This is a genomic window from Kitasatospora sp. NPDC041917 (genome assembly GCF_055589745.1).
Window position 1 is genome coordinate 57,672 of the sequence record NZ_JBVJBI010000021.1, and the last position, 89,442, is coordinate 147,113.

The following is an 89,442-nucleotide window of genomic DNA, read 5'->3' on the forward strand; positions in this document are numbered from 1 at the left end:
CTACGCGTACCGGAACACCCCGACCGGGCAGCGCGTCGCGCAGGTGCTGGTCGAGGGCTTCGGCAAGGCCGGGATCACCGTCGTGCCCAAGCCGGTCGACCCCAAGGCCTTCCTGGACGAGGTGCACCGCACCGACTCCCCGTACGACCTGTTCGAGGAGACCAGCTCGGTCGACTGGCCGACCCCGTCCACCCTCGTCCCGTTCTCCTTCGACGGCCGGGCCGGCAGCGACATCAACTCCGCGCGCTACCGCAACCCGGAGGTCGACAAGGAGATCGACCGGATCAACCAGATCGGCGAACCCCGCGCCAAGGCCAAGGAGCTGTACGCGCTGGAGCAGACCGTGATGAAGGACCTGCCGGTGCTGCCGTTCGCCTACCCGACGGTCAACCAGCTGCGCGGCAGCAACGTCGGCGGGGCGTTCGTCCACCCGATCTACGGGACCGTCTCGCTGGCCTGGCTGTACCTGAAGTCCTGAGTGCCGGGGCCCGCTCCCGTTCCCCGGGTTCCCCGGGTTCCACGGCGGAACGGGGGCGGGCCCCTTCCCCCTCCCCTCTCGCGCCCTCCCCTCTCGCCCGCTCCCTCTCGCCCGCGTCCCGCTCAGCTGCTCGCCCTTCGCGCGCCTCCCCCGTCACGTCGACCCCGGATCGGCCATGCTCTCCTTCGTCCTGCGGCGGACCGCCCAGGCCCTCGCGGTCCTGGTCGCGGTCTCCGCCGCCGCCTTCGCCCTCTTCTACGCCGCGCCCGCCGACCCGGCCCGCGCCGCCTGCGGCCCGCGCTGCGACAGCGGGCAGGTCGCGGCGGTGCGCCAGAGCATGGGCCTGGACCAGCCGCTGCTCACCCAGTACACCGACTACCTGGTCGGAGTGGTCGCCGGGCGGGACATCGGCGACGTGGACGGCTCGACCATCCACTGCGACGCCCCCTGCCTCGGCTACTCCTACCGGCTGCACCAGCCCGTCACCGAGGCACTGGCCGACCACCTGCCCGTCACCCTCTCGCTGACCGCCGGGGCGCTCGCCGTTCTGCTGGTGTTCGGTCTCGGCACCGGGTTCGTCTCCGCGCTGCGGCACGGGCGGCGGACCGACCGACTGCTCTCCGGCTTCACCCTGGTCGGCGCGAGCGTGCAGATCTACTTCCTCGGGTACGTCGCGCAGTGGCTGCTGGTGTACTCCACCGGGCTGCTGCCGCTGCCCTCCTACACTCCGCCGGCCGACGACCCGGCCGCCTGGGCGGGCGGGATGCTGCTCCCCTGGTTCGTCCTCGGCTTCGTCAACTCGGCCGTGTTCGCCCGGCTTTCGCGCTCGCAGCTGCTGGAGACGATGAACGAGGAGTACGTCCGCACGGCCCGCGGCAAGGGTCTGGGACGGCTGCGCGCCCACCTGAAGTACACCTCGCGCGGCGCCGCCGGGCCGCTGGTGCAGCTGATCGGGCTGGAGGCCGGGGTGCTGCTCGGCGGAGCAGTGATCACCGAGACGGTGTTCGGGCTGAACGGGGTCGGACGGTTCGCCGCGGAGGCCGTCGCCGGGCAGGACCTGCCCGCCGTGGTCGGCGCGGTGCTGCTGGCCGCCTGCTTCATGGTGCTGTTCGTCGCGCTGGCCGACCTCGCGGTCGCCTGGCTCGATCCGCGTGTGCGGCTGAGCTGATGGGGAGTCCTTCGATGAAATCCACTGTTCCTGGGGACGGCGTGCGGCACGAAGGGGCGAAGGGCACCGCGGCGGGGAGCGACGAGCCGGTGCTGAGCGTCCGCGACCTGACCGTCGCCTTCGCCGACCCGCGCGGCGGCGCACCCGTGACCGCCGTCCGGAACCTCTCCTTCGACCTCGCGCCGGGTGAAGTCCTGGGCCTGGTCGGCGAGTCGGGCTCCGGCAAGTCGACCGTCGGGCTCGCCGTCCTCGGTCTGCACGACCCGCGCACCACCACCGTCACCGGCTCGATCCGGCTGGGCGGACAGGAAGTCGTCGGTGCCGAGGAGTCCGCGCTGCGCGGGGTGCGGGGCGGACGGGCCGCGCTGGTCTTCCAGGACGCGCTCACCTCGCTCAGCCCCTTCCACGGCGTGGGTGCCCAGCTCGCCGAGATGTACCGGCTGCACCACCCGGGCACGGGCCGCGCCGAGGCGGGCCGGCGGGCAGCCGAGATGCTCGACCGGGTCGGCATCCCGGCGGCCCGGAGCCGCGACTACCCGCACCAGTTCTCCGGCGGCATGCGCCAGCGGGTGATGATCGCGATGGCGCTGATGAACGACCCCCGGCTGATCATCGCGGACGAGCCGACCACCGCCCTGGACGCCCGCGTCCAACGGCAGGTCCTCGACCTGCTCGGCGAGTTGCAGCGCGAGCACGGGACGGCGGTGCTGCTGGTCAGCCACGACCTGGGCGTGGTCGCCGGGACGACGGACCGCACGCTGGTCATGCGCGGCGGGGCCGGGATCGAGTCCGCGCCGACCGCCGAACTGCTGGCCGCGCCGCGCGAGCCGTACACCCGGGCCCTGGTGGGCGCGGCGCTCCGGCTGGACTCGGTGCCGGGCACCGCCCTGCCGACGGTCGACGAGCCGACACCCTCGCGGACGTTCCGGCCGCGGACCGTCGAGCGTCCCGAGCGCTGGCTGGTCGAGGTGGACGACCTGTCCGTGCACTTCCCGGGGCGCCGGCGCTTCCCCGGCCTGCGGGCCGAACCGGTCCGGGCGGTCGAGGGCGTCGGCCTGCGGATCGCCCCCGGCGAGACACTCGGGCTGGTCGGCGAGTCCGGCTCCGGGAAGTCCACCACCTCGCGGGTCCTGGCCGGACTGCAACGACCCACCGGCGGAAGGGTGCTGTACGACGGCCAGGACGTCACCCGGCCCGACCGGGAGCTCCGGAGGCGACTCAGCCGCGAGATCCAGCTGGTCTTCCAGGACCCGTACGCCTCGCTCAACCCGCGCCGGACGATCGGCCGGACCCTGGACACCCCGCTGCGCCTGCACACCTCGCTGGGCCCGGCCGAACGGCGGGCGCGCTCCGTCGAACTGCTGGAGCAGGTCGGGCTGGAGGCCGGGCACCTGGACCGCTACCCGCACGAGTTCTCCGGCGGGCAGCGCCAGCGGATCGGCATCGCCCGGGCGCTGGCCCCGCAGCCGCGGCTGATCATCGCCGACGAGCCGGTCTCCGCGCTCGACGTGTCGGTGCAGGCCCAGGTGCTCAACCTGCTGATGGAGCTGCGCGAACGGCTCGGCGTGGCGTTCCTGTTTGTCTCCCACGACCTCGCGGTGGTGCGGCACTTCTGCGACCGGGTGGCGGTGATGCACCGGGGCCGGCTGGTCGAGTCCACCGACCGGGACCAGCTCTTCGAGGCGCCGCACACCGCGTACACGAGGGAGCTGCTGGCGGCGGTGCACTGAGACGGTCCGGGCCGCCCGGCGAGTGGCCCGGCGGACGGCTCGGCGGACGGCTCGGCGGACGGCTCGGCGAGTGGCGTGGAAGTGAACGGGCAGGTCGTTCGCCGTTCGTTCGGCTGCGCCGGTCCGGCTCAAGACGCTAGCGTGCAGGCGATGTGACGTAGGAGACCCGAGCAAGGAATCACCAACCGAGGAGGCACATTTGTCGGACGACCTGCTCATCGCAAAGATCAACCACGGCTTCGATCACCTCGACGCCGACGGCGACGGCCTGCTCACTGAGCGGGACCACGTCCTGATGGGCCTCTCGGTGGCCCGCTCGCTCGGCCATCAGGAGGGTTCCGAGGCCGAGGCCGTGATAGTCCGCGCCTACCTGACGACCTGGCACGACCTGCACCTCGCCCGGCTGCCCGCCGGCACCGAGGCGATCACCCGTCAGCAGTTCGTCACCTCGACCGGCTCGCTCGCCGACGACCCCGAGGCCGCGCGCGAGATCCTCGGCGCGCTCGCCGAGGCCTTCCTCGCCGTCGCCGACGCCGACCGCAGCGGGACGGTGGACGCCGGTGAGTTCTTCGTCTTCCAGCGCGGCCACTTCGCCGGCCTCTCCCGCGACGACGCCGACGAGGCCTTCCGCCACCTCGACACCGACGGCGACGGCGTGCTCTCCGCCGCCGAGTTCACCACCGCGATCATCGAGTTCTGGACCAGCCGCGACCCGGACGCGCCCGGCAACTGGTGGACGGGCAAGCCGCCGTACGCCTTCTGAGCCGTACGGCGGACGGCCCTCCCCCGTGAGCCGGAAGCGCGGGGGGCGGGCCGCCGTTGACATCGTGGACGCCGTGGCCGTCACGACTGCTGTGAATGCCGTGGCCGCCGTCCGGGGCGGTGGTGGTGGGCCGGGCTCACCTCCGAGCGGACGGCTCCTTCACCGGACGGGCCGGACTCCCGGCGCGCGACGAGCCGCCCGAACGCCGGCTGACGCTCACCACCAGGCAGACGCCCGCCACCACGATCGCGCCGCCCGCGAGGGTCGGGCCGGTCAGCGGTTCGGCGAGGATCAGCCAGCCCAGCAGCACCGCGACCACCGGGTTCACGTAGGCGTAGGTGGCGACCAGGGTCAGCGGGGCCGACCGCAGCAGCCAGGCGTACGCGGTGAAGGCGAGCAGCGAGCCGAACATCACCAGGTAGGCGAGGGCCAGCCAGGACCGCCCGGAGATCGTTCCGAGATCCAGCCCGTGCTGCTCTCCACGGCCCAGTCCGATCACCAGGTCGCCGACTCCGCCGACCAGCATCTGGTAGGCGCTCGCGGCCAGCACGTTGTCGGGCATCGGGATCTTCTTGGTCGCGAAGGAGCCGGTCGCCCAGAGCAGGGTGGCAGCGATGATCATGATCACGCCGGTCGGCTCGATCGACCCGCCGATCGCGGGCGCCGACAGGACGCCGAGACCGACCAGTCCGAGCAGCACCCCGGCCAGCTCGGCGGGCCTCGGGCGCTCGCCGCCGACCGCCGTGAGCACCACCATCCACAGCGGGACCGCGGCCACCAGCAGGGCGGCCAGCCCGGAGGGGACGGAGGTCTCGCCCAGGACCACCAGTCCGTTGCCCCCGGTCAGCAGCAGCAGGCCGACCAGGGCGGAGGAGGCCAGCTGCCGCTTGGTCACCTTCAGGCCTGCCGGGCCCTGGCGCACCAGGAGGTAGCCGGTCAGCAGCAGGCCGGCGACGAGGAAGCGGGCGGCGGCGGAGAGGAAGGAGGGCATCGTCTCCACGGCGATCCGGATCGCGAGGTACGTCGACCCCCAGACGATGTAGACCACGAGGAGGGCCAGCCAGACCGCGCCGCCGAGGCGGGGCGCGCGGGCGGGGGCCGCCTCGGCCCTGACGGCGGCGTCGGTGGGGACGGTGGGGACGGCGGCGTCGGTGGGGACGGCGGCGTCGGTGGGGACGGCGGCGTCGGTGGGGACGGGGGCGTCGGTAGGGACGGGGGCGGGAACGCCGGGGGTGAGGCCGGGATCCGCGGCCGGTTGGGAGGGTGAAGCGGGCGATGTCATGGGTGTCCCCCTTGGACGGTGCTGGCCGAACATCCGACATGACAGCGCATGGACGGCCCGGTGCGCCAGTCCGTATCGGAACCCGGACTGCGGGACGTACGGTGGGCGATCCCCGACGAGGAGGTCGAACCCGTGCCCGCATCCGAGGAGTCCCTGCCGTTCTTCGTGTACGGCACCCTGCGCAGCGGCGGCCGCAATCACGCCGCCCACCTGGCCGGACGCTGCGCCGGGATCCGGCCGGCGGTCCTGGAGGGCGCCGCGCTGCACGAGGGCCCCGGCTTCCCGTACGCGGTGCCGGATCCGGCGCCCGGGCGCCGGATCCTGGGTGAGCTCGTCACCGTACGCCCGGGCGCGTACGCCGGAGCCCTGGACGCCCTGGACCGGCTGGAGGACTGCCGGGCGGACGGGACCGGGCTGTACGTGCGGCGGCGGATGGCGGTGCGGACGGCGGCGGGCGAGCTGCGGGACGCCTGGGTCTACCTCGCCGGACCGAGGGCCGAGGCACGGCTGCGGGAGCGGCCGGCGCTGATCGAATCGGGGGACTGGGGAGCGGCCGGGGGAGGAGTGGGATGACGGGTGGCGGATGACAACCGCCAGGTAGGCTGCCCCGGCCAATGAGATTTCCTGCTCATCGGCCCATCGAACGACGAGGAGCCACCCGGTGCCCGAGCTGCCACCCCCGATCACCGTCGTCGGGATCGGGGCCGACGGCTGGCCCGGCCTCGCCGACGGCTCCCGGGCCGCGCTGCGGGAGGCCGAGACCGTCGTCGGCGGCCCCCGCCAGCTGGACCTGCTCCCCCACGACGACGTCACCGCCGAGCGCGTCCCCTGGCCGTCCCCGCTGCGCCCCGCCGTCCCCGGACTGCTCGCCGCCCACGCCGGCCGCCGCATCGCCGTCCTGGCCAGCGGCGATCCGATGTTCTACGGCATCGGCCGCACCCTCGCCGAGACCGTCGGCGCCGAGCGCCTGCGCGTCCTGCCGCACCCCTCCTCCGTCTCCTACGCCTGCGCCCGGCTCGGCTGGCCGCTGGAGGCCACCGAGGTGGTCAGCCTGGTCGGCCGGCCGCTGGACGCCCTCTCCCTCGCCCTCCACCCCGGCCGCCGCCTGCTGGTGCTCAGCGCCGACGCCGCCACCCCGGCCGCCGTCGCCGAGCTGCTCACCGCCCGCGGCTTCGGCGGCGCCCGCCTGCGGGTGCTCGAACAGCTCGGCGCCCCCGCCGAACGCCACCTCGACGGCCCCGCCGACGGCTGGCCGCACCCGCCCGGCGACCCGCTGAACGTCATCGCCGTCGACCTCGGCGACGGCCCCCGCACCTCCCTCGTCCCCGGCCTGCCCGACGCCGCGTACGAGAGCGACGGCCAGCTCACCAAGCGCCACGTCCGCGCCGCGACCCTCGCCACGCTGGCCCCCTCCCCCGGCGAGCTGCTCTGGGACGTCGGCGGCGGCTCCGGCTCGATCGCCGTCGAGTGGCTGCGCGCCCACCGCGACTGCCGGGCCGTCAGCATCGAGCGCGACCCGGCGCGCGCCGAGCGGATCGTCCGCAACGCCACCGCACTCGGGGTGCCCCGGCTCCGCGTGGCGACCGGCCCCGCCCCCGCCGCTCTCGCCGAACTCCCCACCCCCGACGCCGTGTTCATCGGCGGCGGCCTCACCGCGCCCGGCCTGCTGGACGCCTGCTGGGCCGCGCTGCGCCCGGGCGGCCGGATCGTCGCCAACACCGTGACGCTGGAGTCCGAGGCGCTGCTCACCGAGTGGTACCGGCGCCACGGCGGGGAGCTCGTCAAACTCGCCGTCTCCCACGCCGTCCCGGTGGGCGGCTTCACCGGGTGGCGCCAGGCCATGCCGGTCACCCAGTGGTCCGCAGTCAAGCCCGAAACCCCTCAGGAGAACGCCTCGTGACCGTCCACTTCATCGGAGCCGGCCCGGGCGCCGCCGATCTGATCACCCTGCGCGGCCAGCGCATCCTGGCCCGCGCCGAGGTCTGCCTGTACGCGGGCAGCCTCGTCCCGCGCGAGCTGCTGGACGAGTGCCCGCCCGGCGCCCGCCTGATCGACACCGCCCAGCTCAACCTGGACCAGATCACCGCCGAGCTGGTCGCCGCCCACCGGGCCGGCCAGGACGTGGCCCGGCTGCACTCCGGCGACCCGTCCGTCTTCTCCGCCGTCGCCGAGCAGATGCGCCGCCTGGACGCGGCCGGCGTGCCGTACGAGGTGGTCCCCGGCGTGCCGGCCTTCGCCGCCGCCGCGGCCGCGCTGAAGCGGGAGCTGACCGTCCCGACCGTCGGCCAGACCGTCATCCTCACCCGGATCGCCAAGCGCGCCACCCCGATGCCCGAGGGCGAGGACCTCGCCACCCTCGGCCGCAGCGGCGCCCTGCTGGTGCTGCACCTGGCCGCCGGCTACGTGGACGACGTGGTCGAGCAGCTGCTCCCCCACTACGGCGCGGACTGCCCGGCCGCCGTGGTCGCGATGGCCAGCCGCCCCGACGAACTGGTGCTGCGCGGCACCGTCGGCGACATCGCCGAGCAGGTCAAGGCGGCGGGCGTGGTCCGCACCGCCGTCATCCTCGTCGGCCGCACGCTGGCCGCCGAGCAGTTCCGCGACAGCCACCTCTACTCGGCGGACCGCGAGCGCCCGCACGAGCCCTGCGGGGCGTGATGCGGCACGTCCTGATCCTCGGCGGCACCACCGAAGGGCGGGCGCTGGCCGCCGAGCTGGCCCCGACCGCGCACCGGGTCACCAGTTCGCTGGCCGGCCGGGTCGCCCAGCCGCGGCTGCCCGCCGGGGAGGTACGGATCGGCGGCTTCGGCGGACCGGAGGGTCTGGCCGACTGGCTGCGCACCGAGCAGGTGGACGCGGTGGTGGACGCCACCCACCCGTTCGCCGCCGGCATCTCCCGGAACGCCGCCCTCGCGGCCGCCGCCACCGCGGTCCCGCTGCTGGTGCTGCGCCGCCCCGGCTTCACCCGCGTCGACGGCGACCGCTGGCTCCCCGTCCCCTCCCTCGCCGCGGCGGCCGACCTGCTGCCCCGGCGCGGGGAACGGGTCTTCCTCACCGTCGGACGACAGGGCGTCGGCGCCTTCGCCCACCTGGACGGGGTCCACTTCCTCGCCCGCTCGGTGGACCCGCCCGAGCCCCCGGTACCGCCCTCGTTCGAAGTCCTGCTGGACCGGGGGCCGTTCACGATCCACGGCGAAGAGGCACTGCTGCGCCGACACGACATCGACGTCCTGGTCACCAAGGACAGCGGCGGCGCCGCGACCGCCCCCAAGCTGGCCGCCGCGCGCGGACTCGGCCTGCCCGTCATCATCGTGGAACGCCCGCCGGTCACGGAAGGCGTCCCGGTCGCACCGGACGTCCCCGGCGCACTGCGCTGGCTGGAGCACCTGGGCTAACCGGCCCGGGCGCTGGACGGCCCGGGCGCTGGACGGCCCGGGCGCTGCGGCTGCTCACCGTCGTGCTGTTGCCCGCTCGCCCGGTCGTGCCGCGGAAATTGCGGGGCGGCCCCGGTGGACGTCGGGAAGATGGCCCGATGACCGATGATCAGCGTACGCAGACTCCCCGCACCGCCGACGAACGCGCCACCCTGGCAGGCTTCCTGGACTACCAGCGCGACACCCTCGCGATGAAGTGCGCGGGCCTCACCGCGGAGCAGCTCCGCGCCCGCGTGCTGGAACCGTCCGGGCTCTCCCTGCTCGGGCTGGTCCGCCACCTCGCCGAGGTGGAGCGCAGCTGGTTCCGCAACGTCCTCGACGACGAGGGCCTGCCGGGCTTCTGGAAGCACCCGGACGGGTCCTTCGCCGAGTTCGACGCCGACACCGCCGACCCCGACGAGGCCTTCGCGATCTGGCGCCGGGAGTGCGACCACGCCCGGGAACTCGTGTCCGCCGCCGAGTCGTTGGACGTCCTGGGCCACTACGGCGACGAGGTCTTCTCGCTCCGCTGGATCCTCACCCACATGATCGAGGAGTACGCCCGCCACAACGGCCACGCCGATCTGCTCCGCGAGCACCTCGACGGCACCACCGGCGAGTAGCACCGGACGCGGCCGGACGACGAGGGAGCGAGCAGAGCGTGCGGACCCGCCAGAAGGAACGCGACACCCCCGGGCCGTCCGAGCCCTGGAACGAGATCGTCCCCGGGCTCTGGATGGGCGGGCACTACTTCACCCGGCCCGGCGGCGAGCTGGAACTCGCGATCGTACGGGCTGAGTTCGACCTGGTGGTCAGCCTGTTCACCCGTTCCGGGCACGGTCCGGCACCGGGGGTGGAGCACGTCGTCCGGGAGGTGCCCGACGCCCCGCTCTCCCCCGGTCAGCTGCTCGCCGTCCAGGAGGCGGCCGAGCTCACCGCGGCGGCCGTCCGCCGGGGCCGGCGGACGCTGGTGCGCTGCCACTCGGGGTACAACCGCTCGGGCCTGGTGGCGGCGCAGGCGCTGATCGGCCTCGGCCACGAGAGCGGCGAGGCGGTCCGGCTGGTCCGGGAACGGCGCTCGCCCTCGGCACTGAACAACCCGGTGTTCGTGGACTACCTGGACACCGGACTGGAGGTCGCCGTGCTGCCGACCGGCCTCAACGGGTGAGGCCGGTCAGTGACATGACGTTCCGTCCGGTTTCTCAGATGTCGCGGAAGGTCTCGATCTGGGCGCCGATGGAGTTGAGGCGCTCGGCGAGGTCCTCGTAGCCGCGGTTGATGACGTAGACGTTGCGCAGCACCGAGGTGCCCTTGGCGGCGAGCATGGCGAGCAGGATGACCACGGCGGGGCGCAGGGCCGGCGGGCACATCATCTCGGCGGCGCGCCACCGGGTCGGCCCCTGGACCAGCACCCGGTGCGGGTCGAGGAGCTTGACGTCGGCGCCGAGGCGGGTCAGCTCGGTCAGGTAGATCGCGCGGTTGTCGTACACCCAGTCGTGGATCATCGTGGTGCCGTGCGCGGCCGCGGCGATGGCGGCGAAGAACGGCACGTTGTCGATGTTGATGCCGGGGAACGGCATCGGGTGGATGGTGTCGATCGGCGCGGTCAGCTTGGACGGGCGCACGGTGAGGTCGACCAGCCGGGTGTGACCGTTGTGGGCCCGGTACTCGGGGGTGCGGTCGTAGTCGAGACCCATGCCCTCCAGCACGGCGAGCTCGATCTCCAGGAACTCGATCGGCACCCGGCGGACGGTCAGCTCGGAGGAGGTGACGACGGCGGCGGCCAGCAGGCTCATCGCCTCCACCGGGTCCTCGGCCGGGGTGTAGTCGACGTCGCAGGTGATCTGCGGGACGCCGTGCACGGTGAGGGTGGTGGTGCCGATGCCCTCGATCCTCACGCCCAGCTTCTCCAGGAAGAAGCAGAGGTCCTGGACCATGTAGTTGGGCGAGGCGTTGCGGATGACGCTGACGCCGTCGTGCCGGGCGGCGGCCAGCAGGGCGTTCTCGGTGACCGTGTCCCCGCGCTCGGTCAGCACGATCGGGCGGTCCATCGGGGCGCCCGGCTCGACCGAGGCGTGGTAGGCGCCGCCGGTGGTGGCGACCTCCAGGCCGAAGCGGCGCAGCGCGGTCAGGTGCGGCTGCACGGTGCGGGTGCCGAGGTCGCAGCCGCCCGCGTACGGGATGGCGAAGTGCTGGGCGCGGTGCATCAGCGGGCCGAGGAACATCAGCACGCTGCGGGTGCGGCGGGCCGCCTCGACGTCCATCGCCGCGAGGTCCAGCTCGGCGGGCGGGGTGAGTTCGAGGTCGCGGCCCTCGTTGATCCAGCGGCTCTTGACGCCGATGCTGGTGAGCACCTCAAGGATGCGGTAGACCTCCTCGATCCGCGCGACGCTGCGGATCGTGGTGCGGCCGGTGGTCAGCAGCGAGGCGCAGAGGATCGCCACGCAGGCGTTCTTGCTGCTGCGGACGTCGATCGCACCGGAGAGCCGGGTGCCGCCGGCGACGCGCAGGTGCATCGGGCCGGAGTAGCCGAGGGAGACGATCTCGCTGTCGAGGGCTTCGCCGATGCGGGCGATCATCTCAAGGCTGACGTTCTGCTTGCCCTGTTCGATGCGGTTGACCGCGCTCTGGCTGGTTCCGAGGGCCTCTCCGAGCTGCGCCTGGGACCAGCCGCGGTGCTGGCGCGCGGTACGGATGAGGGTGCCGATACGGGTGAGGTAGTCGCCTGTCACTCGCCAGACGATATCTCATGGTTGAGATGGCGACAGACCGGGGGTCCGGCGTGGTACTCCATTTGTCCGTTTCTCGCCCCGTATGGACGTCAGTTCTTCACATCACCAGGTGAGGTTGTCGCGCCGTCGTGACACTCGTGACAGTGTCACGGCCCGAGCGGCTCCGCCCGGCCGACGACGGTGCCCGCGCGGTCGATGCAGATGACGTCCACCGCGACCGGCGAGCCCAGCAGCACGCCGAGCGCCGTCGCCCGGGCCGCCTCGGCGACCAGATCCCCGAGCGGCACCCCGGCCGCCCGGCACAACTGCACCGCTTCCAGTGCGGTGTTGGCACCCGCGACCGCCCCGGCCAGCGCCTCGTCGGCCCCGCCCCGACGGGCCAGTTCGGCCAAGTACCCCTTGTCCACCTGGGAGCGCGCCGAGTGGAGGTCGAGGTGGCCGGCCGCGAGCTTGGACAGTTTGGCGAAGCCGCCCGCGATGGTCAGCCGGGGCACCGGGTGGCGCTTGAGGTACTTGAGCACGGCGCCGGCGAAATCGCCCATGTCCAGCAGCGCGTCCTCCGGCAGCCCGTGCTCCGCCACCGCGACCTTCTCCGAGGTCGACCCGGTGCAGCCGGCCACGTGGGTGCGCCCTGCCGCCCGGGCCACGTCCACCCCGCGGCGGATCGAGTCGATCCAGGCCGAGCAGGAGTAGGGGACGACCACCCCGGTCGTGCCGAGGATGGACAGACCGCCGAGGATGCCGAGCCTGGGGTTCCAGGTGGAACGGGCGATCTCCTCGCCGTGGTCGACCGAGATCTCCACCACCACGTCCCCGCTGCCACCGCGGGCGGCGGCCACCTCGGCGACCGCGTCCCGGATCATCTGCCGGGGCACCGGGTTGATGGCGGGCTCGCCGACCGGCAGCGGCAGGCCGGCCTTGGTGACCGTCCCCACCCCGGGACCGGCCCGGAACACCACCCCGGTGCCGGGCGCGCCGGGCCGTACGGTCGAGCGGATCAGCGCGCCGTGGGTGACGTCGGGGTCGTCGCCCGCGTCCTTGACCACCCCGGCCATGGCGGCGATGCGCCGGTCGGGGCCGGGCGCACCGGGCTTGCCGGGCGCACCGGCCGGCTCTCCGGCGACGGGGTTCGCGGCGGCGGCCGGCTCCTCGGCGGCGGTCAGTTCCTCGGCCGCGAGGGCGAAGGCGGGCTGCTGACCCTTGGGCAGGGTGATGACCACCGGGTCCGGGAACTCGCCGGTGAGCAGCGCGGTGTACGCCGCCTTGGTGGCCGCGGTGGCGCAGGCCCCCGTCGTCCAGCCGGGCCGCAGGCCGCTGCTCTTCAGCTGGCCGGCCCGGCCTCCCGCTCCGGCTCCCGCCTCGGCTCCCGCTGCGGCCACCTGCGCCCCGTTTCCGACGGCGCCCGCGCCGTCCTGCTCCGCTCCGGCGGCCACACCGGCCGCCGCCGCCGATTTTCCCCCACCGGGCCGGGTGGGACCCGACCGGGGTGGCGGCACCCGCGTCCCTGCGCGGTGCGGAGGAATCCCGAGCACGAGCCGCACGGGGCCGCTGCCCCGCGTTCCCGAAGAGTTCTCTGCGCGGGCCTCGCCCACCGTGCCTACCAGTGAGTAATCTGGCGGTCCGCCAGAAGCGGGTTCATGACAGACGTGGGCCCGGCCGGGGTCGAAGCGCCCCGCCGGGCCATCAGCATGTGGGGGTTTTTGTGGCAGGGATGAGTCGGCGTACGTTCCTCACCGGTACGTCGGTGGCCGCCGCCTGGTCGGCCTTGTCGCTGGGCGGCGCGCAGTTCGCCTCGGCCGCGGCGCGCGACCGGGCGCTGGCGACGACGGCCGAACGGGCGGTCAGGATCACCGGGACCACGCTGGAGCAGGTGGCCACCCCGGTCGGTACCGGTGGCTACAAGCGGCTGACGGCCGGACCGGGCTGGCCGCTGATGGTGCGCGGCGACCTGGCGTCGGCGACCACCGGACGGGACGACCGCCGGACCGGCCTCGCCAGCTTCGTCCAGTTCAGCGACCTGCACCTGGTGGACACCGAGTCCCCGGTGCGCTTCGAGTACCTGGCCAAGCTCAACGGCAGCGCCTACCGGCCGCAGGAGGCCCTGAACGCCCGCGGTGTCTCGGCCCTCGTCGAGCGGGTCAACTCGCTCGCCGGCGGCCCCTACACCGGGATGCCGTTCAGCATGGTGATGGCCACCGGCGACAACACCGACAACCACGAGCTCGCCGAACTCGACTGGTACCTCAAGGTCATGGGCGGCGGCCGGCTGGCCCAGAACACCGGTGACCCGAGCCGCTACGAAGGGGTGCAGAACTCCGGCAACGCGGCCTACTGGAACCCCGAACTCTCCTACAGCGACGGCTACAAGGCGAAGGGCTTCCCGCAGATACCCGGCTTCCTGTCCGCCGCCGGCCGCCCCTTCGACGCGCCCGGCCTGCGCACGCCCTGGTACACCACGGTCGGCAACCACGACGACAGCATCGAGGGCTCGCTGCCGGACCTCGGACTGCTGAACGACCTGTACGCCGGCCAGTACAAGCTGGAGGGCTGCGACGACGCCACGGCCGCCCAGCTGATGGACTCGCTGCGCCGTGACCCGGCGGGCGCCGTACTGCTGCTCGCGAAGCTGATCGCCAGCGGCGACCTGGTGCGCAGGATCACCCCGGACGATCGCCGCCGGCCGTTCACGCTCAAGGAGTTCGCCAAGGCCCACCTGAACCCGGCGATCACCGGCGCGGGCCCGTACGGGCACGGCTTCACCTCGGACATGGCCAACAGCGGCAAGCTCTACTACACCTTCCGCATCTCGGAGAAGGTGGTCGGCATCAGCCTGGACACCACCAACCAGGCCGGGTTCGCCGACGGTTCGCTGGGCACCGCGCAACTGCGCTGGCTGGAGCAGCAGTTGAAGGCGCACAGCGGACACTGGTACGACGCCGACGGGCGCAAGGTGACCGGTGGGAGCACGGACGAGCTGATCCTCGTCTTCAGCCACCACACCAGCGGCACGATGGGCAACCTGCTGCCGGACCCGCGCAACATCTTCGAGGGGCGGCACGACGGCAACGAGCTGGTGGCGCTGCTCCAGCGCTACCCGAACGTGGTCGCGTGGGTGAACGGGCACACCCACATGAACAAGATCACGCCGCACGGCCACGCGGTGCCGGAGCGGGCGTTCTGGGAGATCAACACCGCCTCGCACATCGACTACCCGCAGCACGGGCGGATCATCGAGATCGCGGACAACGGGGACGGCACGCTCTCGCTGTTCACCACGCTGATCGAGTCCTCCGCACCGTACGGGACGGACTTCGGCAGCACCTCGGACGCCAACCTCGCGGCGCTCTACCGCGAGCTGTCGTACAACGACCCGAACGGCCGGCCGACGGCACTGCTGGGCACGGACGGGGACCACAACACGGAGCTGCTGCTCACCAAGCCGACCCGGTAACGGCCGGGGCCCGGCGAACGGCGGCCAACGGGTGACGGCCGACAGTCGACGGATGGCGGATGACAGCTGACGGATGACAGCGAACAGATGATGAAATCTGTTCGCTGTCATCCGTCGCCCGTCACTCCTCCGGGTACCGCCGCGGCGTCCAGACGACCTCCACGCCGCCGCCCCGCTCGACCGTCCGGGTCTGCGAGGAACCGATCAGCAGGACGGTCCGCATGTCGACCAGCGCCGGGTCCAGCTCGCCCAGCCGGACGATCCGCACCCGCTCGGTCGGGCCGCCGACGTCGCGGGCCATCACCACCGGGGTCTCCGGTGCCCGGTACTCCAGCAGCAGGTCCCGGGCGAGCCCGACCTGGGTGGTCCGGGACTTCGAGCCCGGGTTGTACAGCGCGAGCACCAGGTCCGCCCCGGCGGCGGCGCGCAGCCGCTTCGCCACCACGTCCCAGGGCTTGAGCCGGTCCGAGAGCGAGATCGTCGCGTAGTCGTGCCCGAGCGGGGCGCCGGCCCGGGAGGCGGCCGCATGGGCGGCGGTCATCCCCGGGAGCACCCGCACCGGGACGTCCCGGTACGCCTCCTCACAGGCGACCTCCAGCACCGCGGTGGCCATCGCGAACACCCCCGGGTCACCCGAGGACACCACCGCGACGCGGTGCCCGCGCCGGGCGAGGTCCAGGGCGTACTCGGCGCGCTCCGACTCCACCTTGTTGTCCGAGCCGTGCCGCCGCTGCCCCGGCCGTTCCGGCACCCGGTCCAGGTAGGTGGTGTAGCCGACCAGGTCGGTGGCCTCGGACAGCGCGCCGCGCGCCTCGGCGGTCAGCCAGAGCGGTCCGGCCGGCCCGGTGCCGACCACGGTCACACTGCCGACGCCCTCCGACAGCCGGATCTCCGGCTCCAGCGGCGCGACCTTGCTCGGCAGCACCGCGACCGAGAAGTACGGCACCGTCCCGTCCTCGACCTCAGCGAGCGGCGCGACCCGCTCCCCCGCCATGAAGGCCCGCTCCACGTACTGCGCGTCCGCCAGCCGCCCGGCCCGCTCCAGGGCCCGGCGGACGGTCGGGAAGGTGCGCCCCAGCTTCATGATCACGGCCGAGTCGGCGGCCGCGATCCGCGCCGTCAGCTCCTCCTCGGGCAGCGTGCCGGGGATGACGGTGAGCGTCTCCTCGGCCTCGGTCAGCGGCTGTCCGAGCCGGGCGGCGGCCGCGCTGAGCGAGGTCACGCCCGGCACCACCTCGGTCGGGTAGCGGTGCGCTAGCCGCTTGTGCATGTGCTGGTAGGAGCCGTAGAAGAGCGGGTCGCCCTCCGCGAGGACCACCACGTCGCGGCCGGCGTCCAGGTGGGCGGCCAGCCGGGCGGCGGCCTCCTCGTAGAAGTCGTCCAGCGCGCCGCGGTAGCCGCCCGGGTGGTCGGTGGTCTCGACGGTGAGCGGGTAGACCAGCTTCTCCTCGACCTGACCGCCCCTCAGATACCGTTCGGCGATCGAGCGCGCGATGGACCGCCCGTGCCGGGCGCTGTGGTAGGCCACCACGTCGGCCTTGCCGATGAGTTCGGCGGCCCGGACGGTCACCAGCGACGGGTCGCCCGGGCCGAGCCCGACACCGTACAGCCGGCCCGTGGAGTTCTGATGTTCCGTCACTCTTCTTCGCTCGCAATCGCGTTGACGGCGGCGGCGGCCATCGCGCTGCCGCCACGCCGGCCGCGCACCACCAGGTGCTCCAGGCCGGACGGGTGCTCGGCCAGGGCCTGCTTGGACTCGGCGGCGCCGATGAAGCCGACCGGAACGCCGATCACCGCGGCCGGTCGCGGTGCGCCCGCCTCGATCATCTCCAGCAGCCGGAACAGCGAGGTCGGCGCGTTGCCGACGGCGACCACCGCGCCCTCCAGCCGGGGCAGCCACAGCTCCATGGCCGCGGCGCTGCGGGTGTTGCCCATCTTCCGGGCGAGTTCGGGCACCGACGGGTCGGTGAGGGTGCAGATCACCTCGTTGTCGGCGGGCAGCCGCTTGCGGGTGACGCCGCTCGCGACCATGTTGACGTCGCAGAGGATGGGCGCACCGGCGTGCAGCGCGGCGCGCGCGGAGGCGACCACACCGGGCGAGTACACCAGGTCCTCGACCAGGTCGACCATCCCGCAGGCGTGGATCATCCGCACCGCGACCTGGGAGACGTCCGCCGGAAGGGCGGCCAGATCGGCCTCCGCGCGGATGGTGGCAAAGGACTGGCGGTAGATGGACGCGCCGTCCTTCTCGTACTCGATCACTTCGTGGTCCTCCTGGCCTCGGCGACCGCCTCGGCCATCTCCTCGTTCGTCACGTCGACGCCCGTCGCGTCCTTGACGTCCCCCGCATCGGCAGCCGTCGCACCGGCTCCCGCGGCGTTCACCGTCACCCGGTAGCCGCGCCCTGTGGCGAGCACGTCCACCCAGCGCCCGGCCGGGTGGCCGCAGCGCCGTTCACAGCCCGACCAGTGGACGGGCAGCACACCTGTGGGCCCGGCACCGGCCCCCACCACGAGACCCGCCCCCGCAGCGGCACCGGCGTCCAACGCGGCACCGACTGCCGCAGCGGCACCGGAGTCCAACGCCCGGGCCGCGTCCGAGCGGACGTCGGCCAGCGACTTGGCGCAGCCCGGCAGCCCGGTGCAGGCGGTGGCCCGCTCCCAGGCCGAGCCGGGCTCGGTGCGGAAGCCGGCCGCGGCGAGAGCCGGCAGCCGGTCGGCCGGAGCGCCGGGCAGCACCGCTCCGCGCCAGGGGGTCAGTCGCAGTTCGCCGGCCGAGGCGGCGACCAGCGTCCGCCACTGCCCGGCGCCCGCCCGGCCGAAGCGCAGTCCCACCGAGAGCCCGCCGGGCAGCGCGCCGACGGCGGGCGCGGCACCGGCGAAGGCGGGCAGCGGCACCGGGCCGGCCGGCAGCAGGTCGGGGACCTCGCGCAGGTGCCAGGCCTTGCGCCCGTTGGTCCGCAGCGCCGCCAGGAAGGAGCGGGCCGCGTCCAGCACGGCCGTCACCTCCTGCCCGGCCTCGACCGGGTGTCCGTGGTCGGCTCGCCCGAGGCGCAGCAGCCGGGTGCCGTCCGGGCCTGCGATCAATGTCACATCGGCGTCGAGCGCGGCGACGTCGCCCCGCCCGTCGTCCAGCGCGAACAGGAACTTGCCGGAGAGCCCGGCCGCCCAGTCGCTCGCGCACAGTCGCGCGTCCAATTCCCGTACCCAGGCCTGTACATCGGCTCTGCCGGGGCCGCCTGCGGCGTCCAGTCCGGCCGCCGGCGAGGCGACGATGTTGCGGACCCGCTCGTGGGTGTCCGAGGGCAGCAGTCCGACGGCGCGCAGCCGGTCGGCGAGCTCGGCCGCGCAGTGCGGGGCCAGGCCGCGCAGCTGGACGTTGCCGCGCGAGGTGGTCTCCAGCTCACCGTCGCCGAGGACCTCGGCCGCCTCGGCCAGCGCGAGGGCCTGACGATCCGTCAGCAGCCCGCCGGGCAGGCGGATCCGGGCGAGGGCGCCGTCGTCGGCCGTATGCAGACGAAGCGCTCCGGGGCAGGCGTCCGCACGCCCCCGGTCGGGCACCTCCCGGTCGGGTCCTGCGGCGCCCGGCGCGGTGGCGTCGGGTGTCGGTGGCATGGCGGCGAGCATACAGATGATCCGATCGCTTGCCTCCGTCCGCTGCATCACACCCGGGCCGCACCTCGGTCGCACCCCGGCCGCACCCCGACCACCTCATCGGCTTCACCACCGGCCCCGCGCCCCGCTTCGACCCCGCTACACCCCCCGCCTCGGCCCCGCTTCGTCGCGCTTCGGCCCCGCTTCGCCCCCGCTTCACCGCCACTTCACCGCCGCCTCGTTGTCGCCTCGCATGCCCGAACGTCCGAAAGCTCACTCTCCCCCAGGTCAGCCGTACCCCGTACGATGCTGACGGGCGGTCCCAGCGGGCCGCCCACACGCCAGCGACGGCGCAGGGGAGGAAACCGGTGCGAACCCGGTGCGGTCCCGCCACTGTGACCGCGGTTCACCGGTAGACCGGTCGGCCGCGGGAGCCAGGAACTCCTGCCGTCCTCCACCGGCCCGGGGCGCGGACCCCGAGGAAGGCAGACATGTTCCAGCGCTGTCGCATGCCCGCGCCCGCGTCCCCGGCCGCCATCACGGCCGTTCCGGCCGCCGCCACGACCACCCCGGTCGACCGCGCGGCCGCTCCGGCCACCTCTGCGGCCGACCCGGCCCAGATCCCGGCCGCCCTGGCCACCGACGAGGCCGGGAGGGCCTTCATATGATCCTGCTGCTGTCGACGTCCGACACCGACCTGCTCAGCGCCCGCGCTTCCGAGGGCCCGGTGCGCTACCGGCTCGGCAACCCGGCCCGACTCACCCCCGAGGACCTGCCCGCGCTGCTGGAGGGCACCGAGCTCGTCGTGGTCCGCCTGCTCGGCGGGCGCCGCGCCTGGCAGGAGGGCCTGGACACGCTGCTGGCCGGCCCCCGCCCGGTCATCGTGCTGACGGGTGAGCAGGCCCCCGACGCCCAGCTGATGGAGCTGTCCACCGTCCCGGCCGGCATCGCCGCCGAGGCGCACGCCTACCTGGCCCACGGCGGCGCGGCCAACCTGGCCGAGCTGGGCGCCTTCCTGTCCGACACCGTGCTGCTGACCGGTCACGGCTTCGCCCCGCCCGCCTCCGCCCCGGCCTGGGGCCCGCTGGAGCGCGAAGCCCGTACGACCGAGGGACCGACCGTCGCGGTGCTCTACTACCGCGCCCACCACATGAGCGGCAACACCGCCTTCGTGGAGACGCTCTGCCGGGCCGTCGAGGACCAGGGAGCCCGGGCCAAGGCCTACTACTGCGCCTCGCTGCGCGGCGCCGAGCCGGAGCTGCTGGCCGCGCTCGGCGAGGCCGACGCCATCGTCACCACCGTGCTCGCCGCCGGCGGCACCCGCCCGGCCGACGCCCAGGCCGGCGGGGACGAGGAGGCCTGGGACGCGGGCGCGCTGGCCGCCCTCGACCGGCCGATCCTCCAGGCGCTCTGCCTCACCTGGTCGCGCGCCCAGTGGGAGGCCAGCGACGACGGCCTGTCCCCGCTGGACACCGCCACCCAGATCGCCGTGCCGGAGTTCGACGGCCGCCTGATCAGCGTCCCGTTCTCCTTCAAGGAGCTGGACGAGGACGGCCTCACCGTCTACGCCGCCGACCCGGAGCGCGCCGCCCGGGTCGCCGGCACCGCCGTCAAGCACGCCCGGCTGCGGCACGTTCCGGCCGCCGAGCGCCGCCTCGCCCTGGTGCTGTCCGCGTACCCGACCAAGCACGCCCGGGTCGGCAACGCCGTCGGCCTGGACACCCCGGCCAGTGCGGTGCGGCTGCTGGAGCGGCTGCGCGCGGAGGGCATGGACCTCGGGAACGACCTCCCCTCGTTCGACGACGGCGAGGGCGGCCACGAGGGCGACGCGCTGATCCACGCCCTGATCGCGGCCGGCGGCTACGACCAGGACTGGCTCACCGAGGACCAGCTGGCCCGCAACCCGGTGCGCATCCCCGCGGCCGACTACCGCCGCTGGTACGCCACCCTCCCGCAGGGCCTGCGCCAGCAGGTCGAGGAGCACTGGGGCCCGGCCCCCGGCGAGCTGTACGTCGACCGCTCGCAGAACCCGGACGGCGACATCGTGCTGGCCGCGATCCGCTCCGGGAACCTGCTCGTGCTGATCCAGCCGCCGCGCGGCTTCGGCGAGAACCCGGTCGCCATCTACCACGACCCCGACCTGCCGCCGAGCCACCACTACCTGGCCGCCTACCGCTGGATCGAGGCCGCCCAGGAGGACGGCGGCTTCGGCGCCCACGCGGTGATCCACCTCGGCAAGCACGGCAACCTGGAGTGGCTGCCCGGCAAGACCGCCGCGCTGTCCGCCGAGTGCGGCCCGGACGCCGTCCTCGGCGACCTGCCGCTGGTCTACCCCTTCCTGGTCAACGACCCGGGCGAGGGCACCCAGGCCAAGCGCCGCGCCCACGCCACGCTCGTCGACCACCTCGTCCCGCCGATGGCCCGCGCCGACTCCTACGGCGACATCGCGCGCCTGGAGCAGCTGCTGGACGAGCACTCCAACATCGCCGCGATGGACCCGGCCAAGCTGCCGGCGATCCGCGCCCAGATCTGGACCCTGATCCAGGCCGCCAAGCTCGACCACGACCTCGGCCTGGACGAGCGCCCCGAGGACGACGGCTTCGACGACTTCCTGCTGCACGTCGACGGCTGGCTCTGCGAGGTCAAGGACGCCCAGATCCGCGACGGTCTGCACGTCCTCGGCCAGGCTCCGGCCGGCACCGACCGGGTCAACATCGTGCTCGCCATCCTGCGCGCCCGGCAGATCTGGGGCGGCGTCAGCGCCCTGCCCGGCCTGCGCGAGGCGCTCGGCCTGGACGAGGCGGCGCTCACCCTCGGCGCCACCGACGCGGCCGAGGCCAAGGCGCGCGCCCTGGTCGAGGCCATGGAGGCGGAGGACTGGGCGCCCGAGGCGGTCGAGAAGGTCACCGCCGAGCTGCCGGAGACCGTCCAGGAGGCCGTCCGCCAGGTGCTGGACTTCGCCGCCACCCAGGTGGTGCCGCGGCTGTCCGCCACCACCGACGAGCTGGACGCCGTGCTGCACGCGCTCCAGGGTGGCTTCGTCCCGGCCGGCCCGTCCGGCTCGCCGCTGCGCGGCCTGGTCAACGTGCTGCCGACCGGCCGCAACTTCTACTCCGTCGACCCGAAGGCCGTCCCCAGCAAGCTCGCCTGGGAGACCGGCCAGGCCCTCGCCACCTCGCTGGTCGAGCGGTACACCGCCGACAACGACGGCGCCTACCCGCCCTCGGTCGGGCTCTCGCTCTGGGGCACCAGCGCGATGCGCACGGCCGGCGACGACATCGCCGAGGCCTTCGCCCTGCTCGGCGTGCGCCCGGTCTGGGACGACGCCTCGCGCCGGGTCACCGGCCTGGAGCCGATCCCGCTGGAGGAGCTGGGCCGCCCGCGCATCGATGTCACGCTGCGCATCTCCGGCTTCTTCCGGGACGCCTTCCCGCACGTCGTCGCCCTGCTGGACGACGCGGTGCGCCTGGCCGCCGCCCAGGAGGAGTCCCCCGAGTCGAACTACGTGCGCGCCCACGTCCAGGCCGACCTCGCCGTGCACGGCGACGAGCGCAAGGCCACCGTCCGGGTCTTCGGCTCCCGCCCGGGCACGTACGGGGCGGGCCTGCTGCAGCTGATCGACAGCCGGGACTGGCGCACCGACGCCGACCTGGCCGAGGTGTACACGGTCTGGGGCGGCTACGCGTACGGCCGCGGGCTGGACGGGCGCCCGGCGCGCGAGGAGATGGAGACCGCGTACAAGCGGATCACCGTCGCCGCGAAGAACACCGACACCCGTGAGCACGACATCGCCGACTCGGACGACTACTTCCAGTACCACGGCGGCATGGTGGCCACCGTGCGCGCCCTCACCGGCAAGGCGCCGACCGCCTACATCGGCGACTCGACCCGCCCGGAGACGGTCCGCACCCGCACCCTGACCGAGGAGGCCGCCCGCGTCTTCCGCGCCCGGGTGGTCAACCCGCGCTGGATCGAGGCGATGCGCCGCCACGGCTACAAGGGCGCCTTCGAGATGGCCGCGACGGTGGACTACCTGTTCGGCTACGACGCCACCACGGGCGTGGTCGCGGACTGGATGTACGAGAAGCTGACCCAGGAGTACGTCCTCGACCCGGTCAACCGGGAGTTCCTCGCGGGCGCCAACCCGTGGGCGCTGCACGGGATCAGCGAGCGGCTGCTGGAGGCGGCGAGCCGCGGGCTGTGGGAGCAGCCGGACCCGCGGCTGATCGAGCAGCTGCAGGCCGCGTTCCTGGAGACCGAGGGTGACCTGGAGGGCGGCGAGGACTGACGCCCCGCTGAGCGGAGGCCGCCGGAGTCAGGACCGGCGGCCTTCGCGTTCCCACCACTGCGTTTCGAGGCGGGCCCGCCAGCGGTCGGCCTCCCCGGTCCGGCCGGCGGCGATCAGGACGTCCAGGTAGGTGGCCTGGAAGGCGAGACCGACGTGGTCGTCGTCGACGCGTCGTTCCACCAGCTTCAGCGCGTCGTCGTACCTCCCGGCGGTCAGCAGAATCCGGGCCAGGATCTCTGCGATGTACGCCCGGTCCGTCAACGGGCGCAGCTCCTGCTCCGCCTCGTCGAACTTCCCTTGGAGTGCCAGGGCCTGGGCGAGCCACTCCTTGACCTCGATGTCATCGCTGCCCGACGACCGGGCGACCCGCTCGGCCTCGGCGAACCGGCCGGCCTTGACCAACGCCCTGGCACAGCCGGCCACGCAGAGGTTGTCGGTCGGGAAGAGCTCAGCGCCCCGCCGGTAGTACGGCAGAGCTTCCTCGGGACGGTTCAGGTAGTCGAGATAGCCCGCCACGGACCAGGCGTACAGCCCGTTGCCGGGGTCGAGCCGAAGGGCGTTCAGCATGTGTCCGAGCGACGCCTCGACGTCCCCGAGGTGGTCCTCCAGGTAATCGGCGACCGCTTCGGCCGCGTCCGCCGACTCCATGTCCACGCCCCGGAGCACCTTCAGAACAGCTGTGATCCCGCTGTCATTCGACTTGGCCAGAGCGCGCAGGTACAACACCGTCAACGGGCTCCGAGGGCTCCCTTCGAATTCCTTCTTCAGGAATTTCGCAGCTTCTTGAGGATTTCCGGAGTCGAGCATCCTCTCGGCGATGCGGTACGCAATGCGCTGCCTCCCCAGACCTGTTTCCGTCCCTTCCGACAGCCGATAGCGGCGACTGTCCGTGGGCGTCGCCCGGTCGGCTGGTTCCTCCGGGCGGTCCTCCTGAAGCCGAGCGGACTTCCAGGCGGCGCGGAACTCCTCCGGATCTCCCCCGAGCGCCTCCACGATCAGCTCCAGCGCGCCCCACCGGGGCAGGCGCTTGCCGGTCAGCGCCTGGTGGACGGTGCTGTGGCTCACCGCGCCAGCGGTCCCGGCGGCGATCCGGCGGGTGCTGGGCTCGCCGGCGTTGAGGTGCAGCTCACGAAGTCGCATGGTCAGGTCGGCGAGCGCTCCACCATTTTGCACGTATTGCCCCCTTTTTCCGTAATCCCTCGTAAAACGTTACACCACTCCCGTCCCGCCGGGTCCCGCCACGTATCACTCGGTAACGCTTTGCCCGGCCCCGTATTCGACACGTCCCGGTACACCAGATTTGAAGCATGACGACGAACACCGAAACCAGCACGGCCGGGAACGGGAAACTCCACGAGCGCATCAAAGTCGCGATCAGCCTCCTTTCCGCGGCCAATCTCCTCACGCAGGTGATTTCGGGGGTGATCCAGTTGTTCCGATGATTCGCCGACCCGCCGATCCGCGTCGGCCTCGTGTGCGGCCATCTGGCACCGAGGGCGGTCCGAGCGGACAATACGGGGCATGTCGCGCCGCACCGCTCCCACCAGCCCTGCTCCGACCACGACGACCACGACCCCCACCGAGGGGCGGGAGCCGCACGCGCCGCACCGGTACCGGGGGCGGATCGGTGCGCTGGCGGCCGGAGCGGTTCCGGTGCTCGCCTTCCCCGAACCCGGGCAGGCGTGGCTGGCGTGGATCGCGCTGGTGCCCGGGCTGCTGCTGATGCAGCGGGCGCCGTCGGGCCGGGAGGCGGCGGTGCGCGGCTGGTGGTTCGGGGCGGGGTTCATCCTCGCGGCGATGTCCTGGCTGGTCCCGTCCATCGGGCCGGGGCTGCCGGTGCTCGCGGTGCTGCTCGGGGCGCTCCAGAGCGGCGTCGGGTACACCGTGCACCGGCTGCTGCACCCCCGGCTCTCCGCCCGGCGGGCGCTCCTGGCGCTCCTGGTCGTCCCCGCGGTCTGGGTGACCACCGAGTACGCGCGGTCCTGGCCCGCGCTCGGCGGCCCGTGGGCGCTGCTCGGCGCCACCCAGTGGCGGCACCCGGCGATCCTCGCCCTGGCCTCGGCCGGCGGGATCTGGCTGGTCAGTGCGGCGGTGGCGGCGGTGAACACCGGGGTGCTGATCGCGCTGACCGCGGTGCACCGGCGGCCGCGGGCCGTCGCCGCCGGCTCCGTCGTGCTGGTGCTGGCCTCCGGCCCGCTGCTGTTCGCACTGCGCGAGGCGCCCGCCAGAGACGGGGCCGCGACCGTGGCACTGGTCCAGCCCGGCATCGTGGAGGACCCCAAGGCCCGGTTCGAGGCGAGCGCGCGGATCACGGCCGGACTCGTCGGGCAGCCGGTGGACCTGGTCGTGTGGGGCGAGAGCAGCACCACCGCCGACCTGGACCGCGACCCGGCCGCGCTGGACACGCTGCGCGGGCTCGCCGCGACCACCGGCGCCGAGGTCGTCGCCGGGGAGGACGCGCGCAAGGCGGACGGGCGGATCTCCAAGGACGCGGTACTGGTCTCCCCCGCCGGCGTGGTGGACCGCTACCGCAAGATCCGGCTGGTGCCGTTCGGCGAGTACATCCCGCTGCGGCCGGCGCTCGGCTGGATAGCCGGGGTCAGCCGGGCGGCGGGCGAGAACCGGGCGCCCGGCACGTCCTTCCACGTCCTGCCCGCCACCGACCGGGCAGGCGTGCCGCTGCCCGTCGGGGCGCTGATCTGCTTCGAGTCGGCCTTCCCCGACATGGCCCGCACCGCCGCCCGGGACGGCGCCCGGGTGCTGGTCTACCAGTCCTCGACCTCGACCTTCCAGCGCACCTGGGCGCCCGAGCAGCACGTCTCGCTGGCGGCGATCCGGGCCGCCGAGACGGGGCGGCCGGCCGTGCAGGGTTCGCTGACCGGGGTCTCGGCCGCCTTCGACGCCCAGGGCCGGGAACTCGCCCGGCTCGGCACCGGCGGCACCGGCGCGCTGAGCGTCCGGCTGCCGCTCACCGCGCCCGGAACCCTGACCTGGTACGACCGGATCGGCGACGTGGTGCCGCTCGGGGCGCTGCTGGTCACGGCGGGGGCGGCGCTGGTGGCCGTGGCCGGGTGGCGGCGCTCGCGCGTCGCCCGGCGGGCCGGTCAGCCCTCGGCGCCGGCGGCGTAGACCCCGAACGCGGCGCCCTGGGGGTCGCGCAGCACGGCGATCCGCCGTCCCCCCGGCAGTCCGGTGGCGGGCATCAGGACGTCCCCGCCGAGCGCCGTCGCCCGACCGACGGTGTTGTCGACGTCGGCGACCGCGAAGTACGGCAGCCAGTGCGGCGGCACCTGGGGCGGGAAGCGGTCGTCCATCGTCAGCATGCCGCCGAAGTCCCGTCCGTCCAGACCCCATTGGGGGTAGTGCTCGGACGGGGCGACGGACCAGCCGAAGACCTTCGGGTAGAAGGCGAGCGCGCCGGCCGGGTCACGGGTGAGCAGTTCCACCCAGCCGAGCGAGCCGGGCTCGTTGAACACCCCGGCGCCCCGGAAGGCGCGGGCCTGCCAGACGATGAGCACCGCGCCGGAGGGGTCGGCGGCCACCGAGAAGCGGCCGAAGTCGGAGACGTCGGTGGGGTCCTTCAGGACCCGGCCGCCGGACTCCTTGACCCTCGCGGCGGTGGCGTCGGCATCGGCGACCGCGATGCAGACCGTCCAGGCGATCGGCTGCTGGGGGGCGTAGCGCGGGGTGATGGCGGCGGCCGGGGCGCCCCCGACCAGCATCTGGGTGTAGTCGCCGTGCCCGGGGCGGGCCGTGTCGTCCACCTGCCAGCCGAAGAGCTCGGTGTAGAAGGCCAGGGCGGCGGGCGGGTCGGAGGTGCCCAGCTCCGTCCAGCAGGGGGCGTTGGTGGTCACGGAGGTCTGCTTCATGGCGTCTGTCCTCGCAGCTTGCTCGGGAACTCCCGGGTTTTTCGGCGCCTCGGCCCCCGCACCTCCCGCCCCAGCATGCGGGGCGGGGGCGGAGCTTGGCGGGCGGTGGTGGGCCGAACGGGGTGGACGAACAGATGACAGCTGACAGATTTCGAAATCTGTCAGCTGTCATCTGTCATTCGTCATCGGTTATCTGTCGGCTGCCGCCCGCCATCCGTCAGCTGCGTACGGCCCGTGCCACCGGGATCCACAGCTCCGCCTCGGCGTCGCCCGTCCCCGGCACGGGGCGGACCCGGAGGACCTCCGGACCCGGCCGAGCCTCGTACGGGTTGGACGGGAACCACTGGCTCGCCACGTCCCCCCACATCTCCTGCAGGGCCTGCGGGAACGGCCCGGTGTTGGTGAACACCGCCCAGGTGCCGGCCGGGACGTCGAGCACGTCCAGATCCGCCGGGACGGCGACACCGTCGCGCGCCACCACCGCGTGCCAGTAGTCGAGTTCGGACCCCTCCTCGCGGTTCGGCGAGAAGTCGTCGCTCACCGACAGGATCCCGGCCGGGTCGTCCCCGGACAGGGCCGCGATCCGAGCGACCGTGTCCTTGTCGAGCCCCTTGATGAACTCGGCGATCCCCGGGTTGATCCCCACGTAGATCAGGGTGACCCGGGCCTTCTTGCCGACGATCCGGAAGTCCGGCTTCTCCACGATCCGGTATTCCATGCTGCTGCTCCCCTCCACGACGAGTCGGAAGGACATCCGGGGCTGGGAGACGAGCACCGCACCGTCGCGCCGGACCTCGCCGGGCCCGACTCCGTGCATGGCCCGGAACGCCCGGGCGAACGCCTCCCCCGAGGAGTACCCGTACCGGACCGCGATGTCGAGCAACGTCCGCTCACCGTCGAGGACTTCGGCCCCGGCGACGGTGAGCCGCCGACGCCGGACGTACTCCGACAGCGGCATCCCGGCGAGCATCGAGAACAGCCGCCGGAAGTGGTACTCCGACGTCATCGCGATCCGCGCCAGCTCGGCCACGTCGACCTCGCGGTCCAGGTCTCGTTCGATCCGGTCCATCGCCCGGTTCAGGTGCTCCAGCACGCCAACCCCGCCCTTCCCTTGTGACACTCACCGTAGGAAGGCCCCACCCTGCCGCACCCGACAATCGGTGCCCGCTCCGGTCGGGTACCGATCGTCGGGTGACGGCCGTCGGCGGCTCGGATTCGGCGGTGCTGCCTCGGCGGCGCCGAGGCAGCTGCCTTGCGCCAGCGGGCCTCGCGTCAGCGGCTCAGATCAGGCCCTGGGCCAGCATCGCGTCGGCGACCAGCTCGAAGCCGGCGATGTTCGCACCGACCACGTAGTTGCCCGGGTGGCCGTAGCGCTCGGCGGTGGTGAAGCAGGAGTCGTGGACGTGCTTCATGATCCCGGCCAGCCGCTCCTCGGTGTGCTCGAAGGTCCAGGAGTCGCGCGAGGCGTTCTGCTGCATCTCCAGGGCGCTGGTCGCGACGCCGCCGGCGTTCGCCGCCTTGCCCGGGCCGAAGGCCACCCCGGCCTCCTGGAACACCCGCACCGCCTCCGGGGTGGTGGGCATGTTCGCGCCCTCGGCGACGGCCAGCACCCCGTTGCGCACCAGGGCCAGCGCGTCGGCCTCCGCCAGCTCGTTCTGGGTGGCGCAGGGCAGCGCGACGTCGCAGGGGACGCTCCACACGCCCGGGCCCTCGACGAACCGGACGTGGCCACCGCGCAGTCGGGCGTAGTCGGAGACCCGCCCGCGCCGGACCTCCTTGACCTCCTTGAGCAGGTCGAGGTCGATGCCCTTCTCGTCCACCACGTAACCGGAGGAGTCGGAGCAGGTGAGCACGGTCGCGCCGAGCTGCTGGGCCTTCTCGATCGCGTAGACCGCGACGTTGCCGGCCCCTGAGACGACCACCCGGCGCCCGTCCAGGCTCTCGCCGCGGCTGTGCAGCATCTCGGAGGTGAACATGACGCAGCCGTAGCCGGTGGCTTCGGTACGGACCTGCGCGCCGCCCCAGCCGAGGCCCTTTCCGGTGAGCACGCCACTCTCGTACCGGTTGGTGATCCGCTTGTACTGGCCGAAGAGGTAGCCGATCTCCCGGCCGCCGACGCCGATGTCCCCGGCCGGCACGTCGGTGTACTCGCCGAGGTGGCGGTAGAGCTCGGTCATGAAGGACTGGCAGAACCGCATGATCTCGGCATCCGACCGGCCCTTGGGGTCGAAGTCGGAGCCGCCCTTGCCCCCGCCGATGGGCAGACCGGTGAGCGCGTTCTTGAAGATCTGCTCGAAGCCCAGGAACTTGACGATCCCGAGGTTCACCGAGGGGTGGAAGCGCAGCCCACCCTTGTACGGCCCGAGGGCGCTGCTGAACTCCACCCGGAAGCCGCGGTTGACGTGGATGTCACCGGAGTCGTCCGTCCACGGCACCCGGAACATCAGCTGCCGCTCGGGCTCGCAGATCCGCTCGATGATCCGGGCGTCGAGGAGCTCGGGGCGGTGGGCGAGCACCGGCGCGAGGGTCTCCAGCACCTCGTGGACGGCCTGGTGGAACTCGTCCTCGCCCCGGTTGCGGCGGACCACGTCCGCGTACAGCGCCTCTATCGCGCGCCGCTCGGCGTCGAGGGAGGAGTCGAGGGAGGAGTGGGGGGTGGCGGGGGTCAGCGGCATCTGGTCAGGACCCTTCCGTGGTCGTCGATGGACGTGCGCGGTGTCCCGGCGGGCCTGAGGGACGTGCCCAGGAAACGCGGCAAGTCTCGCAGTGTCCACACCGCGGGTCCCGCACCATCCACATGCTGGAAGGCCTGGTGGGAACAGTCGGGACCGGTGGGGTGTTGTGCGCCTCCGCGGTCGATCCCCGCCCCATCGGCCCGGTAGTTGTTCAAATTGGAACTACCTAGTACGGTCGACCTCCGATCCACCGCGATCCGTCCGGACCGGTCGAACCCACCCGGTTCGTCCCGGTCCACCCCGGATTCGTCCCGGTCCACCCCGGATTCGTCCCGGTCCACCCCGGATTCGTCCCGGTCCACCCCCGATCCACGGAGGCCCACCCATGCCGCAGCCCGGCTCCGCCACGGTGCGCTCGCGTGTGCGCATCCCGCTGACCTTCCCCGACGGCTACCGCGCCGAGGCGGAGACCTTCACCTTCCACGGCCTCGCCGACGGTGCCGAGCACCTGGCGCTCGCGCTCGGCACGGTCCCCGAGGGCGGGACGCCGCTGGTGCGGCTTCACTCCGAGTGCCTGACCGGCGACGTCTTCGGCTCCGACCGCTGCGACTGCGGGCCGCAGCTGCGCGAGTCGGTGGAGCGGATCAGCGAGGCCGGCGGGTACCTGCTCTACCTGCGGCAGGAGGGCCGCGGCATCGGGCTCTACAACAAGCTGGACGCGTACGCCCTCCAGGACTCCGGCCTGGACACGTACGACGCCAACACCGCCCTCGGCCTGCCCGAGGACGGCCGGGACTACACCGCGGCCGCCCAGATGCTCGCCGCGCTCGGCGCCACGGGCATCGACCTGCTGAGCAACAACCCGGACAAGGCGGCGCAGCTGGCCGAGCTGGGGATCGTCGTGCGGCACCGGGTGCCGACGGGCGTGCACCTGTCGGCGAGCAACGTCCGCTACCTGCGAGCGAAGGTGGAGCGGACGGGACACTCGATCGAGCTCTCCCGACTGGTCGGCTGAGCGCCGGCAGAGAACGGGCCGCAGCGAACAGGGAACAGGGAACACGGAACAGATGACGGATGACAGCTGACAGATTTCGAAATCTGTCAGCTGTCATCCGTCACTCGTCATCTGTCATCTGTCCGCTGCCAGCTGTCAGTCGTCGCCCCTCAGCTGCGCCCCGCCCGTCCCCGGACCGTCCGCAGCCCCCCGTACGCCGCCAGTGGCAGCATCACCAGCAGGGCGGCCCAGAAGGCCCCGTGCCCCCACAGCCCGGCGATCGACCTGAACAGCCCCTCGAACACCGGTATCCGCAGTGCCTCGACCGGTCCCAGCGGCCCGGGCCAGGCCCCCAGGAACAGGGTGGCCGGGACCCAGAGCGCGAACAGCCCCCGGGCGGTGGCCGGAGTCCCGAGGGCGCTCACCAGCGACACCACTGCCAGCAGCAGGACGAACCCGGCCTGGTAGGCCGCGCCGCTCTGTCCCGTCCCCCAGGAGCCGGGCGTCCGGTGCACCCCGGTGGCCGCGAGCCTGACCTCGACCGCCCCCCACAGCAGCAGCACCAGCACCGCCGTCGTCCCGAGCGCGAACCGCACCCGGTCGCGGGTCCCCGCGCCGCCCGTCCGCCACCGCCCGGACGGCGCGCTCCACACCCGTTCGCCGCCGGCGGCCCCGGGCGATTGCTCCGCGCTCCGCCCGTCCAGCCGCCGCCAGGCCGCCAGGACCTGGGTGCGTGCCTCCTGGGCGGGCTTCAGCAGCCGGTTGGAGGCCCGTTCCACCAGGACGAGCGAGACCACGATCGCCACCACCGCCGCGATGCCGGCCCAGCTCCCCATCCCGCCCTCGAACACGACCACCCGGTCGGCCACCGACTGCGGCGTCGCCGGCGCGGTCATCGGCGGCCCGAGCCGCAGGTAGCCGATGGCGAGGGCCCCGGCCCCGGTCAGCAGCGCCGTGCCGATGCCCACCCGGGCGGGGAAGAAGGCGATCACGGCGGCCGCCACGAGCCCCGCACCGAGCTGTCCGACCACCTGCCGGGCCGCGTGGTCGCCGGCGTTGCGCAGGTGTCCGCCGAAGGCGCCCGCGGGCGAGAGGTCGAGCTTGTCGCCCGCCTCGACCGGGTAACGGAGCACCGCTCCCGCCCACAGCAGCAGTCCGAAGGCGAGGAGCAGCAGCAGGACCGCCCCGGCGCGGCGCGGCAGCGCGGCGCGGGCGTAGGGCCACCAGGCCGCCAGTCGGGCCCGCCGGTCCACCGGGGGCCGCCGGCGCCGGTTGTGCCACAGCCGGGCCACCCGCCCTTCCTGTCGTACCCCGGCCTCCGGCTCGGGCCGCTCGCGCTGCTCGGACCGTCCCCGGCCGCGCCGCCGCAGTGCCTCCGCCGCGATCAGGGCCGCCCGCCCGCCCGGCTGCGCCGGGTCGGCGCCCACCGCCCGGCGCCGCAGCGCGGACCAGCGGCGCCGCACCACGTCCCGGGCGGTGGCCGCCGCCGGGTCCGGCGCCGGCCTGCGGGCCGCCGCCCGTGCGGCGGTGCGGGCGCCCGCGTCCACCGCCAGCGCGCCGTCCACCACCGTGGCGGCCACCACGGCCGCGAGCTCGGACACCCGCTCGGGCAGCGGCAGCCGGTGCAGGGCGGCGGGCAGCGGCGAGAGCCGGCCGAGCAGCCGTGCGCGCTCCTCGGGCCGGATGCTCAGCCAGACCGCCTGCCGGTGCGCCTCTTCGCGTTCCTCGGGGCTGAGCCCGTCGCCGCCGCGCCGGCCGCCGCCGACGGTGCGCGCCAGCCGGTCCACCTCGGCCAGCACTTCCGGCAGTCCGGCCAGCGCGAGCAGCCGGGAGCAGTGCTCGCCCGCGCATTCGGGGTGGAAGCAGTCGTAGCGGGCGACCACGGTCGGCGCCCCGCCCCGGACCAGTTCGTCGATGAACTCGGCGCCGTCCGGTTCGGTGACGACGCGTTCCAGGCCGGTGGTGTCGATCGGGCGGTCGCGGTAGTGCGGGACGGTGCCCGGGGCGAAGGCGGCGCCCAGGGCGAGCACCGCGACCGCCGCCACGGACTCGCGCCGGGAGCCGGGCGCCCGGGCCACGTCGGAGAGGTAGTGCAGGTCGAAGACGGTGTCCTCGACCTCGTCCCGCAGCCAGTCGCGCACCCGTTCCGCTCCCCCGGTGGAGAGCCAGCGGGCCGCCGCGCCGGAGTTCTTGAGCAGCGCCTCGGTGAGCCGGACCGGGTCGGTGAACGGGTTGCCGAGGAAGGTGACCGGCCGGTGCGCCCGGGCCTGCGCCTGCGGCCGGCGGCGGATCACCTCGGGGGTGCCGCCGGCCAGCCAGCCGCGGACCTGCGGCGCGGTCCAGCGGTCCTCCGGCTTCTTGGTGAACAGCCCCTGGAGGAGCAGCAGTTGGCGCGGGTCGCGGACGGCTGAGAGGTCCACCTCCTCACCCATGACCAGTTCCAGTTCCAGCTCCTGGTCGGCCGGGCGCTCGCCGTCCGCGCCGATGAAGCGCGGGCGGCCGACGAACAGCTCGTACAGCACGTTGCCGAGCCCCCACCAGGGCCCGGCCTGGTGGTTCTTGCCGGCCAGCTGCTCGGGGGCCATGTAGGCGACGGTGACCATCATCGCGGAGGTGAACCGGCGGCTGTCGGTGAGCCGGTCGACGCCGCCGAAGTCGGCGATCACGAACTCCCCGGACCCGCTGCCGGGGCGCACCAGGATGTTGGCGGGCTTGAAGTCCAGCGGGTTGCGCTTGATCCGCTGCTGCCAGAAGTCGAGCAGGGCGACGAGCTCGTAGACGATCTGCTCGGCGGTCCGCCGGTCGCCGTGACCGCCCTCCCGCCACAGCCCGGCGACGTGCGCGGCGAGGGTGACCGGCAGGTACTCCATGGCCACCCAGTCCACCTGGGCGCCGTGGTGGCCGACCCGGCCGAAGTCGATCAGGTGCGGGACGTGCCGGCGGAAGCCGTCGTTGCGCAGGTGGGCGAGCAGGTCGTGGTCCATCGGGTGGCCGGCGACGGCCACCTTGACGGCCGCGTCACCGCCTCCGTCGGTGCGCCGGACGTACCAGACGGTGCCCTCGGAACCGGCCCCGGCCCGGCCCAGCGGGATGAAGCGGCCGCGCAGGGCGTCCGGGAAGGCGCCCTCGAACGGGCCGTCGGAGCCCGGGCGTCCGCCGGGGCCTCCGGCCGGAGCGGGACCGCCGGGCCCGATGCCGTCCTGCCAGGACGGCGAGCCGCCTCCGCCTCCCGCCCCGGACCTGGGCCGGACGACCTCGGTGACCGCCTCCGGGTCGGCGCCGCCCGAATGTCCCGGGTACGTCGGATGCCCCGGCCTCCCCGGCCGGACCTCCGTCAGCGCGTCCGGATCGGACCCCCGCCCGGCGTCCGGCCTGCGGCGGGTGGCCGCCTCCGGGTCGAACCGCGGCTCGGCGCGGGACGTCCGACGCGTCGCCGCCTCCGGGTCGAAGCGCGGCGGGACGGCGGGCGCCCGACGGGTCGCGGCGCGCGGGTCCACCCGGGTCGGCGGATCCACCCCGGGCGGCACCGACCCTGAAGGCACCGACCCTGAAGGCGCCGACCCTGAAGGCGCCGACCCGGGCGGCACCGACCCGAGCCGGGAGGGCCGGTCAGAGGCGGCTTCGGAGCCCCGCCAACGCCCCCGCGACCACCGCTCCACCCTGCTCCCCGGCGGATTCCCCGGCTCGGCTCCGGCGGCCGACCGGGGCCTCGGCCCGCGCCGTTCGCCCTCGGCCGGATCCGCGTCCTCCGTCGTGCCCATGCGACGTTTCCCTCCCCCGCAGCCCGGACCGGCGCGGGGTCGTGACCGCGGGCGCACCGGTGCCGGGGTGGATTGTGACGCGTCATCATCCCGCACGGCGGGCGCGGGTGTCGGGCGCTTTTCCGGATCAGGACCGACCCGTCGCAGGACCGGTACGCAAGCGCCTCCCGCGACGCGGAACCGGGCGCCGTCGGCCCTCAGTGCTCCCCGACCGGGCGCCCCGTCGGCTCCTCCACGATCCGCCGGGCGATCTCGTCGGGCCGCACCGGGCGCCCGAAGTGCCACCCCTGCGCCCAGTCGCAGCCCATGGTCCGCAGCCGCTCCGCGTCCCGGTGGGTCTCCACGCCCTCGGCGGTGACGTTCAGCCCGAGCGCGTGCGCCATCGACACCAGTCCGCTGACGATCCGCCACCCGGTGGACTCGTCCTTCCCCGGTTCGTGCAGGTCGCCGACGAAGGAACCGGCGATCTTCAGCCCGGAGACCGGCAGGTCGCGCAGGTAGGCGAGGTTGGACCAGCCGGTGCCGAAGTCGTCCACGGCCAGCGACACCCCGAGGTCGACCAGCCCGTGCAGGGTGCGCAGCGCCTCGTCCTCGGGCCCGACCACGGTCGACTCGGTGATCTCCAGCTGCAGCCGGGCCGGGTCCAGTCCGGTGCCGTCGAGGATCCGGCCGAGGTCGGTGACCAGGGCGGCGCTGCGGGCCTGCCGGACCGCCAGGTTGACGTTCAGCTGCGGAGCGGCGTCGCCGTACCGCTTGATCCAGTTCGCGGCCTGGCCGCAGGCCTGCTCCAGCACCCAGCGGCCGAGCGGCATGATCAGCCCGGTCTCCTCGGCGGTGGTGACGAACTCGTCCGGGCCGAGCACGCCGAGCTGCGGGTGGCGCCAGCGCACCAGCGCCTCCACGGCGGCCAGCCGGCCGTCCGCGAGGCGGTAGAGCGGCTGGTAGTCGATGAAGAACTCGCCGCGGTCGAGGGCTGCGGGCATCCGCACCGACACCGCGTAGCGGCTGACCGCGCGGGCGTTCTCCTTGGGATCGAACAGCGTCCAGCGGCCGCGGCCGGCCTCCTTGGCACGGTACAGCGTGAGGTCGGCGGCGCGGACGGCCGCGCCCGGGGTGGTGGTGGACACCCGCCGCTCCAGCACGCCGACGCTGGCACCGACGGCGAGCTTGTGGTCGCCGATCAGCACCGGCCCGGCGAGCGCCTTGAGCACGGTCTTCGCGGCGGCCACCGCCTCCTGCTCGCCCCGGCAGCGCTCCAGCAGGACGACGAACTCGTCGCCGCCGAGCCGGGCGACCAGGTGGCCCAGCGGACTGAGGGCGGCCTTCAGCCGGGCACCGACGGCGGCCAGCAGCTGGTCGCCCATGTCGTGGCCGAGGCTGTCGTTGACCACCTTGAAACCGTCGAGGTCGACGTAGCAGAGGCCGAAGCGGGCACCCGGCTCGGGCTCCTCGAACAGCTTCTCCAGCCGCTCGAAGAAGGCCGCGCGGTTGGGCAGGCCGGTCAGCGGGTCGTGGGTGGCCTGGTGGCGCAGCCGCTCCTGGAGCCGGTAGCGGTCGGTGACGTCCTCCAGCATCGCGACCTGGTACTGCGGGATGCCGTCGTCGTCGCGGATCAGCGAGACGGTCAGGTGGGTCCAGATCACCTCGCCGTCCTGGCGGTAGTACGGCTTGTCGAACTGGAAGTAGTCCCGCTTTCCGCTGATCAGCTCCTCGTACGCCTCCCACACGCCCGGGGTGTCCTCGGGGTGCACGAGGTCGCCGACCCGGCGCCCGATCATGTCCTCCGGGCCCGCGCCGAACAGGTCCTGGAGGGCCTTGTTGACCGCCATGATGTTGCCGTCGGTGTCGCCGATGCCGATGCCGATCGCGGCGCTCTCGAACAGCGCCCGGAACCGGGCCTCGGACGCGCGCAGCGCCCGCTCGGCCTCCTTGCGGGCGGCGTCGGCGGCGGTGCGGATCGCCTCCTGCTCGATCAGCGTGCGCTCGCGCAGGGCGCCCGCCCAGCCGGCCGCGAAGGCGCCGGTCAGGGCCGGGCCGCGGTCGTCGTGGACGGGCTGCGCCTGGAGCAGCTCGACCGCCCGGGCCAGCAGCACCGGGTCGGTGAAGTGCGCGTCGACCAGTTCGGCGCCGGCCTGCGCGGCCAGCCGCGGCTCGAACGGGTCGCCCTCCTGGGCGCGGTGCAGCAGCGCGGCGGTGCGCGCGACCAGCCGGCCGAGCAGGCCGGGGTGGACGGCGATGCCGTGGTCGGCGGAGAGCAGCCGGGCCCAGTCCTCGTGGAAGCGCTCCGCGTTGCCGCGCACCGGGGTGGTACTCATCTGCTGAACCTGGTTCCTCTGCTGTGCGCGCCGGTTGCGGCGGGCCCGGCGACGGCCGCTCGGCCGCTCCCGTTGCCCCGGGTCGTGCTGCCGCCCGGGCCCGGCACCGCGCTTCCGGCGGCCGCCGCGCGGGGCGCACGGCCGTCGGTGCCTCGTCCGTCGCGTCCGATCAAGGGCGGAACCCCACGCCCGCCACCCCGGTCATCCGCTCGGGGTGCTCACCGACCGTACCGGGCTGGTCCGGGCGCCACTGCGGCAGGTAGACCACGCCCGGCTCGACCAGCTCGAAGCCGGAGAACATCGCGGTGATCTGCTCGTGGGTGCGCATGGTCAGCGGGGTCGGCGTCATCCGGTACAGCTTCTGGTGGTCCTCCGCCTGGTCCGGGCGGCCCTCCAGGGAGGCGTGCGAGAGCACCAGCGCGCTGCCGGGCGGGAGGGCGTCGCGGATCACGCCGATCAGCTTCCACGGGTCCTCCTCGTCGCTGACGAAGTGGGCGACGGCGACCAGCAGCACGGCCACCGGCTCGCCGGCCGCCAGCAGCTCGCCGACCTCGGGGCGGGCCAGCAGGTCGGCCACGTCGCGCAGGTCGGCCTGGACGACGGCGCTGTCCCGGTCGTCCTCCAGCAGCAGACGGCTGTGCGCGACGGCGACCGGGTCGCGGTCCACGTAGACGACCTTCGCCCCGGGGCGGATCTCGCGGGCGATCTCGTGCACCGCGCTGAAGGTCGGGATGCCGGAGCCGATGTCCAGGAAGCGGCTGACGCCCTGCTCGGCGAGGAAGGTCACGGCGCGGCGCAGGAAGGCGCGGTTGGAGCGCATGATCTGCGGCAGCTCCGGCCACAGGGCCATCGCCTTGCGGGCCATCTCCCGGTCGACCTCGAAGTTGTGGGAGCCCCCGAGGTAGTAGTCGTAGACCCGCGCGGCGTTCGGTTTGTCCAGGTCCGTACCCTCCGGTACCCAGCTCGGTCGCCGCATGCCTGTGACTCCTTCACTCCGGTTCTGGGGTGGCAGCACCCTGGGGATGCTGCTGTGACTGTTGAGACTACAAGCACACAAGATCCTCCCCCGCACCCCGAACGGGTGCAAGCGGAATGCGCCCTTCCCGAAGGACGGACACCTCCGGAACGCCCGCCCTCCGGCGCGGGTCCGCACCGGGGACCAACTCGACGACGGTCCACCGGCGTTCGCCCCTCGGGCCGGCCGGGCCGCACTAGGGTGGGGTGGTGGACCCCAACCACTACCGATTCCGGGGCGTCTGGCGGCTCGCGGCTCCGGCGCCCGCCGTGTACGCGGCACTGGAGGACGTGCGGAGCTACCCGCTGTGGTGGCCGGAGATCCGCGAGGTCCGGCCGACCGGCGAGGACCGCGGGGACGTGGTGGTGCGCGCGCTGCTGCCGTACCGGCTGGTGATCGGCCTGGTGGCGAGCCGGCGCGACCCGGCCGCCGGGGTACTGGAGGTGATCATGCGGGGCGACCTGACCGGGTGGACGCGGTTCACGGTGACGCCGGACTCCGCCGGCGGCGCGGGCAGCCAGGGCAGCGCGGGCAGCCGGGTGCTGTTCGAGGAGGACACCCGGCCCGGCAAGCCCTTGCTGCGCCGGCTCGCCCTGCCGCTGCACCCGCTGTTCCGGGCCAACCACGCGGTGATGATGCGCCGGGGGCGGCGGGGGCTCGCTGCCCATCTGGCGGGCGGCGGACGACGGACGACGGACGACGAGCGGCGGGTGACGGCGAACAGATGACGGACGACAGCTTTCAGCGAACAGATGACAGATTTCGAAATCTGTCATCTGTTCGCGGCGCCCCCGGCTCCGCCCCCGCCCCCGACTTCGGGTTCGACGCCCCCTTCGACCGGACCGGCACCGGCAGCAGCAAGTGGGCCCGCGCGGACGCCCCCGGGGTGATCCCGATGAGCCTCGCCGACATGGACCTGCCCGGCCCGCCCGCCGTCGCCGAGGCGCTGGAGCGGCGCGCCCGCCACCGCGCGTACGGCTACACGGTGTGCGACCCGGCCGGCCGCACCCTGGTGGCCGACTGGTACCGCGCCCGGCACGGCGCCGCGGTGGACCCGGACTGGGTCCTGCTGCTGCCCTGCGGCCCGCGCACCGCGCTGCGCGTCCTGCTGGAGACCGTACGGCCGCAGGCCCCCGTCCTCTTCCCCACCCCCGAGTGGGGCGGTTTCGCCCAGCTCTGCCGCGCGGCCGGCCTCCCGCACCACGCGCTGCCGCTGCACCTGGGCCCGGACGGCTACCGGCTCCCGCACGGCCCGCTCCCCCGACCCGCCGGCGCCGTGCTGCTGAGCAACCCGCACAACCCCTCCGGCACCGTGTGGCCCCTCGACGCGGTGCGCGGTCTCGCCGCGTGGGCGGCCGAGAGCGGCGCGCTGCTGGTCTCGGACGAGGTGCACGGCGACCTCACCCATCCCGGCCGCGCCCACCCCGTCGCCGTCGCCACCGCCGACCCGGCGCACCTGCGCCACGTCGTCACCCTCAACTCCGTCGGCAAGACCTTCAACTGCTCCGGCATCCCCAGCGGTTTCGCCCTCGTCCCCGATGCCGGGCTGCGCGCCCGGTTCGCCGAGGCGCTGGCCGGCTACGGCCTCTGGGAGGGCGGCCTGCTGGAGCAGACCGTGCAGCAGGCGGCACTGCGCGAGGGCGGCCCCTGGCTGGACGCGCTGCTCGCCCACCTGGCCGCCGCCCGCACCCGGCTGACCGACCGGCTCGGACCCGCCGTCCGCTCCGCCCCGCACGCCTCCTACCTGCTCTGGCTGGACGCCGCCGCGCTCGGCCTGCCGCCCGCCGACGCCCGCCGGGCCCTGCTGGAGCGCTGCGGCCTGGAGGCCTCCGACGGCGCCGAGTTCGGCTCCGGCGGCCGGGGTTCGCTGCGGCTGAACTACGCCCTGCCGGGGCCGGTCCTGATGACCGTCCTGGAGCGGCTGGAGCGCCTGTGACCCCGGCACATGCCCCGGCCGGATCGGGCCCGGGCCCCGCCCGCCGGTCGGCCGGAAAATCCCGCCCTCACCCGTTCGCCACGCCCCTGACCTGCAAAAAAGAACGTTCACGCGAATTTTGCGGGGCGCCCCCGCATGCTCCGTAGCAGACTGGGCAGGGTAGACCGGGCCGCAATCGTGATCCCGAGGATGGTGAGTCCGGTGATACCGGTATCCCGCACCACTCCGCCCGAACGGCAGAGCACGCCACTCCCCCCGTCGGGGGTGACCCCGTTGACCGAATCGGGGGCGCGCAGCCACGTGTCGGGCGTCTGCTTCAAGATCGGACCGCCCCGCCTCGTGGGGGTGGAGGTCGAGTGGTTCGTCCATGACGATCAATGTCCCACCCGGCCCGTACGGCCGGAACTGCTCCACGCCGCACTGGATTCGCTGCCCCTCGGCGGCCCGGACGGCGACTCCCTCCCCTCCGGTTCGCGCCTCACGCTCGAACCCGGCGGACAGGTCGAGCTCAGCTCCCCGCCCGCCACCGGCCTCCTGGCCTGCGTCGAGGACACCCGACGTGATCTGACCGCCCTGCGGGCCGCCTTCGCGGCGCAGGGCCTTCGACTCACCGGCACCGGAACGGACCCGCTGGCCCGTCCCCGACCGATGGTGCTGGACCACCCCCGCTACCTCGCGATGGAGCGCTTCTTCGACTCCGCGGGGCCCTGGGGCCGAATCATGATGACCGGTACCGCATCGGTGCAGGTGTGCCTGGACGCCGGCGACACGGACGGTCCGCACGCGGTGGAGCGCCGCTGGCGACTGGCCCATCTGCTGGGCCCGGTGCTGGTCGCCGCCTTCGCCAACTCGCCGATCCTGGACGGCAGTCCGACCGGTCACCGGTCCACCCGGCAGACCGTCTGGTCCCGGATGGACCCGACCCGCACGCTGGCCCCCGAGCCGGACCACGGCGATCCGCGCGAGGCGTGGGCGCAGTACGTGCTGGACGCCCGGGTGTTGTGCGTGCGACGGCCCGAGGGCCTGCCCTGGACGGCCCCGGCCGGTCTGACGTTCCGCGACTGGATCCGCGGCGCGGGCGAACGCCCGCCCACCCTCGACGACTTGGACTACCACCGCACCACCCTCTTCCCGCCGGTGCGCCCGCGTGGCCACCTGGAGCTGCGGATGATCGACGCCCAGCCCGGGGACGGCTGGGTGGTGGTCACCGCGCTGGTCACCGCACTGCTGGAGGACGCGCTGGCCGCCGATGCCGCACTGGCCGCGCTGGAGCCGCTGGACGTCATCGACCGGCGGGAGGGGGCGGACGGTCCGCGACCGCCGCGCAGCGGGGTCTGGCGCCGCGCCGCCACCCTGGCGACGGCCGACCCCGAGCTGCGCCGCGCCGCCCTCGCCTGCTTCGCCGCCGCCGACGCCGCACTGGGCCGCCTGCCCGGTGCCGGGCGGCTGCGCACCACCGTCGCCGAGTTCGCCGAGCGCTACCCCGCGCGCGGCCGCTGCCCGGCCGACGACCAGCTGGACGCCCTGCGCTCCGGCACCCGACGCACTCCCCCGGAGGAGGCCGCATCATGACCGACGTCCGACCCCACGGGGATGCCGGGGCAGGCAGCACGGACCGCACCGACGCCACAGCTGGAACCGGCAGCACCGGCACCACCGACGGCCTCGACGACCTCGGCACCGCCGGTACCGCCGGTACCGAGGCACTGCGCGAGAGCATCGCCACCGAGCTGCTGGCCGCCCGCGCCCGCACCGCCGCCCTGACCGACTGCGTCGAGGACAGCGATCTCACCGCCCAGCACTCCCCGCTGATGTCCCCGCTGGTCTGGGACCTCGCGCACATCGGCAACCAGGAGGAGCTCTGGCTGCTGCGCAACGTCGGCGGCCGCGACCCGATGCACCCGGAGATCGATCCGCTCTACGACGCCTTCCAGCACCCCCGCGCCGAGCGCCCCGCCCTGCCGTTGCTGCCGCCGGCCGAGGCCCGCGCCTACGCCCACGAGGTGCGCGGCCGGGTGCTGGACCTGCTGGCCGCCAGCCCGCTGGAGGGCGCGCCGCTGCTGGAGGCCGGGTTCGCGTTCGGGATGATCGCCCAGCACGAGCAGCAGCACGACGAGACCATGCTGATCACCCACCAGCTGCGCACCGGCGAGCCGGCCCTGGCCGCTCCCCCACCGCCGCCCGCGCCCGCCGACGCGGCCACCCTGCCCGCGGAAGTCCTCATCCCCGCAGGGCCGTTCACCATGGGAACGGACACCGAGCCGTGGGCGCTGGACAACGAGCGCCCGGCGCACACCGTCGACCTGCCGGCCTTCCTGCTGGACACCACCCCGGTCACCAACGCGGCCTACCAGCGGTTCATCGCGGACGGCGGCTACGACGACCCGCGTTGGTGGACGCCGGAGGGCTGGGAGCACCGCCGGCGCGCCGACCTGACCGCCCCGCTCTTCTGGCGCCACCTGGACGGCCAGTGGCTGCGCCGGCGCTTCGGCGCGGTCGCGCCGGTCGAGCCGGACGAGCCGGTCCTGCACGTCAGTTGGTACGAGGCGGACGCGTACGCCCGGTGGGCCGGACGACGGCTGCCGACCGAGGCCGAGTGGGAGAAGGCGGCCCGGCACGATCCGGCCACCGGCCGCTCCCGCCGCTACCCCTGGGGCGACGGGCCGCCCGGCCCGGAGCACGCCAACCTCGGCCAGCGCCATCTGCGCCCGGCCGGTGCGGGCAGCTACCCGAAGGGGCAGTCCCCGTACGGGGTACGCCAGTTGATCGGCGACGTGTGGGAGTGGACGGCCAGCGACTTCCGCTCCTACCCGGGGTTCCTGGCCTGGCCGTACCGGGAGTACTCGGAGGTGTTCTTCGGCCCCGAGTACAAGGTGCTGCGCGGCGGCTGCTTCGCGGTGGCGTCGGTGGCCTGCCGGGGCACCTTCCGCAACTGGGACTACCCGATCCGGCGGCAGATCTTCGCCGGGTTCCGCACCGCGCGCGACCTGGAGTCGGCCTGATGTGCCGTCACATCGCCTATCTGGGCAAGCCGTTGACCCCTAGGGAACTTCTGGTGCACCCGCCGTACGGCCTGTACCGGCAGTCCTGGGCCCCCCGGGTCCAGCAGTACGGCACGGTCAACGCGGACGGCTTCGGCCTCGGCTGGTACGCGGACGGCGACGAAGTACCCGCCCGCTACCGCCGGACCGGTCCGATCTGGGCGGACGAGACCTTCGCCGACCTCGCCCGGGTGGTCCGCACCCGGGCGCTGCTGGCCGCCGTCCGCTCCGCCACCGAGGGCTGCGCACCGGGCGAGGGCGCGGCCGCGCCGTTCGCCGCCGAGCGCTGGCTGTTCAGCCACAACGGCGCGGTGGCCGGCTGGCCCGGCAAGCTGGACGCCCTGGCCGCCCTGTTGCCCCCGGCCGAGCTGCTGGACCTGCAGGCGCGCACCGACTCGGCGCTGTTGTGGGCGCTCGCCCTGCACCGGCTGCGGGCCGGCGCGGGGCTCGGTGAGGCGCTGGCGGGCACGGTGGCGGACGTCGCCGCGCACACCACCGGCCGGCTCAACCTGCTGCTCACCGACGGCACCGCGATCGCCGCGACCACCTGGGGCGACACCCTGTACCACCGCACGCTGCCGGGCCTCGGCACGGTGGTGGCTTCCGAGCCGTACGACGACGCGCCCGGCTGGACGCCCGTCCCGGACGGCTCGCTGCTGCTGGTGGACGCGCGCGGCATCGCCGTGAACCGCCTCCCCGGCCGCGACTGACCCCCACTCTCCCTTCATCTTCTGAACAGAGGAACCACCCTGTCATGGACACATTCGATCTCGTCCGACTGCTGCCCTCCGACCACTTCAGCACCGCGCTGCGCCATGACGTGCGGCACGGACTGACCTCGCAGCCCAAGTGGCTGCCGCCGAAGTGGTTCTACGACGCGCGGGGCAGCGAGCTGTTCGAGGAGATCACCCGACTGCCCGAGTACTACCCGACCCGCGCGGAGCGGGCCATCCTGACCGCCCGGGCCGGCGAGATCGCGGCCGCCACCGGGGCCCGCACCCTGGTCGAACTGGGCTCCGGCTCCTCCGAGAAGACCCGGCTGCTGCTGGACGCCCTGCGCGCGCTCGGCACCCTGGAGACGTACGTCCCGGTGGACGTCAGCGAGAGCGCCCTGACCGCGGCCGGCGCCGCGCTCGCCGCCGAGTATCCCGGGCTCGCGGTGCACGGCGTGCTCGCCGACTTCACCACCCGGCTCGGGCTGCCGCCGGAGGGCGGCCCGCGCCTGGTCGCCTTCCTCGGCGGCACCCTCGGCAACCTGCTGCCCCAGGAGCGCGCCGCCTTCCTGCGCGGCCTGCGCGCCACCCTCGACCCGGGCGACTTCCTGCTGCTCGGCACCGACCTGGTCAAGGACCCGGCGGTGCTGGTCGCCGCCTACGACGACGCCGCCGGGGTGACCGCCGAGTTCAACCGGAACGTGCTGAACGTGCTCAACCGCGAGCTGGGCGCCGACTTCGACCCGGAGGCCTTCGAGCACGTCGCGCTCTGGGACGCCGAGCAGGAGTGGATCGAGATGCGGCTGCGCTCGCTGCGCTCGCAGACCGTGAAGATCCCGACCCTGGACCTGCCGGTGCACTTCGCCCGGGGCGAGGAGCTGCGCACCGAGGTCTCGGCCAAGTTCCGCCGGGAACGGGTGACCCGGGAGCTGTCGGCGGCCGGGCTGCGACTGAGCCACTGGTGGACCGACCCCCGGGGCCGGTTCGGGCTCTCCCTCGCCTCGCCGGCCTGACCGGCGCACCCGGGCGGCCCAATTTGCTTGTTCACCTTACGAATTCTCAGAGCGAAACTTGAGGGTCCAGGTGTACAAGACTTAAACGAATAGGGGTTACGATCTCGGCTACCGAGCTCAGCGTTGAGTACCAGGAGTCAGATCGTGAGCGTCACCCAGAAGCCCTCCGGGGCGGTCGAGGCCCCCGCGCCCGGCCGCCTCGGCTTCGTCGTCTTCATCACCGCGGCAGCGGCCCTCGGCGGCTTCCTCTTCGGCTACGACAGCTCCGTGATCAACGGCGCCGTCTCCGGGATCCAGGAGAAGTTCGGCGTCGGCAGCGGCGTGACCGGCCTGATCGTCTCCTCCGCGCTGCTGGGCTCGGCGGTCGGCGCCGCGTTCGCCGGACGGTTCGCCGACCGGTACGGCCGCATCAAGGTCATGAAGGCGGGCGCGCTGCTCTTCGCGATCAGCGCGGTCGGCTCGATGCTGCCGTTCTCCGCCTGGGACCTCGCCCTCTGGCGCGTCCTCGGCGGCGCGGCCATCGGCATCGCCTCGGTGATCGCCCCGACCTACATCGCCGAGGTCGCGCCGACCAAGTACCGGGGCCGGCTGGCCTCCTTCCAGCAGGCCGCCATCGTGCTCGGCATCGCGATATCCCAGCTGGTCAACTGGGTGCTGGCGCAGGCGGCCGGCGGCGACACCCGCGGCCAGCTGCTCGGGCTGGAGGCCTGGCAGTGGATGCTCGGCATCTGCATCGTCCCGGCCGCGGTCTACTTCGTGCTCTCCTCGGTCATCCCCGAGTCCCCGCGCTACCTGATCCAGGCCGAGCGCCTGGACGACGCCCGCAAGGTGCTCGCCGAGGTCGAGGGCGAGGGAACGGACACCGACGCCCGGATCGCCGAGATCCAGTCGCTGATCGCCTCCGACCACCGCCCGCGCTTCCGCGACCTGCTCGGCGGCCGGTTCGGCCTGCTCCCCGTCGTCTGGGTCGGCATCGGCCTGTCGGTCTTCCAGCAGTTGGTCGGCATCAACGTGATCTTCTACTACTCGTCGATCCTGTGGCAGTCGGTCGGCATCGACCAGAGCAACTCGCTGCTGATCAGCTTCGTCGGCTCGGTGATCAACATCCTCGGCACCGTGATCGCGATCGTGCTGGTCGACCGGATCGGCCGCAAGCCGCTCGCCCTGATCGGCTCGGTCGGCATGGCGGTCGCGCTCGGCACCGCCGGCTGGGCCTTCTCCTCGGCCACCGGCAGCGGGGACAACCTCACCCTGCCCGACCTCCAGGGCACCGTCGCGCTGGTCGCCGCCAACGCCTTCGTGCTGTTCTTCGCGATGTCCTGGGGCGTGGTCGTCTGGGTGATGCTCGGCGAGATGTTCCCGAACCGGATCCGCGCCGCCGCCCTCTCCGTCGCCGCCTCCGCGCAGTGGATCGCGAACTGGGTGATCACCGTCTCGTTCCCGTCCATGTCGCGCTGGAACCTGTCGGCGACCTACCTGGTCTACGCCGCCTTCGCGGCGCTGTCCGTCCTCTTCGTGGCGAAGTTCATGAAGGAGACCAAGGGTGTCCGGCTGGAGGACATGGGCTGATCCGCCGCCCCTCGGCCTCCCGGCCCCCGCACCCCCGCGCGATCGGCGCGGAGGCGCGGGGGCCGCGTCGTTTCCGCGGGGCCGGGCCCGCGCGGCGAAGCAGGCCCGCACGGCGAAGGGGGAAGTCCGGCGAGGCATCGCGCGACGAACGGGCGAGGCCGGGCGAGGCGCCGCGCGGCGGGGCGTCTCGACGGGTCAGGGCCGCTCGGCGAGCCTGGCGTAGCGCAGGGCGAGCCCGTCGAGCAGCGCCTCCAGCCCGGTCTCGAAGGCGCCCTCGTCCACCGTCCCGCGGTGCCCGGCCAGCCGGTGCGCCTCACCGAGGTGCGGGTAGTCGGCCGCGTCGTAGACCTCGGCGTCCGCCGGGAAGCCGGCCGCGAAGGAGGCGAGCGCCGAGCCCGTGACGAAGTAGCGCATCAGCGCGCCGATCCTGGTGGCCTGTCCGCGGGGCCACCCGGACTCGACCAGGTGGCCGAAGACCGCGTCGGCCAGCCGCAGCGCGTTCGGCCGGCGCCCGGGGCCCTGGGCCAGGACCGGGACGATGTTGGGGTGGGCGGCCAGCGCGGCGCGGTAGGAGCGCGCCCAGTCGCGCAGCGCCTGCGGCCAGGCGCCCCCGGTGCTCCCGGTGCTCCCAGCAGCTCCCGCGGCCCCGGCGGCGGCCCCGAACATCGACAGGTCGACCTCGCCGATGACGCTGTCCACCACCGCGTCCAGCAGGTCGTCCTTGGTGGCGAAGTGGTTGTAGAGCGAGGGCCCGCTGACGGACAGCTCGGTGGCGAGCCGGCGGGTGGAGAGGGCGTCCAGCCCCTCGTCGTCGATCAGCCGCAGTGCGGCGGCGACGATGCGCTCGCGGCTGAGCAGCGGGGTGCGTGGACGGGCCATCGCGGCGGGTTCCTCCGGTTCCTCCGGTCGGGTGTGTCGGGGACCGATTCTGGCAGGCGCCCCTTCCCAGCGCGGGCCGGGCGGGGCTACAGTCGCCCCCATAAAACTTGCAGCGCTAGTTTAATCGGCCCGGACCCCGCACCGGGCCCAGGACACCGGATTCGGGAGCCGCCGTGAACCTGGAGCTGTCCGAGGAGCAGAGCGCCGTCCGTGACCTCGCCGCCGCCTTCACCGACCGCGAGATCGTCCCGTACGCCGCCGAGTGGGACCGCGCCGAGTCCGTCGACCGGGCGATCGTCGGCAAGCTGGCGAAGGTCGGCTTCCTCGGACTGACCATCCCGGAGGAGTACGGCGGCAGCGGCGGCGACCACCTCGCGTACTGCCTCGTGCTGGAGGAGCTCGGGCGCGGCGACTCGGCCGTGCGCGGGATCGTCTCGGTCTCGCTCGGTCTGGTCGGCAAGTCCGTCAACGCCTTCGGCACCGAGGAGCAGAAGCGGCACTGGCTGCCCCGGCTCACCTCCGGCGAGTCCCTCGCCTGCTTCGCGCTCACCGAGCCGGGCACCGGATCGGACGCCGCCGACCTCACCACCCGGGCCGTCCGGGACGGCGACCACTGGCTGATCAGCGGCGCCAAGACGTTCATCACCAACGGCACCTGGGCCGACGTCGCGCTGGTCTTCGCCCGCACCGGCGGCGACGGACCGCAGGAGCGCGGCCACCGGGGCATCACCGCCTTCCTGGTCCCCACCGACCTGCCCGGCTTCACCCGCACCGAGATCCACGGCAAGCTCGGCCTGCGCGGCCAGGCCACCGCCGGGCTCTCCTTCGAGGATGTCCGGGTGCCGGACACCGCCCGGCTCGGCGAGGTCGGCAAGGGCTTCACGGTGGCGATGGCCGCGCTGGCCAAGGGCCGGATGTCGGTGGCGGCCGGCTGCGTCGGCATCGCCCGGGCCTGCCTGGAGGCCGCCGTCCGCTACGCGGGCGAGCGCGAGCAGTTCGGCAAGCCGATCGCCGCGCACCAGCTCGTCCAGGAACTGCTGGCCGGCATCGCCGTGGACGTCGAGGCGGCCCGGCTGCTCACCTGGAAGGTCGCCGACCACATCGAGCGCGGCCTGCCGTTCGCCACCGAGTCCTCCGTCGCCAAGCTGTACGCCAGCGAGGCAGCCGTGCGGGCCGCCAACAACGCGCTCCAGGTCTTCGGCGGCTACGGCTTCATCGACGAGTACCCGGTCGGCAAGTACCTGCGCGACGCGCGGGTGATGACGCTCTACGAGGGCACCAGCCAGATCCACCAGTTGCTCATCGGACGCGCCCTGACCGGCGTCAACGCCTTCTGAACCCGCCACGGACACCCCCGCCCCGCCACCCGACAAGGAGCCCGACGACGTGCGTCCCGTCTACTTCGCCGCCGCCCGCCGCACACCCATCGGCCGGCTGCGCGGCGCGCTCGCCACGGTCCGCCCGGACGACCTCTCGGCCACCGTGCTGCGCGCCCTGCTCGCCGACGTCCCCGCGCTCGACCCCGCCCGGATCGACGACGTCTACTGGGGCGCCGCCAACCAGGCCGGCGAGGACAACCGCAACGCCGCCCGGATGGCCGTCCTGCTGGCCGGCCTGCCGGAGACCGTCCCCGGAGCCACCGTCAACCGGCTCTGCGCCTCCGGCCTGGAGGCCGTCACCCTCGCCGCCCGGGCCATCGGCTCCGGCGAGGCGGACGTGGTGCTGGCCGGCGGCTGCGAGTCGATGACCCGCGCCCCCTTCGTCCTGCCCCGCCCGGACGAGGCGCTGCCGCACCGGATGGAGACCTTCGACACCCGGCTCGGCTGGCGGCTCACCAACCCGCGGATGGCCGAACTGCACGGCGTGCTCGGCATGGGCGAGACCGCCGAGGAGGTGGCCGCCCGGTACGGCATCGGCCGGGAGCGCCAGGACGCCTTCGCGCTGCGCAGCCACCGACGGGCCGGCGCCGCCCGCAAGGACGGGCACTTCGACGCCGAACTGGTCCCGGTCGAGCGGCCGGACGGGGTGACGGTGAGCCGGGACGAGGGCATCCGCGAGGACACCAGCCTGGCGAAGCTCGCCGGCCTCAAGCCGGTGTTCCGCGTCGGGGGCACGGTCACCGCCGGGAACGCCTCGCCGATGAACGACGGCGCGGCCGGGCTCGTCCTGGTCGGCGAGGAGGCGCTGCGCGACCTCGGGCTCCAGCCGCTCGGCCGGTACGTGGCCGGCGCCTCGGCCGGGGTGCACCCGGACGTCATGGGCATCGGTCCGGTGCCGGCCACGGCGAAGGTGCTCGCGCGGGCCGGCTGGTCGCTCGCCGATCTGGACACCGCCGAACTGAACGAGGCCTTCGCCGCCCAGGCGCTGGCCTCCGCCGACGGCATCGGTTTCGGACCGGAGCAGGCCGAGGAGGTGGTCAACCCCAGCGGCGGGGCGATCGCGCTCGGCCACCCCCTGGGCGGCTCCGGCGCGCGCATCCTCACCACCCTGCTGCACCGGATGCGCCGTACCGGTGCCCGGCGCGGCCTGGCCACCATGTGCGTGGGTGTGGGGCAGGGAACGGCCGTGCTGGTCGAGAACGTCTGACCATCCGTGGTCCACCGCTTGTCGACCGTCGACTTGTCGACTGTCGATCCCCACCACCGAGGAGTTCACATGACGCGGTTCGCGGACAAGGTCGCCGTGGTGACCGGCGCGGCGCAGGGCATCGGGGCGGCCACCGCCCGCCGGCTGGCGGAGGAGGGCGCGGCGGTCGCCGTCGTCGACCTCACCGCCGAGCGGGCGGCCGGGACGGTCGCCGAGATCACCGCCAAGGGCGGCACCGCACGGGCGTACGGCTGCGACGTGGCCGACTACGACGCCGTGGAGGCGGTGTTCGCCCAGGTCGCGGCGGACCTCGGCGGGCTGCACATCCTGGTCAACAACGCCGGGATCACCCGGGACAACCTGTTCTTCCGGATGCCCAAGGCCGACTGGGACGCGGTGCTGACGGTCAACCTGACCAGCGCGTACAACTGCAGCCACGTGGCACAGAAGTACATGGTGGCGCAGAAGTACGGGAAGATCGTCTCGCTCAGCTCGCGCTCCGCCCTCGGCAACCGGGGCCAGGCCAACTACGCGGCCGCCAAGGCCGGTATCCAGGGCCTCACCGCGACCCTGGCGATCGAGCTGGGCCCGTTCAACATCAACGTCAACGCCGTCGCGCCCGGGTACATCGCCACCGCGATGACCGCGGCCACCGCCGAACGGGTCGGCAGCAGCGCCGAGGACCACCAGGGCGAGGTCGCCGCCCGGACGCCGCTGCGCCGGGTCGGGCAGCCGGAGGAGATCGCCTCGGTCGTCGCCTTCCTGGCCAGCGAAGAGGCCTCCTACGTCAGCGGGCAGACGCTGTACGTCAACGGCGGGGCGCGCTAGCCGCCTTCCTGACGCATCGTCACCAGGTCGTCCCAGGTGGGGAGTTACTTTCCCCTGGGACGACCTTTACCTTTTCGCGTGGCCGAGCATGACCATGCCCTTGATCATACGACCCCACCAATTGACTATGGCATGATCATGCGGCTCTCGATGGGATGGCCGGACCGACCCGACCGAACCAGGTCAGGCCCTGCGCCCCAAGGAGCCCCATGGGCAGCCCCGCCACCCTCCGCCGCGCCCTGGCCCTTCTCGCCGTGGGGGCCACCGCCCTCACGGCCGGCACCGTCGCCGTACCGGCCGCCGGTACCGCGATCGCCTCCCCTGCCCACGACCTCACGGGCGTCCACGTCCGCCCCGCCTCCTTCGGGCAGCACAGCGCCCAGGGCCGCCCCGCCCCGCTGAGCACCACCCAGTGCGTCAGCCAGGTCGGCATCCACTGCTACTCGCCGCTCCAGTACCGGGCCGCCTACAACCTGAACCCGCTGTACCAGGAGGGCATCACCGGCAAGGGCCGCACGATCGTCATCGTCGACTCCTTCGGCTCGCCGACCATCCAGCACGACCTGGAGGTCTTCGACAAGCAGTGGGGCATCCCGGACACCAACGTCGAGGTGGTCAAGTGGGGCAACGTCCCCACCTGGGACCCGAAGAACCCCGACCACACCGGCTGGGCCGGCGAGACCACCCTGGACGTCGAGTACGCCCACGCGATCGCCCCCGACGCCCACATCATCCTGGTCGAGACCGGCGTCGCCGAGACCGAGGGCACCACCGGCCTGCCCGAGATGATGGACGCCGAGAAGGCCCTCATCAAGGCCGGCCGCGCCGACGTCATCTCGCAGAGCTTCGGCGCCACCGAGAACACCTTCCCGGGCTACGACAAGGGCGACTTCAAGTCGCTCACCGATCTGCGGTACGCCTTCCAGGCCGCCGCCGACCACAACGTGACCGTGCTCGCCGCCTCCGGCGACAACGGCGCCACCGACGCCCAGGAGAACGGCAGCGACCTGTACCCGTACAAGGTCAACTCCTGGCCGTCCTCGGACCCGCTGGTCACCTCCATCGGCGGCACCCAGCTCACCCTGGACGACTCCGGCAACCGCACCGCGCCCGACAAGGTGTGGCACGACAAGTCCGGCGCCGGCGGCGGTGGCGTCTCGGGCATCTTCGAGCGCCCGTGGTACCAGGCCGGCGTCGCCAACGTCACCGGCAACCACCGCGGCACCCCGGACATCAGCATGAGCGCGGCCGTGGACGGCGCCGCCTGGACCTACGAGTCCTACGACCCGACCTCGGTCGGCTGGCACCTCACCGGCGGCACCAGCGAGGCCACCCCGCTGTTCTCGGGCGTCGTCGCGCTCGCCGACCAGCTCGCCGGCCACCGCCTCGGCCAGCTCAACTGGCGCCTCTACGGCATGAACCTGCTGCCGAGCAAGTGGAGCGGCATCGTGGACGTCAAGCAGGGCGACAACGGCTGGAACGGCGTCACCGGTTACAACGCCGCCGAGGGCTACGACCTCGCCAGCGGCCTGGGCACCATCGACGGCGCGAAGTTCGTGCACGCCATCGCCGGTCGGTGAGCCGCCCGGTCGCCGGGTCGCGAGTGACAGGTGACCGGTAACAGGTGACAGCGAACAGCTGACAGATTTCGAAATCTGTCAGCTGTTCGCTGTTTTCCGTCTGCTGTCGTCCGTCCGCCGTCCGCCGTTCCCCGCCGGTCGGCGGACGGCGGGGAACAGCGGCCGCGGTGGCGGCCGGCGGACGGCGGTCCCGGCGGACGCCGACTGTCAGCCGGTGGCGGCAGCGGCCAACTGGGCGAGGTAGCGCTCGGCGGCACGGAGCTTGCGGCCGTCGGGGCCCGGGAGGTGGGCGCGCAGTTCGATGATCTCCGGGGCGATCCGGATGGCCTCCGCGCGGTCGGTGATCGCGCGCCAGCAGGCCTCGGCGTTGGTGGCCGCCCGCTGGGTCTCCGGATGGTCCGGCCCCTGGGAACGGAGCAGCGTCAGGGCCACCTCGCGGTAGATCTCCGCGGCCTCGGCCGACCGGCCCGCGAGCCGGCAGACGTGCGCCCGGACCTGCCGGACCTGCAGCACCGGCTCGGAGACGGCACCGTGCTCGGCGATCGCCTCCAGTTCGAGGGCGAAGGCCAGGTCGGTGGCGGCGGCGTGGTCCCCGGCGTCGGCGCTGCGGACGATCCGTCCGATGACCTCGCGGTAGTCCGCCCGGGGCGGCCTGGCCGCAGCGGCCTCGTCGGCCGACGCTTCGGCAGCGGTGCCGGCCGGGCTGTCGGCCGGGGCGTCGGCCTGGGCGGGCGGCGCGTCGGCGGGAGCTTCGCCGGCCGGTCCCTCGCCGCCCGGTCCCTCGCCTGCCGGTCCCTCGCCGCCCGGTCCCTCGCCTGCCGGTCCCTCGCCGCCCGGTCCATCACCCTGCGGTACGGCGTCGACCGGTGCCTCGTCAGCGGGCTGCTCGTCGGCCGGGACGGCGTCAGCAGGCTCCTCCTCCGTCCGCGCCTCGTCGGCCGGAACGGCGGCGGCGGGAGCCACTTCGGCGGGCGCCTCCTCCGCCCCCGCGCGCGCCTCCGGGACGGCGTCCCTGGGCTGCTCCGTGACCGCGGGGGCCTCTTCGGCCCCGGGCCCCTCCGCAGCCTCGGACTCCTCCGCGACGGCCTCCCCGGTCGCGTCCCCGCCCGCCGCTCCGGCCGTCTCCGCCGTCGTCTCCGCCGTCGTCTCCGCAGCCGTCCCCTCGACCGCCTCCACCGCGGTCTCGGAGGCCACCACGGCTTCCTCCTGGGGGAGTTCGGGCTCGGCGACCACGACGTCCGCGGGCTCCGGCCGGGGCTTGAGGAGCGTGACGCCCGCCGGGGGCGTGCCGTCGTCCACGGGCACGGCGTCGGCCGGGGCGGGCTTGCGCAGGGTCACGCCCGGCGCCTCGGCCGTTCCGCCCGCCTTCAGCAGGCTCACCGGGCGGGCCGGCCGCGGCGGAGTGGGCGGGACGCCCGGCTTGACCAGGCTGACCGGACCACCCGCGGTCGCCGGGGAGCCGACGGCCGCGGTCGACGGCTCGGGCATCGCGGCCGGTACCGGCGACGGCCACCCCGGGGCGGCGTCCCGCGGTTCCGTCGGACGCGGCAGCGGCGACGCCAGGGGCGGCGGCAGGTCGGAGAGCGCCACGCCGGCGGCCGGCACCGGCGGCACGTCGGCCGGCAGGCCCTCGCCGCGACGGGCGGTGTTGCGGAAGAACGGCCGGTCCGGGGCGTGGGTGGCCAGGACGATCACGTCCGGCCGCAGCACCGAGTACACCTGCTGCCGCAACTGCTCGGGCGCGAGCACCTCGCCCGCGCCGGGCCGTCCGCCGTGCAGCGCCTCGATCAGCGCGCGGGTGAAGGTGCCGATCTGCTCCGGGTCCGGGCTGACCACCGCCCACAGCGGGATGCCCTCGCTGAGCGGGGAGACGGTGCCCTGGAGGTACGGCCAGGCGTTCTGGTCGGCACTCAGGTCGGCGATGACGAGGGTCTGCCACTCCGCCGGACGGTGGCTCAGCTCGGCGGCGACGGACTGCCAGGGGAGGCCGTCCTGCTTGGCGTCGCGCAGGGTCAGCTGGAGCTGCCCGCCGCGCTTGTCGGCGACGATGTGGCCGCCCAGGTGGACCAGCAGCGGTCCCGGGTGGCGGGAGGCGGCGCGCAGGTGGGCGAGGACGGTGTGCGGGTCACCGGCGCCGGGGAGGTGGACGGCGTCCACCGCGTCCGCCGCGAGCAGCACCTGCGGCGAGACGGCGGCGAGCATCGCCGAGAGCACCGGCGCCTGGGCCGGTCCGCCGCGGCCCCAGGTGCGGCGGCCGGAGTTGCCGTACCCGCCCTCGATCACCAGGATCCGCCCGCGCGGCGCGGCACCGAGGCCACCCGCACCGATGCCGCCCGCGCCGAGCCCGCCCGCACCGCCGACGGTGGCCGGCGTCGCGCTCTGGACCGGGAACGGCGGCGGGGTCGCCGAGGAGGCGAACCCGGCGGTGGGCAGGCCGGTGAGGGTCCACCCGGTGGGCGGAACGGGCGGTGCGGCCGGGGGCGCGGGCGGCGGCATGGGCGCCTGTCCGACCGGCTGCACGCCCCCCTGCGTGCCCGCCCCGGAAGCAGGTACGGCCCCCGGAGGAACACCCGGTACGGAAGCGGCGACCGGAGCGGGGGCAGGGGCGGGGGCAGGGGCGGCCGGGGGCGGCGGCGGCTCGTACAGCGCTGCGGGGCCGGGCGGATGCTCCTCGGCCGGGAGGCGCGGGGGCGGCGGTACGGCGTCCCAGGGCCCCGAGCCGCCGGCCGGGTCGGGACCTCCGGAAACCGCTGTCGTCTCCGCCATCTCCTGGTCACCGCCCCGCCCCGCCGCTCCCGCGGCGTCTGATGCCCTCGCCTGTGTGGCGCCTGCCACCACACTCCGTGCGCGCCACCCTACGAGATCCCGGCTCACCCGTTCCAGGCCGGGTGGCCGATCGGTGCACCACACCACCCGCGCCGCCCCGCTAAGGTGCCGTCATGGTCGATGCCGATCGCCCCTTGCTCTTCCTCGACGTGGACGGCCCGCTGATCCCCTTCGGCGACCCTCCCCCCGGCGGCTACCCCACCTACCGCAGCCCGTACGTCCCGCCCGGCACGGCGATGGGCGGGAATCCGCTGATCGCCCGCGTGAACCCGGAGTTGGGGCCGCGGCTGCTGAGTCTGCCGGGCGAGCCGGTGTGGGCCACCACCTGGCTGGAGGACGCCAACGAGTGCCTCGCGCCCTGGCTCGGCCTGCCCCGACTCCCCGTCGTGGACTGGCCGGTGGACGACACGGGTGCCATGGACGCCCCGGACGCCCCTGCGACGACGGACCCGCCGGACATCACGAACTGGCCGGACGGGCCGGACGGCCTGCACTGGAAGACCCGTGCGCTGGTCGCATGGGCGGACGGGCGGCCGTTCGCCTGGGTGGACGACGAGATCACCGAGCCCGACCGCCGCTGGGTCGCCGCCCACTCCCCCGCCCGCACCCTGCTCCACCGGGTGGATCCCCGACGCGGGCTCACCGAGGCGGACTTCACCGCCCTGGACGCCTGGCTGCGGGCGGTCTGACCGGCCACCGGCCCGCCGATCCGCCGATCCGCCGATCCTCCGGACCGCCGCTCCACGGATCGGCCCACCGACCGATCCGCCGACCGCATCCGTACCGAATGTCCACACGACCGCCACATTCGCCGTCGGCCCGTCAACACGACTGCCCGGCCACCCCCGTGGGAGTGGCCGGGCAGTCGGCGATCCACCTCAGGATCCCGCGAGCAGGTCCCGCAGCAGGGCGACGGTGTCGGCGTCCAGGTCCCGGCCGGTCCGGCGGCTGAGCGCGTCCAACCGGTTGACGGCGCGTAGGAGTTGGTCGCGGGCGCCGGCCGAGGCGTAGGCGTAGAAGAGGTCCCGGTGCAGCAGTTCGACGTCCGGGGCGACGGCGAGGCCGCGGAAGACGGCGGCCTCGGCGCTGCGGTGGTCGCCGTACTGCAGACGCCGGGCGGCCAGTTCGTGGGCCGTGTCGACGATCGCCGCGATCATGTCCTGCCGCTCGGCCTCGGCCCAGCCGTACGAGGCCGGCGGGGCCTCCGCGAACGGCGCCCCGCGGACCAGGGCCAGGGCGTGGGCGAGGGCCGCGTCGGCGGTGGCACTGGTGCTGCGCATGCCGCGCCGGTAGAGGCCGCGGAACTCGTCCCAGTCGCAGGTGACCGCCGGGGCGAAGGAGTACCCTTCGGTGCCCTCGGTGGGCAGGAAGGCGCGGCCCTCCGGGGAGGTGCCGAACCAGGCGGCCAGGTCGCCGAGTTTGGCCACCACCGGGCTCTGGGCGTCGGCCGAGGTGGGGTGCGGGTCGAGGTGCGCCGCGCCGGGGTGCAGATCGTGGTCGAGCGCGTGGCGGTCCGACCCCGGACGCAGCGCCAGGTAGACGGCCAGCTCGGTGAGCCGGGGCAGCGCGCCGGGGACGACGGTGCCGAGGACCCCCGCGACGTCCACCGGGCCGAGCAGCCGGATCCGGGGGGCGTTGCGGGCGGCGTGCGCCTCCGGGGAGCGGAGAATGGCGAGCAGGTCGTCGCTGTCGCTGCGCCCGGGGGTGGTCCGGGCGACCGGGGCGACGGCGGCGGGGCCCGGTTCGACGGCGGGCTCGAACTCCCCCGCACCTGCGGGGTCCGCGGTCCCGACCGTCTCGGCGGTCCCGGCCGTTTCCGCGGTCCCGGCCGGACCGGTCCCGGCGGCGACGGCGGGCACCGCGGCGGACGCGGCCGACGGCGCCGACTCCTCGGCCCGCTCCGGCGCGGTCGGCTCCGCCGTCCCCGGCTCCGCCACCACGGGAGGCGACACCACGGACTGCGGAACGACGGACGTCGGGACGACGGGCTTCGGGACGACGGGCTTCGGGACGACCGGCTGGACGGCGAGCACGACCGTCGCCGTGGACTCCGAGGAGGTGTCCCCCGACTCGTCCGCCCCCTCGCCCTCCGGCAGGCCCGGGCGCCGCAGGTCCCGGGTGGTCTCGTCGGTGGCCGCCTGCCTCCCCTGCCCGTTGACGACGAACCGCGCCGGACCGGCCGGAACCGGCGCTGGGGCCGGAGCCGGGACCGCAGCCGAAGCCGCGGGCGGCAGGGCGGCGGGACCCGGAGCGGGCGTCACCGGATCGGTGCCCGCGAACGGGCTGGCCCCGGTGCCGATGACCCGGGCGAGCAGCCGCGGACCGGCGGCCGCGTCCGCGCCCTCCTCCGCCCCGACGGCCGAGGCCCCACCGACCGACAACCCGCCGACCGAAGCCCCGACGGCGGCCAGCACCGGTACGGCGGCCGGCAGTTCGGCGGTGTCGGGGTCGTCCTCCGGCCCGTCCAGGGTCCAGGCCGGGGCCGGGTGCTGGGTGGTGTCGTCGGCGGCCCGGAGCAGCTCGGCGACCTGGTCGTACTGGTGGCCGCTGAGCCGCTGGAGCTCGACCGTGAGGTGCAGGCCCGGGATCGCGGCCTGGCCGGAGGTCGGCAGGGTCCAGCGGGCGACCGGGCCGGTGCCGCGCTCGGGGGCGCGGGTGATGACGGCGACGCAGGTGCGCGGGCGGGCATCGAGCAGGCGTCCGAGCTCGGCCGGGACGTCCCCGCCGGGCTGGTGTGCGCAGAGCACGATCTCGGGCGTCCAGGACTCGTCGGCCTGGCCCCGGCTGCGGGCCTCGCGCGGGCTGGTGGCCTCGGCGGCGACCAGGGTGGCGCGGGCCTTGGCGGTGCGCGGGCCGAGGGCGGCGAGCGCGGCCTCCAGGGTGGGGTGGCGGTGCACCCGTTCGGCGGCCGGTCCGCTGATCGGCATTTCCTCGGCGAGGTCCACCAGGTGCAGGTGGAGCCGGTCGGCCAGCGGGCTGTGGGCCAGTTCGATGGCGAGGGTGCGCAGCACGTCCCGGGCGTCGTCCGGGTGGCCGGACAGGTGGAGCAGCCGGACGGCCTCCAGGTCGGCGAGGACCACCGAGCCGTCCGGCGAGGTGCCGAGGGTGACCAGCGCGGGGTACGGCGCGGCGGTCCGCCGGGCCTGGCCGGGGCTGAGCAGGTCGCCCGAGTCGGCGCTGCACCACCACACGTTGGCGGCGTGCGCGGCGCGGAACGGCGCGATCGGGGTGGCCGGGCCGGACAGGTGCAGCTCGATGGTCTGGCCCTGGGTGATCCGGGCGGCGACGATGGCGGGCAGCCGCTTGCCGCCGCGCACGGTGTTGCGGGCCATGGTGCGCAGGGCGCGGTCCAGCAGTTCCAGTCCGGCCTGGTCCTGCCGGGCCATCAGCTCGTTCTCGAAGGCGGCGGCCTCGGCGTCGGGCATCGCGATGCGGTGCCGGGGGCGGCGGGCGCGCTGCTGGCCGCCGCGCTTGTGGGCGACGGCGCCGACCATGATGGCGGCGAGCAGGACGCCGACGGTGGAGGCCGAGAGCGCGACGGTGTAGTCGTCGCTGGGGGCCGGGTCGGCGTGCGCGGCGGGGGCGGGCGCGTGGGCCGGTGCGGGCGTGGGCGCGGGCGCCGGGGCCGACTGCGGCGTGCCCTGCGCGGGTGCGCCCTGCGGGGGAGCGCCCTGCGCCGGGGCCTGGTCGGCGGGTGCCGGGACCTGGTCGGCAGGAGCCGGTGCGGGCGCCGGCGCCGGTGCGGCACCGCCCGCCCCCGGCACCGTGAGCACCATCCCCGGCACCACCACGTCCGGGTCCGTCAGCTGCTCCCCGTCCGGGGCCTGCGCCCCCTTGTTCGCCTCGAACAGCTTCGGCCACTGCTCCCCGTCCCCCAGCTCCCGCTGGGCGATGGCCGACAGGCTGTCCCCGGCCTGGACGGTGACGGTCCGCTGCCCGCCCGATCCGCCCGCACCACCGGCACCACCGGGCCCCCCGGCCTCCGTCCCGGACTGCGGAACGTTCTGCGGGGCACCCTGCGGCGTCCCCTGCGGGGTGCCCTGCGCCGCGTCCCCGGAGGGAGCCGGTGCGGGAGCCGGAGCCGGTGTCCTCGCCTCGTCCGGCTTGGCGTCCGCCGGCATCAGCAGTTCCCAGCCGGGCTGGATCGGCCGCTCGGCGTCGAAGCGGACGCCCGAATCACCCATCACCCGGCCCTCGTTGAGCTTGGCGATCTCCATCCACCGCTCGCCCGAGCCCAGTTGGCGCTCGGCGATGGACCACAGGCTGTCGGCCGGCCGGGCGTCGCGCACCGTGTAGGTGCTCTGCTGTTCGGCGGCCGGGGTCGGGGCCGGCGCGGCCGGCGCGGCGGGCAGTGCGGCGCGCTGCACGCCCGGCGTCAACTGCGCCTGGACGACCGGGCCGTGGGCGGCGTCGGGGACGGCCGCGAAGGCCGAGCCGGCCACCGGCAGCAGGGCGAGCACCGAGCCGACCAGTCCGGCCGCGATCCGCTGGCTCCAGCCGAAGGCCGGGATGCGGCGGGCGATCCGGCCGCGCAGCTGGGCGGGGATCTCCAGCAGGACGGAGAGCGCGAAGCAGGCCCAGGCGAGCCAGCCGACCACCACCAGCGCCCACAGGAACAGGCTTCCGTCGTCCGGGCTGGTGAGCGCCTCGCCCACCCCGCCCGAGGCGACCTCACCCATCCCGGCGACCGCCTGGGTGCCGTACAGCAGCAGTGCGGGGACGCCCAACAGCAGGGCGAGCAGGGCGACCAGCGCGCCGAGCGCGGTGATCACGGCACGGCCGCGCCCGCGGGGTGGTCGGGGCGCCGGGGCGGCGGGCCTTCGGGCGCCGCCGGCGCGATGGGACGTCCCGGCCCGGCCGTTGCGGGCCTGGGCGGTACGGGCCTGGTCCTTGGCACGTGGCGCGGCCATCAGTCGGTCTCCGCTTTCTCGACTCCGTGGACGAGGGTCGCACTGCCCTTGCCCGTTACCTTCCGTTGCCCGAGGGCGCCCAGCAGGACCGGGCGGTAGTCGGCCTGCACGGTGACGGTGACGACCTTGCCGTCACCGGAGAACTCGATGTCGCCCGCGTGCAGGCCGTACAGGCGCAGATAGGCGTCGGCGGCGTCCCGGACGTCTTTCTCCTGGACCTTGAAGCCCTTGCCCTGCAGGACGGCCGCCCGGTCGAGCTGCTGGCCGCCGACCCGCGCGGCCTCCAGAGCGTAGGCGTCGGTCCGCTCGGCGACCCGCAGCCGGCCGCCGGCGTCGATCACCAGGGCGATGACGAGCACGACGTAGGCCGCGCAGATCGCCACGAAGAGGGCCACCGCGCCCCGGTCGGACCGGCGCGCCGACAGCCGTCGCCGCAGACGGCTCACCACTCCCGTCCCCTCCCCCCACTTCGCACGCTGCTCTCCCCACCGGCCCCCACCGGGCGCCACTCGGTACCGCTGTGTCATCCCCCGGGCGCTCTCCGCTTGCGTCTCCCCCGCACGGGCCGTCTCCAATCCCCCGTCTTCCCGGCGACGGCGCCGCGCACCGTCATGTGCCCCGGTAACGGTCCACCACCGAGGTGAACTCGCCGACGAGGTGCTTCGTCACGGGTACCCCGGACGGTCCGCCGAGCAGGTCGGCCAGTTCCACGTCGCAGATCACCGTGACGGTGACGGTCGTGGCCGGTCCGCCCGGCAGGTTCAACTCCCCCTTGCCGACCCGCACGTCCCCGTTGCGGCAGGACACGCCCTGCTGGCGCAGGGTGGCGAGGGCGGACTCCCTGGCCGGCTGGTCCATCCCGTCCACGCTGCGCTGCAGGGAGGCGGTCCGGGCCCCGGCCCGGGCGGCGGCCTCCACGGTACCGGCCGTGGTCTGCACCCGACCGGCGGCGATGGCCACCAGGACCAGCCCGACGACCCCCGGCACGACGATCGCCGCCTCGATCGCGATCCCGCCGCGGTCCCGCCTACGCCGCCGCGACCAGAACCGCCGCCGCGGCGGCCGCGATGGCCGCCGCCACCCGCCGGGTGCCCGCGGTTCACTCCTCACGGCTTCGCCACCGGCGCCACGAAGCGCTCGCGCGGCGCCTCGGCGAACTGGGTGACGGTGGGCGCCCTGAGCCCGGGTATCAGCAGCGGCGGGGTCAGCTCCACGGTGACCCGGACGGTCTGGGCCGTGCTGCCGTCGGTCCGCACCACGTACCCGCGCACACCCTGCCGGTCGAGGAAGTCCCGGGCCTGCCGCTGGGCCGCCTCGTTCTTCTCGCCGTCCGTCGCGCCGCTCTGCACCCGTCCGGCGTCCACACCCTCGCGGGCCGCGGTGAGCGCGACCTGCCGGTCGTACCAGAGCAGCGCGGCCTGGACGACGAGCAGCAGGAGCAGCAGGACGACCGGGAAGACGATGGCGAGGCTCACGCTCATCGACCCCCGGTCGCCCCTGCGGCGGAGAGCAGGACGCATCACTGGGTGGCGCCGCCCGCGCCCGCGCCGCCCGGCATGTTCGGGTCCTGCTCGACCTTCTTGACGACCTTGTCCTTCAGCAGGTAGAGCGCCGTCGCCACGGCACCGGCGACGAAGACCAACGCGATGATGGCGAGGGCGAGTTCGATGCTGATCGCACCGCGGTCGCCGCGCGCCCGGGCGGCCCGCAGCCGGCCGAGCCGCAGGGTGAACAGCATCAGTGCGAACTGGACCGGTAGCAGGGCGGGTCGCAGCACCCGGTCTGCCAGGTGGGCGATTCGTGCGGTCATCGGGTTCTCCCGGGGATGTGGCGGTGTGGTGTGGTGGTGCCGGCTGCTCTGAACGGGCGGGTCGGGCTTGCGAGGTCTCGTCGGGGACGGTACGCGGCCGTGGAACACGGTCAGTTGAGCATCTGGTGCAGGGCGGGGAAGACGATCAGGACGGTCATCAGCAGGGTCAGCGCGGCCCCGGGCGCGACCATCCGTTCGCTGTCGGCGTTCGCCCGGGCGAGGTCCTCGGCGAGCAGTTCCCCGCGCAGGCCCTTGGCGCGGGCCCGCAGGGTGTCGTAGACGGCGGCGCCGTCGGTGCCGGACAGCCGCATGATGTCGGCCACGTCCTGGAGCGGGCTGAGCCCCAGTTCCTCGGCCAGCGCGTCGAGTCCGGCCCACGGCGGGAGCCGGTCGGTGGCCGCGCGCTCCAGGGCGTCGCGGATCCGCCGGAACACCGTGCCCTGCCCGACCGCGGCGGCCCGGCGCAGCGCCTCGGCGGGGCCGCAGTCGGCGGCCCGCTCCATCGCGACGAGTTCCAGGTAGGCGGCGATGCCGTGCAGGTATTCGGTGCGCGCCTCCTTGGCCTCGCCGCGCACCACGGCGTCCGGGACGAACCAGAGCAGCCCGGCCAGCAGCGGCCCGGCGACCAGCGGCAGCGCGAACGGCAGGCCGGTGTCCATCAGCACGGCCATCGCCCCCAGGTAGGCGGGCAGCAGCAGGCCGAGCGCGGCGAACAGCAGCTTGTGCACCATGAACCGGGCCGGGGTGCGGCCGATCAGGGCGAGTTCACGGCGCGGTACGGAGACCCCGCGCAGGTGGACGGACCGCTCGCCGATCCGGTCGTACCAGCGGGGCCGCTCGTCCGGGTCCTGCTCGCGGTCGGCGGGGGTGGCGTGCAGCCGGTCCAGCGCCTGGCGCAGGTCCGGTGGCGCCGGCCGCAGTTCGGCGACCAGGAGGGCGAGGCCGCCGGCCGCGAAGGCGCCGGCCAGCACGGACCAGGGCGAGATCACCGGACCTCCCCGAGCTGCTCGGCCGGCTCCGGCGCGGCCGCCGGTGCGGCGGACCGGCGCCCGCTCCTGCTGCGCCGGTCCGGCGTCAGCAGCCGGGGCACCGGCGGGTGGGAGGCCAGCGCCCGCATCCAGGCGATGATCGCCACGAACAGGGCGGCGACCACGGCGAGCACCACCTGACCGAGGAAGGTCCCGTACGGCCGGGTGTACTCGGTGTTGAAGGAGCCGACGGTGACGACCAGCACGATGATGCCGACCAGCCAGCGGATGGTGGTCCGGTGCTTGGCCCGGTCCGCCTCGATGGCGCGGCGCTGGCGGACCTCCTCGCGCACCGAGTCGGCCATGTCGGAGAGCGTGCGGGCCAGGCCGGGGCCACTGTCCCCGGCCCGCAGCACGAGCGCGGCGAGCACCTTGTCGGCGGTGGCGTCGGCGAGGCTGTCGGCGAAGGCGCGCAGCGCCTCCTCGGGCCGCCAGCGGGCCTGCAGCCGGGCGGCCAGCTCGCCGATCTCGTCCTCCAGGGCGGCCGGGGCGGTGCGGCGGCTGGTGACGATGGCCTGGTTGAGGCCGACGCCGAGCAGCAGCACGTCGGCGATCCGCTGGGTCCACTCGGAGAGCGCCTCCAGCCGCTCGATCCGGTGGGTGTCCGGGCGGGTGGTGTCGAACAGCCAGGGCAGGCCGAAGACGGCCAGCGGCACCAGCAGCGAGGTCAGCGGGATGCCGGTGAACAGCCAGGCCAGCGGCGCGCCGGCGAGCGCGAGCGGCAGCTGGACGCGGCGCATCCGCACCATCCGGTGCGCGGCCGTCCCGGGGGCGCCGTACCAGAACACGTGGATCCGGCCGGCCAGCGGGTTGGGCTCCCGCTCGGCCCCGTCCTCGGCGCCGGGCTCGCTGCCGCGGGCCCAGGCCACCAGGGCGACCAGGCCACCCGCGACCGCCAGCCCGCAGAGGGCGAAGAGCAGCATCACCGCGCGCCACCGCCGATCCGCAGCTGGAGCGGGGTGGCCCAACTCCCGTACCGGGAGCCGAGCAGCGAGGCGTCGAAGCCGGCCCGGCGCAGGTCGTCCAGGCACTGCGGCGGGGTGTGCGGGACGGCCCGCGGCTCGCCGAGGTCCGGCCGGGGACCGAAGACGGTGTTCAGTGCGGGCCGGCCGCTCTCCCCGAGGCCGGTGACCTCCAGGACGTGGGAGACGAAGCGGTGCCGGCGGCCGCCGACGGCGGTCTCGTCGACCATGGTGACGTGCACGATGAGGTCCAGGGCGTTGGCGGTGAGCCGGTAGGCGAGCGAGTCGGTCATGTGCGAGCCGTACTCCAGGCAGAGTTCGGCGATGCGGTCGACGACCATGTGCGGGCCACGGGCGTGCAGGGTGCACATCGAGCCGCCCTCGCCGTTGGTCATCACCCGCAGCATCGGGACGACCTCGCCGGAGCGGACCTCCCCGACGATGATCCGGGAGAGCGTCATGCGCAGCGCGGCCGGAATGAGGTCGCCGATGGTCAACTCCCCGGCCAGGCGCCCCTCGACGCGCTCGCCGTTGCCCTCGCGGGCCTCCATCGGGACGACCTGGCGCAGGTGGCCGAGGGTGTGCAGCCAGAGTTCGAACTCCGACTCCAGGGTGCCGATCCGCTCGTCCGGCGGGATCTCGGCGGCCATCGCGCGCAGCAGGCTGGTCTTGCCGACGCCCTGGGTACCGGTGATCATCACGTTCTTCCGGGCCCGGATCGCGGAGGCCAGGAAGGCGGCCAGGGTGGCGTCCAGGGTGCCGAGTTCGACCATCTCGGGCAGCGTCGCCGAGGCCACCCGGTGGCGCCGGATCGCGATGTACGGGCGGGGCGTCACCTCGGTGAGCGCCTGGAGGCGCATGCCGCCCTCCAGGCGCAGCGCGAGGGTCGGGCTGGCGGTGGAGAGGCTGCGCTCGCCGCCGCCGTGCTGGCGGGCCAGGTCCTGGAGCAGTTCGATGAGTTCGGCGTCGTTCTCGGCCACCGGCGGTACCTGGCGCAGGGGTTGGTGCACCTTGGAGACCCAGACGTCGTCGCAGCCGTTGATCAGGATGTTCTCGATCTCCGGGTCGTCCAGGTAGGGCTGGAGCCGGCCGGCCCGGAACAGCAGGTCGAAGACGGCCTCGGCGAGGGCGCGGTCCTGCTCGCGGGTGGGCGGGATGCCGTGGGTCTGCGCATAGGCGTCGGACCACCGGGCGACGGCCTCCTCGATCAGCGCCCGGCCGCGCTGACGGCGGGTGGCGCGGTCCGGATCGGAGCCGGAGGCGGCGGTCAACCGGGTGATCTGCTGGTGCAGTTCGGCCGCGACCTGGCGCTTGAGCTCCCGGGCGACCTGCGGGTCGACGGCGGGCCGGGTGGCGGAGCCGCGCAGGTCCAGCGAGGGCAGCTGGGAGGGCACGGCGGCGGGCCCGGCCGCGCCGGGCGGAACGGGCTGGGGCACGACGGGCTGCGCCGGGGCGGGCTGGGGCGCGACCGGTCCCGGCCGGTACCCGTGCGGCGGGACGACCGGTCCGGGCGGCGGCGCGGCCCAGGGCAGCGCGGCCGGATCGGAGGCGGGACGCTGGTGCAGGGGGCTACCGCGCACGGAGCACCTCCCCGGGGTTGTTCGGGTACGGCCCGCCCATGTCGTCCTGACTGTTCGTCACTGTCGGCTGCTGGAGCGGGTACTGGTCTTCCGGTTCGCCGTACGGGGCGGACCGGACGTGTGCCGGGAAGGGTGCCGGCGCGGCCGGCTGCGGCGCCAGCCCGGCCAGCGGCGCCACCGGGCCGGTGGTGATCACCGGCGGGACGGGCTGCGGCGGAGTGTACGAAGGCTGCTCGCCCTCCGCCGTCCCGTAGCCGGACCGGCCGTGCACGGACCGGCCGTGGGCCGCCGTGCCGTACCCTCCCGGCGGGTACGGCGACGGGCCGTGGCCGCCCGGACCGTATCCCGGCTGGGCGTACCCCGGCTGCCCGTGGTCGGACTGGCCGCCCGTCCCGTAGGCCGACTGCCCGTACGGGCCCGGCGCGGACGCGGGCGGAGGAACCGGCCCCACCCCGGACGACGGCCCCGCCCCGGGCGACGTCACGGGCCCGGACGACGGCACGGGCCCGGTCCCGGGAACGGGCACGGACACCGACGGCTGCGGCGCCATCGGCACGGGCGGGGCCGGTATCGGCGGGGCCGGCACCGGAGCCGTCGGGACCGGCGGCATCGGCACCGCCGCCGCGACCGGGGCCGCCGCCGGGCCGCCCGCCGTCAGCCGGGCCGGCGCCGCGTCCTGCGCCGCTCCCGGCGCGAGCCGCTGGCGCCGACGGCGGATCAGCAGCTGCACCTCGTCCGCCGCCGACCGCGCCGTGCGCATCAGCTCCGAGCGGATGAACCGCCGGTCGCCGGTGTCCCCGCCGTCGGAGAGCACCTTCGCCGTCCGGGTGGCGTGCGGCAGCACCCCGAGCACCGGCAGCCCGAGCTCGCGGGTCACCTCCGCCCTCGTGTACGGCCCCTCGGCGACCAGCAGCAGCCCGAGCGCGTCCGACCCGGTACCGGCGGTGGCCAGGTCCTCGGTCAGGGCGGCGAGCCGGGGCCGGACCGAGCTCAGCCCGCGCAGCGTGGTGCGCACCGTCGCCACCACCGCGTCGGCACGGCGGGCGAGCACCGCGCTGTGGCCGGTGGCCCCGGAGCGGCCGAGGTCCACGATGACGTCGTAGCCCTGCCGTTCCACGCCGTGCAGCAGTTCGGCGAGCGGTTCCCAGGTGTAGGCGAGGCCGGGCGCCTGGGTGGGGTCGGTCAGCCCGGGCAGCAGCAGCCGTTCGGCGTTGCCCTCGGGCGAGAGGTCGATCAGCTGCTCCCAGATGGTCTGCGTGAGCAGTCCGCGCCGGTCGGCGACGGCCAGGTTGCGCAGCCCGTACACCGCCTCGACCCGGCCCTCCAGGGCGCCGGCGAGCACCGCGCCGCCGTCCGGGTCGGCCTCGACCAGCAGGATCCGCCGGCCGGGCGACAGCGGCCACGACAGCAGCAGCGCCAGGGCGGTGGTGGTCGCTCCCGGTGCGCCCGGGCCGCCGACCACCGCGATCACGGCCATCAGGCGCCGCCCGTCGCGGCCGGGACCCCGGAGGCGGCGCCGCCGGGGCCCGGCGTCGTGGCCCCGGGCGCCGCGCCCCCGGGTGCGGTGGCGGCGGCCGAGGGGGCACCGCTCGGCGCCGGGACCGGCGCGGTGCCGCCGCCGGGGGCACCCGCCGCACCGCGCGGCGCGAGCAGCACCTGGATCCGCCCGCTCGCCACCCACTGCGCCAGCCGGGGCCCGTCCGCGGTACCGACCGCCACGTCGATCACCTGGCTGCCGTCGGTGTCCACCCGGCCGACGGTGATCACCGTGGCCGGCAGCGAGTCGGCCCGGCCGTTGTCGGGGGTGAAGACGACGACCAGCTGCACACCGGGCTGGAGCCGGCTGGCGGGCAGCTGGGTGCGCTTGGCCGACACCCCGACCACGATCTGCCCGGGCTGCACCGACAGGCCCTGCGCGAGGTCGGAACCGGTGAGCATCGCACCGCGCTTGAGGTCGGTCGCGGCCCGCATGCCGACCGCCTTCGCGCGGTCCTGGGCCGACACCGGGCGCAGCGCCGGGTCCCCCGCGATCCGGGCGACCACCAGGTCGTCCTCGGTGATCACCTGCCCCCACGGCACGTCCCGGGCCAGCGCCAGCACCGCGACCCGCTGGCCGGTGCTGTTGTAGAGCACGGCCCCGCCCAGCCCGCCGGCCGCGATCAGCGCGACCGCCATCGCCAGCACCGCCGGGCGCCGCCGGCGCGCCCCCATGGTCCGCCCGGGCGCGTGCGGCGCCGCCCGGCCCCGGCCCTTGCCCGGACCTGTCTGCTCCGGCTGCTCCGGGAGCGCCACGGACGCCGCCGCGCCCGCGGAGGTGCCGGATCCCGGCGTCGCGAACGTACGGTTCTCCACCGGGTTCCGCCCTTCCCTCGTTCGTCTCTGGCTCGTCCGGCTGGTCGGTGTGCGAATCGCCGTACCGGCACGGTCACTTGTGTGCGGTCACTTGCGGGCGATCACTTGCGGGTGATCACCGGAGCTCGGTCGCCGGACCGCGCTCAGTTGAGCACCTGCATCTCGGCGACCCTGAGCTCGAAGGGCTTGCTGCTCTGGTTGATGCCCGGGATCGTGAACTTCCGCGGGTTCGGCCCTCCGGTGACCACCACCGCGGCCTCCCAGTGCATCGTCACCGTGGCGCTGAAAACGCTGTTCTTCTCACCGGCCGAGCTGGTCCTGAACTCGTAGCCGCAGTCCGGGGACTTCGCGTCGCCGTACTTGGGGTCGTACGGCGTTCCGGTCGTGGTGCAGGAGGTCTGGAGGTGCGCGCCGAAGCTCCAGTCCGCCTTCAACAGCCGGGGCGTGACGGTGACCGAGATGCCCCCGACCGACGCGCTGCCCGGTGCGGGCAGCGCGGCGTCGTCCGCCCAGAGCCAGACCGGGGCGTTGACCACCGCCGTGGTCTGCGGCGCGGCGCGGCCCACCGGCGGCCGGAAGCGGACCTGGTCGTAGGCCCGCTGGATGGCCATGGCCTCCGCGTTGACGTTCTGCCCGCCCGGTGCGGTGGCCTCGAAGACGATCTCGGCGCCGCCCTGGCCGCCGTCGGTCTGCGGACAGACCTTGGTGTAGAGGGAGCCGTCCTTCGGGTCGTGGCCGTCCCACGCCGGGTCGCCCGCGGGCGGCGGGTTGTCCAGGGCGCGGAAGTAGCACCCCTTGTCGCTGTTGAACCAGCCCAGCTGGGGGTCGTGGCAGGCCCACGCGACCTCGTGGTAGCTGCACAGCTGCGGGCCGGTGTCCGAACCGCCGCCACCGCCGGGCTTCGGTCCGCCGGGCGACGTGGTCGATCCGCCGGAATTGACGTCTATGCAGATGACGTTCGGGTAGCACTGCTCGGCGCCGCCGCTCGGCGGTTCGTCCGCGGTCGCGTTGACCGCCGAGGTCAGCAGCAACCCGGCCGACATCGACGCGGCGATCGCGATTCGCCGGGCCGGTTTCCGCGCGTTCAGCATGTCCGGTCCACCTCCCGTTTGAAGTCGTAGATCAACCAATGTGCCTGGAACCAGCGCAGGGAAGCGGTTCCGACGTACCGGTTCAGACGTGCTCCGGGATCCTTGGCGGCCCCGGTGACGGCGTCGACGCGGTGCCAGCCGGACAGGTCGACGCAGTCCTCGATCACGGCGGTCTGCGGATCGGCTTTCAGATCAATGGCCTTGACCACCGCGGAATTGCGCGGCGTCCCGGTCATCACCACTTTGGCGTCGCGCAGTTGCCGGAGGCCGACCAGGCTGTCGGACAGGGCGCGCCCGGAAGAGTACTGCTCAAGTGCGTAACCGTCCGAATCCGAATGTCCGAAGACCTGGGCCTGGGCCTGCCACCAGTCCTGATAGGTCTTCAGGGCCAGCCGTCCCATGGCCCCTTCCGGACCGCTGGTCGGCGCGATCGAGCCGTTTACCGAACCACCCGAAGGAGTTAGCGGGTCCACTCCCGCGACAGTGGGCGCGGCCGACCCGATGCGATCGACGGAACCGCCCGCACCACCGCTCGCACAAGCACCGAGCAGCAACACCAGAACCGCCCCACCGACTCCAACCGCCCCAGGGTGCAACACATTTCCGCGCTGCCGCATGGCCCCACCTCGTTGCGACCGACCTGATCCGTGATCCACGGCCGCCAGGAGAATTCCGCCGTCCCACCGGTGTTTCCGCTGGGGATCGATTCTTCGCCAACCCACCCCATCACGGCAACACCTCAGGCCCCCTGACCTTACGCGGAAGGAGGTTCCGTCGGGGCGCTTTCCCGCCACAGAACGGCCAACAGTTCCTCGGAAAGCGACAATCCGGCCAATGCGCCCCGAACCGCGGCCCGATTGCGCATCAGGAGCCGCCCGGCGTGCGGCGGAACGAGCAGGCGCGCGCCAGGCGCACCCGAACTACCGGACGCTTCCCCACCGTCCGTCAGCGCGGCCACGGCCGGCTGGAGATCGAGCGGGGCGACGGCCGCGGGGGCACCCGGGACGCCCTGGCGCAGGACGGCGGTCAGGGCCCGGCTGAACGAGCCCTCCCCGCCCGGCAGGACGGCGTCCCGGCCGCGTCTGCCCGGGGCGTAGCGGCTGCCCGGGGAGTGGCGGCCGATCCGGCCCCACAGCGGAACCCTTGAGTAGCTCAGCAGTTCGCCCGCGCCGTCCTCGCCGCGCTCCAGCGCCGCCCAGGCGTCGCGGTCGACCACCGCGTCGACCAGCAGCAGCGCCTCCTCCTGGTCCCCGTGCACCATCGCACTGACCACCCAGTCCCAGGCCAGGCCCCGGCGGTAGGCGTTGTCGGCGGTGCTGCCGGCGGTGACCAGGGCCAGCCGGCGCCCGCGCGGATCGACCACCAGCTGGCCGACCAGGCAGACCAGCAGCCAGCGGCCGGGGTGCTGGGCGGCGTCCCGGACGGCGGTGAGCATCGCGTTGGCGTCCGCGTCCGGCGGCACCGTGGTGACCCGGCAGCCGGCCGCGCCGGTGTCGAAGCACATCCCGGGCAGCACGTCGGCGAGCAGCCGGGCGCCGTCCGCCGCGAGCGCCGCACCCCCGAAGGCCCGGTCGGGCCCGCCGTCCGCCCCGATCACCACCAGATCGACCCCGCCCGCCATCCGGCCGTCCCCCTCCTGCACCATTTCTCCACCCGCCGGGCAGGCTACCGCCCCGAACGGTCGCCGACGGGGCTCCCGACCCGTCCGCTCAGGGACCATGGGCCCTATCGGTGCGCGCACCGACCGAGGACGATCGGACGCATGGAGCGTGAGGACCGTGTGGAGACCCTGAGCGAGGCCGAGTGCCTGCGGCTGCTCAGCACCGTGCCCGTCGGGCGCGTGGTGTACACCGAGCACGCGCTGCCGGCCGTCCTGCCGGTCTCCTTCGAGGTCCTGGACGGGCGGCTGGTGCTCGCCGTACGCCGGGGAAGTGCCACCGCGCGCGGGCTTGACGGCACGGTGGTGGCCTTCCAGGCGGATCTGCTGGACCCGGTCACCCGCACCGGGTGGAGCGTCCTGGTGCACGGGCGGGCCGACGTGGTGAGCGATCCCGAGCAGGTCAGACGGGTGCTGCGGTCCGGTCTGCGGCCGTGGGTGGGCGATCCGGAGCCGCTGTTCGTCGCGCTGGTCCCGGAACTGGTCAGCGGCCGCCGGCTGTTCCCGACCGGGCCGGGAGTCCCGGGGCGCCGGACGCGCCGGCAGCCGAGCAACGGGCCGGTGAGCGCCGGGCCGGTGAGCGCCGGGCCCGTGAACACCGGTTTTCCGTTCGGCTCCTGACAGATACCGATGGGTAGGCATACGCTTCCGGCGTCCTGACCCCTCCCCGGGCCCGTCCCCACCAGGAGCGCACCGTGACGACCTTCGCCTCCCTCGCCGAGCTGACCGCCGCCGTCGGCACCGAGCTGGGCACCAGTCAGTGGCACACCATCGAGCAGCGGCGGATCGACCTGTTCGCCGAGGCGACCGGTGACCACCAGTGGATCCACGTGGACCCGGAGCGGGCCAAGGAGAGCCAGTTCGGCTCGACCATCGCGCACGGCTACCTGACCCAGTCGATGATCCCGGTGCTGGCGAAGGAGTGCTATGCCGTCGAGGGCGTGCGGATGGCGCTGAACTACGGCTCCGACAAGGTGCGGTTCCCGGCGCCGGTGCCGGTGGGCACGGCGATCCGGGCCACCGCCGAGCTGCTCTCGGCCACCGAGGTGCCGGGCGGGATCCAGGCGGTGGTGCGGTTCACCGTGACCAGCGAGCGGAGCGCCAAGCCGCACTGCGTCGCGGAGACGATCACCCGCTTCTACGCCTGACCCGGACCGGGGCCCGGGCCGTCACCGGGCCGGGGTCGGGGCCGTCACCGGGCCGGGGTCGGGGCCGAGGAAGTCCCCCCCGGGGGCGAGCGCGGGGCGGCGCCCGGGCACCGGCCCGCGCCGCCCTCCCGGGTACGCCGATTGGACCGCGCCGGGCTCTCCACCAGGTCCGGACGGCCCATGGCGAGTAATCTCCGACGAGATGGTTGTCGTATCGCAGCAGCCCCACCCGCCACTGCGCTGCGCGCCCCGGCCCGCCCGGTAGCCGTGACCGTCCCTGGAGGAGCCGTGCCCCGCCCCGCCCCGTGGTTCTCCCGCCTCGCCGGTCTGTCCGCACTGTTCGCCCCGCCGTCCGCCGACCCCGCCGCCGAGCGCGCCGTCCCCGGGCTGGCCGGACTGCCCCGGGCCGCCTGGCACCGGATCAGGACCGACGCCTTCGGCGCCGAGCCCCGGGGCGAGCGGCTGGCCCGCATCCGCCGGTCCCCGCAGTTCGCCGACGGCGCCTTCCGCAACCCGGTGCCCACCCGCCGCCTGGTGTATGAGCGCAGCCCGCTGGAGATCACCCGCGCCCAGCTGGCCGGGGACAAGACCCGCCGCGCGCCGACCGCCGCCGTGCCGGTGCACCGGCTGCTCCCGGGCGACCTCGCCGCGCCGCCGGAGTCCGGGCTGCGGCTGACCTGGCTGGGGCACGCCACGGTCCTGGCCGAGATCGGCGGACGGCGGGTCCTGCTCGACCCGGTCTGGGGCGAGCGCTGCTCCCCCTTCTCCTGGACCGGCCCCAAGCGGCTGCACCCGGTGCCGCTGCCGCTGTCCGAACTCGGGCCGGTGGACGTGGTGGTGGTCTCCCACGACCACTACGACCACCTCGACATGGGCACCGTCCGGGCGCTGATCGGGACGGGCGCGGTGTTCGCCGTCCCGCTCGGGGTCGGGGCGCACCTGGAGCACTGGGGCGTACCGGCCGCACGGATCGTCGAACTGGACTGGTGGGAGTCGGCCGAGGTCGCCGGGCTGACGCTGACCGCCACGCCGGCCCGGCACTACTGCAGCCGGGGGCCGCGCACCAGCACGCTGTTCCTGTGGGCGTCCTGGGTGGTCGCCGGTGGCGGGCGGCGGATCTTCCACAGCGGGGACACCGGCTACTTCCCCGGCTTCGCCGAGATCGGCCGCCGGCTCGGCCCGTTCGACGCGACGATGATGCAGGTCGGCGCGTACAGCGAGTTCTGGCCCGAGGTGCACATGACCCCCGAGGAGGGCGTGCGGGCGCACCTGGACGTGGGCGGCGAACTGCTGCTGCCGATCCACTGGTGCACCTTCAACCTCGCGCTGCACCCCTGGGACGAGCCGGCCGAGCGGGTGGTCACCGCGGCCCAGGCGCTCGGCGCCCGGCTCGCCGTGCCCCGTCCCGGCAAGCCCTTCGAGCCCGCCGCCCCGCCCGCCCTGCGCCTGTGGTGGCGCGCCGTCGCCGCACCGCGCGGCATCCCGCCCCTGGCCGGCGAACGGCAGCAGGAGGAGGCGGCCACGGGGGCGGCCGAGGCGCGCGAACAGACGACAACTTTCAGCGAACAGATTTCAAAATCTGTTCGCTGAAAGTTGTCAGCCGACATCTGTCCGCCAGCAGCCGACACCCGTCCACCGCCGGCCGGCATCCACCCCCTCAGCCCGCGAGCACGTCCCGCAGCGCCCGGGCCTCCTTGACCACCCGGCCCGATCCCCCGCGCTCGGCCGTCGCCGTCACCTCGGCGACCGGCCCGCGGGCCCCGGTGCGCCGGGCGCAGTCGGTGGCCAGCGCGATCAGGTCACCCAGCCCGCGCGTCGACGGGTCGGCCTCCCCCAGCAGGCCCGGCAGGGCCGCCGCGAGCACCGACCAGACCGTCGCCCGGGCGCCGGTCTCCGCTGCCGTGGTGAGCGCCGCCCCGAGCCGGCCGGCCATCACCGTGCCGCAGGCCACCAGGGCACCCAGCTCACGGCCGAGCAGCGCGCCGTTCAGGTCGCCGCGCGCGGCGAGCACCAGCAGGGCGTCCACCGCCGCCGTCCGGTCCTCGGCGTGCCGGGCGCCCAGGCCGTACGCCAGCGCGAGGTGCAGCGCGAGCCCGGCCGGGCCGCCGGCCTCGGCGAGCAGCGGGAGGTAGCGGGCGGCGCCGCGCTCGTCCCGGTCGGCGCCCTCGGCGAAGGGGTCGAGCCAGCGCGCGGCCAGCTCCTCCCGGTGCCAGGGGAGCATCGCGAACCAGTGCGCGACGGGCCGCCAGGTCCAGCCGTACATCTTGCGGGCCCGGGCGACGCTGGGCTCGGTGCCGTCCAGCAGGGCGAGCGGCTCGGCCGTGAGCCGCTCGCCACCCGGCCCCTTCGGTCCGGCGCCGATGCCCGGCTGGGCGACGGCGATCCGCTCGACGTCCTCCCACCAGCGGTCCCCGTACGCGTTGGTGCGCCGCACCCCCTTGCCGGGCGCGAACAGCACCCGCTCGGACGGCTGCCCGGGCAGGCCGCCGGTGCGCAGCCAGTGCGCCAGCCACCGCCCGGCCGGGGAGGTGAGCGCCTCGGCGGCCTTCAGCACCGCCTCCTCCACCCGCACGTCGACCCGCAGCAGGGCCTGGGACAGGTCGGCCTTTCCCGGCGTGACGCCCGCCGCCTCGTACCCGGCGATCCGCTCGACCAGCACGGCCGCGTCCATCGCGCCGGTGGCGTCGGTCGGCGTCGCGAGCAGGTACGGCAGCCGGGCCCGGTCAACCTGCCAGGCGGCCTCCTCCAAGCGGGCGGCGAGGACGGCCCCGTGCACGGTGGTGTGGGCTCCGCGCAGCACGGAGCGGCCCTTGCGGCCGAGGTAGTCCCAGACCTTCCACGGCGGCGTCTCTCCGGCCACCGCGGCCACCACGTAGAGGATCTCCCGGGGCATGCAGTCACCCCCACTGTTGGTGCCGCGCCACGGGTGCACCCGGCGGACCGGCTCCACCGCCTCGGCCAGCGCCTTCCGGTCCAGGTGGGTGAGCCGGACCAGCCCGTCCAGCACCCGCTCGAAGTCCGCCACGGCGGGCTCGCCCGAGGCGAGCAGGGCGGACAGCTCCTCCGCGAGTTCCACCGCCGAGCCGATCGGGGCGCCGAGCGGGCGCGGTTCGGGGGCCGGCGGGAGGAAGGCGTTCCACCCGGCGTCCGGGTCGTCCTCGTCACCCCCGACCGGCGCGCCGAGCAGGTCGCCCGCGCGCCGGTGGTGGGCCGGGTTCAGGACCTCGGCGGCGGTCCGCAGCTCCGCCACCACCGCCTCCCCCGCCGCCTTCAGGTGCCGGGCCACCACGTTCAGTGCCCGTTCCTGGAGGGCCGCGTCGGGGTGCCCGAAGGCCTCGGCCGCGGCCAGCACCACCGGGCCGGAGCGGTCGGGCGCGCGCCGGGCCGCCTTGTCCAGCCAGGCCAGCTGGGCGCGGACCAGCTTCTTCTCGGTCCGGAACAGCACCACCGCCGAGGCCTCGGGGAGTACGTCGGGCTCGATCAGGCCGGCCTCGTCCAGCCCGGCGAGCACCTCCTGGGCGTGCCCGGCGAGTACCGACTGGCCGTCCAGCAGCGCCACCAGGTCGCGCACCCGGGCCGCGTACTCGGCCGGCGTCGGGTCGAGCGCCCGCAGCACCTCCAGGAAGGCCCGCTGGTCGCCCGGTTTGCCGCCGCGCAGCAGCCGGGCCAGGCAGCGGTCGAGCAGTTCGGTCCGGTCGACCACGCCGGCCGCGGCCAGTTCGCCGATCGCCTCGGTCCAGATGTCGCCGGGGCGCGGGCTGTGCCGGAACGTCAGCGGCCAGCTGATGTCAGCGAGTTCGAGCAGCTCGGGCAGCAGCACCGGGGTGAAGGCGTCCTGGCGCAGCTTCTCGGCCAGCGTCGGGCGCGCGCCGCCGCTGCCGAAGTCGTTCACGCGGTCCATCCAGCCCCGGACGAAGGTCTCGCCGCGCGGCACCTCGCAGCCGGTGCGCCGGACCACGGCCTCCATCACCGGGTACATCGACCAGCCCTGGTTGCGCGCCGGCCGGGCGGCGAGCCGGGTGACCACCTCGACCTGCCACTCCACCGGCTGCGCCTCGACGACCTGGTGCAGCACGGAGTTGCGGGCCCACGGGCGGTCGGCGAAGTCGCTGCCGGCCAGCCAGACGGCGGCGCCGGCCGGGCCGGCGTGGCAGCCGGCCCCGGCCACCAGCAGTCGCCCCCTGGCCTCGGCCGCCTCCCGCGACCAGTCCTGCCGCAACTCCTTGCGCAGCTCCTTGAGGGCGGCCAGGCCGGACCGCCGCTGGGCCGGGTCCAGGGCGGCCAGCAGCTCCGGTATCCGCGCGAGCCGTCCGGACCGGACGGCCGTCAGCAGTTCGTCGACCGGCCCCTGCCGGCCGGCACCCGCCGTCGTGCTCACGCTCCGGCCCCCTTCGCCCCCGCGGCCGACTCCCGCACCATCCCGACCGCCAGCGCGTGCTTGCACGGCCCGCGTCCGCCCCGGTACTTGCCCCACCACAGGCAGGTGCAGCTGAGCCGCCCCGACGCGTCCGTCCGCACCCGCTGGATGTGGTCGTCCACCGTGACGACGGCCGTCGCCCCGCCCTCCTCCAGCCGGACCGCGCCCGCCTCGACCAGGGCCCGGGCGGCCCGCAGCCGGGGGTTGGCCGCCTCGGCCCGCCCGGCGGCGTACGGGAGCTGCCGGTGGAAGTAGGCGGCCTCGGCGGTGTCGTAGCCGATCTGCCCGGCGGTGCCCAGCCGGGTGAGCGCGGCGCGGACCCGCTCGGGGCTCAGCCCGGACTGGGCGGCGAGGTCCCCGACCTCGATCCGGGGCTCCCAGGCGAGCAGCACCGCGATCAGTTCGGCGTCCCGCTCGGCCGTCCCGGTGGCGAGCGAGTCGAGCACCCCGCCCTCGCCGGAGAAGCCCCGGGAGGCGTCGGGTGAGAGCGTCAGGGTCAGCCGCATGCCGGGCAGCACCGCCTCCCAGGCGGAGGCGGTCGGCTCCCCGGCCGCGACCGGCCCGTACACCCGCAGGGCGAGCGCGTGCCGCAGCACCCGCTGGAGCGCCACCAGCCGCTCGGGCCCGGGCAGGCAGACCGCGCCGGGCACCGGCCGGGTGGTCGGCCGCAGCGTCGTCCCGGCCGGGACGACCCAGCCGGCGCCGGCCCGCCCGCCGCGCCCGGCGCGCGGCAGCGAGCGAAGGAACCGGACCGCCTCGGCGGCGGGCAGCTCGGCGCGCGGCTCGAAGCCGGCGGCGACGACCTGGGTCTCGGCGAAGCCGCGCAGCCAGCGCTCCGGCAGCGGGACCTTCTTCTCGACCAGCGGCCCGTCGAAGCTGGTGACCTCCAGCGCGTCCGGCCCGACCGCGAGGTGCAGCGGGTCGGCGGGGCCGATCCTGGTCAGCGCCTCCCGCAGCGGGTTGTTGACGTCCACGTTGGTGGTGCCGTGGCCGATCTCGTCCCCGTCGAGCCCGGCCCGGAGCACGTCGAGCCGGGCGTAGACGCCGCAGCAGCCCGAGAAGGACTCGAAGCGCAGCCGGTCCCCGTTGGCGGTGACCACCGGGTCGAGCGAGGCGCGCAGCTGCGGCTGGTAGTAGCGCGCGGCGGCGACGTCCGCGACCGCGAGCAGCGCGGCGGCGGCCGGCGCCGGATCGGCCAGGAAGCCCGCGAAGAAGCGCGGGTTGGCGGCGGATCCGAGCGGGGTGGCGCCGCCGGAGGTGGCCAGGTCGAGGCTGCGTCCGTCGGCGCCGTCCAGGACGGCCGACGGGCGCAGATAGGCGTACGCGTGTGCGGATTGCGTCATGCCGGGCACGCTAGGTGAGGGCACTGACAGATCTGTGGGCCACTGGCTTAAATGAAACGTGTTCTATTCGATTTCCGAGCACCCGGACGTTACCCGGGTCACATCGCCACACGGTTGGCTTCTGCCACTATTGGCCCGTGACAGACCTGACTGAACAGCGCATCCCGGCCGAACAGGAGCCCAGCCCGGCCACCTCGTTCGCCGGGCTGCTGGAGATCGAGCAGCTGAACGAGAACACGTTCCGGGGTCGCTGCCACGCCGGCGCCCCGATGCGCGCCTTCGGCGGCCACGTCGCCGCGCAGGCGCTCGTCGCCGCCGGCCGCACCTGCGCGGACCGGCGCCCGGTGCACTCGCTGCACGGCTACTTCCTGCGGCCGGGCTCCCCCGCCCGGCCGATCGACTACCTGGTCGAGCGGGTCCGCGAGGGCACGTCCTACACCACCCGCCGGGTGACGGCGCTCCAGCAGGAGCACGAGGTCTTCACCCTCTCGGTCTCCTTCAAGCACCCCGAGCCGGCCGCCGACCGCCAGCGCGAGGTCCCGACGCTGCCCCACCCGGAGTCGCTGCCGAACTCCGTCGCCGGGCTGCCCGAGCAGGTCCGCCGGGCGCTCGCCGCGGACGGCGGCTTCCGCGACCTCGACGTGCGCTTCGTCCCGGCGGACACCCCGGGGCTGCCGGCGGCCGTCCCCGGACTGCTGCAGCAGTTCGTCTGGATGCGCACCGCCTCGCCGCTGCCGGACGGGGACCCGCTGCTGCACGCCGGCGCGCTGACCTACCTGTCCGACCTCACCCTGGCCTCCACCGCCGGGCTGAACATGCAGCCGAACTTCTTCCAGCGCACCGAACCGCCCCGGCTGCTGATGGCCTCGCTGGACCACGCGATGTGGTTCCACCGCCCGTTCCGGGCCGACGAGTGGCTGCTGTTCGCCCAGCGCAGCCCGTCCTCCTCGGACGGCCGGGGTCTGGCGCTCGGCGAGTTCTACGACCTGGACGGCCGACTGGTCGCCTCCGCCGTCCAGGAGGCGCTGATCCGCGACCCCTCGTGACACCCGGCACTCCCGGTACCCCGGTGACCCCAGGACGAACGGAAGGCGGCCGGACGGCGTCATACTCCTGAGCGGCCCCGGCCCGTATCATGGTGCGGGTGACCAAGGTTGACCTGTCACCACGGCCGGTGGAGGCGATGTCTCCGCGTCAGCTCGAACGCCGCGAAAGCCTGATCGCGGCCGCGCTCGCCCTGGTGAACGAGATCGGCGTCGAGCGGATGCAGATGAAGCAGGTCTGCGAGCGGTCCGGAGTCGCCCTGGGGACGGCGTACCGCTACTTCTCCTCCAAGGACCACCTCCTGGCGGCGGCGATCGCCGAGTGGCATCGCCTCCTGCTGGCCGACCTGGTGGCCGAGCTGCGCGGGCCGAGAGCCGGGCCGGGGGCCACCGACCGGGCGGTCCGGTTCGTCCGGGGCGGGATGCGGGCCTACCAGCGGCAGCCCGAACTCGCCCGGCTGAGGGTGGCCGTGGCCGCCTCCACCGATCCGTTCGCCAGCGAGGCCCTGCAAGGCATGGCCCGGGCCGACAGCACCGCCCTGCAAGCCGTGACGACCGAGGTGCCGGCCGCCGCGAGCGACCTGGTGCGGCACATCGTCGCCCACGCCTGGCAGGGCGAGCTGACCGCCTGGGTGACCGGCCGCACCACCCTCGGGGACGCCCGGCGGCGCCTGGAGGACGTGGTGCGGCTGGTGCTGACCCCGTACGAGACGCGGTACCCGGCCCCGTACGAGGTCCAGTCCACCGGCTGAGCGCCCGCCGGGGGTCCGCGCCCGCCGGCCGGTGGGCCGACGGGCGCGGACCACCGGCGCGGCGCGGACCACCGCTTGGGCTCGGACCACTGCCGCGGCTCAGACCACCGTCACCGGGTGGGCCACCACCGCACCGAACAGGTAGCCCTCCCGGTTGAACACCGCCCGCTCGGGCTGGGTGTTGCCCCGGCGGTCCGTCGCGCGGGCGCGCAGCTCGTACGGACCGGGCCGCTCGGGGCGCCAGTCGACGCTCCAGCGCGTCCAGCCGTCGGCCCGCGGCTCGTCGCGCAGTTCGGCGCGCCGCCAGGTCCGGCCGCCGTCGGCACTCACCTCGACCCGGCGCACCGCCGCCGCCCCGGACCACGAGCGCCCGTGCAGCCGGTGCTCGCGCCCCGCCGCCAGCCGCGCACCGGCGGCCAGCTCGAAGGCGCTCTTGACCACCTGCTCGGTGAGCGGGTCGCCGCCGCCCGGCGGGTACTCCGGGCCGAACATCCGGTAGAAGTCGGTGTTCCACGGCGAGTACAGCCGGTGGTCGGCGACCTCCACGCTGCCCACCCACTTGATCGAGGCGATGCCCACCCAGCCGGGCACCACCAGGCGGGCCGGGGCGCCGTGGTCCGGGGTCAGCGGCTCGCCGTTCATCTCGTACGCGAGCAGCACGTCGTCCAGCGCCTTGGCGATCGGCAGCGGGCGGCGCACCGGTCCGTAGTTGGTGCCGCCGGCGACGAAGTCCGGGTCCAGGCCGGTGGGCAGCACGTCCACCGCCGCCCCGGTCAGCCCCGCGGCCCGCAGCACCTCGGCCAGCCGGACGCCACGCCAGCTCGCCGAGCCGACGCCGCCGAGGGTCCACGGCGTACCCGGGACGGGCTGGTTCTGCTGGCCGGGGTAGTAGCTGCGGGCGTTGCCGGCGCACTCGATCAGCGCGCTGATCCGGGTGGACGGCAGCTCCCGCAGGTCGTCCAGGCCGAACTCGACCGGGCGCCCGGCCGTCGGGGCACCGCGCAGACCGCTGCCGAAGAGCCTGAGGCGCCAGGTGCCGGGGTCGATCAGCGGGGTGCTGGTGTGGTTGCGGACGAAGAACCGCTCCACCGGCACGTGCCGGTGGACGACGGCACGGCCGTCGGCGTCGCGGAAGGCGTCCCAGCGCGTCTCGGCGTTGGTGCCGCGCGGCACGAACCACTCGGCGGGCAGCGGTTTGACGATCCCGGGCACGGGCCCGGGCACGGGCACGGGCACGGGCACCGCCCCGGGCAGGGGGCCGGGCGCGGGCACCTCCTCGGCGGCCGCCCGGCCCGCGGCGGGCAGCGGGGCGGCCGGGACGGGCGCGACGAGCACCCCGGCGGCGGAGACCATCCGCAGCACCGTCCGGCGGTCCACCCCGTCGTCGCGGACGGGCTGCGCCGGGCCGGCCTGCTCCGGGGGGTCCTGCGTCGGGGCGTCCTGCGTCGGGGTGGCCGCGGTCCCGGCGGCCTGCGTCGGGGCTGCTTCGTCCGGGGTACGGACCTCGTCGTCCATGAACGGCGTTCCTTCCGTGTCGGCGTGGACGGTTCGCCGGTGCGCGCGACCAGAGCCGGGGACCCGAAGGCTGTCCCGGGCGGGCTCCCGCTCTCCGGCTTGACCTTCTCACTGGTGTGAACACCTACCGTTCCCGCTGTCGGCGAAACCCCGGCCCGCGAAGGAGCACCCGATGTCAGCCACCCCGCTCGCCCGGATCTCCCGGCCGGCCGCCCACGCCGACGTGCGAACTGCGCGACGTGGTACTGGAGTTCCTCAAGGGATGACCGCCCCCCGGGGGGGGGGGGACACCCCGGCGAGCGGCGTCGTTCGCCAGGTCATGCGCATCGGAGAACTCGCCCACCCGAGGCTCGCCGACCTGGACTCGCGGATCGAGGGCCTCTCCCGCAGCAGCCGGGCGCTCTCCCACGACCTCGCCACCGCGCGCGACTCCGGTCACGGGCGCGGCTACGGCGAGGGGCGGGCGGCCTGACGGGACGTAGGTCCCGACCCGGCGCTCCCCCGGCGCGCCGTCCCGCCACCGGCGGAGTGAACTGGACATAGTGCGACATACAGCTTGATCCCGAGCGTTCCGAGCGTTCCGAGCGTTCCGACAGTCCGAGCGTTCCGGACGCGCCGAGTATGTCGAGAGGTCCATCCGATGAGCAGCCAGCCGCCCCAGCCCGACCCGCCCGCGAAGGAGCCCGACGAACCCGCCGCGACCCTTCCGGTCGACCGGGCGGTGTTCGGCATCGGCGCCGTCCTGGTCCTGGCGGTGGTCGCGTGGGGCGTCTTCGCCGAGGACTCGCTCGGCCGCACCTCCGGCACGGCGCTCGACTGGGTGCTGCACAACTTCGGCTGGCTGTTCGTGGTGGCCGCCGACGTCTTCCTCGTCGTCGCCCTGCTGCTCGCGTTCAGCCGCTTCGGCCGGATCCGGCTCGGCCGCGACGACGACGAGCCCGAGTTCTCCACCGTCGCCTGGATCGCCATGATGTTCAGCGCCGGCATGGGCATCGGCCTGATGTTCTACGGCGTCGGCGAGCCGCTCCAGCTCTTCGCCACCCCGCAGCCCGGCTCCGGCGTGGAGCCGCAGAGCTCGGCCGCCGCCCAGCAGGCCCTGGAGTTCTCGCTCTTCCACTGGACCCTGCACCCGTGGGCGATCTACGCGGTCGGCGGCCTGGCCCTCGCCTACACCACCTTCCGCAAGGGCCGGGGCAACCGGATCTCCGCCGCCTTCGTCCCGCTGATCGGACAGCGCGGCGCGGACGGCTGGGCCGGTCGGACGATCGACCTGCTGGCCGTGTTCGCCACCGTCTTCGGCTCCGCGACCAGCCTCGGCCTCGGCGCGCTCCAGGTCGCCGACGGGCTCGGCTACATCTCGTCCGTCCGCAACACCCAGAACGCCCAGCTGATCATCATCGCCTCGCTGAGCGCCGCGTTCGTGGTCTCCGCGTTCTCCGGGGTCCACAAGGGCGTGAAGTGGCTCTCCACGGCGAACGTCGTGCTCGCCTCGCTGATCATGGTCTTCGTCTTCGTGGTCGGTCCGACCGTGTTCGTGCTGGACGCGATTCCGTCCTCGGTCGGCGGCTACCTCTCCGACCTGCTCGCCATGTCCACCCAGACCGGCGCCTTCACCGACGAGGGCTGGCTCGGCTCCTGGACGATCTTCTACTGGGCCTGGTGGCTCTCCTGGGCGCCCTTCGTCGGCACCTTCATCGCCCGGATCTCGCGCGGCCGCACCGTCCGGCAGTTCCTGCTCGGCGTGCTGCTGGTGCCCAGCGGGGCGACGGTCGTCTGGTTCTGCGTGATGGGCGGCACCGCGATCCGGCTGGTCACCACCGGTGCGGCCGACCTGGTCGCGACCATCCCGCAGGGCCCGGAGGCCTCCCTGTTCGAGATGCTGCGCTCGCTGCCGCTCGGCTCGGTGACCAGCGTGGTCGCGGTGCTGCTGGTGATGACCTTCTTCATCACCAGCGCCGACTCGGCCTCGCTGGTGCTCGGCTCGCTCTCCAGCCGGGGCTCGCTGCATCCGCGGACCTGGCTGGTGGTGGTCTGGGGCGTGCTGATGGGCGGGGTCGCGGCGGCCCTGCTGCTGGCCGGCGGGCTGACCGCGCTGCAGAACGCGACGATCCTGGTCGCGCTGCCGTTCGTGGTGGTGATGCTGCTGCTGTGCGTCTCGCTGGTGAAGGAGCTCCGCGAGGACCCGGCCGCCGCGCCCTCCCGCTTCCGCCCGCCGCACGGCCTGCGGGACGCCGTCCGGGAGGCCGTCGGCGAGTCCGGAACGCGCCGCTGACCTGCGCATACGCCCCGGCCGGCGACGGTTGGGGCGTGTGCGGCCAACCGACGCCAAACCCCCGTCGGGACTTCACCCGCGCGTACCGACCGTTCACGCCGCCCTGGAAACCTCCCTGTCATGAACGCCAACCCTCAGGCGCCCCACCAGGAACCGCGCTTCCCCCTGCCCCAACGGCACCGCCGGCTGCTCGCCGCCACCGCCGTCCTCGTCTCCATCGCCCTCGGCACCCTGGGCGTCGGCGCCACCGTGGAAACCGTCGAACACGGCCCCTTGGCCAGCGCCTCCGCCAGCAAGTAGCAACCGCCCCGCCCGGCACCGCGGTCCCGTCCCGGACCCGGTGCTTCTTGCTCTCCCGGCCCGGAACCACCACGTTCCCCGGCCCGGAGCCACCATGCTTCCCGGCCCGAGCCCGTCGCGCCTTCCGCCCGAGCCGGGCCCCGCCGCCGGAGAGCGGCGTCCCCCGCTACGCCCGCTGCTCGGCGCGGGGGCCGGCCGGGGGCGGGACCAGCGGGCCGGGGCGCGAGTGGCGGCCGTTGCCGGGGGTGGGGTGGAGGTCGGGAGCCGGGGCGTAGCGGGCGGCCGGGGGGCGCAGGCGCCAGGCCGGGGGCCGGGTCGGGTGGGGAGTGGGGGCCATCAGGGCGAGGCGGTGGAGCAGGTCGAGGGCGTCGCGCCGCAGGGCGGTGCGGTCGGCGAGGTACCGGGCGGGCAGCCCGTACTCGTCGGCGATGTCGCCGAGGACGCCGTCTATCAGCGCGTCCGGGATCGGAACGTCTCCGGCCACCGCCTCGCCGGGCAGCGGGCGGACCTCCTCGACCAGGCGCTCGACCAGCAGCAGGGCGGCCTGGGCGACGGTGTCGGCACCGGGGAGGGCGAGGTCGGTGAGTTCGGCGGCCGGGTCGAGCAGGGCGACGCCCTCGGCCCGCAGCTCGGCCTCCAGGCCGAGGAACTCGGCGAGCGCCGCCGGGCCGCTGAGCCGGTGGTCCTGCAGCCAGGCCCGGTGGTCCTCGGGGAGGTCGGCGGCCAGGACGGCGGGTGTCTCGGCGAGCAGCCGGCGGACGGCGGTGGCGGGCTCGGCGTCGGCGGCGCGGCGGATCAGGTCGGCGGCGTCGTCGGCGAGGGCGGGCGGGCCGGCCGGGACGGCACGGGCGAGTTCGCGGTCCACGGTCAGCACGAAGGAGCCGTCGGCCGGGTCGGGCGGCAGCTCGCCGAGCACCTGCCAGCCGGCCAGCGCGGCCAGCGCCATGGCGAGGTCGGCCGGTTCGGCGGTGAGTTCGGGGGCGGCGGCACCCATCGCGTCGAGCAGCCGCCGGTAGTCCAGCTCCTCCGGGGCATCGACCAACAGGGCCAGTGCGAGGGCGAGTTGGGCGTACCCTGCCGGGGTGAACGGCGCCCCGGTGACGGGGTGTTCGAGGCGGCGGGCGGCGTCGGGGCCGAGGCCGGCCTTGCAGAGCCGGGCGTGCCAGGGGCCGACGACGAGGCGGTAGCCGAGCAGGGTGTCGAACCGCTCGGCCAGCCAGTCCCGGTGACGGCGGATCAGCGGGAAGCCGTCGGCGTGCGGACCGGAGGCGGTGACCAGCGGATGGGCGAGCAACAGCCGGGCGGCGATCCGGCGTTCGGCCGAGGGGAGCTCCTCGCCGGAGCGGTCCTGGGCCACGACGGTGGGCGGCGTCACCCGCGTGGGCTCGGGCCTGCGGTGCCGGCCCGGCCTGCCCGGCTTGGCACCTGACCGGACGACGGGCAGCGCGGCGTCGTCGCGCCGGGCGCGGCGCAGGCCGCCCTCGGTGCGGTCCTCCCGGAGGCGCGCCGGCGTGGCGGAGTGCGCGGTGGGGCCGTGCCACCAGCTGACGCCGGGATCGGCGGCGGGCTCGGCGGCGGCGCCGAGGTGGCGGGCGGGGTAGAGGCCGAAGGAGGCGGCGCAGAGGTCGTCGGCGGTGCCGGGGGCGGCGGCGGCGAACCAGTGGGCCAGGCGCAGCAGCCCCGGATCGGGCGAGAGCGTCACGCCGGCGGCCGGGGGGTCGGTCACCCGCACGTCGTCAGCACCGCTCGCCGCGCCCGTCCCAGGTCCCCTGTCAGCGGGGCCGGTTCCAGGAGCGCCGGCGGAACCGGTGGCGGAGCCGGCAGCGGGACCGCCGTCAGGACCGGCTTCGTGTACGGCGAGGACGGCGTGGGCGGTTCCCCGTCCTGCCCCGCCCGCGCGTCCGTCCGGCCTGCCGGCCACCCGGGTGGCGCCGACCGCGTAGTCCTGCTGATCCATGTCGGGGTCCAGACTAGACGGTGCCCGGGCCACCCGTCGGCAGCAACCGCCCTCCTGGGGAACTCTCCGCAGGAGCCCTCGAAGCGGTCGCCCGCGCTCCGCCTGCCGGCCGCCCCGTCATCCGGCTCCGCCCACCGGGGTTACGCGCCGGTAACCCGCCCTTCCGCCGCCGGTCCGGCTCCTCTAGGGTCGGTCTGAAGAGCAGCGGATCACCGAGAGGCGCACGCATGACTGTCCGTACCACCGACCGCGCCGGCCTCGGGGCACGCCTGCGCTCGGCCACCGGCCTGCTGGGCGGCTTCGCGGCCACCTCGGCGGCGCACCTGGGCGCGATCGTCTCCGGCGCCTCGGTGCTCCAGAACGCCACCAAGCCGGCCCTGATGCCGTTGCTGGCGGCCCAGAGCGTGGCGGCGGCCAGGAAGGCCGGGCAGGAGGCGCCGAAGCTGCTGGCGCCGGCCCTGCTGCTGAGCGCGGGCGGGGACGTGCTGCTCCAGCTGAAGAACGATCCCGCGTTCCTCGCGGGCATGGGCTCGTTCGCGGCGGCGCACGTCTGCTACGTGACGATGTTCGTCAAGCGCGGCGCGCTCACCGACCGCCGACGGGCACTGATGGTCGCGGCCGCGTACGCGACGGCCTGGGTGACCCTGGTCGGGCAGCTCTGGCCGGACCTCGGGGACCTGCGCGTCCCGGTGGCGGGCTACAGCCTGCTGCTCGCCTCGACGGCCGTCACCTCGGCCGGGCTGGGCTGGCGGACCGGGCTGGGCGGGGCGCTGTTCCTGCTCTCCGACACGCTGATCGCCACCCAGCTGGCGAAGTGGCGGGAGCTGCCGGGCCATCAGTTCTGGATCATGGCGACCTATGTGCTGGCCCAGTACCTGCTGGCCGACGGCACCCTCCGGCACCAGGACCGGCTGCACCGCGAGGGCGTCGAGGGCACCGGGAGCACCGGGAGCACTGGGGGCACTGGGGGCACCTGGGGCAACGGCGGCGCCGAGCCGCGAACCGTCTGACCCGCCGCCGCGCCGCCGGTCCCGTCGGGGTCCGGCGGTGCGGCGCAGGGGCGCGCGGGCACGCGGCGGCGGGGCCGTCAGGCACCGCGCCGCCGCAGCAGCCAGAAGCCGCCGACACCGCCGGCGACCAGCGCGAGGCCGCCGGCCAGCTCCGCCGGGTTCGCCGCGACCGAGCCGCCGAGGCCGGTCCGCACCGCGCCGTGCGGGGCGACCTGCTGGCTGCCGGCGCCGGACTGCCCGAGCGAACCGGCCCACTCCCCCGCGGCCTCGCCCCATTCGCCGAGGCTCTTGTCGGGGTTCGTCCGGGCGTCCTTGTCGGTGCTCCGGTCCGGGGTGGTGGAGGCCACGGTGGCGACCGTGACGGTGGTCGCGAAGGCGCCGCCGTCCGGGCAGGTGCCGTCGACCTTGCTGTCCCCGGCGTGCTGGCCGGCCAGTCGGGCGGAGCCGCTGTGCTTGCCGTCGGGGCCCAGGGTGAGGGTCGCCGGACCGCCCTCGAAGGCGGCGGAGCGGGCGGTGATGGTCTTGGCGTCGGGCTTGTCCGACTTCTCGCAGGAGACCGTGACCGTCACGGTCTGGCCCGGTGCGGCCTGGGACGGGCTGACCGAGGCCGAGCCGTCCCTGGCGGATGCGAGGGGGGCCGTCAGGCCGGTCAGCGCCGTCGCGCCGATCAGGACGGCGGCGGCCGTACGCGTGGGGCGCATGCCGGAACCTCCGGGATTCTCGGGCGCAGCCGGGGACTCCCATGTCCACGTGGTCGAGCGACTGCACCCGGTCATTCACCGACGGTAGGCACCCGCCCCGCGTTCGGCCAGCGCTCACGACCGTTCGGGTTACGGCCCGTGACCCGGCGTGACGCCCGCGGCGCGGCTCAGACGTCGAGGTCCAGGTCCACCACGACCGGCGCGTGGTCCGAGGTTCCTTTGCCCTTGCGGGCCTCGCGGTCCACGTAGCTGTCGGTGACGGCGTCGGCGAAGGGCTTGTTGGCGTAGGTGAGGTCGATCCGCATGCCCCGGTTCTTCGGGAAGGCCAGCTGGCGGTAGTCCCAGTAGGTGTAGGGGCGGTCGTACTTGAGCGGGCGGGGCAGCACGTCCTGGAGGCCGATCTCGCCGAGGGACGTCAGCGCGGCGCGCTCGACCGGGGTGACGTGGGTGAGGCCCTCGAAGGCGGCGGCGTCGAAGACGTCCTCGTCGGTGGGGGCGATGTTGAAGTCCCCGAGGACGGCGAACGGGCGGGAGCCCGCGGCGTCCTCGGTGGCGGCCTTGCGCAGCGCCTCCAGCCACTCCAGCTTGTACTCGTAGTGCGGGTGGCCGACCTCGCGGCCGTTGGGCACGTAGACCGACCAGACCCGGACCGGGCCGCAGGTGGCGGCGACGGCGCGCGGCTCGACCTCGGGCAGCAGGGCGCCGTCGGCGAGGTAGCCGGGCTGGTCGGGCAGGCCGCGCACGACGTCGTCCAGGCCGATCCGGGAGACGATCGCGACGCCGTTCCAGCGGCCGTTGCCGTGCGCGGCCGTCTCGTAGCCGAGCTCGCGCACCGCCTCGTACGGGAAGGCGTCGGCCGCGCACTTGAGCTCCTGGAGGCAGAGCACGTCGGGCTTGGCGCTCTCCAGCCACTCCAGGAGCTTGGGCAGCCGCGCGGTGACGGAGTTGATGTTCCAGGTGGCGATGCGGACGGTCACGGCGGGCGGCCTTCCCGGTGGTTCGGTGCGGACGGGCATGCGGACGGGGTGGGCCGCCCCTCGCGCGGGAGGCCCACCCCGAACATACCGTCCGGCACCGACAGTCCGGCCCGATCAGCGCGCGGGCCGGACCACCGCGGCCGAGCCGCCGCCGCGCCGCACGGGTTCGGCGGCGGCCACCCAGCGGCCGTCCGGCAGCCGTTCCACGCCGGTGGCGGCGCCGATCTCGCCGCCGTTGACGAAGCTCTGTCCGAGGCCCTCCAGCGCTGCCCGCTCGGGCAGCGCCAGGAAGCCGGGCTCGGCCTGGGTCGTGGCGCCGTTGCGCTGGCTGGCGCGCGGCGCGGCGATGGCCTGTTCCAGGCTCAGGCCGCGGTCGAGCCGCCCGAGCAGCACCTGGAGGGTGGTGGTGATGATGGTCGCGCCGCCGGGGCTGCCGGTCGCGAGCACCGGCTCGCCGTCGCGCAGCACGATCGTCGGGGACATCGAGGAGCGCGGCCGCTTGCCCGGGCCCGGCAGGTTGGGGTCGGGGACGCCGGGCGCGAGCGGGGTGAAGTCGAAGTCGGTCAGCTCGTTGTTGAGCAGGAAACCCCGGCCGGGGACGGTGATGCCGCTGCCGCCGGTCTGCTCGATGGTGAGCGTGTAGGAGACGATGTCGCCCCAGCGGTCGGCGACCGTCAGGTGGGTGGTGTTGGGGCCCTCGTACGGCTCGGCGACGGCCTGGCCGGTGTCGGCGCAGGGGGCCGGGTGGCGCGGGTCGCCGGGGGCGAGCGGGCCGGTGAGCGCGTGGTCCGGGCTGATCAGGCAGGCCCGGGAGGCGGCGTAGCGCTCGGAGAGCAGCTGTTTGGTGGGGACGTCGTTGAAGGCCGGGTCGCCGACCCAGCGGTTGCGGTCGGCGAAGGCGATCCGGGAGGCCTCCAGGAAGTGGTGGTAGTACTGGGTGCTGCTGTACGCGGAGACGTCGCCGCCGTCCTCCAGGATGTTGAGCGCCTCGCCGACGGTGGTGCCGCCGGAGCTGGAGGGGGCCATCGCGTAGACGTCGTAGGCGCCGTGGGAGACGTGGGTGGGCGCCTGGTCGCGGACCCGGTAGTCGGCGAGGTCGGTGGTGTCGACCCGGCCGGGACGGGCGTTGCGGCCGGAGGCCGGGTCGACCGGCGGGTGCTGCACGGTGTTGACGATGTCCCCGGCCAACTCGCCCTGGTAGAAGGCCTTGACGCCGTCCTTGGCGAGCAGCCGGTAGGTGGCGGCGAGGTCGGGGTTGCGCAGCAGGCTGCCGGTCTCGGGGGGTTTGCCGTTCGGCAGGTAGAGCTTGGCGGTGGCCGGGAAGTCCTTGAACCGGGCGTAGTTGTCGGCGGTCTGGTTGCGGAAGGTGTCGTCCACGACGAAGCCGTTGTCGGCGATCCGCTCGGCCGGTTCGAGGTTCTGGGCGAGCGAGCGGGTGCCCCAGTGGCGCAGCGCGGCGTCCCAGGTGGCGGGGGTGCCGGGCACTCCGACGGACAGTCCGCTGGTGACGGCGTCGGCGAAGGCCAGCGGTTTGCCGTCCTCCAGGAACAGGCCGCTGTCGGCGGTGCGGCCGGCCGTCTCGCGGCCGTCGATGGTGTGCACCCGTCCGGTGGCGTGGTCGTAGTAGACGAAGTACCCGCCGCCGCCGACGCCGGAGGAGTACGGCTCGGTGACCCCGAGGGCCGCGGCGGCGGCGACGGCCGCGTCGACCGCGTTGCCGCCCTTGCGCAGCACCTCGATGCCGGCGGCGGTGGCGTCGGCGTCGACGGTGGCCACCGCACCGCCCCAGCCCACCGCCTCCGGCGCCTTCGACGGCGGGGCCGCGGCGCCGGCCGGCCCGACGCCGGACCAGACCAGTGCGGTGGTGAGTAACAGAGACGGCGCGAGGCGGGTCAGAGCTCTCATGCGAGTCCTCCTGAGTCGACGTCAACTCATCAGTTGTTCCACAGGAGGAATGATCCGACAACCGCACCGCGCCGCTACCAACCGGTAGTTGACGGGGCGGTGGCGGGGGGACCAGGCCGCCGGGAACACCCCACCCCCCCCCCCAAACAGCTTCGTCTCCCCCCCCACCCCCTTGCCGTTTGGAAGCGCAGCGCCAACCTTCCGGGCAGGTCGG

Annotated in this window: 72 protein-coding genes and 1 riboswitch (1 of these 73 cut by a window edge); of the genes, 37 read left to right on the forward strand and 35 right to left on the reverse strand. The window is 74.6% G+C overall.

The annotated features are described in order from the left end of the window. From ACZ6EM_RS24570 to ACZ6EM_RS24585, 4 genes are all read left to right on the forward strand, one after another. Window positions 1–478 carry the 3' portion of an ABC transporter substrate-binding protein gene (locus tag ACZ6EM_RS24570; protein WP_452177895.1) on the forward strand. The gene continues 1,283 nt to the left of window position 1, outside the view, so only the last 478 of its 1,761 coding nucleotides appear in the window; its start codon lies off the left edge, out of view; its stop codon occupies window positions 476–478. Window positions 479–653: 175 nt separating this feature from the next. Beyond that, on the forward strand, window positions 654–1,646 hold the full coding sequence (locus ACZ6EM_RS24575; protein WP_360338545.1) for an ABC transporter permease: 993 nt from the start codon (window positions 654–656) through the stop codon (window positions 1,644–1,646). A 14-nt stretch (window positions 1,647–1,660) separates the two neighbouring features. Beyond that, on the forward strand, window positions 1,661–3,376 hold the full coding sequence (locus ACZ6EM_RS24580) for a dipeptide ABC transporter ATP-binding protein (RefSeq protein WP_465773232.1): 1,716 nt from the start codon (window positions 1,661–1,663) through the stop codon (window positions 3,374–3,376). A gap of 199 nt (window positions 3,377–3,575) precedes the next feature. After that, entirely contained in the window at window positions 3,576–4,139 is a 564-nt protein-coding gene (locus ACZ6EM_RS24585) for an EF-hand domain-containing protein (RefSeq protein ID WP_359901645.1), read from the forward strand. Window positions 4,140–4,275: 136 nt separating this feature from the next. Here ACZ6EM_RS24585 and ACZ6EM_RS24590 read toward each other — a convergent pair whose 3' ends face one another. Then, window positions 4,276–5,421, reverse strand: coding sequence for an EamA family transporter (locus ACZ6EM_RS24590; protein ID WP_465773233.1), 1,146 nt, complete (start codon window positions 5,419–5,421; stop codon window positions 4,276–4,278). 132 nt (window positions 5,422–5,553) lie between these two features. Between ACZ6EM_RS24590 and ACZ6EM_RS24595 the strand changes: the two genes are divergently transcribed. The 6 genes from ACZ6EM_RS24595 (at window position 5,554) to ACZ6EM_RS24620 (ending at window position 10,002) form a co-directional block, all read left to right on the forward strand. Further along, window positions 5,554–5,994 (forward strand): gamma-glutamylcyclotransferase family protein, encoded by a 441-nt coding sequence (locus ACZ6EM_RS24595; RefSeq protein WP_465773234.1) that lies wholly within the window; start codon window positions 5,554–5,556, stop codon window positions 5,992–5,994. 88 nt (window positions 5,995–6,082) lie between these two features. Then, on the forward strand, window positions 6,083–7,321 hold the full coding sequence (gene cbiE, locus ACZ6EM_RS24600) for a precorrin-6y C5,15-methyltransferase (decarboxylating) subunit CbiE (RefSeq protein ID WP_465773235.1): 1,239 nt from the start codon (window positions 6,083–6,085) through the stop codon (window positions 7,319–7,321). Beyond that, complete coding sequence (gene cobM, locus ACZ6EM_RS24605; RefSeq protein WP_359901657.1) at window positions 7,318–8,079, forward strand: precorrin-4 C(11)-methyltransferase; 762 nt, start codon at window positions 7,318–7,320, stop codon at window positions 8,077–8,079. The genes cbiE and cobM overlap by 4 nt, the downstream gene beginning before the upstream one ends. Further along, window positions 8,079–8,816: a cobalt-precorrin-6A reductase gene (locus ACZ6EM_RS24610; protein ID WP_465773264.1), complete on the forward strand. Its 738-nt coding sequence runs from the start codon at window positions 8,079–8,081 to the stop codon at window positions 8,814–8,816. Before cobM ends, ACZ6EM_RS24610 begins: the two co-directional genes overlap by 1 nt. Window positions 8,817–8,953: 137 nt before the next feature. Beyond that, on the forward strand, window positions 8,954–9,457 hold the full coding sequence (locus ACZ6EM_RS24615; RefSeq protein WP_387685211.1) for a DinB family protein: 504 nt from the start codon (window positions 8,954–8,956) through the stop codon (window positions 9,455–9,457). Window positions 9,458–9,495: 38 nt separating this feature from the next. Next, on the forward strand, window positions 9,496–10,002 hold the full coding sequence (locus ACZ6EM_RS24620; protein WP_465773236.1) for a protein-tyrosine phosphatase family protein: 507 nt from the start codon (window positions 9,496–9,498) through the stop codon (window positions 10,000–10,002). 34 nt (window positions 10,003–10,036) lie between these two features. Here the strand turns inward: ACZ6EM_RS24620 and ACZ6EM_RS24625 are convergent, their stop codons facing one another. Then, window positions 10,037–11,566 carry a UDP-N-acetylglucosamine 1-carboxyvinyltransferase gene (locus ACZ6EM_RS24625; RefSeq protein WP_380348769.1) on the reverse strand — a complete coding sequence of 510 codons (1,530 nt, stop codon included), beginning with the start codon at window positions 11,564–11,566 and terminating at the stop codon, window positions 10,037–10,039. Between the two features lie 146 nt (window positions 11,567–11,712). Beyond that, a complete protein-coding gene (locus ACZ6EM_RS24630) occupies window positions 11,713–12,945 on the reverse strand; it encodes a cobalt-precorrin-5B (C(1))-methyltransferase (RefSeq protein ID WP_465773237.1) in 1,233 nt (410 codons plus the stop codon). Between the two features lie 332 nt (window positions 12,946–13,277). Between ACZ6EM_RS24630 and ACZ6EM_RS24635 the strand changes: the two genes are divergently transcribed. Continuing rightward, a complete protein-coding gene (locus ACZ6EM_RS24635; protein ID WP_465773238.1) occupies window positions 13,278–15,017 on the forward strand; it encodes a TIGR03767 family metallophosphoesterase in 1,740 nt (579 codons plus the stop codon). 121 nt (window positions 15,018–15,138) lie between these two features. Here ACZ6EM_RS24635 and ACZ6EM_RS24640 read toward each other — a convergent pair whose 3' ends face one another. The 3 genes from ACZ6EM_RS24640 to ACZ6EM_RS24650 are packed head-to-tail and all read right to left on the reverse strand — an operon-like array spanning window position 15,139 to window position 18,643. After that, window positions 15,139–16,656 (reverse strand): precorrin-2 C(20)-methyltransferase, encoded by a 1,518-nt coding sequence (locus tag ACZ6EM_RS24640; RefSeq protein WP_465773239.1) that lies wholly within the window; start codon window positions 16,654–16,656, stop codon window positions 15,139–15,141. Further along, window positions 16,653–17,279 carry a precorrin-8X methylmutase gene (locus tag ACZ6EM_RS24645; RefSeq protein ID WP_359901678.1) on the reverse strand — a complete coding sequence of 209 codons (627 nt, stop codon included), beginning with the start codon at window positions 17,277–17,279 and terminating at the stop codon, window positions 16,653–16,655. The genes ACZ6EM_RS24640 and ACZ6EM_RS24645 overlap by 4 nt, the downstream gene beginning before the upstream one ends. Continuing rightward, window positions 17,276–18,643, reverse strand: a complete 1,368-nt coding sequence (locus ACZ6EM_RS24650) for a hypothetical protein (protein WP_465773240.1) — start codon at window positions 18,641–18,643, stop codon at window positions 17,276–17,278. The genes ACZ6EM_RS24645 and ACZ6EM_RS24650 overlap by 4 nt, the downstream gene beginning before the upstream one ends. 325 nt (window positions 18,644–18,968) lie before the next feature. Then, window positions 18,969–19,054, forward strand: a riboswitch (cobalamin riboswitch). Window positions 19,055–19,101: 47 nt separating this feature from the next. Between ACZ6EM_RS24650 and ACZ6EM_RS24655 the strand changes: the two genes are divergently transcribed. Continuing rightward, a complete protein-coding gene (locus ACZ6EM_RS24655) occupies window positions 19,102–19,278 on the forward strand; it encodes a hypothetical protein (protein WP_380539474.1) in 177 nt (58 codons plus the stop codon). Beyond that, window positions 19,275–22,898 carry a cobaltochelatase subunit CobN gene (gene cobN, locus ACZ6EM_RS24660; RefSeq protein WP_465773241.1) on the forward strand — a complete coding sequence of 1,208 codons (3,624 nt, stop codon included), beginning with the start codon at window positions 19,275–19,277 and terminating at the stop codon, window positions 22,896–22,898. Before ACZ6EM_RS24655 ends, cobN begins: the two co-directional genes overlap by 4 nt. Before the next feature lie 27 nt (window positions 22,899–22,925). Here the strand turns inward: cobN and ACZ6EM_RS24665 are convergent, their stop codons facing one another. Continuing rightward, complete coding sequence (locus ACZ6EM_RS24665; RefSeq protein WP_465773242.1) at window positions 22,926–23,963, reverse strand: tetratricopeptide repeat protein; 1,038 nt, start codon at window positions 23,961–23,963, stop codon at window positions 22,926–22,928. Between the two features lie 242 nt (window positions 23,964–24,205). Between ACZ6EM_RS24665 and ACZ6EM_RS24670 the strand changes: the two genes are divergently transcribed. Both ACZ6EM_RS24670 and lnt read left to right on the forward strand, forming a co-directional pair. Further along, a complete protein-coding gene (locus ACZ6EM_RS24670) occupies window positions 24,206–24,340 on the forward strand; it encodes a hypothetical protein (protein WP_401044857.1) in 135 nt (44 codons plus the stop codon). A 79-nt stretch (window positions 24,341–24,419) separates the two neighbouring features. Further along, entirely contained in the window at window positions 24,420–26,027 is a 1,608-nt protein-coding gene (lnt, locus tag ACZ6EM_RS24675; protein WP_465773243.1) for an apolipoprotein N-acyltransferase, read from the forward strand. Here lnt and ACZ6EM_RS24680 read toward each other — a convergent pair. The 3 genes from ACZ6EM_RS24680 to gdhA form a co-directional block, all read right to left on the reverse strand. Beyond that, entirely contained in the window at window positions 26,003–26,767 is a 765-nt protein-coding gene (locus ACZ6EM_RS24680; protein WP_452177905.1) for a VOC family protein, read from the reverse strand. The two genes, lnt and ACZ6EM_RS24680, sit on opposite strands and share 25 nt — an antisense overlap. A 217-nt stretch (window positions 26,768–26,984) precedes the next feature. Further along, complete coding sequence (locus ACZ6EM_RS24685) at window positions 26,985–27,860, reverse strand: AraC family transcriptional regulator (RefSeq protein WP_465773244.1); 876 nt, start codon at window positions 27,858–27,860, stop codon at window positions 26,985–26,987. A gap of 187 nt (window positions 27,861–28,047) precedes the next feature. Continuing rightward, the gene (gene gdhA / locus ACZ6EM_RS24690) at window positions 28,048–29,442 is read right to left on the reverse strand and encodes an NADP-specific glutamate dehydrogenase (RefSeq protein ID WP_380635281.1); all 1,395 of its coding nucleotides are present in this window, start codon (window positions 29,440–29,442) and stop codon (window positions 28,048–28,050) included. A 385-nt stretch (window positions 29,443–29,827) separates the two neighbouring features. Here gdhA and ACZ6EM_RS24695 point away from each other — a divergent pair, with 385 nt between their 5' ends. After that, window positions 29,828–30,457: a GTP cyclohydrolase II gene (locus ACZ6EM_RS24695; protein ID WP_387727691.1), complete on the forward strand. Its 630-nt coding sequence runs from the start codon at window positions 29,828–29,830 to the stop codon at window positions 30,455–30,457. A 149-nt stretch (window positions 30,458–30,606) separates the two neighbouring features. Here the strand turns inward: ACZ6EM_RS24695 and ACZ6EM_RS24700 are convergent, their stop codons facing one another. From ACZ6EM_RS24700 to ACZ6EM_RS24710, 3 genes are all read right to left on the reverse strand, one after another. Further along, window positions 30,607–33,951, reverse strand: coding sequence for a protein kinase domain-containing protein (locus ACZ6EM_RS24700; protein WP_465773245.1), 3,345 nt, complete (start codon window positions 33,949–33,951; stop codon window positions 30,607–30,609). A 443-nt stretch (window positions 33,952–34,394) separates the two neighbouring features. Then, the gene (locus ACZ6EM_RS24705) at window positions 34,395–36,512 is read right to left on the reverse strand and encodes a putative bifunctional diguanylate cyclase/phosphodiesterase (RefSeq protein ID WP_401044474.1); all 2,118 of its coding nucleotides are present in this window, start codon (window positions 36,510–36,512) and stop codon (window positions 34,395–34,397) included. Window positions 36,513–36,681: 169 nt separating this feature from the next. Then, window positions 36,682–37,488, reverse strand: a complete 807-nt coding sequence (locus ACZ6EM_RS24710) for an SAM-dependent methyltransferase (protein ID WP_401044471.1) — start codon at window positions 37,486–37,488, stop codon at window positions 36,682–36,684. Window positions 37,489–37,736: 248 nt separating this feature from the next. Here ACZ6EM_RS24710 and ACZ6EM_RS24715 point away from each other — a divergent pair, with 248 nt between their 5' ends. The 7 genes from ACZ6EM_RS24715 (at window position 37,737) to ACZ6EM_RS24745 (ending at window position 45,799) form a co-directional block, all read left to right on the forward strand. Next, window positions 37,737–38,255 (forward strand): SRPBCC family protein, encoded by a 519-nt coding sequence (locus tag ACZ6EM_RS24715; RefSeq protein ID WP_401044469.1) that lies wholly within the window; start codon window positions 37,737–37,739, stop codon window positions 38,253–38,255. Beyond that, complete coding sequence (locus tag ACZ6EM_RS24720; RefSeq protein ID WP_465773246.1) at window positions 38,252–39,463, forward strand: aminotransferase class I/II-fold pyridoxal phosphate-dependent enzyme; 1,212 nt, start codon at window positions 38,252–38,254, stop codon at window positions 39,461–39,463. Before ACZ6EM_RS24715 ends, ACZ6EM_RS24720 begins: the two co-directional genes overlap by 4 nt. Window positions 39,464–39,652: 189 nt before the next feature. Beyond that, entirely contained in the window at window positions 39,653–41,035 is a 1,383-nt protein-coding gene (gene egtA / locus ACZ6EM_RS24725; RefSeq protein ID WP_401044465.1) for an ergothioneine biosynthesis glutamate--cysteine ligase EgtA, read from the forward strand. Then, window positions 41,032–42,465: an ergothioneine biosynthesis protein EgtB gene (gene egtB / locus ACZ6EM_RS24730; protein ID WP_465773247.1), complete on the forward strand. Its 1,434-nt coding sequence runs from the start codon at window positions 41,032–41,034 to the stop codon at window positions 42,463–42,465. Before egtA ends, egtB begins: the two co-directional genes overlap by 4 nt. Continuing rightward, entirely contained in the window at window positions 42,465–43,214 is a 750-nt protein-coding gene (gene egtC, locus ACZ6EM_RS24735; protein WP_465773248.1) for an ergothioneine biosynthesis protein EgtC, read from the forward strand. The genes egtB and egtC overlap by 1 nt, the downstream gene beginning before the upstream one ends. A gap of 44 nt (window positions 43,215–43,258) precedes the next feature. Then, a complete protein-coding gene (gene egtD, locus ACZ6EM_RS24740; protein ID WP_452180411.1) occupies window positions 43,259–44,230 on the forward strand; it encodes an L-histidine N(alpha)-methyltransferase in 972 nt (323 codons plus the stop codon). Window positions 44,231–44,374: 144 nt separating this feature from the next. After that, a complete protein-coding gene (locus ACZ6EM_RS24745) occupies window positions 44,375–45,799 on the forward strand; it encodes a sugar porter family MFS transporter (protein ID WP_465773249.1) in 1,425 nt (474 codons plus the stop codon). A 195-nt stretch (window positions 45,800–45,994) separates the two neighbouring features. On the opposite strand, the gene ACZ6EM_RS24750 is transcribed toward ACZ6EM_RS24745, so the two are convergent. Further along, a complete protein-coding gene (locus ACZ6EM_RS24750) occupies window positions 45,995–46,678 on the reverse strand; it encodes a TetR/AcrR family transcriptional regulator (protein ID WP_465773250.1) in 684 nt (227 codons plus the stop codon). 173 nt (window positions 46,679–46,851) lie between these two features. Between ACZ6EM_RS24750 and ACZ6EM_RS24755 the strand changes: the two genes are divergently transcribed. From ACZ6EM_RS24755 to ACZ6EM_RS24770, 4 genes are all read left to right on the forward strand, one after another. After that, a complete protein-coding gene (locus tag ACZ6EM_RS24755) occupies window positions 46,852–48,015 on the forward strand; it encodes an acyl-CoA dehydrogenase family protein (protein WP_465773251.1) in 1,164 nt (387 codons plus the stop codon). A gap of 49 nt (window positions 48,016–48,064) precedes the next feature. Then, window positions 48,065–49,264, forward strand: coding sequence for a thiolase family protein (locus ACZ6EM_RS24760; RefSeq protein ID WP_465773252.1), 1,200 nt, complete (start codon window positions 48,065–48,067; stop codon window positions 49,262–49,264). A 69-nt stretch (window positions 49,265–49,333) separates the two neighbouring features. Then, on the forward strand, window positions 49,334–50,092 hold the full coding sequence (fabG, locus tag ACZ6EM_RS24765; protein ID WP_359913768.1) for a 3-oxoacyl-ACP reductase FabG: 759 nt from the start codon (window positions 49,334–49,336) through the stop codon (window positions 50,090–50,092). A 209-nt stretch (window positions 50,093–50,301) separates the two neighbouring features. Further along, window positions 50,302–51,672 (forward strand): S53 family peptidase, encoded by a 1,371-nt coding sequence (locus tag ACZ6EM_RS24770; protein ID WP_359913771.1) that lies wholly within the window; start codon window positions 50,302–50,304, stop codon window positions 51,670–51,672. Between the two features lie 207 nt (window positions 51,673–51,879). On the opposite strand, the gene ACZ6EM_RS24775 is transcribed toward ACZ6EM_RS24770, so the two are convergent. Continuing rightward, the gene (locus ACZ6EM_RS24775) at window positions 51,880–54,192 is read right to left on the reverse strand and encodes a hypothetical protein (RefSeq protein WP_465773253.1); all 2,313 of its coding nucleotides are present in this window, start codon (window positions 54,190–54,192) and stop codon (window positions 51,880–51,882) included. Window positions 54,193–54,611: 419 nt separating this feature from the next. Between ACZ6EM_RS24775 and ACZ6EM_RS24780 the strand changes: the two genes are divergently transcribed. Further along, entirely contained in the window at window positions 54,612–55,187 is a 576-nt protein-coding gene (locus ACZ6EM_RS24780; protein WP_401055771.1) for an HAD domain-containing protein, read from the forward strand. A gap of 189 nt (window positions 55,188–55,376) precedes the next feature. Here the strand turns inward: ACZ6EM_RS24780 and ACZ6EM_RS24785 are convergent, their stop codons facing one another. From ACZ6EM_RS24785 to ACZ6EM_RS24845, 13 genes are all read right to left on the reverse strand, one after another. Further along, a complete protein-coding gene (locus ACZ6EM_RS24785) occupies window positions 55,377–59,408 on the reverse strand; it encodes a LysM peptidoglycan-binding domain-containing protein (RefSeq protein ID WP_465773254.1) in 4,032 nt (1,343 codons plus the stop codon). Further along, entirely contained in the window at window positions 59,408–59,854 is a 447-nt protein-coding gene (locus ACZ6EM_RS24790; RefSeq protein WP_452177484.1) for a hypothetical protein, read from the reverse strand. The genes ACZ6EM_RS24785 and ACZ6EM_RS24790 overlap by 1 nt, the downstream gene beginning before the upstream one ends. Before the next feature lie 163 nt (window positions 59,855–60,017). Beyond that, window positions 60,018–60,395, reverse strand: a complete 378-nt coding sequence (locus ACZ6EM_RS24795; protein WP_380635259.1) for a pilus assembly protein — start codon at window positions 60,393–60,395, stop codon at window positions 60,018–60,020. Between the two features lie 119 nt (window positions 60,396–60,514). Beyond that, on the reverse strand, window positions 60,515–60,889 hold the full coding sequence (locus ACZ6EM_RS24800; protein ID WP_465773255.1) for a TadE/TadG family type IV pilus assembly protein: 375 nt from the start codon (window positions 60,887–60,889) through the stop codon (window positions 60,515–60,517). A gap of 38 nt (window positions 60,890–60,927) precedes the next feature. Further along, window positions 60,928–61,218, reverse strand: coding sequence for a hypothetical protein (locus tag ACZ6EM_RS24805; protein WP_401050685.1), 291 nt, complete (start codon window positions 61,216–61,218; stop codon window positions 60,928–60,930). Window positions 61,219–61,328: 110 nt separating this feature from the next. Further along, a complete protein-coding gene (locus tag ACZ6EM_RS24810; RefSeq protein ID WP_359913793.1) occupies window positions 61,329–62,207 on the reverse strand; it encodes a hypothetical protein in 879 nt (292 codons plus the stop codon). After that, entirely contained in the window at window positions 62,204–63,169 is a 966-nt protein-coding gene (locus tag ACZ6EM_RS24815; protein ID WP_401050687.1) for a type II secretion system F family protein, read from the reverse strand. The genes ACZ6EM_RS24810 and ACZ6EM_RS24815 overlap by 4 nt, the downstream gene beginning before the upstream one ends. Beyond that, the gene (locus ACZ6EM_RS24820; protein WP_380550748.1) at window positions 63,169–64,788 is read right to left on the reverse strand and encodes a CpaF family protein; all 1,620 of its coding nucleotides are present in this window, start codon (window positions 64,786–64,788) and stop codon (window positions 63,169–63,171) included. Before ACZ6EM_RS24820 ends, ACZ6EM_RS24815 begins: the two co-directional genes overlap by 1 nt. Further along, a complete protein-coding gene (locus ACZ6EM_RS24825; RefSeq protein WP_465773256.1) occupies window positions 64,778–66,265 on the reverse strand; it encodes a CpaE-like family protein in 1,488 nt (495 codons plus the stop codon). Before ACZ6EM_RS24825 ends, ACZ6EM_RS24820 begins: the two co-directional genes overlap by 11 nt. Beyond that, window positions 66,265–67,140 carry an SAF domain-containing protein gene (locus ACZ6EM_RS24830; RefSeq protein ID WP_465773257.1) on the reverse strand — a complete coding sequence of 292 codons (876 nt, stop codon included), beginning with the start codon at window positions 67,138–67,140 and terminating at the stop codon, window positions 66,265–66,267. The genes ACZ6EM_RS24825 and ACZ6EM_RS24830 overlap by 1 nt, the downstream gene beginning before the upstream one ends. A gap of 143 nt (window positions 67,141–67,283) precedes the next feature. After that, window positions 67,284–68,231, reverse strand: coding sequence for a hypothetical protein (locus ACZ6EM_RS24835; protein WP_359913269.1), 948 nt, complete (start codon window positions 68,229–68,231; stop codon window positions 67,284–67,286). Then, entirely contained in the window at window positions 68,225–68,788 is a 564-nt protein-coding gene (locus ACZ6EM_RS24840) for a hypothetical protein (RefSeq protein ID WP_465773258.1), read from the reverse strand. The genes ACZ6EM_RS24835 and ACZ6EM_RS24840 overlap by 7 nt, the downstream gene beginning before the upstream one ends. Before the next feature lie 197 nt (window positions 68,789–68,985). Next, the gene (locus tag ACZ6EM_RS24845; protein WP_401053785.1) at window positions 68,986–69,876 is read right to left on the reverse strand and encodes a hypothetical protein; all 891 of its coding nucleotides are present in this window, start codon (window positions 69,874–69,876) and stop codon (window positions 68,986–68,988) included. A gap of 117 nt (window positions 69,877–69,993) precedes the next feature. Here ACZ6EM_RS24845 and ACZ6EM_RS24850 point away from each other — a divergent pair, with 117 nt between their 5' ends. The 3 genes from ACZ6EM_RS24850 (at window position 69,994) to ACZ6EM_RS24860 (ending at window position 72,626) form a co-directional block, all read left to right on the forward strand. Beyond that, window positions 69,994–70,509, forward strand: coding sequence for a pyridoxamine 5'-phosphate oxidase family protein (locus tag ACZ6EM_RS24850; protein ID WP_452177479.1), 516 nt, complete (start codon window positions 69,994–69,996; stop codon window positions 70,507–70,509). A gap of 74 nt (window positions 70,510–70,583) precedes the next feature. Then, on the forward strand, window positions 70,584–71,036 hold the full coding sequence (locus ACZ6EM_RS24855; protein ID WP_359913279.1) for a MaoC family dehydratase: 453 nt from the start codon (window positions 70,584–70,586) through the stop codon (window positions 71,034–71,036). 387 nt (window positions 71,037–71,423) lie between these two features. Continuing rightward, complete coding sequence (locus ACZ6EM_RS24860; RefSeq protein ID WP_401048526.1) at window positions 71,424–72,626, forward strand: MBL fold metallo-hydrolase; 1,203 nt, start codon at window positions 71,424–71,426, stop codon at window positions 72,624–72,626. Between the two features lie 67 nt (window positions 72,627–72,693). On the opposite strand, the gene ACZ6EM_RS24865 is transcribed toward ACZ6EM_RS24860, so the two are convergent. Together ACZ6EM_RS24865 and ACZ6EM_RS24870 are read right to left on the reverse strand one after the other, a co-directional pair. Further along, window positions 72,694–75,414 (reverse strand): DUF7824 domain-containing protein, encoded by a 2,721-nt coding sequence (locus tag ACZ6EM_RS24865; RefSeq protein ID WP_465773259.1) that lies wholly within the window; start codon window positions 75,412–75,414, stop codon window positions 72,694–72,696. After that, on the reverse strand, window positions 75,411–76,796 hold the full coding sequence (locus tag ACZ6EM_RS24870; RefSeq protein WP_380358706.1) for an SWIM zinc finger family protein: 1,386 nt from the start codon (window positions 76,794–76,796) through the stop codon (window positions 75,411–75,413). The genes ACZ6EM_RS24865 and ACZ6EM_RS24870 overlap by 4 nt, the downstream gene beginning before the upstream one ends. Before the next feature lie 137 nt (window positions 76,797–76,933). Between ACZ6EM_RS24870 and ACZ6EM_RS24875 the strand changes: the two genes are divergently transcribed. Then, the gene (locus ACZ6EM_RS24875) at window positions 76,934–77,842 is read left to right on the forward strand and encodes an acyl-CoA thioesterase (RefSeq protein ID WP_401048522.1); all 909 of its coding nucleotides are present in this window, start codon (window positions 76,934–76,936) and stop codon (window positions 77,840–77,842) included. 98 nt (window positions 77,843–77,940) lie between these two features. Further along, window positions 77,941–78,591 (forward strand): TetR/AcrR family transcriptional regulator, encoded by a 651-nt coding sequence (locus ACZ6EM_RS24880; protein WP_359913286.1) that lies wholly within the window; start codon window positions 77,941–77,943, stop codon window positions 78,589–78,591. Window positions 78,592–78,690: 99 nt separating this feature from the next. On the opposite strand, the gene ACZ6EM_RS24885 is transcribed toward ACZ6EM_RS24880, so the two are convergent. Next, on the reverse strand, window positions 78,691–79,944 hold the full coding sequence (locus tag ACZ6EM_RS24885; protein WP_465773265.1) for a sulfite oxidase: 1,254 nt from the start codon (window positions 79,942–79,944) through the stop codon (window positions 78,691–78,693). A 481-nt stretch (window positions 79,945–80,425) separates the two neighbouring features. On the opposite strand from ACZ6EM_RS24885, the gene ACZ6EM_RS24890 reads away from it, so the two are divergent. The 3 genes from ACZ6EM_RS24890 (at window position 80,426) to ACZ6EM_RS24900 (ending at window position 82,678) form a co-directional block, all read left to right on the forward strand. After that, window positions 80,426–80,578, forward strand: coding sequence for a hypothetical protein (locus ACZ6EM_RS24890; RefSeq protein ID WP_465773260.1), 153 nt, complete (start codon window positions 80,426–80,428; stop codon window positions 80,576–80,578). A gap of 168 nt (window positions 80,579–80,746) precedes the next feature. Beyond that, entirely contained in the window at window positions 80,747–82,378 is a 1,632-nt protein-coding gene (locus ACZ6EM_RS24895; protein ID WP_401054950.1) for a BCCT family transporter, read from the forward strand. 120 nt (window positions 82,379–82,498) lie between these two features. Further along, entirely contained in the window at window positions 82,499–82,678 is a 180-nt protein-coding gene (locus tag ACZ6EM_RS24900; protein WP_359913294.1) for a hypothetical protein, read from the forward strand. A gap of 166 nt (window positions 82,679–82,844) precedes the next feature. On the opposite strand, the gene ACZ6EM_RS24905 is transcribed toward ACZ6EM_RS24900, so the two are convergent. Further along, window positions 82,845–84,404 (reverse strand): DUF2398 family protein, encoded by a 1,560-nt coding sequence (locus ACZ6EM_RS24905; protein ID WP_452177474.1) that lies wholly within the window; start codon window positions 84,402–84,404, stop codon window positions 82,845–82,847. Window positions 84,405–84,862: 458 nt separating this feature from the next. Here ACZ6EM_RS24905 and ACZ6EM_RS24910 point away from each other — a divergent pair, with 458 nt between their 5' ends. Continuing rightward, window positions 84,863–85,645 (forward strand): lysoplasmalogenase, encoded by a 783-nt coding sequence (locus ACZ6EM_RS24910; RefSeq protein ID WP_465773261.1) that lies wholly within the window; start codon window positions 84,863–84,865, stop codon window positions 85,643–85,645. 77 nt (window positions 85,646–85,722) lie between these two features. Here the strand turns inward: ACZ6EM_RS24910 and ACZ6EM_RS24915 are convergent, their stop codons facing one another. The 3 genes from ACZ6EM_RS24915 to ggt all read right to left on the reverse strand — a co-directional run bounded on the left by ACZ6EM_RS24915 (window position 85,723) and on the right by ggt (window position 89,228). Then, window positions 85,723–86,346 (reverse strand): hypothetical protein, encoded by a 624-nt coding sequence (locus ACZ6EM_RS24915; protein ID WP_465773262.1) that lies wholly within the window; start codon window positions 86,344–86,346, stop codon window positions 85,723–85,725. A 167-nt stretch (window positions 86,347–86,513) separates the two neighbouring features. Then, the gene (locus ACZ6EM_RS24920) at window positions 86,514–87,362 is read right to left on the reverse strand and encodes an exodeoxyribonuclease III (protein ID WP_359913305.1); all 849 of its coding nucleotides are present in this window, start codon (window positions 87,360–87,362) and stop codon (window positions 86,514–86,516) included. 75 nt (window positions 87,363–87,437) lie between these two features. Beyond that, a complete protein-coding gene (gene ggt / locus ACZ6EM_RS24925; RefSeq protein ID WP_401047013.1) occupies window positions 87,438–89,228 on the reverse strand; it encodes a gamma-glutamyltransferase in 1,791 nt (596 codons plus the stop codon). Window positions 89,229–89,442: the final 214 nt, after the last annotated feature.

Coding starts and splice junctions, on each gene's coding strand:
- ACZ6EM_RS24780 (WP_401055771.1), top strand. CDS start 54,612: ATGGTCGATGCCGATCGCCCCTTGCTCTTCCTCGACGTGGACGGCCCG.
- ACZ6EM_RS24835 (WP_359913269.1), bottom strand. CDS start 68,231: ATGCTGAACGCGCGGAAACCGGCCCGGCGAATCGCGATCGCCGCGTCG.
- egtA (WP_401044465.1), top strand. CDS start 39,653: ATGGTGAGTCCGGTGATACCGGTATCCCGCACCACTCCGCCCGAACGG.
- ACZ6EM_RS24885 (WP_465773265.1), bottom strand. CDS start 79,944: ATGGTCTCCGCCGCCGGGGTGCTCGTCGCGCCCGTCCCGGCCGCCCCG.
- ACZ6EM_RS24815 (WP_401050687.1), bottom strand. CDS start 63,169: ATGCTGCTCTTCGCCCTCTGCGGGCTGGCGGTCGCGGGTGGCCTGGTC.
- egtD (WP_452180411.1), top strand. CDS start 43,259: ATGGACACATTCGATCTCGTCCGACTGCTGCCCTCCGACCACTTCAGC.
- ACZ6EM_RS24695 (WP_387727691.1), top strand. CDS start 29,828: ATGCCGCAGCCCGGCTCCGCCACGGTGCGCTCGCGTGTGCGCATCCCG.
- ACZ6EM_RS24705 (WP_401044474.1), bottom strand. CDS start 36,512: ATGAGTACCACCCCGGTGCGCGGCAACGCGGAGCGCTTCCACGAGGAC.
- gdhA (WP_380635281.1), bottom strand. CDS start 29,442: ATGCCGCTGACCCCCGCCACCCCCCACTCCTCCCTCGACTCCTCCCTC.
- ACZ6EM_RS24720 (WP_465773246.1), top strand. CDS start 38,252: ATGACGGACGACAGCTTTCAGCGAACAGATGACAGATTTCGAAATCTG.
- cobN (WP_465773241.1), top strand. CDS start 19,275: ATGATCCTGCTGCTGTCGACGTCCGACACCGACCTGCTCAGCGCCCGC.
- ACZ6EM_RS24845 (WP_401053785.1), bottom strand. CDS start 69,876: ATGGTGCAGGAGGGGGACGGCCGGATGGCGGGCGGGGTCGATCTGGTG.
- ACZ6EM_RS24615 (WP_387685211.1), top strand. CDS start 8,954: ATGACCGATGATCAGCGTACGCAGACTCCCCGCACCGCCGACGAACGC.
- ACZ6EM_RS24870 (WP_380358706.1), bottom strand. CDS start 76,796: ATGACGCAATCCGCACACGCGTACGCCTATCTGCGCCCGTCGGCCGTC.
- ACZ6EM_RS24895 (WP_401054950.1), top strand. CDS start 80,747: ATGAGCAGCCAGCCGCCCCAGCCCGACCCGCCCGCGAAGGAGCCCGAC.
- ACZ6EM_RS24575 (WP_360338545.1), top strand. CDS start 654: ATGCTCTCCTTCGTCCTGCGGCGGACCGCCCAGGCCCTCGCGGTCCTG.
- ACZ6EM_RS24850 (WP_452177479.1), top strand. CDS start 69,994: ATGGAGCGTGAGGACCGTGTGGAGACCCTGAGCGAGGCCGAGTGCCTG.
- ACZ6EM_RS24610 (WP_465773264.1), top strand. CDS start 8,079: ATGCGGCACGTCCTGATCCTCGGCGGCACCACCGAAGGGCGGGCGCTG.
- ACZ6EM_RS24900 (WP_359913294.1), top strand. CDS start 82,499: ATGAACGCCAACCCTCAGGCGCCCCACCAGGAACCGCGCTTCCCCCTG.
- ACZ6EM_RS24650 (WP_465773240.1), bottom strand. CDS start 18,643: ATGCTCGCCGCCATGCCACCGACACCCGACGCCACCGCGCCGGGCGCC.
- ACZ6EM_RS24825 (WP_465773256.1), bottom strand. CDS start 66,265: ATGGCCGTGATCGCGGTGGTCGGCGGCCCGGGCGCACCGGGAGCGACC.
- ACZ6EM_RS24910 (WP_465773261.1), top strand. CDS start 84,863: ATGACTGTCCGTACCACCGACCGCGCCGGCCTCGGGGCACGCCTGCGC.
- egtC (WP_465773248.1), top strand. CDS start 42,465: ATGTGCCGTCACATCGCCTATCTGGGCAAGCCGTTGACCCCTAGGGAA.
- ACZ6EM_RS24915 (WP_465773262.1), bottom strand. CDS start 86,346: ATGCGCCCCACGCGTACGGCCGCCGCCGTCCTGATCGGCGCGACGGCG.
- ACZ6EM_RS24580 (WP_465773232.1), top strand. CDS start 1,661: ATGAAATCCACTGTTCCTGGGGACGGCGTGCGGCACGAAGGGGCGAAG.
- lnt (WP_465773243.1), top strand. CDS start 24,420: ATGTCGCGCCGCACCGCTCCCACCAGCCCTGCTCCGACCACGACGACC.
- ACZ6EM_RS24710 (WP_401044471.1), bottom strand. CDS start 37,488: ATGCGGCGACCGAGCTGGGTACCGGAGGGTACGGACCTGGACAAACCG.
- ggt (WP_401047013.1), bottom strand. CDS start 89,228: ATGAGAGCTCTGACCCGCCTCGCGCCGTCTCTGTTACTCACCACCGCA.
- egtB (WP_465773247.1), top strand. CDS start 41,032: ATGACCGACGTCCGACCCCACGGGGATGCCGGGGCAGGCAGCACGGAC.
- fabG (WP_359913768.1), top strand. CDS start 49,334: ATGACGCGGTTCGCGGACAAGGTCGCCGTGGTGACCGGCGCGGCGCAG.
- ACZ6EM_RS24750 (WP_465773250.1), bottom strand. CDS start 46,678: ATGGCCCGTCCACGCACCCCGCTGCTCAGCCGCGAGCGCATCGTCGCC.
- ACZ6EM_RS24635 (WP_465773238.1), top strand. CDS start 13,278: ATGAGTCGGCGTACGTTCCTCACCGGTACGTCGGTGGCCGCCGCCTGG.
- ACZ6EM_RS24680 (WP_452177905.1), bottom strand. CDS start 26,767: ATGAAGCAGACCTCCGTGACCACCAACGCCCCCTGCTGGACGGAGCTG.
- ACZ6EM_RS24785 (WP_465773254.1), bottom strand. CDS start 59,408: ATGGCCGCGCCACGTGCCAAGGACCAGGCCCGTACCGCCCAGGCCCGC.
- ACZ6EM_RS24890 (WP_465773260.1), top strand. CDS start 80,426: ATGCGCATCGGAGAACTCGCCCACCCGAGGCTCGCCGACCTGGACTCG.
- ACZ6EM_RS24770 (WP_359913771.1), top strand. CDS start 50,302: ATGGGCAGCCCCGCCACCCTCCGCCGCGCCCTGGCCCTTCTCGCCGTG.
- ACZ6EM_RS24655 (WP_380539474.1), top strand. CDS start 19,102: ATGTTCCAGCGCTGTCGCATGCCCGCGCCCGCGTCCCCGGCCGCCATC.
- ACZ6EM_RS24800 (WP_465773255.1), bottom strand. CDS start 60,889: ATGAGCGTGAGCCTCGCCATCGTCTTCCCGGTCGTCCTGCTGCTCCTG.
- ACZ6EM_RS24670 (WP_401044857.1), top strand. CDS start 24,206: ATGACGACGAACACCGAAACCAGCACGGCCGGGAACGGGAAACTCCAC.
- ACZ6EM_RS24920 (WP_359913305.1), bottom strand. CDS start 87,362: ATGCCCGTCCGCACCGAACCACCGGGAAGGCCGCCCGCCGTGACCGTC.
- ACZ6EM_RS24805 (WP_401050685.1), bottom strand. CDS start 61,218: ATGACCGCACGAATCGCCCACCTGGCAGACCGGGTGCTGCGACCCGCC.
- ACZ6EM_RS24590 (WP_465773233.1), bottom strand. CDS start 5,421: ATGACATCGCCCGCTTCACCCTCCCAACCGGCCGCGGATCCCGGCCTC.